The sequence below is a fragment of the Belliella aquatica genome (assembly GCF_014637795.1).
GTDB lineage: Bacteria > Bacteroidota > Bacteroidia > Cytophagales > Cyclobacteriaceae > Belliella > Belliella aquatica.
In genome coordinates this window covers 57,672-173,014 of sequence record NZ_BMFD01000005.1, presented here as the reverse complement: position 1 = coordinate 173,014, position 115,343 = coordinate 57,672, and the positions used below count along the sequence as shown (strand labels likewise).

The 115,343-nt window shown below is 36.1% G+C and carries 108 protein-coding genes and 1 other RNA gene (2 of these 109 cut by a window edge); 48 read left to right on the top strand and 61 right to left on the bottom strand.

Going from position 1 to position 115,343, the window contains the following annotated elements; translation table 11 throughout:
* The 3 genes from IEV57_RS09160 to IEV57_RS09150 form a co-directional block, all read right to left on the bottom strand.
* Positions 1–77, bottom strand: the 5' end (the start) of a protein-coding gene (locus tag IEV57_RS09160) for an acetolactate synthase large subunit (protein WP_188441943.1). Its footprint begins 1,564 nt before the window's first position; the window shows 77 of its 1,641 coding nt (coding positions 1–77); it begins with the start codon at positions 75–77; its stop codon lies off the left edge, out of view.
* 138 nt (positions 78–215) lie between these two features.
* Positions 216–776, bottom strand: a complete 561-nt coding sequence (locus IEV57_RS09155) for a porin family protein (RefSeq protein ID WP_188441941.1) — start codon at positions 774–776, stop codon at positions 216–218.
* A 137-nt stretch (positions 777–913) separates the two neighbouring features.
* A complete protein-coding gene (locus tag IEV57_RS09150; protein ID WP_188441939.1) occupies positions 914–1,588 on the bottom strand; it encodes a hypothetical protein in 675 nt (224 codons plus the stop codon).
* A 71-nt stretch (positions 1,589–1,659) separates the two neighbouring features.
* On the opposite strand from IEV57_RS09150, the gene IEV57_RS09145 reads away from it, so the two are divergent.
* On the top strand, positions 1,660–2,655 hold the full coding sequence (locus IEV57_RS09145) for a long-chain-fatty-acid--protein ligase (RefSeq protein ID WP_188441937.1): 996 nt from the start codon (positions 1,660–1,662) through the stop codon (positions 2,653–2,655).
* A gap of 185 nt (positions 2,656–2,840) precedes the next feature.
* On the opposite strand, the gene IEV57_RS09140 is transcribed toward IEV57_RS09145, so the two are convergent.
* Both IEV57_RS09140 and rnpB read right to left on the bottom strand, forming a co-directional pair.
* A complete protein-coding gene (locus IEV57_RS09140; RefSeq protein ID WP_188441935.1) occupies positions 2,841–4,001 on the bottom strand; it encodes a sigma-54-dependent transcriptional regulator in 1,161 nt (386 codons plus the stop codon).
* A gap of 26 nt (positions 4,002–4,027) precedes the next feature.
* Positions 4,028–4,424: RNase P RNA component class A (gene rnpB, locus IEV57_RS09135), an RNA gene on the bottom strand.
* A gap of 260 nt (positions 4,425–4,684) precedes the next feature.
* Between rnpB and IEV57_RS09130 the strand changes: the two genes are divergently transcribed.
* From IEV57_RS09130 to IEV57_RS09110, 5 genes are all read left to right on the top strand, one after another.
* Positions 4,685–7,114 carry a TonB-dependent receptor gene (locus IEV57_RS09130; protein ID WP_188441933.1) on the top strand — a complete coding sequence of 810 codons (2,430 nt, stop codon included), beginning with the start codon at positions 4,685–4,687 and terminating at the stop codon, positions 7,112–7,114.
* 186 nt (positions 7,115–7,300) lie between these two features.
* The gene (locus IEV57_RS09125; protein ID WP_188441931.1) at positions 7,301–7,765 is read left to right on the top strand and encodes a hypothetical protein; all 465 of its coding nucleotides are present in this window, start codon (positions 7,301–7,303) and stop codon (positions 7,763–7,765) included.
* 137 nt (positions 7,766–7,902) lie between these two features.
* Positions 7,903–8,496 carry a DUF3109 family protein gene (locus tag IEV57_RS09120; RefSeq protein ID WP_188441928.1) on the top strand — a complete coding sequence of 198 codons (594 nt, stop codon included), beginning with the start codon at positions 7,903–7,905 and terminating at the stop codon, positions 8,494–8,496.
* Positions 8,497–8,559: 63 nt separating this feature from the next.
* Positions 8,560–8,733, top strand: a complete 174-nt coding sequence (locus IEV57_RS09115; protein ID WP_188441926.1) for a hypothetical protein — start codon at positions 8,560–8,562, stop codon at positions 8,731–8,733.
* Between the two features lie 6 nt (positions 8,734–8,739).
* Positions 8,740–9,687: a DUF4221 family protein gene (locus IEV57_RS09110; protein ID WP_188442268.1), complete on the top strand. Its 948-nt coding sequence runs from the start codon at positions 8,740–8,742 to the stop codon at positions 9,685–9,687.
* A 1-nt stretch (position 9,688) separates the two neighbouring features.
* On the opposite strand, the gene IEV57_RS09105 is transcribed toward IEV57_RS09110, so the two are convergent.
* Together IEV57_RS09105 and IEV57_RS09100 are read right to left on the bottom strand one after the other, a co-directional pair.
* A complete protein-coding gene (locus IEV57_RS09105) occupies positions 9,689–10,459 on the bottom strand; it encodes a YdcF family protein (protein ID WP_188441925.1) in 771 nt (256 codons plus the stop codon).
* Between the two features lie 66 nt (positions 10,460–10,525).
* The gene (locus tag IEV57_RS09100) at positions 10,526–10,783 is read right to left on the bottom strand and encodes a hypothetical protein (RefSeq protein ID WP_188441923.1); all 258 of its coding nucleotides are present in this window, start codon (positions 10,781–10,783) and stop codon (positions 10,526–10,528) included.
* 205 nt (positions 10,784–10,988) lie between these two features.
* Here IEV57_RS09100 and IEV57_RS09095 point away from each other — a divergent pair, with 205 nt between their 5' ends.
* The 12 genes from IEV57_RS09095 (at position 10,989) to IEV57_RS09040 (ending at position 26,501) form a co-directional block, all read left to right on the top strand.
* On the top strand, positions 10,989–13,934 hold the full coding sequence (locus IEV57_RS09095; protein WP_188441921.1) for an FAD-binding and (Fe-S)-binding domain-containing protein: 2,946 nt from the start codon (positions 10,989–10,991) through the stop codon (positions 13,932–13,934).
* Between the two features lie 397 nt (positions 13,935–14,331).
* Positions 14,332–15,288 (top strand): LuxR C-terminal-related transcriptional regulator, encoded by a 957-nt coding sequence (locus IEV57_RS09090; RefSeq protein WP_188441919.1) that lies wholly within the window; start codon positions 14,332–14,334, stop codon positions 15,286–15,288.
* 257 nt (positions 15,289–15,545) lie between these two features.
* Positions 15,546–15,962 carry a curlin repeat-containing protein gene (locus IEV57_RS09085; RefSeq protein WP_188441917.1) on the top strand — a complete coding sequence of 139 codons (417 nt, stop codon included), beginning with the start codon at positions 15,546–15,548 and terminating at the stop codon, positions 15,960–15,962.
* Between the two features lie 109 nt (positions 15,963–16,071).
* Positions 16,072–17,025: a hypothetical protein gene (locus IEV57_RS09080; protein WP_188441916.1), complete on the top strand. Its 954-nt coding sequence runs from the start codon at positions 16,072–16,074 to the stop codon at positions 17,023–17,025.
* Positions 17,026–17,127: 102 nt separating this feature from the next.
* Positions 17,128–18,237: a hypothetical protein gene (locus IEV57_RS09075; protein WP_188441915.1), complete on the top strand. Its 1,110-nt coding sequence runs from the start codon at positions 17,128–17,130 to the stop codon at positions 18,235–18,237.
* A gap of 100 nt (positions 18,238–18,337) precedes the next feature.
* Positions 18,338–19,276 (top strand): hypothetical protein, encoded by a 939-nt coding sequence (locus IEV57_RS09070; protein ID WP_188441914.1) that lies wholly within the window; start codon positions 18,338–18,340, stop codon positions 19,274–19,276.
* Between the two features lie 99 nt (positions 19,277–19,375).
* Entirely contained in the window at positions 19,376–20,053 is a 678-nt protein-coding gene (locus IEV57_RS09065; protein WP_188441913.1) for a hypothetical protein, read from the top strand.
* A gap of 129 nt (positions 20,054–20,182) precedes the next feature.
* On the top strand, positions 20,183–20,674 hold the full coding sequence (locus tag IEV57_RS09060; protein WP_188441912.1) for a CsgE family curli-type amyloid fiber assembly protein: 492 nt from the start codon (positions 20,183–20,185) through the stop codon (positions 20,672–20,674).
* A 12-nt stretch (positions 20,675–20,686) separates the two neighbouring features.
* Positions 20,687–21,112 (top strand): curli production assembly/transport component CsgF, encoded by a 426-nt coding sequence (locus tag IEV57_RS09055; protein ID WP_188441911.1) that lies wholly within the window; start codon positions 20,687–20,689, stop codon positions 21,110–21,112.
* Between the two features lie 16 nt (positions 21,113–21,128).
* The gene (locus IEV57_RS09050; protein WP_188441908.1) at positions 21,129–22,514 is read left to right on the top strand and encodes a CsgG/HfaB family protein; all 1,386 of its coding nucleotides are present in this window, start codon (positions 21,129–21,131) and stop codon (positions 22,512–22,514) included.
* Positions 22,514–23,152: a carboxypeptidase-like regulatory domain-containing protein gene (locus IEV57_RS09045; RefSeq protein ID WP_188441906.1), complete on the top strand. Its 639-nt coding sequence runs from the start codon at positions 22,514–22,516 to the stop codon at positions 23,150–23,152. Before IEV57_RS09050 ends, IEV57_RS09045 begins: the two co-directional genes overlap by 1 nt.
* Positions 23,153–23,279: 127 nt before the next feature.
* Positions 23,280–26,501: a UvrD-helicase domain-containing protein gene (locus IEV57_RS09040; RefSeq protein WP_188441904.1), complete on the top strand. Its 3,222-nt coding sequence runs from the start codon at positions 23,280–23,282 to the stop codon at positions 26,499–26,501.
* On the opposite strand, the gene IEV57_RS09035 is transcribed toward IEV57_RS09040, so the two are convergent.
* Both IEV57_RS09035 and IEV57_RS09030 read right to left on the bottom strand, forming a co-directional pair.
* On the bottom strand, positions 26,491–26,811 hold the full coding sequence (locus IEV57_RS09035) for a type II toxin-antitoxin system RelE/ParE family toxin (RefSeq protein WP_188441902.1): 321 nt from the start codon (positions 26,809–26,811) through the stop codon (positions 26,491–26,493). The two genes, IEV57_RS09040 and IEV57_RS09035, sit on opposite strands and share 11 nt — an antisense overlap.
* Positions 26,808–27,029, bottom strand: coding sequence for a hypothetical protein (locus tag IEV57_RS09030; RefSeq protein WP_188441900.1), 222 nt, complete (start codon positions 27,027–27,029; stop codon positions 26,808–26,810). Before IEV57_RS09030 ends, IEV57_RS09035 begins: the two co-directional genes overlap by 4 nt.
* Before the next feature lie 211 nt (positions 27,030–27,240).
* Between IEV57_RS09030 and IEV57_RS09025 the strand changes: the two genes are divergently transcribed.
* On the top strand, positions 27,241–30,099 hold the full coding sequence (locus IEV57_RS09025) for a PD-(D/E)XK nuclease family protein (protein ID WP_188441898.1): 2,859 nt from the start codon (positions 27,241–27,243) through the stop codon (positions 30,097–30,099).
* 24 nt (positions 30,100–30,123) lie between these two features.
* Here the strand turns inward: IEV57_RS09025 and proC are convergent, their stop codons facing one another.
* A complete protein-coding gene (gene proC / locus IEV57_RS09020; protein ID WP_188441896.1) occupies positions 30,124–30,927 on the bottom strand; it encodes a pyrroline-5-carboxylate reductase in 804 nt (267 codons plus the stop codon).
* 234 nt (positions 30,928–31,161) lie between these two features.
* Here proC and IEV57_RS09015 point away from each other — a divergent pair, with 234 nt between their 5' ends.
* From IEV57_RS09015 to IEV57_RS09000, 4 genes are read left to right on the top strand one after another with little or no spacing between them, the layout of a single operon-like run.
* The gene (locus IEV57_RS09015) at positions 31,162–31,605 is read left to right on the top strand and encodes a hypothetical protein (protein ID WP_188441894.1); all 444 of its coding nucleotides are present in this window, start codon (positions 31,162–31,164) and stop codon (positions 31,603–31,605) included.
* 10 nt (positions 31,606–31,615) lie between these two features.
* On the top strand, positions 31,616–31,996 hold the full coding sequence (locus IEV57_RS09010; RefSeq protein ID WP_188441892.1) for a hypothetical protein: 381 nt from the start codon (positions 31,616–31,618) through the stop codon (positions 31,994–31,996).
* A complete protein-coding gene (locus tag IEV57_RS09005) occupies positions 31,986–32,186 on the top strand; it encodes a helix-turn-helix transcriptional regulator (RefSeq protein ID WP_014773936.1) in 201 nt (66 codons plus the stop codon). Before IEV57_RS09010 ends, IEV57_RS09005 begins: the two co-directional genes overlap by 11 nt.
* 23 nt (positions 32,187–32,209) lie before the next feature.
* Positions 32,210–32,941 (top strand): hypothetical protein, encoded by a 732-nt coding sequence (locus tag IEV57_RS09000; protein WP_188441890.1) that lies wholly within the window; start codon positions 32,210–32,212, stop codon positions 32,939–32,941.
* 39 nt (positions 32,942–32,980) lie between these two features.
* On the opposite strand, the gene IEV57_RS08995 is transcribed toward IEV57_RS09000, so the two are convergent.
* The 16 genes from IEV57_RS08995 to IEV57_RS08920 form a co-directional block, all read right to left on the bottom strand.
* The gene (locus IEV57_RS08995; RefSeq protein ID WP_188441887.1) at positions 32,981–34,198 is read right to left on the bottom strand and encodes an ATP-grasp domain-containing protein; all 1,218 of its coding nucleotides are present in this window, start codon (positions 34,196–34,198) and stop codon (positions 32,981–32,983) included.
* Between the two features lie 3 nt (positions 34,199–34,201).
* A complete protein-coding gene (locus IEV57_RS08990) occupies positions 34,202–35,632 on the bottom strand; it encodes a leucyl aminopeptidase family protein (protein WP_188441885.1) in 1,431 nt (476 codons plus the stop codon).
* Positions 35,633–35,959: 327 nt separating this feature from the next.
* Positions 35,960–37,099 carry an alpha/beta hydrolase gene (locus tag IEV57_RS08985; protein WP_188441883.1) on the bottom strand — a complete coding sequence of 380 codons (1,140 nt, stop codon included), beginning with the start codon at positions 37,097–37,099 and terminating at the stop codon, positions 35,960–35,962.
* Positions 37,100–37,117: 18 nt separating this feature from the next.
* The gene (locus IEV57_RS08980; protein WP_188441881.1) at positions 37,118–37,615 is read right to left on the bottom strand and encodes a hypothetical protein; all 498 of its coding nucleotides are present in this window, start codon (positions 37,613–37,615) and stop codon (positions 37,118–37,120) included.
* Positions 37,612–38,328 carry a 16S rRNA (uracil(1498)-N(3))-methyltransferase gene (locus IEV57_RS08975; RefSeq protein ID WP_188441879.1) on the bottom strand — a complete coding sequence of 239 codons (717 nt, stop codon included), beginning with the start codon at positions 38,326–38,328 and terminating at the stop codon, positions 37,612–37,614. The genes IEV57_RS08980 and IEV57_RS08975 overlap by 4 nt, the downstream gene beginning before the upstream one ends.
* A gap of 147 nt (positions 38,329–38,475) precedes the next feature.
* Positions 38,476–40,254 (bottom strand): DEAD/DEAH box helicase, encoded by a 1,779-nt coding sequence (locus IEV57_RS08970; protein ID WP_188441877.1) that lies wholly within the window; start codon positions 40,252–40,254, stop codon positions 38,476–38,478.
* Between the two features lie 210 nt (positions 40,255–40,464).
* Entirely contained in the window at positions 40,465–40,725 is a 261-nt protein-coding gene (locus IEV57_RS08965) for an acyl-CoA-binding protein (RefSeq protein WP_188441875.1), read from the bottom strand.
* An 86-nt stretch (positions 40,726–40,811) separates the two neighbouring features.
* Positions 40,812–42,101 (bottom strand): citrate synthase, encoded by a 1,290-nt coding sequence (locus IEV57_RS08960; protein WP_188441873.1) that lies wholly within the window; start codon positions 42,099–42,101, stop codon positions 40,812–40,814.
* A 304-nt stretch (positions 42,102–42,405) separates the two neighbouring features.
* A complete protein-coding gene (locus IEV57_RS08955) occupies positions 42,406–42,825 on the bottom strand; it encodes a BrxA/BrxB family bacilliredoxin (RefSeq protein ID WP_188441871.1) in 420 nt (139 codons plus the stop codon).
* Positions 42,826–42,844: 19 nt separating this feature from the next.
* On the bottom strand, positions 42,845–43,186 hold the full coding sequence (locus tag IEV57_RS08950) for a DUF59 domain-containing protein (protein ID WP_188441868.1): 342 nt from the start codon (positions 43,184–43,186) through the stop codon (positions 42,845–42,847).
* A 5-nt stretch (positions 43,187–43,191) separates the two neighbouring features.
* The gene (locus IEV57_RS08945) at positions 43,192–43,620 is read right to left on the bottom strand and encodes a SufE family protein (protein ID WP_188441867.1); all 429 of its coding nucleotides are present in this window, start codon (positions 43,618–43,620) and stop codon (positions 43,192–43,194) included.
* Positions 43,617–44,840 (bottom strand): cysteine desulfurase, encoded by a 1,224-nt coding sequence (locus tag IEV57_RS08940; RefSeq protein WP_188441865.1) that lies wholly within the window; start codon positions 44,838–44,840, stop codon positions 43,617–43,619. Before IEV57_RS08940 ends, IEV57_RS08945 begins: the two co-directional genes overlap by 4 nt.
* A gap of 9 nt (positions 44,841–44,849) precedes the next feature.
* The gene (sufD, locus tag IEV57_RS08935) at positions 44,850–46,127 is read right to left on the bottom strand and encodes a Fe-S cluster assembly protein SufD (protein ID WP_188441863.1); all 1,278 of its coding nucleotides are present in this window, start codon (positions 46,125–46,127) and stop codon (positions 44,850–44,852) included.
* 31 nt (positions 46,128–46,158) lie between these two features.
* Positions 46,159–46,920 (bottom strand): Fe-S cluster assembly ATPase SufC, encoded by a 762-nt coding sequence (sufC, locus tag IEV57_RS08930; RefSeq protein ID WP_188441861.1) that lies wholly within the window; start codon positions 46,918–46,920, stop codon positions 46,159–46,161.
* A gap of 47 nt (positions 46,921–46,967) precedes the next feature.
* The gene (gene sufB, locus IEV57_RS08925) at positions 46,968–48,413 is read right to left on the bottom strand and encodes a Fe-S cluster assembly protein SufB (protein ID WP_188441859.1); all 1,446 of its coding nucleotides are present in this window, start codon (positions 48,411–48,413) and stop codon (positions 46,968–46,970) included.
* A 251-nt stretch (positions 48,414–48,664) separates the two neighbouring features.
* On the bottom strand, positions 48,665–49,147 hold the full coding sequence (locus tag IEV57_RS08920) for an Lrp/AsnC ligand binding domain-containing protein (protein ID WP_188441857.1): 483 nt from the start codon (positions 49,145–49,147) through the stop codon (positions 48,665–48,667).
* A gap of 382 nt (positions 49,148–49,529) precedes the next feature.
* Between IEV57_RS08920 and IEV57_RS08915 the strand changes: the two genes are divergently transcribed.
* From IEV57_RS08915 to IEV57_RS08905, 3 genes are all read left to right on the top strand, one after another.
* Positions 49,530–50,033 carry a hypothetical protein gene (locus IEV57_RS08915; protein ID WP_188441855.1) on the top strand — a complete coding sequence of 168 codons (504 nt, stop codon included), beginning with the start codon at positions 49,530–49,532 and terminating at the stop codon, positions 50,031–50,033.
* Between the two features lie 114 nt (positions 50,034–50,147).
* Positions 50,148–52,073: a M14 family metallopeptidase gene (locus tag IEV57_RS08910; protein WP_188441853.1), complete on the top strand. Its 1,926-nt coding sequence runs from the start codon at positions 50,148–50,150 to the stop codon at positions 52,071–52,073.
* A gap of 129 nt (positions 52,074–52,202) precedes the next feature.
* Positions 52,203–55,040 carry a S9 family peptidase gene (locus IEV57_RS08905; RefSeq protein WP_188441851.1) on the top strand — a complete coding sequence of 946 codons (2,838 nt, stop codon included), beginning with the start codon at positions 52,203–52,205 and terminating at the stop codon, positions 55,038–55,040.
* Between the two features lie 55 nt (positions 55,041–55,095).
* Here the strand turns inward: IEV57_RS08905 and IEV57_RS08900 are convergent, their stop codons facing one another.
* Positions 55,096–56,766 carry a formate--tetrahydrofolate ligase gene (locus tag IEV57_RS08900; RefSeq protein ID WP_188441849.1) on the bottom strand — a complete coding sequence of 557 codons (1,671 nt, stop codon included), beginning with the start codon at positions 56,764–56,766 and terminating at the stop codon, positions 55,096–55,098.
* A 275-nt stretch (positions 56,767–57,041) separates the two neighbouring features.
* On the opposite strand from IEV57_RS08900, the gene IEV57_RS08895 reads away from it, so the two are divergent.
* Positions 57,042–58,685: a sodium/sugar symporter gene (locus tag IEV57_RS08895; protein ID WP_188441847.1), complete on the top strand. Its 1,644-nt coding sequence runs from the start codon at positions 57,042–57,044 to the stop codon at positions 58,683–58,685.
* A gap of 196 nt (positions 58,686–58,881) precedes the next feature.
* The gene (locus tag IEV57_RS08890) at positions 58,882–60,408 is read left to right on the top strand and encodes a GH3 family acyl-acid amido synthetase (RefSeq protein ID WP_188441846.1); all 1,527 of its coding nucleotides are present in this window, start codon (positions 58,882–58,884) and stop codon (positions 60,406–60,408) included.
* Positions 60,409–60,495: 87 nt separating this feature from the next.
* On the opposite strand, the gene IEV57_RS08885 is transcribed toward IEV57_RS08890, so the two are convergent.
* Together IEV57_RS08885 and IEV57_RS08880 are read right to left on the bottom strand one after the other, a co-directional pair.
* The gene (locus IEV57_RS08885; RefSeq protein ID WP_188441844.1) at positions 60,496–61,068 is read right to left on the bottom strand and encodes a hypothetical protein; all 573 of its coding nucleotides are present in this window, start codon (positions 61,066–61,068) and stop codon (positions 60,496–60,498) included.
* Positions 61,069–61,189: 121 nt separating this feature from the next.
* A complete protein-coding gene (locus IEV57_RS08880; RefSeq protein WP_188441842.1) occupies positions 61,190–62,266 on the bottom strand; it encodes an endonuclease/exonuclease/phosphatase family protein in 1,077 nt (358 codons plus the stop codon).
* A 117-nt stretch (positions 62,267–62,383) separates the two neighbouring features.
* Here IEV57_RS08880 and IEV57_RS08875 point away from each other — a divergent pair, with 117 nt between their 5' ends.
* Positions 62,384–63,256 (top strand): 3-keto-disaccharide hydrolase, encoded by an 873-nt coding sequence (locus IEV57_RS08875; RefSeq protein WP_188441840.1) that lies wholly within the window; start codon positions 62,384–62,386, stop codon positions 63,254–63,256.
* A gap of 23 nt (positions 63,257–63,279) precedes the next feature.
* Here the strand turns inward: IEV57_RS08875 and IEV57_RS08870 are convergent, their stop codons facing one another.
* Positions 63,280–63,597, bottom strand: a complete 318-nt coding sequence (locus tag IEV57_RS08870; protein ID WP_188441838.1) for a HesB/IscA family protein — start codon at positions 63,595–63,597, stop codon at positions 63,280–63,282.
* 419 nt (positions 63,598–64,016) lie between these two features.
* On the opposite strand from IEV57_RS08870, the gene IEV57_RS08865 reads away from it, so the two are divergent.
* On the top strand, positions 64,017–65,186 hold the full coding sequence (locus tag IEV57_RS08865) for a pyridoxal phosphate-dependent aminotransferase (RefSeq protein WP_188441836.1): 1,170 nt from the start codon (positions 64,017–64,019) through the stop codon (positions 65,184–65,186).
* A gap of 11 nt (positions 65,187–65,197) precedes the next feature.
* The gene (locus IEV57_RS08860; protein ID WP_188441834.1) at positions 65,198–66,340 is read left to right on the top strand and encodes an AEC family transporter; all 1,143 of its coding nucleotides are present in this window, start codon (positions 65,198–65,200) and stop codon (positions 66,338–66,340) included.
* Positions 66,341–66,400: 60 nt separating this feature from the next.
* On the opposite strand, the gene IEV57_RS08855 is transcribed toward IEV57_RS08860, so the two are convergent.
* The 12 genes from IEV57_RS08855 to IEV57_RS08800 form a co-directional block, all read right to left on the bottom strand.
* Positions 66,401–67,753, bottom strand: coding sequence for a hypothetical protein (locus tag IEV57_RS08855; protein WP_188441832.1), 1,353 nt, complete (start codon positions 67,751–67,753; stop codon positions 66,401–66,403).
* A 153-nt stretch (positions 67,754–67,906) separates the two neighbouring features.
* Positions 67,907–69,307 (bottom strand): NAD(P)(+) transhydrogenase (Re/Si-specific) subunit beta, encoded by a 1,401-nt coding sequence (locus tag IEV57_RS08850; RefSeq protein ID WP_188441830.1) that lies wholly within the window; start codon positions 69,305–69,307, stop codon positions 67,907–67,909.
* Entirely contained in the window at positions 69,304–69,621 is a 318-nt protein-coding gene (locus IEV57_RS08845; protein WP_188441828.1) for an NAD(P) transhydrogenase subunit alpha part 2, read from the bottom strand. The genes IEV57_RS08850 and IEV57_RS08845 overlap by 4 nt, the downstream gene beginning before the upstream one ends.
* Positions 69,622–69,623: 2 nt before the next feature.
* Positions 69,624–70,748, bottom strand: coding sequence for a Re/Si-specific NAD(P)(+) transhydrogenase subunit alpha (locus IEV57_RS08840; RefSeq protein WP_188441826.1), 1,125 nt, complete (start codon positions 70,746–70,748; stop codon positions 69,624–69,626).
* A gap of 543 nt (positions 70,749–71,291) precedes the next feature.
* Positions 71,292–72,485: a hypothetical protein gene (locus tag IEV57_RS08835; protein WP_188441821.1), complete on the bottom strand. Its 1,194-nt coding sequence runs from the start codon at positions 72,483–72,485 to the stop codon at positions 71,292–71,294.
* Between the two features lie 4 nt (positions 72,486–72,489).
* Positions 72,490–73,305, bottom strand: coding sequence for a type 1 glutamine amidotransferase (locus tag IEV57_RS08830; protein WP_188441819.1), 816 nt, complete (start codon positions 73,303–73,305; stop codon positions 72,490–72,492).
* A 51-nt stretch (positions 73,306–73,356) separates the two neighbouring features.
* Positions 73,357–74,463 carry a carboxylate-amine ligase gene (locus IEV57_RS08825; protein ID WP_188441817.1) on the bottom strand — a complete coding sequence of 369 codons (1,107 nt, stop codon included), beginning with the start codon at positions 74,461–74,463 and terminating at the stop codon, positions 73,357–73,359.
* 1 nt (position 74,464) lies between these two features.
* Positions 74,465–75,421: an ATP-grasp domain-containing protein gene (locus IEV57_RS08820; protein WP_188441815.1), complete on the bottom strand. Its 957-nt coding sequence runs from the start codon at positions 75,419–75,421 to the stop codon at positions 74,465–74,467.
* Positions 75,422–75,434: 13 nt separating this feature from the next.
* Positions 75,435–76,148 (bottom strand): esterase family protein, encoded by a 714-nt coding sequence (locus IEV57_RS08815; RefSeq protein WP_188441813.1) that lies wholly within the window; start codon positions 76,146–76,148, stop codon positions 75,435–75,437.
* 278 nt (positions 76,149–76,426) lie between these two features.
* Positions 76,427–76,942 carry a gamma carbonic anhydrase family protein gene (locus IEV57_RS08810; RefSeq protein WP_188441811.1) on the bottom strand — a complete coding sequence of 172 codons (516 nt, stop codon included), beginning with the start codon at positions 76,940–76,942 and terminating at the stop codon, positions 76,427–76,429.
* A gap of 40 nt (positions 76,943–76,982) precedes the next feature.
* Positions 76,983–77,291: a type II toxin-antitoxin system RelE/ParE family toxin gene (locus tag IEV57_RS08805; RefSeq protein ID WP_188441809.1), complete on the bottom strand. Its 309-nt coding sequence runs from the start codon at positions 77,289–77,291 to the stop codon at positions 76,983–76,985.
* The gene (locus IEV57_RS08800; protein ID WP_188441807.1) at positions 77,273–77,515 is read right to left on the bottom strand and encodes a hypothetical protein; all 243 of its coding nucleotides are present in this window, start codon (positions 77,513–77,515) and stop codon (positions 77,273–77,275) included. Before IEV57_RS08800 ends, IEV57_RS08805 begins: the two co-directional genes overlap by 19 nt.
* Before the next feature lie 347 nt (positions 77,516–77,862).
* Between IEV57_RS08800 and IEV57_RS08795 the strand changes: the two genes are divergently transcribed.
* The 3 genes from IEV57_RS08795 to dinB all read left to right on the top strand — a co-directional run bounded on the left by IEV57_RS08795 (position 77,863) and on the right by dinB (position 81,011).
* The gene (locus IEV57_RS08795; RefSeq protein WP_188441805.1) at positions 77,863–78,585 is read left to right on the top strand and encodes a YceI family protein; all 723 of its coding nucleotides are present in this window, start codon (positions 77,863–77,865) and stop codon (positions 78,583–78,585) included.
* 77 nt (positions 78,586–78,662) lie between these two features.
* Complete coding sequence (locus IEV57_RS08790; protein WP_188441803.1) at positions 78,663–79,925, top strand: anthranilate synthase component I family protein; 1,263 nt, start codon at positions 78,663–78,665, stop codon at positions 79,923–79,925.
* Between the two features lie 3 nt (positions 79,926–79,928).
* Positions 79,929–81,011: a DNA polymerase IV gene (gene dinB / locus IEV57_RS08785; RefSeq protein ID WP_188441801.1), complete on the top strand. Its 1,083-nt coding sequence runs from the start codon at positions 79,929–79,931 to the stop codon at positions 81,009–81,011.
* Positions 81,012–81,168: 157 nt separating this feature from the next.
* Here the strand turns inward: dinB and IEV57_RS08780 are convergent, their stop codons facing one another.
* The 5 genes from IEV57_RS08780 to IEV57_RS08760 form a co-directional block, all read right to left on the bottom strand.
* Positions 81,169–81,504 (bottom strand): antibiotic biosynthesis monooxygenase family protein, encoded by a 336-nt coding sequence (locus IEV57_RS08780; RefSeq protein ID WP_188441796.1) that lies wholly within the window; start codon positions 81,502–81,504, stop codon positions 81,169–81,171.
* Positions 81,504–82,685 carry a C40 family peptidase gene (locus tag IEV57_RS08775; RefSeq protein WP_188441794.1) on the bottom strand — a complete coding sequence of 394 codons (1,182 nt, stop codon included), beginning with the start codon at positions 82,683–82,685 and terminating at the stop codon, positions 81,504–81,506. The genes IEV57_RS08780 and IEV57_RS08775 overlap by 1 nt, the downstream gene beginning before the upstream one ends.
* Before the next feature lie 84 nt (positions 82,686–82,769).
* Entirely contained in the window at positions 82,770–84,071 is a 1,302-nt protein-coding gene (locus IEV57_RS08770; RefSeq protein ID WP_188441791.1) for an amidohydrolase family protein, read from the bottom strand.
* Between the two features lie 34 nt (positions 84,072–84,105).
* Positions 84,106–85,488 carry an amidohydrolase family protein gene (locus IEV57_RS08765; protein WP_188441789.1) on the bottom strand — a complete coding sequence of 461 codons (1,383 nt, stop codon included), beginning with the start codon at positions 85,486–85,488 and terminating at the stop codon, positions 84,106–84,108.
* Positions 85,489–85,500: 12 nt separating this feature from the next.
* On the bottom strand, positions 85,501–87,195 hold the full coding sequence (locus tag IEV57_RS08760; protein ID WP_188441787.1) for an amidohydrolase family protein: 1,695 nt from the start codon (positions 87,193–87,195) through the stop codon (positions 85,501–85,503).
* Positions 87,196–87,438: 243 nt separating this feature from the next.
* Between IEV57_RS08760 and IEV57_RS08755 the strand changes: the two genes are divergently transcribed.
* Genes IEV57_RS08755 through IEV57_RS08735 form a run of 5 tightly spaced genes read left to right on the top strand, consistent with a single transcriptional unit; the run spans position 87,439 to position 93,306 of the window.
* Positions 87,439–87,801 carry a response regulator transcription factor gene (locus IEV57_RS08755; protein WP_188441785.1) on the top strand — a complete coding sequence of 121 codons (363 nt, stop codon included), beginning with the start codon at positions 87,439–87,441 and terminating at the stop codon, positions 87,799–87,801.
* A 9-nt stretch (positions 87,802–87,810) separates the two neighbouring features.
* Entirely contained in the window at positions 87,811–89,403 is a 1,593-nt protein-coding gene (locus IEV57_RS08750; RefSeq protein WP_188441783.1) for a HEAT repeat domain-containing protein, read from the top strand.
* On the top strand, positions 89,396–90,844 hold the full coding sequence (locus IEV57_RS08745; RefSeq protein ID WP_188441781.1) for a glycosyltransferase family 2 protein: 1,449 nt from the start codon (positions 89,396–89,398) through the stop codon (positions 90,842–90,844). Before IEV57_RS08750 ends, IEV57_RS08745 begins: the two co-directional genes overlap by 8 nt.
* Before the next feature lie 18 nt (positions 90,845–90,862).
* The gene (locus tag IEV57_RS08740) at positions 90,863–92,104 is read left to right on the top strand and encodes a YaiO family outer membrane beta-barrel protein (protein WP_188441779.1); all 1,242 of its coding nucleotides are present in this window, start codon (positions 90,863–90,865) and stop codon (positions 92,102–92,104) included.
* Positions 92,104–93,306 carry a hypothetical protein gene (locus IEV57_RS08735; protein ID WP_188441777.1) on the top strand — a complete coding sequence of 401 codons (1,203 nt, stop codon included), beginning with the start codon at positions 92,104–92,106 and terminating at the stop codon, positions 93,304–93,306. Before IEV57_RS08740 ends, IEV57_RS08735 begins: the two co-directional genes overlap by 1 nt.
* Here IEV57_RS08735 and IEV57_RS08730 read toward each other — a convergent pair.
* Positions 93,303–95,327 carry an LTA synthase family protein gene (locus IEV57_RS08730; protein ID WP_188441775.1) on the bottom strand — a complete coding sequence of 675 codons (2,025 nt, stop codon included), beginning with the start codon at positions 95,325–95,327 and terminating at the stop codon, positions 93,303–93,305. The two genes, IEV57_RS08735 and IEV57_RS08730, sit on opposite strands and share 4 nt — an antisense overlap.
* Positions 95,328–95,423: 96 nt before the next feature.
* Here IEV57_RS08730 and IEV57_RS08725 point away from each other — a divergent pair, with 96 nt between their 5' ends.
* The 6 genes from IEV57_RS08725 (at position 95,424) to IEV57_RS08700 (ending at position 98,150) form a co-directional block, all read left to right on the top strand.
* On the top strand, positions 95,424–95,966 hold the full coding sequence (locus IEV57_RS08725) for a class I SAM-dependent methyltransferase (protein ID WP_188441773.1): 543 nt from the start codon (positions 95,424–95,426) through the stop codon (positions 95,964–95,966).
* 52 nt (positions 95,967–96,018) lie between these two features.
* Positions 96,019–96,228, top strand: coding sequence for a hypothetical protein (locus IEV57_RS08720; protein ID WP_229744280.1), 210 nt, complete (start codon positions 96,019–96,021; stop codon positions 96,226–96,228).
* Between the two features lie 120 nt (positions 96,229–96,348).
* Complete coding sequence (gene msrA / locus IEV57_RS08715; protein ID WP_188442266.1) at positions 96,349–96,921, top strand: peptide-methionine (S)-S-oxide reductase MsrA; 573 nt, start codon at positions 96,349–96,351, stop codon at positions 96,919–96,921.
* 68 nt (positions 96,922–96,989) lie between these two features.
* A complete protein-coding gene (locus tag IEV57_RS08710; RefSeq protein WP_188442264.1) occupies positions 96,990–97,493 on the top strand; it encodes a DUF4920 domain-containing protein in 504 nt (167 codons plus the stop codon).
* A complete protein-coding gene (locus IEV57_RS08705; RefSeq protein ID WP_188441769.1) occupies positions 97,486–97,911 on the top strand; it encodes a hypothetical protein in 426 nt (141 codons plus the stop codon). The genes IEV57_RS08710 and IEV57_RS08705 overlap by 8 nt, the downstream gene beginning before the upstream one ends.
* 2 nt (positions 97,912–97,913) lie before the next feature.
* Positions 97,914–98,150 (top strand): hypothetical protein, encoded by a 237-nt coding sequence (locus IEV57_RS08700; RefSeq protein WP_188441767.1) that lies wholly within the window; start codon positions 97,914–97,916, stop codon positions 98,148–98,150.
* Positions 98,151–98,186: 36 nt separating this feature from the next.
* Here IEV57_RS08700 and IEV57_RS08695 read toward each other — a convergent pair whose 3' ends face one another.
* Together IEV57_RS08695 and IEV57_RS08690 are read right to left on the bottom strand one after the other, a co-directional pair.
* The gene (locus IEV57_RS08695; protein ID WP_229744277.1) at positions 98,187–99,035 is read right to left on the bottom strand and encodes an HAEPLYID family protein; all 849 of its coding nucleotides are present in this window, start codon (positions 99,033–99,035) and stop codon (positions 98,187–98,189) included.
* A gap of 152 nt (positions 99,036–99,187) precedes the next feature.
* A complete protein-coding gene (locus tag IEV57_RS08690) occupies positions 99,188–99,580 on the bottom strand; it encodes a hypothetical protein (RefSeq protein WP_188441763.1) in 393 nt (130 codons plus the stop codon).
* Between the two features lie 122 nt (positions 99,581–99,702).
* Here IEV57_RS08690 and IEV57_RS08685 point away from each other — a divergent pair, with 122 nt between their 5' ends.
* A complete protein-coding gene (locus IEV57_RS08685; protein ID WP_188441762.1) occupies positions 99,703–100,089 on the top strand; it encodes a DUF983 domain-containing protein in 387 nt (128 codons plus the stop codon).
* 7 nt (positions 100,090–100,096) lie between these two features.
* Here the strand turns inward: IEV57_RS08685 and IEV57_RS08680 are convergent, their stop codons facing one another.
* The 6 genes from IEV57_RS08680 to IEV57_RS08655 form a co-directional block, all read right to left on the bottom strand.
* The gene (locus IEV57_RS08680) at positions 100,097–101,335 is read right to left on the bottom strand and encodes a glutamate-5-semialdehyde dehydrogenase (RefSeq protein WP_188441760.1); all 1,239 of its coding nucleotides are present in this window, start codon (positions 101,333–101,335) and stop codon (positions 100,097–100,099) included.
* Positions 101,328–102,410, bottom strand: coding sequence for a glutamate 5-kinase (gene proB / locus IEV57_RS08675; protein ID WP_188441758.1), 1,083 nt, complete (start codon positions 102,408–102,410; stop codon positions 101,328–101,330). Before proB ends, IEV57_RS08680 begins: the two co-directional genes overlap by 8 nt.
* An 80-nt stretch (positions 102,411–102,490) precedes the next feature.
* Entirely contained in the window at positions 102,491–103,498 is a 1,008-nt protein-coding gene (gene corA, locus IEV57_RS08670; RefSeq protein WP_188441756.1) for a magnesium/cobalt transporter CorA, read from the bottom strand.
* A gap of 4 nt (positions 103,499–103,502) precedes the next feature.
* Entirely contained in the window at positions 103,503–103,877 is a 375-nt protein-coding gene (locus IEV57_RS08665) for a response regulator (protein ID WP_188441754.1), read from the bottom strand.
* 194 nt (positions 103,878–104,071) lie between these two features.
* On the bottom strand, positions 104,072–105,700 hold the full coding sequence (groL, locus tag IEV57_RS08660) for a chaperonin GroEL (protein WP_188441752.1): 1,629 nt from the start codon (positions 105,698–105,700) through the stop codon (positions 104,072–104,074).
* A gap of 113 nt (positions 105,701–105,813) precedes the next feature.
* A complete protein-coding gene (locus tag IEV57_RS08655) occupies positions 105,814–106,092 on the bottom strand; it encodes a co-chaperone GroES (RefSeq protein ID WP_014773867.1) in 279 nt (92 codons plus the stop codon).
* A gap of 217 nt (positions 106,093–106,309) precedes the next feature.
* Here IEV57_RS08655 and IEV57_RS08650 point away from each other — a divergent pair, with 217 nt between their 5' ends.
* The gene (locus IEV57_RS08650) at positions 106,310–107,017 is read left to right on the top strand and encodes a hypothetical protein (RefSeq protein WP_188441750.1); all 708 of its coding nucleotides are present in this window, start codon (positions 106,310–106,312) and stop codon (positions 107,015–107,017) included.
* A gap of 48 nt (positions 107,018–107,065) precedes the next feature.
* On the opposite strand, the gene secG is transcribed toward IEV57_RS08650, so the two are convergent.
* From secG to miaB, 5 genes are read right to left on the bottom strand one after another with little or no spacing between them, the layout of a single operon-like run.
* A complete protein-coding gene (gene secG, locus IEV57_RS08645; protein WP_188441748.1) occupies positions 107,066–107,461 on the bottom strand; it encodes a preprotein translocase subunit SecG in 396 nt (131 codons plus the stop codon).
* A gap of 5 nt (positions 107,462–107,466) precedes the next feature.
* Positions 107,467–108,282, bottom strand: coding sequence for a DUF8458 domain-containing protein (locus IEV57_RS08640; protein WP_188441746.1), 816 nt, complete (start codon positions 108,280–108,282; stop codon positions 107,467–107,469).
* Positions 108,283–108,318: 36 nt separating this feature from the next.
* Positions 108,319–108,864: an LPS assembly lipoprotein LptE gene (lptE, locus tag IEV57_RS08635; RefSeq protein WP_188441743.1), complete on the bottom strand. Its 546-nt coding sequence runs from the start codon at positions 108,862–108,864 to the stop codon at positions 108,319–108,321.
* Positions 108,851–110,158: a sigma-54 interaction domain-containing protein gene (locus IEV57_RS08630; RefSeq protein WP_188441741.1), complete on the bottom strand. Its 1,308-nt coding sequence runs from the start codon at positions 110,156–110,158 to the stop codon at positions 108,851–108,853. Before IEV57_RS08630 ends, lptE begins: the two co-directional genes overlap by 14 nt.
* A gap of 14 nt (positions 110,159–110,172) precedes the next feature.
* Positions 110,173–111,633, bottom strand: a complete 1,461-nt coding sequence (miaB, locus tag IEV57_RS08625; RefSeq protein ID WP_188441739.1) for a tRNA (N6-isopentenyl adenosine(37)-C2)-methylthiotransferase MiaB — start codon at positions 111,631–111,633, stop codon at positions 110,173–110,175.
* 238 nt (positions 111,634–111,871) lie between these two features.
* On the opposite strand from miaB, the gene IEV57_RS08620 reads away from it, so the two are divergent.
* On the top strand, positions 111,872–115,343 hold the 5' portion of the coding sequence (locus tag IEV57_RS08620) for a translocation/assembly module TamB domain-containing protein (protein WP_188441737.1). It continues 1,547 nt past the right edge of the window; the window shows 3,472 of its 5,019 coding nt (coding positions 1–3,472); it begins with the start codon at positions 111,872–111,874; the stop codon falls past the right edge of the window.

Here is a 115,343-nt window from a genome sequence, read left to right as displayed (position 1 = left end):
TCTTCTCCAGGTACGGCGAAAATATATTCTACGCCTTCATTTTCTAATGCTTTGACAAAAAGATCTGATGCTTTCATAAAATTGGTTTATGTTCAAAAAAACTATTCAATTGATATAACCTCATTTGTTAAGAAATAATTTCCTTAACTTAAATGGGTTTGCTTTAAACGCCAAAAGTTCCCGAAGGAACTTTTGAATTTTTCAGAATGCAAATATTAGAATCGTAGACCAGCTGAAAGTTGAAGTACTCTATTCGTTACTTCTGCATCAGGTTTGACGTCTGTCAGTCCAAGATTATATCTTCCTTGGATAAACAAAGGACCGATTACTTGTAAGGTTAGTCCTCCTGTGACTGCGAAATCGAATGTGTTTGACTCGGTAATGTTCACATTTTCAGACTCATTCATCAAATAAGAGATCTGCGGACCAAGGTCCAAGCTTAATCTATTTGGTATCAAGTAAATCCTTGCTAATAGAGGGATTGAAATATAACCTAATTCATTTCTGAAATCTTCAGCTGCTCCGTCGAAAGTCATATTAGCTCCAACTGTAGAATACAATAACTCTGGCTGAATTGATATCCTGTCTGATAATCCAAATTCTAGGAACAATCCTGCGTGGTAGCTCGTGATACTTTCTGAATTGAAGTTTTGTGAACTTCCTTCAAAATTAGAAATATTGGCTCCTCCTTTAAGTCCAAAATTTATGCCTTGGGCAAATGATACAGAAAACCCTACCAAAACTAGTAATGCGGTTAAAAATATTGATTTTTTCATACGTGAATAATTTTGAATAAATGAAATATTGGTTTAGTAATAAAACATTATCATCAAAGACCTTTCCAAAAAATGAAAAAAGCCAATAAATAGTGGTTTAAACTATATATTGGCTTAGAATTCTTGTTTTAAATTTTTCATCCTCCCGAAATTTGACTCAATGTTAATTCGGGACTCGAAACAGTGTTACTCCTGTTGAGAGCGCGATCTTGAATTTCTACATCTATTCGAATGGTATCATTTCTGAATATGGACTGCCATCCAAAGGAAAGCATGGCATATTCAATAGATCCCTCAATAGCTTGAGTTCGATTAGCGCTAAGAATCCTTGGGAATCTACCATTAAATGTGGTGAAGAAAGGTGGATCTTGCCAACGGAATTCTGTGAACGTACCATTTCTTTTGATAAAAAATCTAACGAATATATTATTATGATTTGGATTCTGTTCGACCCAAACCGTATCGTTTACTACAGTGTTGCCAATCAATGGATTGATAGCCCAATCTATTGGGTTGTAATTAGGAGCAGCAGGGGGTCTATTGCTAAAAGTGATTACCGATCCATCGGGATTTCGTCTGAAATTTAAGGCATTGAAGGGCTCGTTGATGTCAGTAGGATTTAAACCTAAATCACCTTCTGCATCTCTAAAACCAATTTTCACTTTAAGAGAGTCGGCCCCTGAGGTATTGACAAATCTTAGATCTTCAAACGTTATCTCGGGAACGGAAGGAAAATCGTCAGGAGGGCTGATACAAGCACTAGCAAGTGTTGCGAACAATAGAATGTGAAGCAAATATTTAACACTATTCATGCGACAATTAAATTTCGGTAAAGTCTTCTGAGGTAAAATTGCTTAATTTTGTCAAGACAAATTATAAAACGATGAATTATTTCAAAAGTTTTTCTGAAGATATCCTTTATTCTAGAATAAAAAATTTTGAAGAAAAGGCTTTGGAGCTTTTTAAATTTCAAGCTGAAAACAATAAGATTTATAAAGCTTACTTAGAGGCTCGAAAAATCAATCCTTCTCAAATCGATCAAATTCAAAATATTCCATTTCTGCCCATTAGGTTTTTTAAAGATCATCAGGTCGTTACTGGTGAATCTGAAATCTTTGATCAATTTTATTCGAGTAGTGGCACAACGGGAGCCATTACAAGCAAGCATTATATTTGGTCAGAAGAATTTTACCTGAAACATGCTTTGAATCAGTTTGAAAAAGTCTACGGAAAGATTACTGATTTTCATATTTTGGCACTTTTGCCTGCATACATGGAGCGACCAGGGAGTTCTTTGGTCAGTATGGCTGAGTATTTCATAAAACAATCACAATCGATTCACTCTGGCACCTATCTTTACAATCATGAAGAATTGTTGGCAAAACTTCAAGTCTTAAAAAGCGATAAGAAGAAAGTACTACTTCTTGGAGTCACTTTTGCCTTATTAGATATTGCTGAAAGTGGATTAAATTTCCCCAATATGGATAATCTAATCGTCATGGAAACAGGAGGAATGAAAGGCAGAAGGAAAGAAATGATTCGAGAGGAAGTTCATGAAGTTTTAAAGTCTGCTTTTCACCAAGAATCAATTCATTCTGAATATGGCATGACAGAGTTGATGTCACAGGCATATTCTATTGGCAAGGGTAAATATACTTTGCCCGATACGATGCACGTTATGTTACGAGATGTCAATGATCCATATTCATGGGCTGGAAGAAGTCAAGGTGGAATAAATATTATCGATTTAGCTAACTTTCATTCCTGTGCTTTTTTGGAAACTCAAGATTTGGGAAGATTTGATGATCATGGGCAATTAGAAATATTGGGCCGATTTGACAACAGTGATGTTCGAGGTTGTAACTTAATGATCAATTAATTTTGTATTGCTCAAAAAATAAAACATATTTGGAATCTATTAAAAAATAAATCTATGAAAAGATTAATCGTTGCAATCTTGGCGGTGGGTATTTTGGCTTTAAGCTCTTGCGCTTCTAGCAGACCTTGCCCAGCTTATGCCAAAGCGCTTGATGCGAAAGAAATTAGAGGTTAAAAATATGCTGACTATTGAAAGTCAGCATATTTTTTTATGTCCTCAACGCAAATTGTTTTTTCGCCTAATATCACCAATCTCTCGACCACATTTCTTAACTCTCGAATATTTCCTGTCCAAGGATATTCTTTAAGTTTTGTGAGCGCGTTTTTATCGATATCTTTTTTGGCGGTTCCATATTCCTTGGAAATATCATCTAAGAATCTATCTACTAAGAGTGGAATATCATCCTGTCTGTCTTTTAATGGTGGAACTTGGATTAAAATGACGCTCAATCTATGATAAAGATCCTCTCTGAATTTTCCTTCTTCAATCTCCTTCTTCAAATCCTTGTTTGTCGCTGCCAAAACTCTTACATCTACCTTGATGTCTTTATCTCCACCTACGCGAGATACTTTATGTTCTTGAAGTGCTCTTAAAACTTTTGCTTGAGCAGATAAGCTCATATCTCCGATTTCATCCAAAAACAATGTTCCGCCATCAGCCTGCTCAAATTTACCTTGTCGCTGTTTGATAGCTGAGGTAAATGCACCTTTTTCATGGCCAAACAATTCACTTTCTATCAATTCTGCTGGAATAGCAGCACAATTGACAGCAATGAATGGTGCTGTTGCTCGATTGCTTTTTTGGTGTAACCAATGCGCCACAAGTTCTTTCCCTGTTCCATTAGGACCTGTGATCAGAACTCTTGCGTCCGTAGGTGCTACTTTTTCAATGGTTTCTTTTACGCGCTTGATAGGTTCAGATTCTCCGACCATATCCAGCTTTTTTGAAAGTTTTTTCTTAAGCGTCTTCGTTTCCGTCACCAACTCTTTTTTATCTAAGGCATTTCTTACCGTTAGCAAAAGGCGATTGAGATCGGGAGGCTTCGGGACAAAATCAAAAGCCCCTTTTTTTGTGGCTTCCACAGCTGTTTCAATAGAGCCGTGTGCCGATATCATGATAAATTGAGGTTGTTTCTCAAGGGTGGCTACTTTTTCTAAAACCTCCATGCCATCCATTTTGGGCATTTTGATATCGCATAGGACGAGATCGTAGTCTTCTTCTTGGATTTTTTTCCAACCCTCTTCACCATCTTGTGCCTCAGAGATCTCGTATTTTTCATATTCTAAAATTTCTTTTAAAGTGGCCCTAATGACCTTTTCATCGTCAATAATTAGAATTTTTGGCATATTGTTGTTTTAATATTTTAAAAGAAAAAGAGTGCAAGCCTATAAGCCGGGTTCTGTGTTCCGATAGCAAAGCAATTGGAATACTTGTCATTTATCTAGATCTGCCCTCACGAACAGACTCAATCAACCTACCCATCCCGCAGAAAGACGAGCAGCCTTTTCCAGAATTGAATCTGGTGCGGGACCTATTTGGTCTTTCAACCCATAAGGTTTACCCTGCTCTTGATGTCACCATCAAGACGGTGAGCTCTTACCTCACCATTTCACCCTTATCCGCCGTGGCGGACGGTATATTTTCTGTGGCACTATCTGTAGCCAAGTCGTCACCAACTCGACCCCTTCCCGTTAGGAAGTATGGCGCTCTATGTTGCCCGGACTTTCCTCTCTTTCGTCAGACGAAACAGCGACAAGCCAGCTTGCACATCGCAAAGAAAAGAATTTTATTTCACTCTTCGTCTATGTGTATGATGTGTGGCACTTTTTTGAATTATGGTTATGATCTAATTTTCTTTTTGAAGCGTAAATACATGCTGTTGATGTGATTGATTTTTTCTATTTCTTAAAAATACAGATAGGTAAAAAGTATTAAAAATTCTTAAAGCTTATTTGGATTAAGTTTAAATAGAGAATACTTTTGCGCATTAATTATACTAAATCTAAATAAGAATAGTCACAGATTCAATATGAAACTAAAATTAATTGCTTTGATATGCTTAGTAATGGTGTTTTTGGGAGCATCAAGTTTAGAAGCTGCAAATAAAGACGGTGATGAAAAGTCATTGGTGATTTCAGGAAAAATTAAATCTACAGATGGAGAAGTGGTTCCATTTGCAAATATTTTGGTATTGGGAACTGTAAAAGGTACTTATACAAACCTAGATGGGACGTTTCAAATTTTCGATTTGGAGGATGGTGACTATACAATTAAAATATCAGCAGTTGGATATAAAACTTTCACTAAAGATGTGACTGTAAGAGGGGGGCAAATTAATCAATTGGATCTAGTTTTTATGGAAACTGGAGTTGAAATGCCTCAGATTACAATTATAGCTGACAAAGACAGAGTATTTAGTAAAGTTCCAGGTTCTGTGACTTATATAGACCAGAGAGAGTTGAATACAATATCTCCAATAAGCGGAAATGAAGTGTTGAGAAGATCTCCTGGTGTGCATGTGGTAGATGAAGAAGGAATTGGGATGCGTGTTAATATCGGAATCAGAGGTTTAGATCCTGATAGAAGTAGATCTGTATTGGTACTAGAAGATGGTGTACCAGTAGCACTTGCACCTTATGGAGAGCCTGAAATGTACTACACACCAGCTATCGATAGAATGGCAGGAGTAGAGATTTTAAAAGGTTCTGGTCAGATACTATATGGACCACAGACTATTGGTGGTGTAGTAAACTATATTTCACCAAATCCTCCACAAGAACAAGAAGGTTCTGTAAGAATCCAAGGTGGTCAGGGCGGATATTTTTCTGGTTTAGTAAACTATGGCAATACTTTCGGAAATACAGGAATGCAAGTTAATCTTTTGAAAAAGAGAGCTGACAATGTTGGGCCTACAAGTTTTGACATCACAGATTTCAATACCAAATTCTTATTCAATATCAATGATAAATCAGAGCTTGGATTAAAATTAGGATTGTACAATGAAGTTTCAAATTCAACTTACATTGGTTTGAATCAAGTGATGTATGATCAAGGAGGGCAAGATTTTACAAGACTTGCTCCAGATGATCAGCTTGATGTATCAAGATATTCTATCAGCTTTAGCCATAAGTATAGATTCAGTGAAAGAGTGAGATTGAATACCATTGCTTATGCTTACACAACAACAAGAAATTGGAATAGACAAGATTTCACAATCAACAGTACCAATACGCCTCCTACAAATTGGACTGGGGTGGTTTGGGGAGATACTGACATTCCTAGGGGTGCGATTTTCATGAGAAATGGAACTGGTAATAGAAATAGACAATTTGCCGTAGGGGGTATTGAGCCAAGATTGGAAGTTGATCATAACTTATTCAATCTAAAAAATGAATTGATTGTGGGAACTCGATTGCTATGGGAACAAGCCAATGAACAAAGAGTAAATGGCACAAAAGCAGGAGTAAAAAGTGGAAATCTTGTAGAGGACGAAGTTAGAAATGGAAATGCTTTTTCAGCTTATGCTCAGAATAAATTTGCCTTGTCTGAAAAAGTTGATTTTAATGTAGGTGTGCGATATGAAAATTTCAATTATGAAAGAGACATTAGAAGAAGAAGCTTTGCAGGAATTGGCGTAAGAGACACTGCTTTGGTTGCTGGCAATACGATACATGAAATTATTCCAGGCATGGGGTTCAATTACAGACCAATTCAAAAGCTCAATTTCTTTGGTGGTGTTCATAAGGGATATGCTCCTCCAAGAACAAAAGATGCCATCACTGCTGTGGGAGATGTACTTGAACTAGATGCAGAAGAAAGCTGGAACTATGAATTAGGATTTAGATCAGAATTGTCTAGTTGGGCATTTATGGAAATGACTGGTTTCTTTATGGATTTCAGTAATCAAATTATTCCAGTAGCTGAATCAGCTGGTGGACTAGGTTTTGGAGTAGTCAACGCTGGTGCGACAAGACACCGAGGGGTAGAGTCAGCTGTAGTTTTTGATTTAAGTAATCTTTTTGGATTTTCTAAAACCAGGTTGACTTATGACATCAATGCAACATATGCATTGTCCACTTATGCTGCGGATAGATTTGTTGATGATATCAATATTAATGGAAATAGAACTCCTTATGCACCTAACTGGTTTGTGAACTCTGCTTTAACTTTGGAAACTGAATCAGGTTTTGGTGCTCGAGTGTCCATGAATTATGTGAGTGATCAATTTGGAGATGAATTAAATACCGTCACACCTTCTGCAGATGGTAGAATTGGTAGACTTGATGCTTATACAGTATTTGATGCAACCTTGAGTTATGATGTAAAAAAATGGAATTCAAGATTTAATTTAAGTATTAAAAACCTATCAGATGAACGTTATATCGCTACACGAAGACCTCAAGGCATAAGAGTAGGTATTCCTAGATTTATCACTGCGGGCTACGAGTTTAAATTTTAAGAAAAAAAGTTAAATATTTTTCAAGAGTTTAAAACATTCTTATCACAACCATGTTTCATTGTCAGTAAGGCTTTAAATAGCTTTTCTTCATAGTGCTGGGTTGAGCCGTTCCGAGAAATCGGGACGGTTCTTTTTTTGATCCAATTGCTACATTTTGCTCGTATGTGTCTTCATAAATCAAATTATATGAAAAAGACAATCGGAATACTTACCACAGGATTACTTCTAATAGCAGCAACTTTTGGGTGTTCAAAAGAAGATGAAATGCCTGATCCTAATGCAATTTCTGCTACCATCACCGTAAATAATGTTGGAACGTCAGCATATATTTTCACAGCGGTAAATGGCAATGGTGCAGCTGCTACTTTAAATATGGAAAATGCTCCATTAACACTCAAAATCGGATCTCGTTATCAGATTATAAATTTAGCAGGACTACCTCATCCATTTTTGATCAAAGGAATAGGAAATACCACGCTCTTGGCACAAAATGATGTTGTCGGAACTTTCGAAAGCAATTCAGCAGTAAACTTTATATCAACGGACACCGGTATTACATTTACCTTGACAGCCGAAATGGCCGCACAAATAGCACCCTACCAATGTGGTAGGCATGCAGCGATGACGGGAAATATTAGCGCAATCAATTAATCCAAAACCGGGCTCACAGCCTGGTTTTTTATTTTTTATTCAAAATTTCTGAAATAGTGAAACTATAATTATCCAAATTTTTTATCGAGGTAAAGAGAAGCTTTTTTGTAGCTTTGCAATCAAAGAAATTATAAAGCATGATATTAGTTGGAAATGCTGTAATCAGCGATGATATAAAAGAGCAATTTTTCGTTTGTGATTTGGATAAATGCAAGGGTGCATGTTGCGTTGAAGGCGATTCTGGTGCGCCACTGGAAGATGAAGAGACTCAAATTATAGAAGAGATCTATCCAATAGTCAAAGATTACATCACCCAAGAAGGTAGAGATGCAATAGAAAGGCAAGGGACTTGGGTCATCGATAAAGACGGAGACAAAGGAACTCCGACCATTGGTGACAACAGAGAATGTGCCTATGCACTTTATGATGAAAAAGGAATTTTAAAATGCGGTATTGAGCAAGCTTATCTTGATGGTAAAATTTCCTACAAAAAGCCTATTTCCTGTCATCTTTATCCTATCAGAGTTAAAAAATATGATGATTTTGAAGCCTTGAACTATGACAGATGGGATATTTGTAGCGCTGCTTGTGTATTGGGGTCCAAACTTGGAGTTCCGATTTACAAGTTTCTCAAGGATGCTTTGATTAGGAAATTTGGAGAGGATTGGTATGCTGAACTAGTAGAAGAAATCGAAGGTGGAGAATCCAAAAAAGAGATAAAAATTGGCTGAATTTAATTCTGATTAATAATTTTTTAGTAAATTTCTCTATTATTAAGTTTAAAGACTCAAATTATGATCAGAAATATTTTAACTGGAATTTTTATTTTAGCAGCATTTGCTTGCTCCTCACCAAAAAATCAAGAAGTGGTAAATGATTTACTTACCCTTGAGCTCAGTTCGGAAACAAAATCTTTTGAGATGCCAGAGGGCTGGGGGCATTTCAATCATAGTTTTGTAGATGCCTGAGATAAAATTTATTTTTATAGTTATTCTAAAAATTCTATTGCAGCCTTCGAGAAAGAAACTACGGAATTACTTTTTGAGACGAATTTTGAAAAGGAAGGACCAAATGGAATGGGAGGGAGTATTTCTGATTTGAAAATTGATAAAGATGGGAATATATGGATTTACACTCCAGGTGACAAGCTCTATCAAATGTCTTCCACTGGAGAAGTGATCAAAAAATACGAGCTAAAAACTGAAGAGATATTTGAAAAGAATATATCTCTATTTGGCTATTTTGAGATTAAGGATGATATTCTTTTTGCTCCTACAATTCCGATGACTTTTCAATGGACAAGCTTGACGATTGATGAAATGGCATCTTTGTCAAATTTAATTACCTATGATCTCAAAGAAGATACCTATGAAGTTATTAGTACTTTTGATAAGGGGTATTTGGGAACAAACCTTAATAAAATGATCATGCCTTCTATGATTCTTGGGAAAAATGGGGAGGTGATTATCAATCATAATTATAAAGACATTTTTGTAATTCAAGATGGCAAACAAAATTCCTTTGAAGCTTCTTTCTCTGGATTTTCTTCAGATCCGCCTGTTTCATCCATGCCAGACATGTTTGATGATATGAATGAAATCATGCGCATTATGAATTATTCAGATGCTTACGAAAGGATTGCTTATTTACCAATTCATGATAAATATATGCGTTTGGCTAAATTTGAAGAGTCTCCTGCTGATGGAATGGATTTTGACAGAACTTTTTTACACTCAAAATGGGCGCTGATTTTCTTAAATGATCAATTTGAAAAAGAAGGTGAAATCATTCTTCCTGAAAGTGAAACTAACGGGAATTACATTTTTGAAACCAAGGAAGGAGTTTGGTTTTCTACCGATCATCCGGATAATCCGAATTTAGATGAAGAGAAATTTCAATTTCGTTTGCTCAAGGTCAAATAGTCTACAAGTATCCAGTCATCTTATACATCACAATGCCAATCCATTCCTTAAAAAGTTTTTGCCAGATGAAAATCGAGTTTGGATCTGGATACAGCAAACTTGGAAGGTCGTATTTGCTTTCATATCCATAGTAATCCACAGGAAAAGTATCAGTATTTAATTTGGCTTTGTCAAAACAGCCTTTTGATCGGTACATGTGAAATGCGGAGGTAATCAAAAGATGTTTTTGAGTTTCAGAATAGCCCAAGTTATCCAATATTTCTTTGGTGAAAACAGCATTTTGATAGGTGTTCTTAGCCTGATCTTCCAAAATAATATCTTCTTCATCTACTCCAGCTATTAGCATAAAATCTCTCAATAACGCTGCTTCAGTATTGGGATTGGTAGGGTTGAGACCTTGACCACCTGTAATGAGGATTTTTTTGATTTTCCCTAATTTATAAAGCTGCATAGCATGCGTCGCTCGGTCTGCTCCTTTGTTGAAAAATGTTCTGTCGTTGGTGTTTTTATCCAAATTGGTTACACCTGTCAATACTATTCCGATTTCATAATTAGGCAAGGTTGAGATAACTTTAAAATCAGGCTCCCAAGCGTTCATTACACCATTGCTGATGAATTTGTTACTGAAGAAAACTAAAAGAATGATACCAGCAATTAAAATGCGATTTCCTTTTTTGTTCTTCATTCGAAAAAAACCATAAATGATCAGAATCAAACAAATGCTCAATGGCATCAACAGAATACTTAAGAATTGGGAGAGGTAGAAAAACATAATTATTCCAAAATTTTTGGAAAGATAACTATGGATTTGAAAAGATAAGAGCTTATGGGAAGGAAATTAAGCGACCATCAAATAATAAAAAAATGTTGCCACTAGAAAGCTTAACACGACAAAGATGATTACAGAAAATTGATTGCTCTGATCTTTTCTATCAAATCTTTCTTCAATCATTTCAGTGTAATTCTCAGGGTTCTGGGTTAGTTCGCCTCCCTTCGCTTTGTTATAGGGGTTGTCAGACATTTTAGTTCTTCCACTTCGAAGATTTCGATTGCTCTTCATGGAATTGATCATATCGAATCCAGTCATTCCTGCCATAATTTTTCGGGTTTATCAATCTCAATATACCCAATGTTATTGGGATTCTCAAATCGAACAAATTATGTATGGTGAAGTTAAAGAAACAGATGCTTGTTTTGCCTTTAAATCTTTTAAACATAGAATGTTGTATTTATGTAGATTTCAAGAAATATTCCCGACAAGAAATAGAGAATAGAAAGAAGCGATTACTTATTTTTGACCCATGTCTATTACCAAACCTAACCTATTGCCATTCTTGAAAAATTTAGCCTCTGAATTGGAAGGAGAGTTAAAATTTGATTCACTTACGAAGACGCTTTATGCCACTGATGCCTCTGTCTACAGAGAGATTCCTTTGGCGGTCGCGTTTCCCAAAAATGATTCTGATATCAAAAAGCTGATTGCATTTGCAAAAGCCTATCAAACCTCTTTGATTCCTCGCACAGCTGGTACTTCCTTAGCAGGACAATGCGTGGGCAATGGAATAGTGGTTGACGTTTCCAAGCATTTTACCAAGATTATTGAATTCAATAAAGAAGAAAAATGGGTTCGCGTTCAGCCCGGTGTGGTGAGAGATGAACTCAATAGATTTCTTAAGCCACATGGTTTGTTTTTTAGCCCAATTACCTCTACAGCCAATAGAGCTATGATTGGAGGGATGGTCGGAAATAATTCTTCTGGCACTACTTCCATTGTGTATGGCACCACGAGGGAAAAGGTAATTTCATTAAACACGATTTTGAGTGATGGAAATCCAGTGATTTTTGGGCAATTGAGTAAAATTGAATTTGAACAAAAATGTCAACTCGATTCACTCGAAGGGAAAATTTATCAGCAAGTCAAAGAAGAACTTTCACAAACAGAAACAAAACAAAATATCACAGAAAATTTTCCTAAAAAATCTATCCATAGAAGGAATACGGGTTATGCAGTTGATTACTTGTTAGACTCAGAGGTATTCACTGAGAATGGGGAGTTATTTAATTTTTGTAAACTACTCACAGGTTCAGAAGGAACGCTGGCTTTTACCACAGAAATAAAAATTTCTTTAGATCCACTTCCTGATCCGGTTGAAGTGGTGGTTGCGGCACATTTCGTCTCTATCCATGAAAGTATGAAAGCTGCTCAGGTAGCAATGAAGCATCCAGCTACAGCCGTGGAATTGATGGACAAGATCATATTAGACTGTACAAAGGAGAGTATAGAGTACAGCAAAAACAGATACTTTGTGGAAGGCGATCCTATGGCTTTGTTGATGGTGGAGTTTACCGGAAAGACTGAGGACGAAGCTAGGATCAAAGGCGAGAAGCTGATTTTAGATCTTCAGAAAGAAGGTTTAGGTTATGCTTACCCAGTGATCGAACCAAGTATGACAAAGTCGGCATGGGCCTTAAGAAGTGCAGGTTTGGGTCTTTTGGCAAATATTCCAGGAGATGCCAAGGCGGTTGCCTGTATTGAGGATACTGCGGTAGATATAGAAGATTTAGCAAATTACATCGATGAATTTGATCAAATGATGGAAGCTTATGGACAGCAACCTGTTCATTATGCCCATGCTGGAGCGGGTGAGATTCATTTGAGGCCAATTTTGGATTTGAAGAAAAAATCAGGTCAAGAAGATTTCTATAATATCTCACTCGATGTTGCCAAGTTGGTAAAAAAGTACAATGGCTCTTTGAGTGGTGAGCATGGGGATGGAAGAGTGAGAGCGCCTTTTATTCCAATGATGGTAGGAGAGGAAAACTACCAGCTTTTCAGAAGAATCAAATACACTTGGGATCCAGATAATGTTTTTAATCCAGGGAAAATTGTAGATACAGCTCCGATGAATACCTCTTTGAGGTACGAAGCTGAAATGCAGACTCCTGTACAGAAAACATTGTTAGATTTTAGTCACTCTGGCGGAATGCTAAGATTGGCTGAAAAATGTAATGGTTCGGGTGATTGTCGCAAGCTTCCAGAGTCCGGAGGTACCATGTGTCCAAGCTTCCAAGCAACGCGAAACGAAAAAGACTCGACTAGAGGTAGAGCAAATACTTTGCGGGAGTTTTTGACTTTAGACAAAAAAGAAAATGCTTTTGATCATCCAGAAATCAAAGAAGCGCTCGATTTATGTTTATCATGCAAAGGCTGCACAGCAGAGTGTCCTTCCAATGTAGATATGGCCTCTATGAAGGCCGAATTTCAATATCAGTACCATAAAACACATGGAGTACCGCTCAGATCAAAGGCATTTGCTCATATCAATGAACTCAATGAATTGGGATCGAAAATCTCTGGACTTGCCAATTTCGGTCTTTCTAATTCACTGACAAGCGGTCTAATGAAGTCTATATTGGGTGTTGCGCCTAAGCGTCAACTTCCGACGATTTCAAAGCAAAGTTTGAGGAGCTGGTATAATAAAAACTATTCAGGATTACCAAAGCCACAAAAAGTAATCAAGTCACTCTATCTATTCATTGATGAATTCACCAATCACAATGATACTCAGATAGGAATTACAGCAATAAAGCTCTTGAATAAATTAGGCTATGAGGTAAAGGTGGTTGATCACGATGAGAGTGGACGTTCTTCACTTTCAAAAGGCCTCCTGGAGAAAGCCAGGAGACATGCGGATAGAAATGTTCAAGTTTTCCAAGACATTATTGATGGTAATTCACTTTTGGTTGGAATTGAGCCTTCAGCAATATTGAGTTTCCGAGATGAGTATCCCAAGTTAGTTTCCGAGGAATTTGTGGAAGGAGCAAAGAAATTGAAATATCATACCTTATTGATAGATGAATTTATTGGGAGAGAAATAGCTTCAGGAAATATCAAATCAGCGTCTTTTAATAAAGAAGCCAAAAAGATCAAACTTCATGGACATTGTCATCAAAAAGCATTGTCTTCCCTTTCATGGACGCAGAAGTTATTATCCTTACCAGAAAACTACCAAGTGGAGGTAATCCCTTCAGGATGTTGTGGTATGGCGGGATCCTTTGGCTATGAAGCAGAGCATTATGATTTGAGTATGCAGATAGGAGAGATGGTGCTCTTTCCAGCTGTGAGAGAGGCTTCCCCAGAAACACAAATTGTAGCGCCCGGAACATCCTGCCGACATCAGATAGCTGATGGCACATCAAGTAAAGCAAAACATCCTGTTGAGGTGCTTTGGGAGGCTTTGGTCTAAAGCATATAGATTGTCTATGATTAATCATTGAAACTTCAGAGCCAATAAACATATCATAATTTATGTTTATTGGCTTTTTTAGAACTAGCTACTTAAAATAATCGAAAGTCCCTATTTGATTGCTATAGATCAATAGCTCTAGCTATTTGACAATTATGCGCAAGATTTTTTTGATAAAATTATTAACTCGAGTCACTGAAAATAATCATTTAATAAATATATTTTTATCAAAAAATTCATATAAAAGTAAAATTCTTTTGATCGCTATTTTTTTACCATTTATCACTATTTATATACCTTTAATAGTTTTTTATATATAAAAAATTGCTTTTTAATTGATATTAAACGTATCTTGTGATGTAATTAGGTTCTTTTAAGTTGTTTTTAAAACTTTAGCATGCATAATATTTTAATCTTAGGCTTAGAAAAAATTGAATTAAATCAATTTGAACAGTTTCTGCCAAATAGTGGCTATTTTTTTGTTTATAGCGCTGATTACACAGAAGCTATAGAAAGAATAGACTCAGGTGATGTGGATCTAGTCATTTGTAATGCAGAGGTAGATGGGGATAATGCCTTTAAAGTTTACAATGTCTTAGAATCATTTCTAAGAAAAAATAATATTCCTGTTTTTTTAGTTGTTGATCAAGAAAAGTTTGATCTGGTCAAAGTCGCTCTGGAAATAGGTGTTGACAATATTATTTTTAAGCCATTCAATTTTACTTCTATCGAAAGGAAAATTCAAAATCAATTTAAAAAATCTAAAAACTTAGGAGTACATAATAATGAGTCTTTTTTAGGTTTCTTTCAAGAAAATAGCTACCCGATGTTGATCATTCAAACAGGTAAGGTTAAGTTTTTGAACCGGGCATTTGAGCAGATGATTGGCGATAAACATGACGAGTTTCTTAATACAAAAGTAAAGCAGCTTTTCGATTTAGAAATAGATCCACTAAAGTATCATCAATATAAAAGATTAGAATCAGGATTGATTCCACATTGTACTTTGAATAATGTGAACATTAAAGGAATAGATAATAGTAATTTTGAGTTGTTTTTGGTTCGTGACTCAGCTGGCTATATCATTGCTCAGATTAATATTTCTCAAAATGATCAAAAGCTTAAGAATTTAGGTAATTCATTAAAGATGAATTTTCAATCTATTGAAAATGAAATAGATTTTATTCTTACACATAGAGAGAAAGAAGTCTATAAACTCTCTGCAAATGGTTTACCTATAAAAATTATTGCAGAACGATTGAAACTATCTCCAAGAACTGTCGAGAAGCACAGATCAAATATTATGGAAAAAGTAGGTGCTAAAAATATGATAGAGGCTATCAACTTAATTTAGTTTTTTTCTTAGTATGATGTAAGAATGACCCCGAGAAGTTGGGGTTATTTTTTTAATCTTATTTAAGGTATAAATAATGAATTTTTTATAAAAAATATACGTGAATTCACGTAGTTAACTTTTTAAAATTTGCGGAAAATACGTATTGCCAGACCTTATTGGATTGCCTAGTTTTGTTACGTTGAAGTTTTGAAATACAAAAAACAATCTTCGAATAACAAAATAAAGTATTTATCATGTTTAGGTTTTTAATTCTTATGATCATCGTTTTTAATACAATACCTGCCTCTATTGCACAGGCACAGAGTGCTAGGCATGATGAAACAAGAGCTCGAATGGATAGCTTAAGAAATGCGCACATTCAGCGAGCTGATGCATTGAAAAAAGAAATGCTGGAAAGGCATCAAGCGCTTCAAGAAAGAATTCAAAAGCCAAATGCTGAAAATGTAGTGATCATCAACGGCAAGGTATACTCTGCAAAAGATTCATTAGAAATCAAAATGCAGCCTGGAATGGAGATCGAAGTAAAAGGAGATGGAAATGCTGTAATTATAGAAAGTAAAGGCAACAACAATTCGGTCATCATATCTCAATCTGGTAGTGGAAACAAGGTCTCAGTTAACAATAATACCCAAAATCAACCTAAAAAAGAGCATGAAGATTTGCTAAGGTAAATCATGCCGCTCTAAACCATTTAAAATTTACATAGATTAATTTATAACCAAATAAACAAACAATTACAAAAACCAAAAATCAATTTTCTTAACAACAAATTTTACAATTATGAAAAAGACAAGTTTAATTTTCGCAGCGCTCTTCGCAACTACGTTTGCTATGGCGCAAAACACTGCTACAACTACGCAGACTGGTAATGGCAACGGAGCAGAGACCACCCAAACTGGTAACAATACTTCAACAACTACCCAGGCTGGTCCTAACAACATTGCTGAAACTACTCAGGTAGGCCAAAACTCTGCATCTATTAATCAGTCTAATTTTGCTACTCCAGGCCATTTCGCCTCTATTTCACAACAAGGTGATCAGGGTTCTGCAGGAATTGGTAATAGTGCGGACATTGTTCAACAGCAAAGAGGAGCATCAGCTACTATTGAGCAAGTTGGAGATAATAACAGAGCTGGATTAACACAAGCGGGACCAAATGATGCAGGAACAGCCGTTGCTACAACAGCTGGGATCTATCAAAAAGGAAATGACAACCTTTTGTCTACGGTTAATGGTAATGGAGTGATAGGTAATGCTAATGGAAGTGCTTACATGCAAAATGGTACTAGTTTTCCTAATGACAAAAGTTTTCTTCAAGTTGATCAATTAGGAGATGGGAACAAAGCAGGTGTTTACTTAATGGGTGGTACTGATGCTTCAATTTTACAAGATGGAAACTTAAACAGTGCATCAATTAATTCACAGAGTAATGCTACAGGCGCTCTAAACTTGGCGAGCATAGCACAAACAGGTGATGAAAATACAGCAAGAATAGACCAAGGTCCAAGAGGAAGCTCATTATTTTCTGGAGACGACAATCATGCATCAATCGGACAAGACGGATTTGATAATACAGCCTCAATAAATCAATTTGGGGAAGGTAATAGAGCAACTCTTACTCAATTAGGAGATTTGAACCTTGGAACTATTAGTCAAACTGGTATTGGACACATAGCTACGATGACTCAAAATGGAATGAGTAATACAGCAGTAATTACACAAACTGGTAACTAATAATATCCTCTAAAAAGAAGAAGTGTATTTCTATACACCTCTTCTTTTTTTCTAACTAATCACCCATTTTTTAAATCGGGTTAGGTTAAATAAAAAAAAATCATGAAAAAAACAAGTTTAATTTTCGCAGCGCTATTTGCAACCTCGTTTGCAATGGCACAAAATACAGCTTCTACTTCCCAAACTGGTAATTCTAATGAAGCTACTACTACACAAGCTGGTTCTGGCCTTCAAGCATCCAGCACTCAGTCTGGAAACCTTAATGAGGCGAATGTTTCACAAATTGGTCGTCTGCACAATTCCGAAGTAAATCAAACAGGTGCTTCAAATACAAGTACAGTCAATCAAACTGCCACACTTGGTGCTGGTTCTGTTGTTAAAGTAGATCAGATTGGTGATGAGAATACAGCATTTTACGAAGGATGGAATAATTCTAAGGCTACTCAATTTCAACAAGGTAATGGTAACTTTGCTACCGCTGGCTTGATCGGAGACAATAGAGACGATTTTGGAGGTGGTTCTGTGATTACTCAAAGACAAGTGGGTGATGATAACAGCGCAACTGCCCTTAGAGTTGGAACGAATGCTGATGCAATTAAAATTACTCAAATCCAAGAAGGAAACGGAAACATTGCAGAAGCAAACAGAATCCAAGCTAGAAATACTGTTAATCAAACACAAACTGGGGATGGCAATAAAGCTTATGTATTTGAAAACAATGATGGTAGATTAGTTGGTAGAAGTACTGTGACTCAAACACAAACAGGTGATAATAACTATGCAAGTTTAAGTTCTTCTACTGGTACTGGATCTATATTGAGTACAGAATATTCTCAGATTCAAATAGGTGATGACAACCAGTCTAGAATTTTATCTTTCAATCCTACTTTAGTGGCTACTACTTATCAGGAGGGTGATAATAATACTGCCTTGATCGATCAAAGTGCGGCTGATAATTCTGCAACCATTATTCAAGGTGATGCTTTGAATTTAAGTAATGACAACACTGCTTCAATTTTCCAATCAGGTGAATTAAATATTGCTAACCTATCTCAATTTGGAAATTCTAATACAGGTATGATTACTCAATCAAGTGATAGTAACTTAGCTAATTTAACTCAAACTGGTAATTCTAATACAGCTACGATTACACAGTCTGGTATGGGTATACCAGGTCTTACTCCAGTTGGTGGTAGTATCCCAAATAATTAATATGATTTAGTTATAAAGAGAGGTATAGGGAGCTATACTTCTCTTTTATTTTTCAACTCAGCTACAGGGGGATCTCATAAGAGATAGTAAAATACAAATTATGAAAAAGATAAGTCTAGTAATAACCGCATGCTTGCTGATTTCATTCGCTAAAGCGCAAAATACCGCTTCTACAACCCAAGTAGGAAACTCGAATGAAGTCAAAGTGATGCAAATAGGTTCCAATTCGGCCATAGTCTCACAGACTTCTGCTGGAGGAAACAATAAAGCTGATGTGAATCAGAATGGTATTGGAAACGAAGCGTTCCTAAGTCAGCAAGGCAATGGAAGCGGTGCCAATACCACACAAACCCAAATTGGAGATAATAATACCACATCTTCTACTACAGGAGACAATAATGTAACTACGCAATTTCAGCGTGGAAATGATAACAACATTTTCTTGGGACAAGGATTGATTCAAAATTCATCTGTCTCTCAAACTCAAATCGGGAATGAAAATAATGCTTCAATTACTATAGCAGGTCCTGGTACTAGAGGTGTGTCTATCGAACAACTTCAGGAGGGAAATGGAAATAACTCAGAAATCATTAATTTCAGAGGAAATGGTGGAGATGCATTTATCAGACAGTACAAAAATGATAACAACGCCGTAGTAACCTACAGTGATAATGCTCAAAGAAATCAATTTCAATTGACTCAAGATGGGTTTGAAAATGAGATGATTGTTAATTTCCAAGGTGCCAGAGATAGTAAAGTCATGGCTTCTCAAATGGGAGACTACAATGAAGCTTTGTTTACTATTTTGGGTAATGATAATATGATCAGCTTGATTCAAAATGGAAACTTAAATAAAGCAAATATTTACCAAAACGGTGAAGATAACATTGGGCTGATCATGCAACAAGGAAGTTCAAACTTGGTTAACCTGACACAAAATGGAATTGGTAATTATGCCAATATTTCGCAATCAGGCAATGGCAATACTGCGAATATCACTCAAAGTGGAGGCGCTTCAATTATGATCAATGGAAATTAAGCCAATTCATTGAGGATTAATAAAGTTAGTTTGAAATTCAAGCTAACTTTATTTCCTTTTTACATGAAAAAATTATATCTTTCCTTAAAATAATTTGAGATGAAATATTTATTAACCATTTGTAGCCTTATTTTATCTTTTTCTGTTCAATCTACTCTTTTTGCGCAGGAAATTGAGCAAGAAAATGTGGAGACGGTTCTTGAGCTGTCAAATATCAATGCCATTCAACTTGAAGTAGGAGCTTCTGAGAATGTAGCAATCATTAGACAGTTAGGGAACCAAAACAATGCAACAATTTTTCAAAATCCTGCAGGAATGCAATCAGGAAATTTTGTACAAATTTTTCAAAATGGAAATAGAAATAGCTCAATTATTACACAACAAGGTGCTGGATTGAGAACAGAAAGTAGCCAAAATGGAACCTCTAATTCTAGTAATTTTGCATCCAGTGGAGAGAATATCAATATAACTGCTTCTCAGTCGGGGTCAATGAATAATATCAACGCAACTGTTCAGAATAATACAATTTGGAACAAATCACTGATTTTAGACCAAAACGGCAGTAATAATCAGATTAATATAGAATTTTTGAACGGTACTATATTAGGTTCTGAACTTTTGGGAACTCCTTTTCGAATCACTCAATCAGGTTCTAGGCAAGATTTGAATCTGAATTTCGATAACTCAAATAGTCCTGTTAATATCACCCAAACACCTGGTTCTGGTGGACGTGGGATGCAGGTAAACATCACAACCTCCGCATTTCCTGTAAATTAATTTTCGAATAATTATATTTTTTATTTTAAAGTAATTAATATTGAAAAAATTCTTGTGCAGAGGGTAATATTTATATACATCTTTCTTTTGTTTATCAGCCCATGTTTTGGTCAGGGGACTGTAGAAACCGTGAGTCAATCAAAAATAGATTCCACATCAGTTTTGATAAATGCAGATGATACTACCAAAGTCTTAAAAGAAGCTCCTGATGCATTAAAAGATTTGTTTAACGAAATTGTCAAGGAAGAAACTGATAAAATTAAACAACAAAAGGTCAAAACTGGATATAATTTGGAGATTGATGGTTTAATAATAGATCAAACTAAAACTAAAAGTGGTCGAGAATTTTATGAATATTTCTTCAATTCTTGGGATGCTCCAAAAGAAGCGAAAGACTTTACGATATTTATAGAAGAAAAGCCTTTTAGATTAAATACAACACTTGTAGAAATATCAATTAACGAAACATTAATTTTCCAATCATTACTCCAACCAAGAGGTGACTTTATTGAAAATTTAGCTCTTGAGTCTATTGGTACCACTCAAATGTACCTGGCAAATTATGAAGAGCTACTCAAACAACTAGGAGGTGGCGATATGGTAGGAACTGGAATATTTTAAACCTAAAATAAGATGAATAAATTATTACTATTATCAGTCTTTTTGTTTTTTGGAATTGCATCAGAGTCCTTAGCTCAGCAATTTGTTTATCAACCAAAAAACCCTGCTTTTGGAGGAAATACTTTTAATTATCAATGGATGTTGAGTTCAGCCCAAACTCAAGATACCAATGTTGATCCGAATGTACAAAGTAGAAATCAGGCTGGCTTACAAAGAGATCCACTTCTTGAGTTTTCTGAAAGTTTAAACAGACAAATTTTAAGTAGACTTTCAAGGGAACTAGTTACAAGACAATTTGGTAGTGAAAGTCTTGAGGAAGGCAGTTTTTTACTTGGTGATTTTCAGATTGATATAAATGATGGGGGCAATGGTCTTAGTATTACCATCGTAGATACTTCGACTGGAGCGACTACTGTTGTAGAAGTACCATTTAATTAAAAGGTTAGGAAAATTAATGAATTTGAATAGAAATTTTGTGCTTGTAATAGCACTTGGTGCACTTTTCTTTTTAGAGAGTTGCTCTCCTTTTTACTATCAGCCTTTTGGAAATAGAGACGCTAGATTAGGACCAGAAACTCCGATGAAGTCTGAGCTTCTTGAATTACCGAAGCCAACAGAGCCTATTGTGGCGGCTGTTTATAAGTTTAGAGATCAAACAGGTCAGTATAAAGAATCAAATGTAGGTGCAAGTTGGTCAACAGCTGTGACACAAGGTGCAACAAATATTTTAATTAGGGCCCTTGAAGAGTCAGGATGGTTTGTTCCTATCGAAAGAGAAAACATCAGTAATTTAATAAACGAACGAAAAATCATAAGTGCGAGTAGAGCGCAATATGAGCAAAATGCAAATGTTGTGTTGCCACCACTACTTTTCGCAGGTATTTTACTTGAAGGAGGAATCGTATCTTATGAAACTAATGTCTATACAGGTGGTGCAGGTGTTAGGTATTTTGGTGCTGACGCTTCGGCACAATATCGAGAAGATAGAGTTAGTATTTATTTAAGAGCTATTTCTACAAGTAATGGAAAGATTTTAAAATCAGTTTACACAACCAAATCAGTTCTTTCTCAAGAGGTAACTTCTGGGTTTTTTAGATTTGTTAAGTTTAAGCGTTTATTGGAAGCTGAAACAGGTTATACTTACAATGAACCAAGAGAAATGGCTATCAATGAAGCTGTGGAGAAGGCAGTTCATAGTATGATTGTTGAAGGAATGCTTGAGAATTTGTGGGTTTCCTCAGATTCTTTGGGATTAGAGCATCCAGCTGTAAAAGATTATATTATTGAAAAAGAAAATAATACGCAGATAGATTACATCGGTAGACTTAATAATTCTACAGCGAGATCTTCATTTTATCTTGCTCCTAATGGCTCAGGACAGACATACTTAGGAGATTATCCTTCATCAATGTTGCAGCCTGGTTTTTCTACAAATATCGGGATAGGAATCTCCCCAACAATTTTTATAGATGCTAGTTTCGGGCAACATCAAGTCCGTGTCCAAGACATTTTTCAAAAAAGTGAAATGTTTGCGAATCTTGGGTTACTCTATATTGCTAATCCTACAGGTAAATTATCTCCTTTCTTAAAAATAGGTGGTGGAACTTACGTTAATTTTCAAGATCAGATTGGGGTTTCAGGTCAAAAATTATTACCATTTATAAATTATGAGCTTGGACTTGAGTATATGGTATCACCCAAAGTTGCAATTGTGGGTAAAGGATTTATTAATCAATTATTGAATGATCGAATAGATGGAGTTGAATCAGGGTCATTCAACGATAACATAATAGGTTCACAACTTGGTTTAAAATTTTATATCGGTAAAAAAATACAGTAATGACTAAGTCTAATATTTTAATATTATTTATAATTCTCTTTGCTTGTATATCATGCGAAGATGAGCAGTTTGGGATAGATAAGTTTGGGTCTATTTCGGGAACTGTTGTTGATGGTGAGACATATGAGCCATTGTCAGGTGTTTTGATTACCACCTCACCTGCCAGTACTACAGTTTTGACTGACTCTGCGGGTAATTTTTCTTTTGATAAAATTAGAGAAGGAGATATAAATCTCTCAGCAAGAAAAAAGGAGTTTTTAACACAAACTGTTAACGTGGCCGTATTTCCAGATGAAAACACCTTTTCAACTTTTTTCCTATTAAAAGATGAAAGGAATATTGGTAATGTCTTAATTTTTGATCCTGTCCCAGGTAATGGTGCAGTAAATCAGCCATTTAATATTACATTTAGATGGTCCGTAGAACAACAAAATAGAAATATTGAGTTAACTTATAATGTTTTCTTATTTGAATCTAATTCATCATCTCAAATTACTGTTGGAGATAATCTAACTCAAAGAGAAGTTGTAGTTTCAGATTTGAAACCAAATACTACTTATTTCTGGTACGTACTGGCAAGGGCAGATGGTAGGAATGTTGGAAATAGCCCTACTTGGTCATTCAGGACTCAGCCATAATTGAAAAAAAATATTTAATAGAAAACTCTCTTTAGATTTCTGAAGAGAGTTTTTTTATGACATCTACTGTCATTCACTTTTTTATTTAACCTAATTAGGTTTGTTTTGCTTATCTTAATTTTTGACTATGGCAGCTAGACCTTTTATCATTTACAAATCTTCAGCAGGCTCAGGTAAGACGTATACGCTTACCATGGAGTATCTTAAACTTGCCCTCAAAAACCCAGAGAATTTCAGGTCTATATTGGCGGTAACTTTTACCAATAAGGCTACTCAGGAAATGAAAGAGCGGATCATTAAAGAATTGAAACGCTTAAAAACTGATGTCAAGCCAAATGAGAAAATGGACGGTGAAATCATGGCTGCACTTGGACTTTCTGTTGAAGAACTCAAACTTCGTGCATCACAGACCCTTACAGCGATTTTGCATGACTATTCTAGATTTTCTGTCAGTACGATTGATAGCTTTTTTCAAAAGGTAGTGCGTGCTTTTGCAAGAGAGATGGATCTCAATGCCAAATTTGAAGTTGAACTCGATCAGGATGCTGTCTTGGAAAGGGTAGTGGATCGGGTAGTGATGCAGGTGATGGATGATGAGTTTCTGCACAAATGGCTCGTAGATTATGCTGTAGAACAGATCCAAAATGGGAAATCTTGGGATATAAGAAAAAACATTAAAGAACTAGGAAGACAGATATTCCAAGAGGATTTCAAGAAATACGCTCCCGAAATCAGAGAGTTTTTGAAGGATAAAAATAACATCACCGAACTTCAGAATTTTCTGAAAATCAGAAGATCTGAGATTATTGAGATCACCACTAAACTCAAGGATCAAGCAAATCAAATCAGAGTTGGCAATGGCTTAGAATGGACGGATTTTAAAGGTTCAGGATCTTCGTTTGCCAAAAAATTCGATCAACTCGGAGATAAAAATTGTCCAGTTCCGAACTTGACAGATCTTCAAGCAATTTTGGCACATGATGAAGAAGGTTGGTACACTAAAACTAGCAAAAGTAAGGTTGCTATCATCGCATCCTATCACCAAGGATTAGGACAGATTCTCGCACAATTCCGACCATTAGAAATCAAGTGGAACACGCTTGAAATGATTGGGAAGAATATCTTTGTTTTTGGGATTTTTAGAAATATGCTGGAAGAACTTACCGCTCTCAAAGACGAGGAAAATATGCTCTTGATCTCTGACGCCAATGAATTTCTGAAAGAAATTACCAAAGAAAATGACGCCCCGTTTATCTATGAAAAAGTCGGCAATCAATACAGAAACTACCTGATTGATGAGTTCCAAGATACTTCAGGATTCCAATGGGCGAGTTTTAAGCCGCTTTTGGAAAATTCCCTTGCACAAGGTCATACCAACTTACTTGTAGGTGACGTAAAGCAATCTATCTATAGATGGAGAGGTGGAGAGATGAAGTTGCTCCTAGAGCAAGTGGAAGAGGAAATTGGAGAAGAAAATGTTCAAAGTAATAGCTTGGACACAAATTATAGAAGTCTTCCAAATATTATCAATTTCAATAATTCACTTTTTAAAGCCCTTTCAAATTCCTTTGAAGATGTTTTAAGATCAAATTATGGGTCTAATGATGGAATTATTACTAAGGCTTACTTAGATGTTCATCAGCACATTTCAGAAAAGAAAGCAGCTTCTGATTTTAAAGGCAAAGTTCAAATTTCCTTTCTAGAAGAGGATAAGGAGCTTGAGGACGAGGGAAAATTTAATGCTCTTGCTTTATCCAAATTACCCGAAATGGTCATGGAACTTCAAGATAAGGGCTACGATTTGAAAGACATTGCATTCTTGGTGCGGAGGAAAGCGGAGGGAGAAGCTATCGCGGATACTTTGATGACTTTTGGAGCCGAAAATACAGATTCACCGTACAGTTTTGATGTGCTCTCTGATGAAAGTATGTTTCTTTTCAGAGCAGCATCTGTGAAAGCGCTCGTCGCAGGATTGAAGTATTTGAATAATCCTGAAGATCAGGTTCAATTCAAAACCATGTGGTACTATCGCTCTATTTTGGCTGGGGAGGAAGTAAATCATGAACTTTTTGCTTTGGGTAAAGTTCCTGGACATTTGCAGCAAAAGGTTGCTGAGTTTGTCGAAAAGGAAATGTTATTACTCCAATTGCCCTTGATGGAAGCGGTCGAGGAATTGATCGGAATTCTCGATTTACAAGGATTTGGATTGGAGAAGGCCTATATCTCTGGATTTAAGGAGGCGATTTATGATTTCACAACCAATAACAGAGCAGATTTAGCTGGTTTCTTAGCTTGGTGGGAAGATCATCAGAGCAAAAGAACCGTGAAGATTCATGAAGGACATAACGCCATGAGGATTTTGACAATTCACAAGTCCAAAGGTCTTCAGTTTAAAGTAGTCATTATGCCATTTTTGAAATGGGATATTTTTGATCACAAAAAATCAAATGTGGTTTGGGCTCCATTTGAAGATAAAGAAAAGCAGTTAGATGCAATCATTCCCTTGACTTTGGGCTCTAAGCTTGCCCAATCTGATTTTGCAGACATTTATGCAGAGGAAGCTGTTATGGCTTATTTGGATAGTTTAAACATGATCTATGTGGCGTTAACACGAGCAGAAGATGTGTTTTTAGGAATTGCTCCTTTTAGAGAAAAGATTAATAGCCAAAACTCGCTCCAAGTACAAATCCAACAAGCCTTGATGTATAGCAAGGATGAAGAAGGTGTACTCAGTTTATCGGATTATTTTAATTCAGAAACTAGAGTTTTTGAAGTAGGCGATTGGCCAATAAATCAAAAAAGAGAAGTAAAGGAAAATATTGTCAACCAATTGAGTTGGTCTTATCAGAATTGGACACAGCTCTTGAAAGTAAAAAAGTATGCCGTTGATTTTTCGGCAGAAGGCTTAGAACAGCGCAAAAAGCAAAACTTTGGTTTGTTGGTGCATGAAATTCTTGAAATTTCAAAAAGTAAGGAGGATACCAAGCTCAACTTAGCTTCATTTTATTATGAAGGGAGATTGACGCTTGAGGAAAAGGATGATGTTGAAAAACAGCTTGATGCACTCTTTTCTAACAGCCTTTTTGCATCTTGGTTTGAGACGGATGGGGTATTGCTGGCCGAACAAGGCATTCTCCTTCCGGGAGGAAAAATGAAAAGACCTGATCGAATAATTCTCAAACAAGATCATGCTATGGTTGTAGACTTCAAAACCGGAGAACCTTACGAAAAGCACAAAAAGCAAGTCGGAGAGTATATGGATTTAGTTGCTCAACTCACTGGAAAGCCTGCATCTGGTTATTTATGTTATTTAGAAAATGGGGAGATAATCTCTGTTATCAATGATTGATTCTTTTTTCCCAGTCTCTAGGATTTTGACTTGGATGAAAAATACCTTCTATTTTTAATTGAAGTTTTTCTTGATCAATCCAAAAGTGTAAAAGATGCTGGAATGGTTTGACCTTGATCAATCTTATATTGGAGTATCTTATTTGGTAGTGAAAGGGATTTGATTTTATGTTTGAAATCGTTTTTTCAATCGATTTTAAGAATTTTTCTTTCATTTTTTCATTTTTCACAACGTTTAAAAAGTACTCAGTATTTTTATTAATATCTTGAGCTACTGAGGGATTAAATAAAACAGTATAATCTGGTTTCATTTTACTTCCTTAACAAGGTCTTCCCAAGAAACATATTCATCTTTTTTCATGGAAGCTATTCTTTTAAGAACTTCCTCTTTCTGCCATGCAGGAACTTCTAGATCACTATCATTGGTAGGGATTTCCTTTTCTTGAATTTTCTCTATTCCCATATTTTTCACTAAATCCATGAAAAAGGAATAAAGATTTTCGGGAATATTAAGTGTTACCTGTTTCATAATTATTTCAATATATTAAAATTTGATCAAAAATAATGTGAATTGGTTGGCTGAAATTTAAATTTTTTTGATGTTTAATAATTCTAATTTTTTAAAGTATTGGGTAAATCATCAATCTGAATCTTAAGTTTATTGAATTTCAAGTCAAGTAATGTCAATTACTTTTATTCCTTAAGTTTTTAACGTTTTTTTGTTTATTAACATCTCTTCCATGAACAGTTTTTTAAAAAATACAGCGCAAAGCATTTTGTCCAATCATCAGAATCTTCAAGATCTCTGCATCATTCTTCCGAACAGGCGAGCAGGACTTTTCTTCACGCAGCATCTTGGGACTTTGATCAATGAACCTACATGGCTTCCCGAAATCAAGACAATAGAAGATATATTTTATCAGTATGCTGGACAAAGACCTGCTGATGACCTGACTTTGATTTTTGAATTGTACAAGGTCTATCAAGGCATTCATCCTGAGCCCGAACCATTTGATAAATTCTTCTTTTGGGGTGAAATGATCTTGAAAGATTTCAATGATTTGGATCAGTTTATGGCAAATGCCTCCAAGCTGTATCATCACCTCTCTGAAATCAAAGATTTAGAATCTGATCTGAGTTTCTTAAGTGAAAGTCAAATTGATTTGATCAAGCAATTTTGGAGTTCTTTCCAACATCAAGACAAAAGTCATCAGGAGAAATTCTTGAAATTCTGGAAAATGCTCGGCCCACTTTATGCTTCCTTCCATGCCTCTTTAGATGTGTCAGGACTTGCCTATTCTGGAATGCTGTACAGAAAAGTAGCTGAGCATTTAAATGCGCTCGAAAAGCCAGAAAAGAAGCATATTTTCATCGGTTTTAATGCTTTTACAGCGACGGAGGAAAAGTTGATCAAGCATTTTATATCTGAGTTTGAAGCAGAGATTTATTGGGATATTGACTCGTATTATTTGGTGGATAAGAATCAAGAAGCTGGCTTATTTTTCAGAGATTATCAAAAGGATAAAATTTTCGGACCAACGTTTCCAGAGACTCTTCCAGAGTATATCCAATCTAGAAATGCAAAAATCCAAACATATGCCACACCCCTAAAAACCAATCAAGCCAATTTGGTTGGTTCTATACTAGGAGATATAGAAGATGAAAAGGCTTGGGAAGAAACCGTCATTATTCTTCCTGATGAGCAGATGTTATTCCCGATTTTACATACGCTCCCTTCTCAGATTGACAAGGTCAACGTGACAATGGGTTACCCTGTCAAAAATGCTCCTGTCTATGCTTTTTTGGAGGCAGTATTGGAGATGCAGCGCTATGTTAAGGTAGAAGAAGGTAAGGTCTTATTCTACCACAAAGCGGTCAAAGATCTGCTTTCATCCATCTATTTGAAATCTGCTAATCAAGCGCATACAAAGTATCTTTTGAGTGAAATGCAGGAAAAAAATCAGATTTATATTACTCAAGAAGACCTGCATCAAGGAGGAGGTTTCTTTAAATTAATCTTCCAGAAACTCAGTTCTGAGAAGCTTTTTGAATATGTAGCTACACTGATGGAGGAATTGGCTAACAGGCTGGAGGAAGAACCGCTTCAGAAATCCTATCTCTACCAATGCTTCAAACAGTTGAATAGATTGCAGGCGATATTCGAGCAAGAGCAGGCAACAAAGGTTGATATTGAGTTTTTTATTCGACTATTCAGACAGATTTTTAGAGAAGTAAAGTTGCCATTTGAAGGTGAACCACTGCAAGGTTTACAAATCATGGGGGTTTTGGAATCTAGGAATTTGGATTTTAAGCGGGTCATTATTTGCAATATGAATGAAGACAGTTTTCCACCTTCTGCAGGCTTAAATTCCATGATTCCCTTCAATATTAGAAGAGCTTTTGGGCTGCCAGTTCAAGAGCAAAATGATGCGATTTATGCTTATACATTTTACCGTCTGCTACATAGTGCTGAGGAAGTCCACATGATCTATACGACTGCCTCAGACCAAGGAAAAGCGGGTGAAAAGAGTCGCTATATTCAGCAAATGACGGTGGAAATGGGTTTGTCACACGAGGAAGAAGTGATCTATGTTCCTATTGATTTGAAAAATACTGGAGAAATCAATATTGAAAAAGAGCCAGAAATAGCACAAATCTTAGAGCGATATGTAGTTCAAGAAAACGGCAAATCAATCACAGCTTTTTCACCTTCAGCGCTGAGCGTTCATTTGGATTGTAGGTTGAAATTTTATCTTCAATACATAGCCAATATTAGTGAGAAAGATGAAGTCAAAGAGGAAATTGATGCTGCTGTTTTTGGGAATCTTGCTCACTACAGCATGGAGTTTCTATATCAGGGTTTTCAGGAAAGAAGTAGGAGAGATACACTGGAGAAAGGTGATTTTAAAGCCTTAAAGGAAAAGTGGGTTTTTCCAGCCATCGAACTGGGAATTAGAAAATTCTACCATCTTGAAGAAAATGCCGAGACCAAGTTGAGCGGTCAGATGGCAATCGTAAGAGATGTTTTGCAGAAGTATATTTTTAGACTTTTGGAAATTGATGAAGCTGCTGCTCCTATCAGAATTGTTTCCATGGAAAAGGCCCATCAAGCCCAATTTGAAATCAATACTGCCCATGGACCTCGTTTAATATCTTTGAGAGGATTGATAGATAGGGTAGATGAACAAAATGGGTCGATCCGATTGATTGATTATAAATCAGGTGCAGATAAAAAGGATTTCACTAGCACAGCTAGCTTATTTGATAGAGATGATTCCAAAAGAAATAAAGCTGCCATGCAAACCATGTACTATGGCTTGCTTTATCAGGCCATGCATCCAGAAAATTCACTTCCTCTAAAACCTGCGATTTTCAATTTCAAGGAAATTTTTAAAGACGATTTTAATCCTTACCTACAGGAAAAAGAGTCTCGGAAAGCAGGTGTTGAGGTCAATGATTACAAGGATTATCAGCAGGAATATGAAGCAGGTTTGCGAGGTTTATTAGAAGAACTTTATGATCCTGAAGTTGCATTCAATCAGACCGATGACCTAAAGAAATGTGCTTATTGTCCCTATATTGGGATTTGTGGAAGGTAATGGAGTGATCAAATATTATTTTGATTAATCCTTAGCGATCTTTTCATAGGAAGCTAAGACGCCTCTCACCATGGCAGAAGAGAAGCCTTGATGTTCCATTTCATTGAGTCCGACAATGGTACATCCTTTTGGTGTCGTAACCTTGTCAATCGCTTCTTCTGGATGCATATTTTTTTGAATCATCAATTCTGCTGCTCCTTTGACGGTTTGATTGACGATTTGACTCGCTGTTTTAGCATCAAAACCAATTTGAATTCCACCTTGGATCATCGCGCGCATAAAGCGGAGGACGTATGCAATCCCACAAGCACCAAGCACGGTAGCTGCTTCCATCAAAGCTTCGTCGATTGTAATAGAAAAACCAATATGATTGAAAAGTTGCTTTACCAATTCATCTGATTCAAGGATATTATTTCTCCCACAAATACAAGTGATAGATTCTTGGATGTCAGCTGCAATGTTAGGCATAGCGCGGTACACCACCATATCTGAAGAAACCACTTCATACATTTCGTCCAAAGTCACTCCAGTTGCCAAGGAGATAATTGTATGTTTTTTGGGGTCTAAAGCAGGTTTGATTTCTTTTAAAATAGCAGCAACATTATAAGGTTTTACTCCGAGAATGATAATGTCAGACTCTTTTGTAGCTAACACATTATCTGAGTGAACGCGAACACCTTTATCTTGAAGATAGAAGAGATTGGCTGGGTTTCTCTTCGTGAGGTGTAAGTTTTGGGCTGAAAAATCTGCTTGCTCAAGTAATCCATTTGCAATGGAAGTTCCTAAGTTGCCGCAGCCAATGATTGCTATTTTATGTGATGAATTCATGGTTTAAACTAGGTTTGATTCGAAGTTAAGCAATTTGGTGTTTTTGTTGATGATTAATCAAAAAAACGTTTGATTGATCTCAGAATTATAAAATTTGTAGTCGAATAATTAGTGATTATATAAGTAATATTTTGAGCTATTGGCTTTGGGTAGTTTTTCATAAAAGAAAAATATAGCAAGTCTATTTGATATTATGTAAAGTTTGTTTTACATTTGGTAAAATAAATTTGACTTATGGAAAAAGATAAAATTTTACATGTTCCGTTATTAAATAAAAAATGGAAAATTTTCGCCTACTTTTTATTTCCAGCTCCAATACTTGCTATTGTAATTCTATCTCTATTAGAAGTTAAACTGACAGGAGATGCTGTTTCAGATTTGGGTTATGCTTTTTGGGCAATGGGAGCGATTATTTTGATCTTGACCGCTGAGGAAAAGGAAGATGAAATGATCAAGCATTTCAGACTTCAGGCATTTCAAACAGGGTTTTACTGGCTGGTTTGGGGGCTTGGATTTCTGATAGTAGTTCATGTCTTGGGAAATTTCACTAGTGAACTAATATCTGGGCCAAAAATATCAGCTCCATTGGTCATGTTTTTATTAAGTAGTTATGTATTAGGTGCATTGAAATATCAAATATGGAAATCTAACCAAATTGATGAACATCGCTCAAAATAAATTCAAACTTATGATTCCCAACTATTTATTACCAAGCTATTTCAAATCCATTGGATTTTCTATATTTCTTTTTTCGGTCTTTGGCCATTTGATATTTGGCTATTACTATTTCCTGCTGCTGATGAGTTTAGCATTTTTTGGCTTGTTCATCATCGCATCAGCAAAAGAAAAAATTGAAGATGAAATGATTCAATCTGTTCGGTTGAAGTCTCTACAAACTGCCGTGTTTATTCAAGTGATATTCATTCTAGGATTTTCTTTATTCGATGAATGGAGAGCTGAGGGTCTTGTGAATTTGCCCATGCCGGCTATTTTGGTTGGGATTATCTTCGTTGGGATTTATCTTTTTGTTTTCTACTATCAACTCTATTTCAAAAACAATGAAGAATAGTCTCAAGGTAGAGCGAGCCAAAAAAGATATGACTCAGCAAGATTTGGCTGATCGGATTGGTGTGAGTAGGCAAACGATCAATTCGATCGAAGCTGGTAAGTATGTTCCGTCTACTGTACTTGCTTTAAAAATTGCTCAAAACTTTGAAGTATCTGTAGAAGATATCTTTACACTAGAAGAAAATGACTGATTTATAATTTTAAACAGAAACACATGAAAAAGATAAAAGTAGTATTGCTCGGAGTTATAATGTTGCTATCAATAGCGTCATTTGTAATCAAATATGAAACGCTAAAAACAGAAGGGCCAAGACAAGAAGCGGTCATTATTGAGAAGAATGACAGATTTGAGTTGGAATTGCATAGAGAGAAATTTCTTACTGCTTTCGAAACAAAAGGCTCTGCTTGGGGTCCACAATTAATTCAAAAATCAGGATCTTTTGAAGAAGTGATGGCTGTTCTTTTGGATACTCCATATTTGGAGTTTGAAGAAGGGGATAAGCGAAAATACAGGTTGGATTTGAAAAGTTCGGTTCCTTTGGATGAAGTGAGAAAAGAAGTAGCTGCTTTTATTTTCAAAGAATTGAAATTGAAATCTAGCAAGAACACTTATGAACTGGAATTTTATGAAATTAGTATCTCAGATGAAACTATTATAAAGAATAAGTTAGAAAGCATGGATGCGGGAGTGATGTCTTATTCTGATATCAAAAATGGAAAAGGAAGATATATCGGATTTACATTGGAGCAGTTAGTCAGTAATTTAAATGAAAACTTGGGGAATAATGTTTTTGTAGCGACTTCTGAAGATCAATCAAAGAGGATTGGTATTGAGATTTCAGATATTAATAGTTTAGAGAAAAATCTATCAGATATGAAGAGTCAAGGCTTTGCTGTAAAGACAGTTACCCAAAGCAAAGAATATCTTGTGATTTCTGCTCAATAGGATATCTGGTGAGTGAAATACGTCACTGTATTTCACTCACTAATGAAATTTTTTGAGCTGCTCAGGATCAGCGGTGGTTGAAAAGTCTTTTGTTAATCTCTCAGCATAATTATCTAGCAGTTCTCTCACTTTCGCATGTTTTTTTGACCTTACTATCATTCCAGCATGATAGTCTAAGGGAACTCTAAAACACACTTCAGCATCGTCAAATGATGATAAATCTGGCTTTTCAAACTTGGAAAGTGTTAACACAATTCCAGCATATTCTTTTCGTTTTTTTGGAAGTTGATATTCTTGTCCACGAGCAAGTGCATTTTCAATTTTCGCCCATTCTGCCCATAAATTAATCCCTGTAGCAGCTTCCACCATTTCAGCGAGATGTGCACCGCCTACGCGACTGGACGTTTCCAAAAAGTAGATTTCACCATCTTCTCTATTTTTGATGAATTCTGTATGGGTGGCACCACTTTTCATTCCAAAAGCCTTCATGACTTGTGCATTGGCTTTTTGGATTGCTTTATCATCATTAGAATTGTATTCGATGTTGGCACTTCTGAAAATTCCTCCCCCTTGGGAGATTTCCATTGGTGTACTTAAATATTTCGAAACAGTGCATGAAAGGGTTTTTCCCTCTAGATTTAAACCATCCGCATGGTATACGTCGCCAGGTTTGAATTGCTCCACAAGGTATCGACTTCTGTTTTCACCCAATTCATGGATGTGATTCCATAGATTTTCCTTGTCATAAACTTTGATGATACCATTCGCTGAAGCTTCAGACCTAGGTTTCAAAACCCAAGGTGCTGAAACATTATCCGCAAAATGATTAATCTCTTCATCATTAAATAATGCTGAAAATGCCGGAACAAGAACGCCAGCATCCATAGCACGCTTTCGCATGGCAAGCTTATCTCTAAAATATCTACCAGTAGTTTGCCCCATGCCCGGAATTCTTAGGTTTTCCCTTAGAAAAGTAGCTTTCTCGACATCATAATCATCCAAAGCAATAATGGATTCTATTTTGTTGGACTTCATCAAATCCGCAACTCCGAGGAGTAGATGCTCTAAATTCCAATCCAAATCTTGTCCTGACATGTAAAAAATCTCCTCCAAATGTTCTTGAGGCCAAGGTTTTTCTTTGAGCTTTTCAGAAGTGATCAAATAGACTTTATTTCCTAATTCGTTCAATTGCTTCATAAAGTCTCCTCCTTTAAAAAAGTTAGAGATGCAGATAAAAGTTTTGGTATCGGTGTTCATAGGTTATAAGTTTTGCAACAATTTAACAATTAAATGGACACCATATGCAGTGGCATGTTTAGTTTTTGCAAATTCCGAATCTCCGAAAGCTGTGCCTGCAATGTCTATGTGAGCCCATGAAGGATGATTTTCTGTAAAAGCTTCCAAAAATTTAGCAGCGGTAATCGCACCTGCTACAGGTTTGCCATTGTAATTTTTGATGTCTGCAATTTCACTATCCATCTCAGATTTGTAACTGTCCCAAAGGGGGAGTGGCCACATTCTTTCACTGATTTGATCTCCTGCATTTTGTAGATTCTCTGAAAGTACTTTGTCATTCGTAAATAAAGCTGCACAGTCATACCCGAATGTTCCTACGGCACTTCCTGTCAAGGTAGCAAAGTCAAGAACGTGATCAGTTTTGTAATTTTTGACCAAGTAGGAGAGGCCATCTGCAAGAATCAATCTTCCTTCTGCATCTGTATCGATGATTTCTATGGTTTTGCCACTATAGCTTCCGATCACGTCAGAAGGGAGAAATGAAAGGCTATCAACAGCATTTTCCACACAAGGCACAATCGCAGTTACATCATAGGGCAACTTCAAATCTGCTATAGCTTGCAGTGCTCCCAGAACTGTTGCAGCTCCTCCCATATCGCATTTCATGTGCACCATGCCTGCAGTTTTGATATTCAATCCACCTGTGTCAAAGGTTACTCCTTTACCTACTAGTCCAAGGTGTTTTTTAGGATTTTCAACTCTATATTCTGCAATGATAAATTGTGGGGCTCGATCGGTTTCACTTCCTTGACTTACAGCCAAAAAAGCTTTCAATCCTATTTTTGTGGCAGCTTCTCTATCTAGGACTTCTAATCTAAAACCATATTTTTCAGATGCTTCCTTTGACCAATCACTCAAATAGGATGGGGTAGCTGTATTGGGAGGTAAATCAACCAGTTTCATGCACTCCAATTGAGCTTCAGAAATTTTGATAGTATCCTTAGCAAGCTTTTCAATATCGTTTTCACTGGATAGAATACCTAATTGAATAGCATTCCAATTCTTAGATGGCTTCTCTGATTTTTTAAAATGACTCAAACGATAGGTTCCTAACATCAAACCATTCAATGCAGCTTGTACCTGTGTTGCTGAAAAATCAGCTGTAAAATACAAGTCAATTTCATCCTCGATCAAATCTGCATGTTTTGCTGTGATTCTTCTAAAAGCTGTTAGAATTGAATTGTAGGTAGGTTCAGAACCTAAACCCAAAAGAATGTAAATTGTATTTGATCTTTCAAGTATAAACAGGCTGTCTTTTTTTCCAGAAAACACATTTTTAGATACCTGTGTTTCAAGCAAGCTAATAGGTAATTCTATACCTGAAATTTTCTCAAAAAATGGGATAATGACCAGCTTTCCAAGTTCAGAAGCAGCTGATTTGATTTTGATTTTCATATTGTTGGTGTTGAATTGCTAAAATTAAATTTATTTATAATAATCCGCAAAGACACCGGAATGCATATTTATCACAAATGATAATGCGGATAATCGTTATTAGTCGATTAGTTATCAGTGCATTAATTATTTAAAAATATACTGATTTGTTTGGTCACTTTTGTAAAAGAGACACTCATAATTATTCAATAGTACATCTCAATTTAAACTGCTTGTATTAATTAGTTCAATTGATTTATAGTGCTTTGGACTACTGACTGTCGTCAGTCGATCTATTTAGCTATGGTTCAAATTTGGTACTTTCTATCCTGATTTTGGATAATCTTATTATTCCACTTTATCACTAAAAAACAACCACTCTATTGCTTTAGGAAATTCATCACTCCAATAGCTTTCATTGTGTTTTCCTTCTTCGTTGATAGAAAGTCTAATTTTCATCTTTTCATTGACCGCATCATGCTTAAGTAACTTCTTTTTAAACTTTTTGACATGCTTGATCATTGTTTCACTCTCATCTCCACCAGCATATAAATAAATCTTGGTGTTGGATGGCTCAAACAAATCTAAAAAGGCAAATTTAATCTTTGGTAAAACCCACAAAGAAGGGGAGAAAATCATCAGTTTGCCATACACTTCCGGGTACATCAATCCGCTAAAAATGCTTACCAAACCTCCCATAGAACTTCCACCGATACCAGTGAACTCTCGCTGTGGTTTGGTTCTGAAGTTTTTATCTACAAACGGTTTGAGCGTATCTGTAACAAATCGGATATACTTTTTCCCTTGACCCTTACCTAGCAAAGTGTTTCCTACATTGTATTCAATAATTCGCTCTTTTTCAGCATGTTCTACAGCTATCACAATGATTTTCCCAATACCATAATATGACATGACAGCAAGCTTTTTGTCAATTTGCCAGTTACCGTATGCTGCATTTTCATTGAAAAGATTTTGTGCATCCTGAAGGTAGAGTACAGGGTAGTCTTCGTTGGAAGTTTCGTAGTCGTGGGGGAGGAGAGCCCAGATTTTTCTGGTTTTGTTCAGTTGGGGAATTTCAAACTCCTCTGAGATCAAATGAATTTTCGGTAAATGTTCTTCCTGAAATGGAAGCCAATTTCTTCTCCATCTTGGTACATATTCTTCTTGAAGATCAACAAGTTCTGTTATAACCCTATTCGGAGTTTTATTACCATATCGGTCGATTTCAATCTCTGACCAATCGCCTTTGGTGAATTTGTATTCCAAAGGAATTGGGAATTCAAAATTAGCCGGAAATTGGAAGCTGTACTTACCAACTTCCAGTTTTACCATTTGAAATCGCTTATCTTGAGTAAGCCAATTGTTAAAATTTCCAGCGATAAAGACGGGCCTATCGTCATCTTCATCGGTTTTTAGAATAAAGGTTATGCCTTTTTCTCTATTCACTATTCTATTTTCCTTAGGCAAGACCACGTTTTCTAAACTCATTAGTATTGGGATTTTCTATTAGAACCTAACAGGAGAAGTCCTGATTTCTGGTTCAGCAATCATAATATAAGATTCACCTTCTTTGGCATGACAAGCATTACAACCGGAAGTGAGCGCTCTGAACCCTTTTAAAAACTCTTCTTTATTTTCTTTTTTTATAAGTTCTTCGATTGCTGGAATAGATTCTTTCATAAAACTCTCAGCAGACTCAGCTCTTTCAGGTCTTCTTTTCAATCCGTCTTCCATAGCTTCAATGATGTGTTCTACCTGATGGTCTGCATATCCCCAATTTTCGTCCATTCCAGCCCAATAGAGCTCTGAATATCGGTAGGAAACTTCTACCATTGTTCTGCTAAAGCCACCTAGCTGATGCGCTACTTCTTCAAATTTTTCTTCCGTAGTTCCTTCTAACCACCCCTCATGGCCTACAGCTGTGCTTGTTTCCTCAGTTTGAGTGTTTGTCTGACAAGCAAAAAATGTAGCTAATATTGATAAATAGAAAATCGTCTTTTTCATAGTTCTTTTAAATTATTTTTAAGTTGAATTGTATGTACTGCCGCGACACCTGCGGTTTCAGATCTTAGTCTACTTTTTCCCAGAGAACAAGGCAAGAAATGATTATCAAAAGCTAATTGAAGTTCTTGTTGAGAAAAGTCACCTTCAGGTCCAATTAAAATCAAGTAGGCATTGTCTGGCTTGACTTTATCAAATAGATGACGATCATTTTCCTTATCCACATAGGCTATAAACCGCTGATAAGTATTGAACTCGCTGTCCTGAACCAACTCGTTCATTGGCCTAACAGGGTTCAGTTTAGGAACACGTGTTTTTAGACTTTGTTTACATGCTGCAATGATCTTTTTTTCTAGTCTTTCCAGTTTGAGATGGCTTCTTTCAGAGTATTCAGATTCCATAAAGGTGATTTCATGAACTCCTATTTCAGTTAATTTCTCAACCATCCATTCCATTCTTTCTGAATTTTTGGTAGGGGAAATCGCCAAATGAATGTAATAATCGTCTTCGGGTAGAAACTCTCTTTCTTCGATTCTAATTTGAGCTTTTTTAGGATTATCGTCTATGATTACACAATGAAAAAGGCAGCCCTTTCCATTTGTGAAATTAACGCGATCACCTTGTGTCTTTCGCAAAACTTTGATGAGATGTTTTGACTCTTCAATATCAAGTGTGAATTGATCATCACTTGTATGTTCATGGAAAAATAGTTGCATGGGCTTGATATTTTAAACTATAAGCTAAAATAAGTAATGCTTTTGATAAGAACGCATTGTGTGACAAATATCTCTTATGATTTAATTCATAAAACAAAAAAAGCGTACCCCGTGTGGAGTACGCTTTTATAAATATCAATTAAGAAATTAACCTTTTGAAATCTCAATGTTTACAACTTTACCTTTAATGGTATTGTCTCTCATCACACTGATTACGTGTTCTGCATCTTTTTGTGGTACGTCTACAAAAGAGAAGTTATCAAAAATATCGATTCCTCCAATGCTTTTGCCTGGTACACCTGTCTCACCTGCGATAGCTCCAACAATATCGTTTGGACGAATTCTGTCTTTTGCACCTACATTGATAAACAATCTTGCCATACCTGGCTCTCTTACGCCTTTTTCTCTAGAAGAAGTTCTTTCTCTTCTAGGTCCTCTTTCGCTACTATCAAATCTGTCACCACCTCTTTCAGAGCGGTCTCTGCTACCTGAGAATCTGTCTCCTCTTTCGCCTCTACCTCTACCTCCGAAATCTCTTTCACCTCTTCTAGATCCTCTGTCACCTCTATCACGATCTCTTCCTCCACCTAGTTCAAGGCTGAAGTTTTGATCTCCCATTTCTTTGACAGTTTCACCCATTTGCATTTTGATCAAACCAAGAGCAACTTGCTCAATAGTCAAACCTTCCGCTAACATCATTCCAATAGTTTCTTCGAAAAGTTGATTGTCACCACTTTTATTGATTGATGCAGTTACATCTTTCACCAAAGAAGCTTTTTTCAACTCAACCAAGTCAGTTACCGAAGGTGGATCCATTTTATGGATTGTAGTCTTGATAAATTTCTCAAGATCTCTCAATCTATAAGTATCTTTTCTACCAGTTACAAAACTTAATGCCATACCTGATTTTCCAGCCCTACCAGTTCTACCGATTCTATGAACGTAGTTCTCTTCGTCTAATGGTAAATCGTAATTGAATACTGCTTCTACATCATCTACATCAATACCTCTAGCGGCCACATCTGTAGCTACTAATACAGAGCAAGTTCCTTTTCTGAACTTATTCATTACTTTGGTTCTCTGTGCTTGAGAAAGATCGCCATGAAGAGCTTCTGCCATGATTCCTTTAGAAATCAATGCTTCAGTTACTTCGTCTGTTGCTCTTTTTGTATTACAGAATACCACACTTAATTTAAATTGATTGAGGTCCATTAATCTTACCATCAATTCAATTCTTAAGCTTGGTCTTACTTCATAATAAGCTTGAGAGATATTTTCTACAGTCAATTCCTTTCTTAATACTTTTACAATCTCAGGATTGGTTTGGTATTTTCTTGTCAAATCAAGAATAGGTTTTGGCATTGTAGCTGAGAAAAAGACTGTTTGTCTTTCTTCTGGCATTGAGCTTAAAATCGTCTCAATATCATCTCTAAAACCCATATCCAACATCTCATCAGCTTCATCTAATACGATAATGCTAACTTGACTTAGATTAAGAGTTCTTCTTTGCATGTGGTCCATAATACGACCAGGTGTGCCCACTACTATTTGAACACCTCTCTTCAAACTTTTGATTTGTCTATCGATAGACTCACCACCATAAATACAAGTGCTGCTAATGCCTCTTTTGTATTTAGAAAGTTTTACGATTTCACCTTCTACTTGAACTGCAAGCTCACGTGTAGGGCAAAGGATTAATGCTTGTGGTTTGTTGATTGTTGGATCAACTTGATCAATCATTGGAATACCGAATGCTGCTGTTTTACCAGTTCCAGTTTGAGCTTGTCCAATGACATCTCTGCCGTCAAGCAAAAGAGGTATAGTTTGTGATTGAATAGTAGAAGGTTGGGTGTAACCCATATCTTCTACTGCCTTTAGGATTTCTGATGAAATCCCAAGGTCAGAGAATGTTAATTCTTGTTCCATGAAATGTTTCCTTACTCTTCTGAACCATGATTTCCTAGAAGCATCCCAAAGTAAGCGACAGTAAGGAAACCCACGGTTAGAAAAATGTTATAATTTTAATTCGGTTGCAAAGGTAAAATTAATTATTTGGATTACCAATACATTGTGTAAAGATTTTAGAATATTCTTTAATAATATTCTTATTTGATTAACAAATATTTTGTTAATCAATCAAATATATTTTGTGGAGATGCTATTAACGAAGGAGATATATTGTTGCTGTGCCTCCTCTTTGCTCTTTCCAATATTATTTAACCAAGCATTATGCTTTGCTGCTGCCACAAAATCAAAGCCACCTGGTGTCTCTCCTTTATTATCACCTTCTGTGGCTTGCTTATATAAACCATAAAGTTTTAAAAGCTCTTCATTGGATGGTTTTGTTGTGAATTTCTTCGTAAGAGCCATGGCTTCATCTAAGGTATTTGCATTCATATATTTTGAGTATGTTTTTAAATTTTAAAAAAGCCTGAGGCTAAATTAACCTCAGGCTTTTAGGATTATTTTTAAGAATAATTTTATTATCCTCTTTTGTTCATAGATACGTATGATCTTTCAGTTGCACCAGTATATACTTGACGTGGTCTACCGATTGGCTCATTGTTTTCTCTCATTTCTTTCCATTGAGCGATCCATCCTGGAAGTCTACCGATAGCAAACATAACTGTAAACATGTCTGTAGGAATTCCCAAAGCTCTATAAATAATACCTGAATAGAAATCCACATTTGGATAAAGATTTCTCTCGATGAAGTACTGATCACTCAAAGCAGCTTCTTCGAGTTCTTTAGCGATACCGAGTATTGGATCATTTACACCTAATTTTGCCAATACATCGTCAGCAGCTTTCTTGATGATTTTTGCTCTTGGGTCAAAATTCTTGTAAACTCTATGTCCAAAGCCCATTAATCTGAAAGGATCATTCTTGTCTTTCGCTTTATCGATGAATTTTTTAGTGTCTCCACCATCAGCTTTGATTGCCTCTAGCATTTCAATTACAGCTTGGTTTGCTCCACCATGAAGTGGACCCCAAAGTGCATTGATACCAGCAGAGATGGACGCGTAGATGCTTGCTTGAGACGAACCAACCATTCTTACGGTAGAAGTAGAGCAGTTTTGCTCGTGATCAGCGTGTAGTATTAATAATTGATCTAGAGCTTTTGCAACAACAGGATCAACATCATACTTTTCTGCTGGAAGTGCAAACATCATTTTCAAGAAGTTTGAGCAATAGTCAAGACTGTTATCAGGATAATTTACCGGATGACCAACCTTGTTTTTGAATGCCCAAGTAGCAAATGTTGGGATTTTAGCTAGGAGACGTATGATGCTTAAATTTACATCTTTTTCATTTCTGGTAGGATCAAGAGATTCTGGGTAGAAAGCTGTAAGTGAACATATCAAAGAAGAAAGTACTCCCATTGGGTGGGAATTTGATGGGAATCCATCAAGAATTTTCTTGATATCTTCGTGTACCAAAGTGTGAGTAGTAATTTCTCTTGTGAAGTTTTCATATTCTTTTTGGCTAGGCAAGTCACCATAAATTAATAGATAGGCAACTTCTAAAAATGAAGACTTTTCTGCAAGTTCTTCGATACCATAACCTCTATATTTCAATATACCATTTTCACCATCTAGGTAAGTGATTGCACTTGAAGTTGAGCCAGTATTTTTAAATCCAGGGTCTATTGTGATCAAGCCAGTTAAAGCTCTCAATTTTGCAACGTCAATTGCTTTTTCATTTTCTGTACCTTCAATTACTGGGAGTTCGTATTCCTTCCCTCCGTATGATAACTTCGCTGTATCTGACATATTTGGTTATTATTATTTATAGTTATTTTATTTCTTTATCATTTAACTCTATTCAAACCCTTAAGTTAGGTAAATCGGTTGTTATTTACATGAAAATTCGTATCAATGGTAAAATTTCAACATCTCATGTCTAACAATACTATTATGCATCATTCATTTCATAGGAGGTTTGTTTTTCAATAATATTGGTTAGAATTAAGTTTTATTTAAAATGAATTGCTTCTGTAGCAAAATATTCTATTGAATCGTTCTTACAAAATTGCTATATTTTTTTAGCAAAAAAAAAGCCCCGAAGGGCATTTTTTTATTTACAGAAGTGTTCAAAAACCTCGACAAGGTGATCACCGATCATTTGAGCATTCCTACCTTCAATATGATGTCTTTCAACAAAATGAACCAATTCGCCATCTTTAAACAATGCCATGGCAGGGGAGGATGGAGGATAAGGCAAAACGGCTTCTCTAATCTTGTTGACGGCAGATACGTCGTTACCCGCGAATACTGTTGCGAGATTTGTTGGTTTTACACTACTCTTATCAAGTGCAATCCTAACACCCGGTCTTGCAGCTCCTGCAGCACAACCGCATACTGAGTTTACCACAACAAATGTAGTTCCTTTATGATCTTTAAGATGATTTGTTACATCTTCGTCTGTTCTGAATTCCTGAAAACCTACTTCAGTCAATTCTGCACGCATTGGTGCTATTAAATCCTCTGGATACATATTTTTAGCTATTTAAATTTTAAAGAAATCCTAATTCAAGTTTTGCTGCATCTGACATCATATCTTGAGAATATGGTGGATCGAATGTCAACTCTAATTCAACATGATTGATTCCCTGAATTTGTTGAATCTTATCTTTTATTTCACTTGGGATAAACTCGGCAGAAGGACAGTTTGGCGAAGTAAGTGTCATCAACACGAAAACATTATTGACTGGATAAACGCTTATTTCATAAATCAATCCTAATTCGTATACATCCACGGGGATTTCAGGATCATACACTTGCTTGATGGCTGTTATCACCTTTTCTTTTAATTCCTGACTAGGAATTTCCACCATGTTATTTGTAGTCTCTGACATAATATTTATGCATTAAGTTTAGCTTGATAAGCTATTGCGTACAATTTCATTTGTTTGATCATCGCAGCAAGGCCATTAGATCTTTGTGATCCAATGATATTTCCCATTCCGATTTTTTCTATAAAATCTAGTTCTGCTTTAATGATTTCTTCAGGCGATCTGCCTGAAAGTACTCTAATTAACAAACTGATTAAACCTTTTGTAATATCTGTGTTGGAATCAGCCAAATAGTTGATTTTGTTATTTGACTCACTAGCCGTCAGCCAAACTTTAGATTGACAACCTTTAATAATATTCTCTTCACTTTTATCCTCTTCGGGCATCTCAGGAAGTTTCCCTCCTAATTCCATAATGTAAAATATGGTTGATTCCCTATCGTCTCCAAGTATTTGGAATTCGTCTATGATTTCGTTTTGAATTTCCTGAATGCTCATTTATTCTTGATTTTTGCAATTTTAGAAACTGAAGCTACAAGGCTATCAATTTCTGATTTGGTATTGTAAACAGAAAATGATGCTCTCACAGTTCCTTCAATACCGAATCTCTGCATCAACGGTTGCGTACAGTGATGTCCCGTTCTCACAGCAATTCCGTTAGCATCTAGCATCATACCAACATCAAATGGATGCATTCCGTTGATATTAAAAGAAATTACACTGATTTTGTTTTTCGCAGTTCCTACAGGAATAAAGCCTTTTATTTTACTCAACTGTACTGTTGCGTATTCCAATAATTCATCTTCATGTGCTTTGATAGCGTTTTTTCCATTTTTATTGATGAATTCTAAGGCTTTTCCAAAAGCGATTACATCACCAATATTCGGAGTACCTGCTTCAAATTTGAAGGGGAGTTCGTTGTATGTTGTCTTCTCAAACGTCACTTCCTTGATCATTTCTCCACCTCCTTGGTAAGGAGGCATGCTGTCAAGAATTTCTCTTTTCCCATACATCACCCCAAGACCTGTCGGGCCATATAGTTTATGCGCAGAGAAGACCAAGAAATCACAATCAAGTGACTGTACGTCTACTTCCAAATGACTTGTACTTTGAGCGCCGTCTAACAATACCTTTGCTCCAATGGCATGGGCTTTCTCAATAATTTCTTCTACAGGATTGATTGTACCGAGCGTATTGGAAACGTGGACAATACTGACAAGCTTGGTCTTTGAAGAAAGCATGCTGTCAAAAGCTTCTATGTCCAATTCGCCCATATCACTGATTGGGATTATTTTAAGTAGTGCACCTTTTTCTTCACAAAGCATTTGCCATGGAACAATATTGGCGTGATGTTCCATAGCAGAAATAATGATCTCGTCCCCAGCATTGATGAATTTTCTACCATAAGTAGAAGCAATCAAATTGATGCCTTCTGTTGTACCTTTGGTGAAGATTATTTCTTCAACTTCTTTTGTATTGAGGAAAGATTGGAGTAAGCTTCTAGTATTCTCATAATAGCGCGTAGCTCTATCAGCTAAAGTGTGCGCTCCTCTATGAATATTTGAATTATCAGTTTTGTAATAGTGAGACAAGGCTTCAATGACAGCCAAAGGCTTCTGCGTCGTTGCAGCATTATCAAAATAGATCAAAGGTCGCCCATTCACTTCTTGGTGAAGAATTGGGAATTCTCCTCTGATGTTTTCAATATTTAATGACATAGAAATTTTTTAAAAACTGCTACCCAATCTGTCTTCTACAAGTTGGATGCAATATGCTTTGAATGGTTCGTAGGCGATTTGTTCCAATACCTCTCCAGCTACTGCATAGAGAAGTAACCCTCTTGCTTGTTCTTTTCCGATTCCCCTCGCTTGTAAGTAAAACAAAGCTTCTTCATCAAGTTGACCTGTGGTACAACCATGAGAACATTTCACATCATCTGCCCAAATCTCTAACTGAGGTTTGGTATTGATGATGGCATTTTCAGATAAAAGAATATTGTTGTTTTGCTGAAATGCATTGGTTTTCTGTGCGTCTTGTCTGACGAAAATTTTCCCATTAAAGACACCTCTTGCAGAATCAGTCAGAATGCCCTTATACAATTCATTGGAATCTGAATTTGGCTTAGTGTGATCCACATTCGTATGATTATCTACATGGGTTTTTCCATTGAGTAAATAAAGTCCATACATGTTTCCTACACAGCCTTTGTCCAATAAATTCAAAGTCAAGTTATTTCTCAACATGTCGGCTTGTAGCTGTAAAGCCACAGAAGTGAAGGTAGCATATCTGTGAATATCAGTTGCGAAATTAGTTACAGAAATAGCTTTTCTATTTTCATTTTGTAACCTATAATAATAGGCATGTGCATTTTGAGCTACTTTTACTTCAACTACTGTATTGGAAAAGTAGGTTTCTTCATCTTGCGAAACAGTATTTTCTATGAAAGTTACTTCACTATTTTCTGCTACTTCAATCAAAACTCTAGGCTGAATAATTTGACCTTGATTTGCTTGATTGAAATAAAGGAACAAAATTGGTTTTTCAACTTTTTTTCCTTTTTCAGTTTTTATGTGAATCCCATCTTCAAAACTTAGATTGTTTAGCGCTACAAATGGATCATTTTCGATTTTGGCTACACTACCTAACAGCTCAGAGTTTGAATCTGATAGCTTAGAAAGTGTATAACCGGGAGAAGAAATAGACGAAAGCTCTTCGATAAAGAGTCCATTATTGAAAACAACAACATCACCTTCAAAACCTTCGAACAGATTTGATTTGATAAGTTCAGCTGAGATTGAAATCTTATCAGCAGCAAGAAAAGTAGAGATGTTTTGCTCAATCTTCTTACTGATCTGCGTGAATTTATATTCCTCTTCTTTGGAATGAGGCAAACCTGTATTTTTTAGAAACGCTAAACTTTCATTTCTCAATTCCTGAAAATTTGAGAAATATGCTATGTTTTCCAGAAATTGATCTGTTGCTTTATTTTTTGTAATAGTAGTCATGGTAGGGGATTGTTTGAAGAATAAATGGATATTAAACAGACGCTGCGTCAGCCTCTTCTTTGATCCAATCGTATCCTTTTTCTTCCAATTCTAGCGCAAGTTCTTTCGTGCCTGATTTTACAATTCTTCCATTGTATAATACGTGGACAAAATCAGGAACAATGTAATCCAACAATCTTTGATAGTGAGTGACCACGATTGTAGCATTTTCTGAAGTTTTCAATTGGTTGACACCGTTAGAGACGATTCTCAATGCATCAATGTCCAATCCAGAGTCAGTTTCATCCAAAATAGACAAGGTTGGTTCTAACATTGCCATTTGGAATATTTCGTTTCTCTTTTTTTCACCCCCAGAGAAGCCTTCATTTAAAGATCTGCTTAAAAGCTTTTGATCAATTTCAACAAGCTTCATCTTTTCTTTCATGATTGAAAGAAATTTCACGGCATCAAGTGATTCCAAACCTCTATACTCTCTTACTTGGTTTACAGCAGTTCTTAAAAAGTTTGTAGAACTAACTCCAGGTATTTCTACAGGATATTGAAATGCTAAGAAAACACCTTCTCTAGCTCTATCTTCTGGAGAAAGATCTAGTAGGTTTTTGCCTTTGAAAGAAACTTCTCCTTCAGTTACTTCATATTCCTCTCTACCGGCCAATACAGACGCTAAAGTAGATTTTCCTGAACCATTTGGTCCCATGATTGCATGAACTTCTCCAGGTTTTACTTCAAGATTGATTCCTTTAAGTATAGGAGTTCCCTCTATTGAGGCGTGTAGATTCTTTATCGTTAACATTTTGTATTCTATTCAGTATTAATTTTGAAATTATTCAATAGGGAATTTTACCCTACAGATCCTTCTAAAGTAAGGGCGAGAAGTTTTTGTGCCTCAACTGCAAATTCCATTGGCAATTGGTTCAAAACTTCCTTCGCATATCCATTTACAATCAATGCGACAGCATCTTCTGTAGCAATACCTCTCTGATTACAATAGAATAGTTGATCTTCACCAATTTTTGAAGTTGTCGCTTCATGTTCGACTTTAGCCGTTGGGTTTTGAATGTCTATGTAAGGGAAAGTATGTGCACCACATCTGTCTCCCATAAGTAGAGAGTCACATTGTGAGAAGTTCCTTGCGTTCGTAGCACGTTTCATAACTTGCACCTGACCTCTGTAGGAGTTTTGAGACTTTCCTGCGGAAATACCTTTAGAAACGATTCTGGATTTTGTGTTTTTCCCAATATGAATCATCTTGGTACCTGTATCTGCTTGCTGATAATTATTAGTAACGGCAACAGAATAAAATTCACCAATTGAGTGGTCTCCTTTTAAAATACAAGAAGGGTATTTCCATGTGACAGCAGATCCTGTCTCAACTTGAGTCCAAGAAATTTTTGAATAATCACCTGCACAAATACCTCGTTTTGTCACGAAATTGTAGATTCCGCCTTTTCCATTTTTGTCTCCAGGAAACCAATTCTGAACAGTAGAGTATTTAACTTCTGCGTGTTTTGCAGCATAGATCTCTACCACAGCGGCATGAAGTTGGTTTTCATCTCTCTGCGGAGCTGTACAACCTTCTAAGTAAGACACATAAGAGCTTTCTTCTGCTACAATTAAAGTTCTTTCAAATTGACCAGTATTTGCTGCGTTGATTCTAAAGTAGGTTGATAATTCCATCGGGCATCTCACTCCCGCTGGAATGTAACAAAATGAACCATCAGAAAATACTGCGGAATTTAAAGCTGCGTAATAATTATCAGTAATTGGGACCACTGAACCCAAATATTTTTTCACTAATTCAGGATGCTCTTTTACTGCTTCACTGAAAGAGCAGAAAACAATTCCTAGCTTAGAAAGTGTGTGTTTGAATGTTGTTCCCACAGAAACGGAGTCCAAAACAGCATCCACAGCTATGCCTTGAAGTTTTTTTTGTTCATTTAGCGAAATACCAAGTCTCTCATATATTTGAAGAAGCTCAGGGTCTATTTCGTCCAAACTTTTAGGTTTATTTGATTTTTTTGGCGCAGAATAATACTTAAGTGCCTGAAGATCAATTTTAGGATAGGTGACATTTGCCCAATCGGGCTCTTTCATCTCTTGCCAAGTTTTAAATGCTTTCAATCTCCACTCAAGTAACCACTGTGGTTCTTCTTTCTTCGCAGAAATCCATTTGATTATATCTTCATTCAGTCCTGTAGCAGCTTCATCTACCTCCATGTCCACAGACCAGCCGTGTTCATAATCTTTTGATGTAAGCTCTTCTAGAATTTGATTGTCTTTGCTCATGTTTGTGAGTTATTTAGACTAATTATAGTTTGTGATGCGAAGATACAACATTTATCTAAATTACTTTGTTCATCTCGATTCAAATAATCTATCTTTAATAGATAAAAAAAATGGTAAGAACATGAAAAACAGATGTTTGAAAATAAAATTAGGCTAGTTTTTTCATTACTAGCCTAATTAATAAAATTATAAAAAAAATTGGTTTAATTACAATAAATTTTTATTTAGATTTAATCTAAAGTAATTCAGATTTATTGGGTTTTACCATTCTTGTCAAAAAACTGAATGGGTCTGTTGATACTTTCCTCCAAAACAATTAATGTTTCTGTTCTATCAATGCCGTCTACTTTCTGAATATTATCAAGGACAGTTCTCAGATGATTCGTGTCTTTACAAATGATTTTTGCAAAAATACTGTAATTTCCCGTGGTGTAGTAGGCATTGATTACTTCAGGAATTTGTTTTAAGTTATCTATAACTGTGTCATATAATGAGCTTTTTTCCAAGTAAATTCCTAGGAAAGCGGAAATATCATAGCCAAGTTTGGAGAAATCTATGTTCAAAGTAGCGCTTTTTACAATCCCCATATCTTCGAGCTTGCGCATGCGAACATGCACCGTACCTGAGGAAACGAATACTTTTTTTGCTATTTCGGTATATGGTGTTTTTGCATCATCATTCAAAAGAGAGATGATTTTCAAATCAACATTGTCAATATCTAAAATTTTGTCCATTATTTTGAGGTTATATTAGAGGTATGTTAATAAATATGCTGTTAAATTATGAAATACTTAAAAAAATGCAAAATATTTTTTTCAATTTGTAAAAGTGGTGAAAATACATTTATTTTGGCATCTAAGAATTAAGAGTAAATTTTATTTGGTGGAATTTGATTCGAATCAAATATTAAATTGAATAATAAAGATTTATCTTTTTATTTGATTTTAAATTAAAGAAAAACTTTTAATCTCTAAAGTTATATTTGGGTTTATATTCTGATAAAGGGTCTTGCTAATGGCAAGACTTTTTTGTTTTCTTTTAAAAATTTAAACTGCAAAAATTTGGGTTTGAAAATATTTATTATGTATTTTTGTATTAATAAATGCAGTGATTAAGATGAAAAATTTTAAAATTAATATCTCACTTCTTTTCATGTTCATATTAAGTTATGGACAAGTTAGCACTTCAATTGGTGCTCAAATTTCTGATGGGATTGAAAATGAGGCTGTTAGTGCGAATGCAATTAATTTTAAAAACGTAACTTTAAAAAAATTGAATTCTGTAGATACATATACTATAGAAGTAAATAAAATAGAAAGTGAAGAAGATTTGTCGGATTTTGGCTCTCCATGGGCTTGGCCTGAATTTACTTTAGAAATGGTTGATAGCTACACACCTTTTATTTTTAGAACAAAAAGTAGCGCAGCTTTAGATGAAGTTAGAGTTATTTTGAATGTTAATGATAAAGGTAAACTTGTGGGTTACGAGTTTTTGACAGAGGCTGATAGAGGTTTAGAACAAAGAATAGCTCACGTTTTAAGAAAATTACCTAAATGTGTTCCAGTTCCAGGATATAGCAATTACGGGGCGATAGATTTTGAATTGATAATCAAAAAATAAATGATAAGAGTGTTTTAATTAATCCCTACTGAGAAATCGGTGGGGATTTTTTTTTGAATGGTTAGGAATGATTTTTTTCATACCCTAATTTTAGATAAATCAATTTTATCATTCATGAAACAATTTATACTCTCAATTGCATTTTCAATAGGTTTTTTGAATATTGGATACGCACAAAGTAGTTCTCTCCAATCCGAAAAGCTTTGGCCTGAACAAGATGATAAGGCCAAACATTATATAGTAAAAGGTGAGCGTCAAGGTCAATCATTTTTCAAAAAGCATCAATTTCCAGAAGTTCAATATGAACCTGGGGATAAGTTAGCTTTTGATATTTACCACACTCCCGATGTCATGTATCATTGGTACAAGGTGTGGGCAGAGCAATATCCAGAAATTACCGAGTTGTATGAAGTTGCTAAATCTTATGAAGGTAGGCCGATTCTTCAAATGACAATAACTAACAAGAAAACTGGAAAGCATACGGACAAGCCGGCAGCTTATTTTGAAGGTGGAAGACATGGTGGAGAAGTTACAAGTAGTGAGTCGGTACTTTGGTTGACGCAGCATTTATTAGAAAATTATGGGAAAGATCCAGCCATAACCAATTTAATTGACACCAAGACGATCTATGTTCGCCCACAGAATAATCCAGATGGCTCAACCATGTATCTATTTACAGAACAAAGAAATAGAAGTACGGTTAGACCCTATGATGTGGATAGAGATGGTTTGATGGATGAGGATCCGGAGGAGGACCTTAATGGAGATGGGATAATCCACTCTATGCGTAAGAGAGCAGTTACAGAGGAAGAAAAAGAAAAAGCAAATTATATTATCGACCCTAGAGACCCTAGTGGAAGATTGATGAAGCGTGTCTTTGAAGGGCAAGGAGAATGGTTGATGTACAGCGAAGGGATTGACAATGATGGTGATGGGAAATATAATGAAGATGGAATAGGTGGGTTGGATTTACATCGAAATTATCCTGAAAACTGGAGACCCGATTCTGGGGGTGACATGACAGGTAGGGGGTACACTCAATGGGGAGCAGGAGAGTATCCATTAAGTGAAATCGAAACAAGATCAACAGTTCTTTGGCTTCTTTCACATCCTAATATCTCAGTAGTGAACTCTTTGGATACTCGAGTTCCAATGCATCTAAGACCTCCTTCAACTTCTTCAAGTGAAGAGAGTATGTTTCCTTCAGATCTAGAATTATATAAGAAATTTGACGCAATGGGAATCGCTATTACGGGCTATCCTTGGGCAGGAGATGTTTATGAAACTTACAGTACGCGTTATAAAACAAATAGATTAACAGGAGATCCATTGAAGCCAAGTCCTCTCTTTGGTCACGGCCCTGATTTTGGGTATTTCTATTATGGTTCTATGTGGTATGGTGACGAGTTGTGGAACAATGGAGCCATGAAAGATTATGATGGAGATGGTGTCTATGACGATTATGATGCGCTGAGATGGGATGATGAAGAAAATGGATCCAATGGCTTCAAGAAATGGGAAAAGTTTGATCATCCACAGTTAGGCGAAGTAGAAATCGGCGGTTTTCACCCAAAATTCTTTTCGCAAAACGGTCCACCTTGGCAGCTAGAAGGCTGGATCAGAAAGCAATCTCTTTTCAATTTGGCCATGGCCATGGAGCTTCCACAGATAGAATTAGAAGATGTAAGTGTCAAAGCGATCTCTGAGGGAGAATACGAAATCTCAGTTTCTTGGAAAAATTCTGGAGGACTCCCTGTTGCGCTAGAACAAGCCAAACGTGTGAAAATCGTCCAGGAAGATAGGGTAATGCTTGAGTTTGAAAAGAATCTTACCAAAGGTTTTGAAGAGGCAATAGTGCAGATCACCTCACCTTCTCTCTACGATAAAACAATCTACACCGGGTACACAGATGCAGGGGAAAGCAAGACAGCTTCTTTTGTGGTAAAAGTGAATCAAAAAGAACCTGTTAAAGCAAAGTTGAAATTGCTTTCTACAAGAGGGGGATATATTGAAAGAGAAATTACAATTGGTAATAAATAATCTTTTTGCTTTAAAAGCAGAAGAGAAGTGTCGCTTAAGGTAGATTTATCTACAAAATTTTCCTTTAATATAAAAGCAAGCGTATTTCAAAGCATTGTTTATTTACTTGTACTTAAATATAAACGAATTATGATACTAAGAAAAAAATACCTGTTAGGGTTAATTTTCTTCTTTGCAGTCCTTAGCACCCAAGCACAGCAAAAAAGAGCATTAACTCACGCCGATTATGATGGATGGGAATCCGTTTCTTCTGACAAAATCTCTGCAAATGGACAGTGGGTTGGTTTTGAAGTCAATCCTCAAGATGGAGACGGAAGGCTTGAAATTGTTAACCATGGCAATGCACAAAAAAGATTTGTCATTCCTAGAGCCAATAGAATGTCTTTTTCACATGATAATAATTTTGCTGTAGGTAGAATTGTAGCTGAAAAGGATGCTATCAAAATGTTGAAACTTAAAAAGACAAAGGCAGATGATATGCCGAAAGACAGTCTTTTCATTATCAACCTTGCCTCAGGTGGAGTTGAGAAATTATCAAGAGTAAAATCTTTCGCAACTCCTGATAAAATTGGGAATTGGTTGGCAGTGCATTTTGAAAAAGAATTGCCTAAGAAAGCAGCGAAGAAGGAGGAAGGGGATACTACAAAAGTAGCAGCACCTGAAAAGCCTAAGAAAACAGATGGAACAACTCTACTGGTAAGATCATTTGATGGAAAGACGACTTACGAATATGATCGTGTAAAGTCTTATGGTTTTTCTGAAAATGGTGGGTATTTATATTATGTGAAAGCAACTGAAGATACTTTGAAAAATGCAGGTATTTTCCTTTTGGACTTAAAATCTGGTATTTCTCAAATCATTGATATCGGCAAGACAGATTACATGTCCCCACAAATCTCTGATTCCAATAAGTTCTTAGCCTTTATCACGACTGAGGATTCTTTGAAAGCTAAAAAGCCATATTACGATCTTTATCTTTATGATATTGCTAAAGCGACAAATCAGAAAATAGCTGATAAAAATACTGCAGGAATTCTTGCAGGCGGTATGGTCAGCAAGTCTGGAAGAATTAATTTTTCAGCTGATGACAGTCAAGTTTATTTTGGTACCACCACGGATTATAAAGACTTCGAATATGAATCTGATACCACCATTTTGGATGATGAAAGGGTGAAATTAGACATTTGGGGCTGGCAAGATGCTGAAATTCAGCCAATGCAATTGAGAAATAAGAATAGAGAGGAAAACAGAAGTTTCCTTGCTGCTTATAATATCAAGGATAAAAAAGTGATTCAAATTGGCGACGAACAAGTATACAGCATTAACTATGATCCAAAATCAAAACTTAAAATTGCTTTAGCTACAGATGATTCTCCATATAGAAGAGAATATAGCTGGAATACACAAATCGGTCGAGATACTTACTTAGTAAATCTTGAAACAGGTTCCAAAACACTTATCAAAAAAGCATTGTCAGGATATGCGCAGCTTTCACCTGCTGGAAAATATGCTTATTGGTATGATGCCGGTGATAGTGCTTGGGTTGCTTTTGATATTGCAACTAAGACATTCAAAAACCTAGTTGAAAACCTTGATGTTAATGTTTACAATGAACAACATGATTCACCTTCCCTTCCAGGGAGCTATGGCGCTGCTGGTTGGTTAAAAGATGATAAAGGATTCTTGATCTATGATAAATATGATGTTTGGAAAGTTGATCCAACTGGTAAAGTATCTCCTCAAAATATTACTTTAGGAGCTGGAAGATCTCAAAACATTGAGTTTAGAAGACAAAGAATAGAAACTGAAGAAAGAGAGGGTATAGACCCTTCATTGCCATTCGTTTTGACTGCATTTCATGAATTCAATAAGAAAAATGGATTTTTCACAGGTGATATAAATGGTAAAAAAGCTCCATCTGAAATCATATTTACTGATAATAGATATTTGGGATTAAGCAAGGCAGAAAACACAGACCTGTTGACAGTGAGAAGATCAACATATCAGGAATATGCGGATATTTATGCTACCGATTTGAAGATGTCAAAGTTGACTCAATTGTCCTTTGCTAATCCGCAACAAGACCAAGTAAATTGGGGAAGTGTAGAATTGGTTGATTATTTGACCAATGATAATGTTCCTCTTCAAGGTTTATTGTTCAAGCCAGAAAATTTTGATCCAAACAAGAAGTACCCGATGATGGTGTATTTCTACGAAAGAAATTCTGATGGGCTACACAATTATAGAGCTCCTGCGCCAAGTGCATCTACGATCAACATTCCATATTTTGTAAGTAATGAATATTTAGTGTTTGTTCCAGATATTAAGTATGACCTAGGCCTTCCAGGACCAAGTGCTTATAATTGTATTATTCCTGGTGTTCAATCAATCGTAGCTAAAGGTTTTGTAGATGCTGATAATATGGCGATTCAAGGCCAAAGCTGGGGAGGATATCAAGTGGCTCACTTGATTACAAGAACTAACATGTTTAAAGCAGCTGGAGCAGGTGCGCCTGTTGTGAATATGACTTCTGCTTACGGTGGAATTCGATGGGGAACGGGAATGAGTAGAATGTTCCAGTACGAGCAAACGCAAAGTAGAATTGGTGGTACTTTATGGGAAAAGCCGATGTACTATCTTCAAAACTCTCCTTTATTCTACATGGATAGAGTTCAGACTCCTGTTTTGATTATGCACAATGATGCCGATGGCGCAGTTCCATGGTATCAAGGTATCGAAATGTTTATGGCTTTGAAGCGTTTGAATCAACCTGCTTGGTTGCTACAATACAACGGAGAAGACCATAATTTAGTACAAAGAAAAAATAGAAAAGATCTTTCTATAAGGCTATCTCAATTCTTTGATCACTACCTTAAAGGAGCTCCGGCACCACTTTGGATGACAGAAGGGCTTCCTGCAGTAGAAAAAGGAAGAACATTGAAATATGAATTAGAAGACGAGAATTAATAATTCTATTAAAAATTTACAAAGCCCTTCAGAGTTTTCTGAAGGGCTTTTTCTTTTAAAATAACCCAGTAATATTTCCCTCAGCATCGATATCTATGTTCTCAGCAGCTGGTTTGGAAGGAAGACCAGGCATACGCATGATATTCCCAGCAATCGGAATGATAAATCCAGCTCCTGCTGCAATATCAAACGCTCGGATTTTTATGGTAAAGCCAATTGGTCGATTGATCAATTTAGGATCATCAGAAAGTGAATATTGCGTTTTTGCGATACAGATAGGGACTTTATCTAAACCGATTTTATTAAATAGCTTGATTTGTTGCTTGGCTTTCAAACTATATTCCACATCTGCTGCACCATATATTTTCCGGGCCACTGTTTCTATTTTTTGTTCTATTGGCCATTCGAAATTATAAAGAGGAGTAAAATTACTTTTTCCCGATTCTGCAACTTCTTGAACAGTTTTAGCCAAATCAATACAGCCTTCACCACCTTTTTCCCAACCTTCTGAAAGTGCCACTTTAACACCAAGTTCTTCACATCTCTGCATCACCACATTGATTTCTTCTTCAGAATCAGTGGCGAATTTGTTGATAGCTACCACAGGACAAAGCATAAAGTGTTTGATATTCTCAATATGTTTTTCGAGGTTTTCTAAGCCTTTTCTTACAGCATCTGTATTGGCTTCTTTTAATTTCTCGAAAGGGATTCCAGCATGGCTTTTCAAAGCACGAATTGTAGCTACAATAACTGCTAGATCAGGCTTCAAACCACCATATTGACATTTTAGATCTAGGAATTTTTCTCCTCCAAGATCAGAAGCAAAGCCCGCCTCGGTTACAACATAATCAGCCAAAGACAGCCCCATTTTTGTGGCGATAATTGAATTGGAACCCTGTGCAATATTTGCAAATGGCCCACCATGGATGATTGCCGCATTTCCTTCTATCGTTTGGACCAGGTTTGGCATGATCGTGTGTTTGAGTAAAGCAGTCATAGCTCCTTGGGCTTTCAGTTCACGCGCATACACAGGTTGGTTGTCATGGGTGTATGCGACGATGATGTTTCCCAGTTTATCTTTTAAATCCACGAGATCATTAGCTAAGCAAAGCGCAGCCATGACCTCTGAAGCTGCAGTAATATCAAAGCCAGATTCTCTTGGTACACCTTGCGCATGACCACCAAGGCCAATCACGATATCTCTAAGAGCTCTTTCATTCATATCCATCACTCGCTTCCAGACTATTTTCCTCGGATCGATATTTAGGCTGTTTCCTTGATGGATATGATTGTCTAAAAGAGCTGCTAGTAAGTTATGCGATTTTTCCACCGCGGCGAAGTCTCCAGTGAAATGGAGGTTGATTGATTCCATTGGAAGTACTTGAGAGTATCCACCTCCAGCTGCGCCACCTTTCATTCCAAAAACAGGCCCTAGGGAAGGCTCTCTTAAGACCACTGCTGTTTTTACACCGATTTTATTGAGTCCTTCACAAAGCCCAATACTTGCTGTGGTTTTTCCTTCTCCTGCCACCGTTGGTGTAATTGCCGTAACCAGAATTAACTTTTTGCCTTTCATTTTCTCCGAATCTATAAGTCGAAGAGGTAGTTTTGCAATATATTTTCCATAAGGGCGAAGGTCATCTTCATTGATTTGAAGCTTTTTCGCTATCTCTGAGATTGGTTGCATCGTTGATGCTCGAGCTATTTCTTGGTCAGTTAAGGTCATTTGGGAGTCGTTTTATTAATTTTTCAATTTAAAGATTTTAGGAAGATTTAAAAGTGACTTTTGACATGTTTGAAAAATATTTTCATCTTATCAAAGTTCAAAATTGTCTTATTGTTTTGTTTCATGACTTTATCTCTTAAAAATATGATTACGAGCTTTAAAGTATTGTCCCAATTCCCTCTACTATTTTTTCAAAAATGTTTATTACTAAATTGAAAAACTTATATTTGAAACTCGCAAACCAAATTTAACCCCCATATAATCAACCTCAACCTATGTTATTAGAACCTTTAGATCTCATTGTATTCATTGGCTATTGTTGCCTTATCATCGGAATGGGTCTTTTTGTCTCTAGAGAGAAGAAAGGACACGTCAAAAATTCACAAGATTACTTTCTAGCTTCAAAGGCATTACCCTGGTGGGCCGTGGGTGCTTCTTTGATCGCATCCAACATTTCTGCAGAGCAATTTATTGGAATGTCGGGGTCTGGCTTTGCCTTGGGATTAGCCATTTCTACGTATGAATGGATGGCTGCAATTACACTTTTGGTAGTTGCTATTTTCTTTTTACCTGTTTATATCAAAAAGGGTATTTATACCATGCCTGGATTTTTACTGGATCGATATGATACCAGAGTAAGAACTACAATGGCAATTTTCTGGCTTGCCTTATATGTATTTGTCAATCTCACGTCAGTTCTCTATTTGGGTGCATTGAGTTTAAATACTATTTTGGACGTACCGATGAGGTATGCTATTATTGGATTGGCCTTATTTGCCATGGTTTATTCCATTTACGGTGGTCTTAAAGCAGTTGCTTGGACTGATGTAGTACAGGTCTTTTTCCTAATTGCAGGTGGCTTAGCTACAACGTACATCGCCTTGACGATGGTAGGAAGTGGAAGTGCATGGGATGGTTTGGGCTTGTTGAGACAAGAAGTACCAGGACATTTCTCTATGATTCTTTCAAAAGGAGAAATGATGATTCCTGATGGAAAAGGTGGCGTCAGAGATGCCTATTTAGATTTACCAGGGATCAGTGTACTCGTAGGAGGAATGTGGATTACCAATTTGAGTTATTGGGGATTCAACCAATATATCACGCAAAGAGCACTAGCTGCAAAAAGTTTAGATGAAGCCCAAAAAGGGATGATTTTCGCAGGATTCTTAAAGTTATTGATGCCATTAATTGTGGTTATTCCAGGAATTGCAGCTTTAGTTATTGTAAATAATGGTATAGATACAGGTTTTATAGAATCTATGAAAGATCCAGTAACGGGTATTATCAAATCTGATAGAGCTTATCCTACCTTATTGCAATTACTTCCTACGGGATTGAAAGGATTAGCATTTGCGGCATTGACAGCAGCAATTGTTTCTTCATTGGCCTCAATGGCTAATAGTACATCTACCATCTTTACCATGGATATTTATAAGAAATATTTTGGTAGAGATGCTTCTGAAGCAAAACAAGTAAGGGTTGGAAGAATCACAGCAGCGGTTGCATTTATTATTGCTGCAATTGTTGCCCCGGCATTGGGTGAATTGGATCAAGCGTTCCAGTTTATTCAAGAATACACAGGATTCATTAGCCCGGGTGTATTTGCTATTTTCTTCTTTGGTGTGTTTTGGAAAAAAACCACATCGAATGCAGCACTTACAGGTGCAGCACTTAGTATTCCGCTCTCAATTGTTCTTAAAGTAGTTTGGCCAAATCTACCTTTCTTAGATAGAATGGGTGTGGTTTTCTTGGTGTTAGCTTCCTTAATGGTGATTATTAGTTTGGTAGAAGGAAAAGGAAAAGATCATCCAAACAGCATTGATATCAGCGGTGATATTTTCAAAACCAGTACAGGCTTCAAGATTGGAGCATTTATCATTACTTTGATTACAGCAGCACTTTATATTGTGTTCTGGTAAAATCAAAAATAAATTCAAATTTTAAAGCTCAATATCTCCTTACTTTCTAGAGATATTGAGCTTTTTTTATTCCGTGGCAAGAATATTGTTTTAATTTTTATTGAAAGGAATCCTTCGGTTCATACATTTTTATAGATGAAAATATTTCCGTTGAGGTCTTTTTTATTTGTTTTAAAGAACCATTAAACTCAAAAAAATGGCAATTATTGGAGAAATAATCAAAAAGTCGGTAGAAACTGTAGATAGAGTTTTTTCAAACACCAATCCGCAAGAAGCACAAGAAAAAGTATTGAAAGAATTACTCTCAAAGGCTGAAGATACAGCATTTGGTAAATATTATCAGTTTGAGCATATCCGCAAATCAGAAAATATAAGAGATGCTTTTGCTAAAGAAGTTCCTTATCATGATTATGATCAGTTGAGGGAAGCTTGGTGGCAAAAAGTGATCGATGGTGGTGAAGACATTACTTGGCCTGGAAAAGTGAAGTTTTTTGCGGTTTCCAGTGGGACTACAAGTTCCAGAAAGCATATTCCTGTGACAGAAGATATGTTGCAGTCCATTCGCAGAGCTGGAATGCAGCAGGTAAGGGGAATAGCAGACTTTGATCTTCCAGCAGAATTTTTTGAAAAAGAGATATTGATGTTTGGAAGTAGCACCAACCTCAAGGAAGTTAATGGACACCTAGAAGGGGAAATAAGTAGTATCAGTGCCAGTCAGATTCCGTTTTGGTTTGAGGGTTTTTATCGACCGGGAAAGGAAATCTCCTCTATAGATGATTGGGATGTAAGAGTTGAAGAGCTGGCTAAGGAATCTGCCAATTGGGATATTGGAGCGATCTCAGGAATTCCTTCTTGGATTGAGTTGATGCTCAAGAGAGTTATCGAGTTCAACAATGCTGAAACCATTCATGACGTTTGGCCAAATCTAAAGGTCTATACTTCGGGTGGGGTTGCTTTTGAACCTTATAAAAAGGCTTTCGAAAAACTATGTAGTAAGGAATTGATTGTTATTGATACTTATTTGGCTTCGGAAGGATATATCGCTACACAAATCAGAAAAGATACGGATGCGATGGCTTTAATTACGAATAATGGCATCTACTTCGAGTTTATTCCTTTTCTTCCAGAAAATATGGCAGATGACGGCAGTATCAATCAGAATGCAAAGTCAATCAAGATTGAGGATGTAGAAGAAGGTGTAGATTATGTATTGGTGATCAGTACCGTTTCAGGAGCTTGGAGGTACATGATTGGAGATACCATTGCTTTTACCAGTAAAGAAAAAGCTGAAATTAAGATCACGGGGAGAACGAAGCATTTTCTTAATGTAGTCGGTTCTCAGTTATCTGTCAATCAGATGAATAAAGCTATAGAACAGCTTAGTGAAGAGTTCGATTGCCAAATCAAGGAGTTTACGGTAGCAGCAGTTCTGGAAGAAGATGATTATTTACACCGTTGGTATTTAGGCTTGGATGCTAATGTCAAGCTAGACAAAACAGAAATTGCTGAACATCTGGATGAAATTTTGAAGGAAAACAACAAAAATTATAAAGTTGCCAGAGGCAAAGCATTGAAGCGGGTGGAGGTGAAGCTTATCACTGAAGAATTATTTAGGAAATGGACTGAAGAAACCAAACAAAAAGGTGGTCAAGTCAAAATCCCAAGGGTGATGAAGGAAAAAGACTTCAAAGATTGGGAAAGCTATGTTTCGAAAAATAGCTAAGCCAAAACCCCGAACCGTTGACCTAAAAAATTTTATCCATTGACCGCCGACTCGCTGTTTTTTGATAAATTTTGAAATGTTTAATATTTAATCTCCAACCGGTATGTTTTCCATTAGATACATGATTTCTTCTGGTGGTAGATAGAGTTTGTTGATTTTCTTGATATAATCATCTGACATGCCTGCTTCGTGGAGAATAAACTCTTTTGTGGTCAAGATGTATTTACCAAGTCCATGATTGACCGCATAAGTGTCAGCAGCTCGTTCTGCAGAGATTATAAAACTCCTTGAGGTGAGGTATCCAACGCCAAATACCAACATTGACCAATTACTTCTTCTCAGATAGTCGATGACATGTCCGAGTTCATGACCAATCCAACCGACTAGAACATTTTCTGGCAGCTCGTGAATAGGCGTGACTTTTCCTTTAAGAGAAAAAAATCTGCTGATTTTTATGATATAAGCTCTTTTCTTTCTCGAGCCCAGCATAGTATTGAACTTTGGTTGCGCTTGCATCACTGATTTTCGAATATTTTCGCTGAGTTTGAATTCTATAGTTACGTCAACCAAATCAGGATAAAAGTCAAGTGCTTTGATGATTACGTTTTTCAATTCATTAGGAATGCTATTTTGAATGTACTTTGTGTTAGTCAATCTCATAATGAATTATACAACATTTTTTAGGTAGAGTCAAATCGAAATGGAAATTACATTACTTTTTTACAATGTTTCCAAAGTGAAATTTTAACTAATTTGGATAATAAAACTCTACTTTTAATCATTACTCCTCTTCTACAATTGCTACTTTTCTCAAAGACTTTTCCCAAGAAAATGTAGCCGAAATTGGATAGTGATCTGAATAATCTACTTCCTTGTGTGTTTTGAATCTCTCTATTTGTAAAATCTCGTCATAGAAAATATTGTCAATTCTAAGAAAAAATAAGACTTTGTTATAGGTAAAACCAAAACCACGACCTGCTGTTTCAAATGCATTTTTCATGATTTTTCGCAGGGAAAAATAAGTGTAGCTGTAAGGCACATCATTAAAATCTCCGACCAATACATTTGCATAGGGGCTATTGCTCATGTGTTCAACCAAGACACCTAACTGAGTTGCACGAATAACTTGTCCTCGTTTGAGTTTGCTTAATGTCTCTCTGTAATTCTCTTTAATACCATCCAAATCACTTAATCCTTCAGAAGGAATACTCATGGATTCCAAATGTGCATTATAGATTCTAATAGTATCTTTATCGACTTTTATATCAGCGAAAATAACGCCATTATTCCGCTTGGTATCAAATACTCGTCCTTCATTGATGATCGGATATCTACTGAAAATAACCATTCCATAAGAACGTTTTCTAGGATTTCCTTCAATGATTTGGTAAGAATATTCATACCCCGTATCTGTCGCCAATGCTTTAATCGCATTTTGAGCAGGTGTGGTAAAGTCTTGATAGAACTCTTGAAAACATTTAATGTCTGATGGATTGTCCTTGAGCCATTTTGTTATATTCTTGGTGACTGTTTTTCGATCCCCTCCAGGTTTCGCATAACTCAATAGATGAACATTATAACTTAATACAGATAATCCCTCTGGGTTGGTATTGACTGGATTGAGCTGAAAAGTAACTCCCATGAATTGCCATCCTATGACAATCGCTAATAATGGAAGGAAAGCCAAGCGTCTTTTTGCCAATAGTAATAAAATAAAAATTATACCATTTACAATTAATAAGGGCGGAATTAGAAGCGTCATTAATCCAGCGTAAGGGAAATACTCTGGAGATACATAAACACTGAAAAACAGTACAAGCGAAATAAAAAAGATGATACCCGTAAGAAATCGCAGCATGTAGTCTAGTTTTGAAACCGAAATTATACCTTTAACTCCTTCTTTGCAAGTTTTTAATTTTCTTTGGCTAAGTTTAAGGATTGTACTCAATTCAAACCTCAAAAAAATAAATCTATTATGACAAAACGATTATTTATTTTCGCAATGGCTTTTACTGCAGTTTTATGGTCTTGCGGCACATCAACAAACACCACAGAAGTAGAGATTTCTGAACAAAAAGATTACAGCAATGATTGGATCCAACTCTTTAATGGTGAAGATTTAAGCGATTGGATAATTAAAATCTCCAAGCACGATCTGAATGTGAATTTCGCGAATACTTTTAGAGTTGAAGATGGATTGATGAAAGTGCGATATGATGGTTATGAAAGCTTTGACAATCAGTTTGGACATATTTTTTACAAAAACCCTTACTCTTATTATTTGTTGAAAGTGGAATACAGATTTGTTGGTGAACAAGCGGAGGGAGGGGAACCTTGGGCGACAAGAAATAGCGGTGCAATGCTGCATTCTCAAGATCCGGCTACGATGATGGTAGATCAGGATTTCCCAATATCCATTGAAGGACAAATGTTAGGCGGAGATGGAGAGAACCCAAGACCGACGAGTAATCTTTGTACTCCAGGGACAAATGTGGTTATGGAAGGAGAATTGTTTACACCTCATTGTGTGACATCAATGGCAAAAACCTATCATGGAGAGCAGTGGGTAACCGCTGAATTTTTGGTTTTAGGAGATTCTGTAGTACATCACATTATGGAAGGTGAAAAAGTGTTGACATATTACAAACCTCAAATAGGAGGTGGGAATGTTAATCCGTTTGATCCTGCTGTAAAAATTGATGGTCAACTTTTGAAATCAGGGTATATTTCTCTCCAAAGTGAAAGTCATCCAATTGACTTTAGAAAAGTAGCGTTATTTGATTTAGCTCCTTATTCAGAAAGCAAAGAAAAATTACAAGAAGTGATCGATGCAATCACAAAAGAATAAAAATCATGATGCAGGGCAGGGAACTACTCTGCATCATGTCTTTTTGGGATATCAGGATTGATAAAAGTAAACCCTCTCGCATCATTTCCTTCATAAAAGTCTATCTGCATACCCATAAGAAACATGACATGCTTTTTTTCTATGAGTACGGGTATTTCATCTAAAGTGAATTGCTGATCACCCTCTTTGATTTTATCGAAGCCAAGTGCGTAAGACATTCCACCACATCCACCACCTTTGACCCCAATTCTCAAAGAATAGTCTCTGGGAATATTTTTATTGGTAATGATATTTTTAATTTCTTCTTGTGCCTTGGAAGTTATGCTAATTGGTATAATCATATTCTGTAAATTCAATTTTTCGCGATTCGGTTCAAATCACACTACAAAATTAGCGCTTCTGTTTCATGATTCGTTTTTAGAAAGATTTTATTTGAGCTAGATCTTTCAAGCAACCTTTTTGGTAGGAGATATAAAAATTCTAATCTGTGGTTAAATTTTAAACCAATTTTTAAATGTTTATCTAATTTTTGAATGAACACACAATATTTATAAACCATATTTAAAATAAAAAACGTAAAAAATATAAATATAGGTTTTTTAATAAACCAATTATTACTAGATTAACGTCAGAAATAGAAAGTAAGGGTAAAAAACCAATCAAAGCCTTCTATTTCACTACCCAAATAACCTTTTTGAGATCTGTGTTGAAGCTTTTTTTGACACGCTTTGTATTTATAATTCCACTAATAACAATTCATATGAACAAGTCGGTAAATAGAAGAAATTGGATTAAATCCTCTCTTTTGGGTTTAGGTGCGCTCACAGTAAGTCCTGCTATGGCATTGAGCAAAAGAGAAATTTTACACGCTTACCAACCAGAAAGTACCCTTAAAGAATATATACCCAACTTTAATTATGATGAAGCCAGAATTACAGCTCGGCTTTCTGCCAATGAAAATCCATACGGTCCAGCACCAAAAGTAATTCAGGCTATTTCTGAAGCTGTAAGTTCAGGAAACAGATATGGCCATAGAGATGCAGCTACTTTGATCGAAATGATTGCCGAAAAAGAAGGTGTTTCTCCTGAGCATATCATGCTTGGCCCAGGTTCTTCTGATTTATTGGAAAAAACTGCATTTGTTTCTTTTAGTCATGGAGGAAATATTGTTTCTGCTGACCCTGCCTACATGTCGATAGTAAGTACAGCAAAAGCCCTCGGAGCCACTTGGAAACCTGTCGGATTGACAAAAGACTATGCCCATGACTTGGATGCAATGGCAAACGCAGTGGATACTGAAACCAAATTGGTTTATGTCTGTAATCCAAACAATCCTACAGGATCTATAACCGATCCAGTAAAGCTCAAGTCGTTTTGTACATCAGTTTCTGAAAAAACACCTGTTTTCGTTGATGAAGCTTATCTTGAATTTTTAGATGATGCTGAGTCTCACACCATGGTCGGACTTGTCGCAGAGGGTAAAGATGTGATCGTAGCAAGAACATTCTCAAAAATTCACGGAATGGCAGGCTTAAGAATAGGCTACATAGTCGCGCAGCCGGAGAGGATAAAGTCAATTACTAATAAAGTAAGAAGTACGATGGGGCTCTGCGTTACTTCTCTAAAAGGTGCTATTGCAAGCATGAAGGAGCAAAAGTTCCTAGAGGATTGTAAAAAGCGCAATGCTGAGTGCAGGACATTTGTAACCGCTGAGATTTCAAAATTGGGTTATGATATCATTCCTTCCTATACCAGCTTTTTGATTTTTCCGATTACCATGGCAGGCGATGCTTTCATGAAAGGAATGTATGATGAAGGTGTTGGAATTAGGGTTTTCAATATAGCTGACAAACCTTGGTGTAGAGTCAGCATGGGGACCATGGAAGAAATGAAATATTTTGTCGAGACATTTAAAAAAGTGACAGTTTAAATATTTGTAAAATGAGTATTGCTTTACAAAAAACCTTATCGCTTCTTTTGTTAATTCTATTGGGGATATTCCTGAAAAGGAAATTTTCAAATGCGGATCAGAATAAAGGAATAAAGACCATAATTTTAGATATAGCATTACCAGCTATGATTTTTGTAGCCTTGCTGAAGATAGAGATCAATGCAGACTTGATGATTTTACCTCTGCTTGCCTTGCTCTTCAATCTACTTATGCTGCTTATGACTCGCTATATCATGCCTGTATTTGGAGTGGAAGAAGGGACTGCATCGATGCGGACATTGATGCTTTTGATTCCTTCACTAGCTCCTGGATTGACTTGTTTTCCTTTTGTGGTGGAATACCTTGGAGACGATATTCTTGCTTGGGCGGCATTATCTGATATTGGTAATAAAGTCTTTGTTCTGCTGATTGCTTATATGTTAGCGATGTCTTGGTTTTACAAAAATCACCGATTGACAGCCAGATCAAATACCGAGAAAATTAAGCAGCTGCTTCTTTCTATGGTGAAGGAACCTATTAACATGGTGATTATCTCAGCAATTTTGCTTTTAAGTTTTGGTGTGAATTTAGAAAGCATGCCTATTTTTTTGAGTGATGCTATACTGATGATGAAGAATATGATGACTCCGCTTGTGTTGTTATTTATAGGAATAGCAGTGGTTTTCAAATGGGCTCAATTGAGAATGATTGCATCCTTATTGACATTTAGAGCGGGATTTGTATTTCTTTTGAGTGGGGTATTCGTGTTGCTTGTTCCAATGCCAAACGAAGCAGCAATTCTTTTGGCTGTAGTTTTTCCTCAAAGCGCAGTGAGTTTTTGGCCTTTTGCACACATGTCTGCCGTCCGATCAATGGAAATTGGAAATAAGGAATTGGAATCAAATCCAACTTTTGATCTGGAACTTGGAATAAATGTGCTTGCGATTTCTATGCCTTTTAGTACATTATTAATACTTGGGATATTTACATCAGGGTCATATTTCACCAATCCTTATCATGTATTGTTATTTGGAATCGTGATGCTTATCATTTCTGTAATTCCAAAAGTTTTTCAATACATCAAAAGCACGGACATTGGATTTGGTACACTGCCCGTAAAGGTTTTAAAGATAGTCCAGCAGACTAAAAAATAGTGGTTTACAAGGTTTGATAGTAAATAAGCCTCCGCATTTTGTGGAGGCTTATTTTATTTTTTAATTATATCTTCCAAATCCCCAACTCAGGCCAACATGAAAATCAGCTTGTTTGGTATCTACTGTTAGACCAGTCAAAATAGAATTACTGCCCATGAAGAATCCTCCAAATCTCAAGCCTAATCCACCAGCATAACCTGAAACATCTGTTTTGGACCATGGTGAGTAAACTTCAAACTTTCCTAAGATAAGTCTTGGCGTAATTACAAATAAGTTCTGAGCCGTCAGTGTTTCATTTGCAAAATCATCACCAGTTCTTACTTGCCCGTATGCACTCACATATAGATTTTTCAAAAATTTCACCTCTGCGTATCCAGAGATTATTGAAGGAAGATTGGTTTTAATTCCATCTGTTTCAGTTGTTTTGGTGAAATATCCGCTAGCCAAAAGTTGTTGTTCTACCTCGTCCAAATTACTACTGAGTTGATCCAAGCTAAAAAACTCTCCTTCAGGAATATTCATGCTGTAGGTATTATTAATTTGACCTTCGGCAAAAGTCATGCTGCCAAGATTTCTGATGGAAAGCCCCAAGTTTAATTTTGATCTACCTTCGGCGTCTTTTAATTGGTAATTTCCACCGAGGTCAAAACCAATTCCATTTACTTTTCCAAAAGTAAAACCATTTGTTCCTAGCCCAAAATTACCACCATCAAAATCCTCTTCAGAATATGATAAATTGAGTGTGCCAGTTGCCTCAGTCAAATTTACTTCAAACTCATCTTGAACAATTACTGCGCTAAGTCTGTCAAGACCAAAATTGGCATAAGATCCTGGAAATAGAAGTTTGGCAGTAGCTCCAATCGAAAATTTGTGCTTTTCTGTATTTATAATTTCACGTCCTAAGAGAAAGCCCATTTCTCCCCATCCTGCTGCATTTACTCTTTGATTATAATTACTTGAAATGGAAGTTATACTGTTTGAACTTTCAAATGCAATATCCAAAATAGATTGACCTAAGGTTGGGTCTAAATCAACGATATCAGCTTTCAGAAAAGCCTGTGTACTAAACCCAAAAGCCCATTTCCCACTTTTTATACCAAATGATGGGCCTAAGATAGAGAGGTCTGTCCGCATATTGACAGTACTTCCTGCATTTTGAAAGGCAACATCAACAACATCTCCTCCAAATTCTAAAATGTTTCCAAAAGTGATTGTATTGTTATTGAAAGAACTATTGATAGATAGAAAGTTGACTTCTATCTTTTTGTCTAAGTTGTTAATTTCTGCAGGATTCATCATACTGCTGATCATGCTTTTTCTTGGGCTATTTTGGACACCAATGAAAGGGCTTTGCGCCATAGCCAGCACCCCTGTTCCAAGTAAAAGTGACAATGTCAAAAGATGTTTTTTCATAAAGAGATCTAAAATTAGAAAAGAGTTAAATGTTACTAAAAGTAAAATTATATAAAAAAAAGGAAGACCTTTATAAAGCCTTCCTTAATTATTTTCATTACACAAGTGATTAATACCTGAAAAACAAATTTTTAACTTGGAATATTTTCTTGCTTAAACTTCTTTGACTTCTGCGGCAAGTTTTTGTAAAGAGTCTTTAGCATCTCCGAATAGCATTCTGGTTTTCGGATAGAAGAATAATTCGTTTTCAATCCCTGCATATCCTGCACTCATTCCTCTTTTTAGAATAATCACATTTTTGGCTTGATCTACCTCTAGGATAGGCATTCCATAAATAGGAGAGGAGGGATCTTTTTTAGCAGCAGGATTCACCACGTCATTTGCTCCAATCACGATGACTACATCGGTATTAGGCATTCTAGGATTGATTTCATCCATTTCTTGCATCCGCTCGTAAGGAACGTCGGCTTCAGCAAGCAATACATTCATATGACCCGGCATACGTCCTGCAACTGGATGGATGGCATAATTCACATTGACACCTTTGTCTTCCAGCAGTTTTTCGAGTTCGTGGCAAATATGTTGTGCTTGAGCTACTGCCAAACCATAACCTGGTACAATCACCACGTTCTGAGAGTAAGAAAGTAATACTGCTGTATCAGTAATGCTAATTTCTTTGGCTGTCTGATCACCTACTTCTCCTTTTGCTCCACCTGCTTTTGCACCACCAAAGGCTCCAAGTAGTACGTTGGTCAATGAACGGTTCATCGCAGTACACATTAGAATGGTCAGGATAGTCCCCGCAGAACCCACCAAAATACCACCTGTCAGCATTGCTTTATTGCCATAAAGGAATCCTCCAAATGCCGCAGCCACACCCGTAAAGGAATTAAGCAAAGAAATCACGACTGGCATATCTGCTCCACCAATTGGCATTACGAATAGGATACCATAAATCAAGGCAATCACTAGAAGAACATAGAAAACCGTAGCATCACCATAACCCAACATCTGATATACTGTCAGTGCAACAATAGTGAATAGCATAACCATATTGATTAGCTGATTCATCGGAAGCACTTTGTCCTTGATTTTTCCTTCTAATTTGCCGTAGGCAATCATAGAACCAGAAAAAGATACCGAACCGATGATTAAGCCCAAAAGCATAACCAAGAATTCACCATCAAAAGAACCACTTACGCTAGTTTCGTGATTTTGAAACTCAATTATCGCAATCAAGGCAGCACAAGCGCCACCCATACCATTGAAGAAGGATACCATCTGAGGCATGGCTGTCATTTTCACCTTCTTGGCCATCATGGTACCAATGATGGTACCGACAATCAAACCCAATGCAATCAAGCCATAGTTGATGGCTTTTGCACTATCGAAAGGCTGATAAATTGTAATTGTAGCTATTACTGCTATTAGCATTCCAAAAGCTGCTATCAAATTACCTTTTCGAGCTGATTCTGGATGACTTAGCATTTTCAAACCTATCACAAAGGTCAGAGAAGCAATCAAATAAATGATTTCTAGTATATTTAGACTCATGATTTTTTAGGTTTTTTCTTAAACATCTCTAACATTCTATCCGTCACCACAAAGCCGCCGACAACATTCAATGTACCCATCACCACGGCTAGGAAGCCAACGATCAGAGATGCATAATTATCGGGTGATGCGTGAAGCATCACAATGATGGCGCCTACCACAACTACACCGTGTATAGCATTGGCTCCAGACATCAATGGAGTATGGAGGATTGCTGGAACGTTAGAAATTACTTCTACTCCTAAAAGGATAGCGAGAATCAGGAAATAAATCATTTCCATATTGTCGCCTATAAAATTTAATAAATCTTCCATTTTTATTGAGTTAACATTTCGGAAATACGGGAATTTACTGCTTCACCTTGATGGCAAACACATGTTCCTTTGACAATATCATCTTCAAAATTGAGATTGATCTCCCCATCTTTGATGATTAATTTGAGGAAATTGATGTAGTTTTTGCCGTACATTTTACTTGCATCTTGAGGTAATTCAGAAGCGATATTTCCGACACCTATAATCTTCACACCATTGATTTCTACGGTTTGATCTGCTTGTGTTAGAGCACAATTGCCACCTGACGAAGCTGCTAGGTCAACTATGACCGAACCTGGCTTCATGGCCAATACGGTTCTCTCTTCCACCAAAAGAGGAGCTTTCCTTCCTGGAATCTGTGCAGTAGTGATGATTACATCAGACTTTGCAGCATATTCGTGAATGGTATCCTTTTGTTTTTGGATAAATTCAGCTGATTGTTCTACTGCGTATCCACCCGCGGCCTTATCTTCTTTGGCACCTTCTACATCCACGAATTTTGCGCCAAGAGAAAGTACTTCTTCTTTGGCTGCTTGTCTCACATCAAAGGCGAAAACAGAAGCACCAAGTCTTTTTGCTGTCGCAATAGCCTGTAATCCAGCGACACCTGCTCCCAAAATCAAGACTTTTGCCGGAGTAATACTGCCCGCAGCGGTCATGAACATTGGAAAGAATCGAGGGAGTGAACTTGCTGCTAGGAGCACGGATTTGTAACCGATTACTGTTGCCATAGATGAAAGAACATCCATGCTTTGCGCTCGTGTAGTTCTAGGAACAAGCTCCATGCTGAAGGCAGTTCGCTTTTCTTGAACAAGAAACTTCGTCAATTCGGGATTGAATAAGGCGCCCATCTGACCTAAAAGGACGGCCTGAGGTTTCATTTTTGAGATTTCTTCTTGTGAAAGTGGCTGTATGCTGCAAATCATATCTGATTCAGCAAGGACTTCCGCACGACTTTTAATTGAAGCGCCTACGGCCTTGTATGTGTCATTATCAGTAAATGCAGATAAACCGGCATCTGTCTCAATAATAACTTGTGCGTTCCAAGAAAGTAATGTCTTGACAGCCTCAGGAAGCAAAGCCACTCTAGACTCCTCCTTCGGTTCTTTTAAAATTCCTATGGTCATGAAAATAGTGTAAAGCGATGAATAAGAGTTCAAACCTATTTTGAAACCTATTGTTTCATTCCTTAAAGCTATTAAAAAGAATAGGAATTGAAAGTGATTTTCATACAAAAAGAGTGTAAAAAGTTCTTTTTTTGATTGATTAAGTTGAAGTTTAATTCACTTTTAAAATTTTGTTTTGTACAAATGACTTTTATCCAGATATGAACTGATTAAAATCAGGATAAGAAGCGATATATCAGGTATGTGTTGAAAAAAATATACCGAAATCAGATTTTAAAGTGGAATTAAATTTTGAGTATGCTGTCTTTTTGTGACTTATGAGAAATTTCAATCTATCTTCACCATATCTTTTTGAAAATTAGAAAATACTGATTAGGTCAGTCTAGGACTATCTTTTATCTCCTCGACAATGTGGTGCATTCAATTTCGAAATTCGCTATATATGAATACATGATTCTTATGCTTCACATTGAACAGAATTATAAGGGTTTTGAGAAAAATTGAGGTTTTAAGGTCCTTGAAAAAGCTTGTTAAATCAAAAGTTTACTCAGATTCAAATAGCCCAATCGTCCCACCAACCCAATCTTTGTCTTTATTGAATTTTACACCGATCATCTCGCCTCTACTCAGACGAACCAAGTTGGACATCAAAGTAGGTTCTTGATCTTTTTCAGGCCAAGCCAAAAGAATTCTAACTTCAGCTTTTACCATTCCGTCAGGAGCTTGAAGAATAGGAGCGTAGTTTACCTTTTTTTGTAAAATATACAGGTCTCTTTCTTTTATTGCATCTATGTCTGATCTTTTGACATGGAAAATCACTCCGCTGCCTGAAAAGGAGAAAAGAGGCTTTAATACATAATTTTCTAAATCCTCAGGAATCTCTTTAAGTTCACTTAAAAGGGTAGATTCTATAAAATAAGGTCCGTGCAAGTAAGGGAGTATATATTTACTGATTCTAAAAAACCAGTTAGGATGACCTGCCCACTCCACATCTAATTCTTCCCTAAAATCAAATTCTAAATTCAGATCTTTTCTCAGGTTCAACTCATCAAAAATCACTCGATTGTAGATTCTATGAATTTGAATTTCATCTCCAAGGTCATTTTTATAGAATAATTTCTTCTCTTTTTTGATCACTTCTGTGACACAAATCGTTAGGATTTTCAAATCCCTGCTGCAATAGTAGAAATCGATTTTAGTATTCTGCTTTTCTGGTTCAATTTCCAATAAAACAACATTTTTCACATCATGACCATTGAGGATCGTTTCCTTGAGTTTGGCCAGATAACTTGCCGTATTCAATCCATCAAAATAAGGAGTAAACTGCTTTAAGAATGGATAATGCTTTGAGAATTTATCAAATAGATTTTGCTGAAAATTGAATACAGAGGGGAAACCTTGTACCTCAATGAGCTTGGGAATAATTTGGCCATTTTCTTCACAAATACCAAAGTCGACTGCGAGGAATTGGGTATGGGAGTCTTCATTGGGTACCTCGGTATTGAGATCAAGAGCTCTTTGAGTAAGAGTCTTGAATTCAGGCCTTTTGACGAAATCTATTACTTGCTTGGTACCTTCAAGTAATTGTTTTTTTAGCTCTTTTAAAATAAAAAAAGGCGTTTCTGCAATACGGAAAGTAGGTAAGTAATCAAAATCATTTGTAATATCCTGAATAAATTCACGATGCTTTTCCTCAGTGAATTGATTGTTGAAATGCTTTCTATATTCCTGAATCATATTTTTAATGAAAAATCAAAGTCTGTTCTTTTATCTTTTTGATAGCACTCTCTAAGAAATTTGGGATAAGGGTTTCGTTGGTCTTATAGATTTTATCTTCATCCATCAAGTGTTCCAACATAGTTCTGTATTTCGCTTTTCCTTTTTTTGCAATTATTTTCTGTTTGACATCTTCCTTTCTCAAGTGATTCATAAAACTTACAGGATCTGCTTCAGGATGAAATTGCGTACCTACGACCTCGTATGAAAAACGAATAGCCATCAAAGCTCTCTCGTACTCTAGATGTGAACGCATTTTTTCTATTGCGATGATTTTTGCACCCATTTCTTTGAATTTTTTCATCTTGGGTTGGACTACTTGAAAGTCCCTAGAATCCACTGCCCAAAAAGGATTTTCAAGATTTTCAAACAAAGGATCTTCCATCCCCAAGGGGGTTTTATGGATAGACATCACTCCAAAAGATGTAGATTTTCTCTTGGTAATTGCAGCCAATCCAAATGTATGAACGGCTATTTGAAAGGAATGACAAATCAACAACAAGTGTTTTTTCTTGCTGTGGACTTTGTTCCAATTCATTAAGTCAATTAGAAACTGAGCGTATTTGATTTCCCAGTCTCCATTGCCTTCAAGAGGATCTCCTGGACCTCCCGATGAAATGTATAGATCATACTCTTCAAGTTGTGGCACTTGGGACTGACCGCGAACATCAAAAACCTGAAAGGACAAGTCTTCCTCAAATCTCCCAACAATATCTTTAATGCAGCGCATCCCTTGATTGGGCTCCCCATCATTCATGTCCAATATGGCTACATTAATCATATTCAAGCTTTTTTAAATTTGCACAAAGATACGCTAGTTCGCACAGGATTTTTATATTCCTTTGGTAAATTGACTCGTGATGAAGTCTACCACTTTATTCAGGTCATGTGTATATTCCCAAACCTTTAGTTGTTTATCCGCTCCAGTACCTTCAGCTAATATGTTATGGACGTAGTTGATTTCTTCTCTACTTCCCAATTCATCTACTACATCATCAACAAAGTCCAATAATTCGACCATCAAATCTTTATACTCTACTTCCTTTTTTTCACCAAAATCAATCATTTTACCTTCGATACCATAGCGAGCAGCTCTGAACTTATTTTCACGAATCAAGGCAATTCTGTAAATATTGAAACTGGTATTCATCAGGTTCATCTTGTAAAGTTTTGCAACAACCGCCTGAATCAAGGCTACAATACAAGTTGTTTCTTGAACTGTTAGACACATGTCACATATCCTGAACTCTATGGTACTGAAAAATGGATGCATCCTCAAATCCCACCAAATTTTCTTAGGATTGTCGATACAATTGGTTTTGACTAGGGTGTCAAGATAATTATCATAAGACTGAACAGAATCGAAATACTCTGGCAAACCCGTTCTAGGAAATTTTGCAAAAACCTTGGCTCTATATGCCTTGAAACCAGTATTTCTTCCTTCCCAGAATGGAGAATTTGCTGATAATGCATAAATGTGAGGAAGAAAATAACAGGCCTGATTCATTATCTTCAAGGCAATATCCCGATTTTCGATCCCCACATGTACATGAAGTCCAAAAATTAAGTTGGAACGGGCAGTGTCCTGAAGTTCATTGATGATATGGTGGTATCTTGGATCATCAGTGATGGCCTGCTCCTGCCATTTGGAGAAAGGGTGCGTCCCTGCTGCTCCAACGATCAGCTCTTGCTTTGCTGCAAGCTCCACGATTTTGTGACGCAAGAAAGCCACTTCCTTTTTGGCATCTGCTACATTATTACAAATATTGGTTCCTACTTCCACCACAGACTGGTGCATCTCAGATTTGACTTGCTCTTTGAGGAAAATCTTCGCCCCATCCACGATTTTGGACATGTGGGAGCGCAAATCTCTGGTGTCGGGATCGATAATTTGGTATTCTTCTTCTACGCCTAGCGTAAAAACAGGTAATTTTTTCATCTTAAAAACGTTTTGCGGAGTTCACAGCATCTTTCATAAATGTACCCCAAGTGAGGTTGATTTGTCCTGGCTTTTGATTTTTCGCATATGCGATTGCCATTTTTGCAGCTTCTTCTACTACCCAATCAAAATTCTCCTGACCAACAGAGTTGATGTCTGCATCTGGTGCTGGATTTCCGAAATCAATCGCATAAGGAATACCGTCTCTTACCGCAAATTCCACGGTGTTGAAATCATAGCCTAGTCCCTTGCAGAGTGTCAGCGTATATTCTTTTACTTTTGCGAGCAACTTTTTAGATACCGGTGGCCCATCGATGACGTAGCGTAGATGATGTGGATTGCGTGGTTCGTACTGCATGATGCGAACGGCTTTTCCACCCAAACAATAAACTCTAAAGTACTCCGTGAATACAATTTCTTCTTGAAGCATCATGACGAGCTGACCCGTTTCTTGGTGTTTTTGGAAAAATTCCTCTTTGTTTTCCAGTCTATATACATTCTTCCATCCACCGCCGGCATAAGGCTTCATGTAAGCAGGGAATTTCACATAGTCGAAAATCGCCTGCCAATCCATTGGCATAGCCAGATTTCTGAATGACTTTGCTGTCGTATCCGTAGGATGTTCAGCAGATGGTAGGATTACTGTGTTGGGTAGGGGAACACCCAAGGTATCAGCCAAGGCATTGTTGAAAAACTTGTCATCTGCAGACCACCAAAAGGGGTTATTGATAACAGCAGTGCCTGTCAAGGCTGCATTTTTCAGATAGGCTCTGTAGAATGGAACGTCCTGAGAAATTCTATCAATAATGACAGCGTATTCTGTGAGTTGGTTTTGGATAACTTTATCTATACTTACCGCTTCAGCGACTATGCCTTTTTCATTTTTTTCGTTTACTCTTTCGATAAATGCATGGGGAAAAGTGTCTTCCATGCCAAAAAGGATTCCTATTTTTTTCATAAGATGATATGCTTTAGTTAAATTTTATTCTTGATAAATAATGTGGAAACATGTCTTTCCACAGGGGCCAATCGTGATTTTTGTCTTTTCTCACATCTAGCCAATGTCTTACACCTCTCTGTTCCAAAATATCACTGAGTTTGATATTGGCATCAAAGCAAATATCCCAATTGGAAGTGCCTAGTACAATATCCATTTTCCAGAGTTCTGGATCATGAAGCCCATGCAAAAACTCTAAAGGTGAATGATAGAATATGTCATCGTGCTCGTATCCATGCATAAAGCTGCGAATGTCAAAAGCACCAGACATAGAGAACATATGGCTCACATATCCAGGATGGCGCAATGCATAATTCGCCGCATGGTAACCACCAAAACTACAACCTGCCATAGCGACTTTTCCTACTGCAGTATTGTGACGAATTCTTTCGACAACTTCATGATTGATCATTTTATCATACGCCACATGGTTCTGAATCCGATCATGCGGATGAATACCTTTATTATAAAAACTATTTTTGTCATTGCTCTCTGGACAGAAGATTTGAATTAGTCCCTGTTCCAAGTACCACCTACATTGTTCTATTAAGCCCATGTCTCTATTTTCATGAAAAGAGCCCATAGAGGTAGGAAATAAAACGACTGGATAACCTGCATGGCCAAAAACCAACATCTCCACTTCTCTATTTAAGTTTGGAGAGTACCATTTGAAATATTCTTCTTTCATGTGTTTATATTCAATATTCCCCAAAATAAGGGTTATTGACCAAAGTCAAAAAAATATGTGCTATTAAAAATAAAATCAGTAAAATATTTTATTGAAATCGGTTTTGATGATATATTAATTGGAAAAAAGGTTAAAAAAATTTATAAAAAGGGTTCATATTATTTAAGTAGTTTTATTCTACGGTATTTCACAATTTGAGTAATACATTAATGGTTAACAATTCACTAAAATCCATAATTATATATCACCTTAATTGTAATGTAAAATCCATTGCAACCCTATTCCTCCTTAAACCACTCCGCGTACATCGGATAGTTCTTGGCTGTTCTTTCGATGACTTCTAGCATTTCAGGACCAGTAGTCTTTACTTTTTTGGCGGGCATTCCAGCGTAGATGCTGTTGGCTTCCACGATTGTGCCTGCTAGAACAACTGCCCCTGCGGCTATCACTGCCCCTGAATGTACCACGGCATCATCCATCACTATTGCTCCCATACCGATCAGAACATTGTCATGAATGGTACAGCCATGTACAATTGCGTTGTGGGCGATAGAAACTTTATTGCCTATGTAGGTTCCAGCTTTTTGATATGTACAGTGAATGACTGCGCCATCTTGAATATTGGTATCGTCCCCGATTCTGATTTCATGCACATCTCCACGGACGACAGCATTGAACCATACCGTGCAGTTTTTACCCATGATGACATCTCCAACCACAGTTGCATTATCTGCCAACCAGCAGTTTTCGCCCATTTGGGGACTTTTTCCTTTGATAGTTTTAATTAGGGGCATTTTTAAGTGTATTAATTATTAGTTTATCAGTGATTAAAGACTATGACTTTAAAATTTTAATTAACTCATCTGGGTCTTGTCGATTATCCCAAAATGCAGTGATGATGATTGATTCTTCGACAATTTGATAGTAAATGCTAAAGTTTCCCATTGCAGATTCTCTGCTGTCCTTATGATTAGTCAATTTCCCCGCTTCTGGGTTCTCTGATATAAAAGTCACTTTATTTTTGATCTTCTTGATCAACTTTTTTGAATAGGTGTTAGATTTATTTCTATTCACCCAATACTTAAGAATTTCACGTCTTTGGCGAACTGCTGTTTTGGTCCAAATTATTGACTTTCTAGCCATTTTAAATCTGATTCATCCAAATCTTCTTGAGAAATTAGTCGGTTCTTTTTGATATCCTCCTCGCTCATATTTAGCATCGCAATTTGGGCATCTGAAAGTTGAATTTTTTCACCTTCTTTTTTGCTATTATTTATGATTTCAAATATAGCTTTTAGATATTCCTTGTTTGAAATAGTTAATAGCTGGTCTATTATGCTATTTCTGATTTCTTCTGCACTATTCATATCATTGTTATTTATTCCAATATTAAAATCATATCGATAGCATTCAAATTTTTATTTCGTCTCTTTTCTATTTTTTACTTAATCAAAGAGAAATGGTCTTATTACACTCAAAGTTACTTTATTTTGAGGATTTCATTTATGTTCTAGCGGTCCTAAATACAGCCCAAGACTTTTAAATTTAAAAATATCGAGCATTTTTTTATGCTTTAGCAACATTCTGAGTCCACTGATTTACAAAAACCCTTCACCTGTATAATTTTTTTTTACGTACTTATGAACTTTTTTAGCCAACATTGGTTTTCGTGTATATACATTTAAAATCAGAAACTAAAATTCAACAATTAATTATGAAATTATTACAACAAACAGGTTTGTTTATCGCTGCAGCATTGATCGCGGTATCTTGTGGATCTCCAAGCGATACAGTAGAAACTACTGATGCTCAAGAAGTAGGTGAAGCTACAGGTTCTACACTAACTATCGATGCATCTACAAGTAAAGTAGATTGGAGAGGTTACAAGCCAGCTGGTCAGCATTACGGTTTTATTCCAGTTACTTCAGGTGAATTGGTAGTAGACGGCGAAGCTATTACTGGTGGTAAATTTGTTTTTGATATCACAGGATTGAAAATTCAGGATATTGAAGAGACAGATGAGAATTATGGCAAACTTTGGGGTCACCTTCAGTCAGCAGATTTCTTCGATGCTGAAACTCATCCAGAAGCAATGTTTGAAGTAACTTCTATCGAAACATACAACTCAGGTGATCAAATTGAAGACAACGAGGAGTTCGTAACTGACAATACTCCAAAGAAAGATTCTGAATTGATTTCAGGAACTCCTACACATTGGATCTCAGGAAACTTGACGATGAGAGGTAATACTAAAAACATCAAATTCCCTGCGGTAGTAGCTATCAATAATGGAGTTGTTTCTGCACAAGCAGGATTCAACATCGATAGAACAAGCTGGGGCTTAATGTACGGTGACGAAAGCACTGCAGTAGACAAAGCAAAAGATCAGTTTATCTACAACACAGTAAGTATCAACTTTGATATCAAAGCAAACTAAACCAACTATAAAAATTGATTGAAAGAGGAAATCGTAAGGTTTCCTCTTTTTTTGTGTTTAAAAGTTAAATTTGCAGCATGGTTCAAACTTTTAAAATTCCAGAAGAAATAAAAAAAGAGTGGTTAGAAAAACTTCTGTTTTGGGCAGAAGACAACTATACGCTCTTTACTTTTTTTGATGACAATCAAGTTTTTTATCCTTTGAATGGCTTTAAGAAAGCGTTCTACGCTGGAAATAAATCGCTTACGGTTGAACAAGCTTTTGATCTTTATGGGAAAAATGAAATGGTGGGTATCCTAAGCTACGACTACAAAAACAAAGTAGAAAAACTAGTCAGTCAGAACCCTTCCTTGGTGGATTTACCGGAATCTGTATTTTTTATTCCTGAATTATCCATTCATTTCGAAGAAAATGAAATCAGAATCAACAGTTGTGATCCGGAAAATATTTTTCAAGAAATTGTTCAATTTGAAATCAATCAAAAGCCTAATCCATCTGTAGAAATCCAGCCACAAACTTCAAAAGAAGAGTACAAAAAAGCGATCCATTCCATCCAAAATCATATTGTGGAGGGAGATATTTATGAGATGAATTATTGCATGGCTTTTTCATTTGAAACAGCACAATGGAATCCAATTCAAGGATTTTTGGATCTTATGAAAAACTCCGCGATGCCTTTTTCTACACTGCTCAAAGCTGAAAATAAATATCTTATCTGTGCTTCTCCAGAGCGCTTTTTGAAAAAAGAAGGAAATAAACTGATCGCTCAACCTATCAAAGGAACAATCAAAAGGGGAGCTGATACCCAGCAAGATGACTTATTGAAAGCGCAATTATTTGAAAGTGAAAAAGAGCGTGCGGAGAATTTGATGATTGTGGACCTGATGCGGAATGACCTTTCAAAAATCTCTGAAACGGGATCCGTGAAAGTCGATGAACTCTTCGGGGTTTATGCATTTCCCAAAGTTTTTCAAATGATCTCTACAGTAAGTTCCACTTGCCAAAATGAGGTGAATTTGAAGGCACTTTTTCATGCAACCTTCCCCATGGGAAGCATGACTGGTGCACCCAAAATCAAATGTATGGAATTGATAGAACGGCACGAAAACTTCCAAAGAGGATGGTTTTCTGGTACGGTTGGACATATTTCGGAGAATGGAGATATGGATTTTAATGTGATCATCAGAAGTATTCTCTTCGATAAAACAGCACAAAAAGGTTTTTTTGCAGTGGGTAGCGCGATAACTTTTGATGCAGATGCTTCCTATGAATATGATGAGTGTTTGCTCAAAGCTTCTGCCATCATGGAAATGTTGGCAGGTAAAACCATGGAAGCATAACAGATGGATAATATCAGGAAAATCATACACGTCGATATGGATGCTTTTTATGCGTCTGTGGAGCAGTTGGATAATCCTGACTTGGTTGGCAAACCGGTAGCAGTAGGAGGGAACAGAGAGCGGGGCGTAGTTGCAGCAGCATCCTATGAAGCGAGGAAATATGGCGTTCGCTCGGCTATGTCCGGCAAAATGGCAGCTTTGAAATGTCCTCACTTGATTTTCGTTAGACCGAGGTTTGAGCGGTACAAGGAAATTTCCAATCAAATTAGAGAGATTTTCTTCGAATACACAGATTTGGTGGAGCCCTTGTCTTTGGATGAAGCATTTTTGGATGTGACTGAAAATAAATTCCAAAACCCATCAGCCACCTTATTAGCAAAAGAGATCAGAGAGAAAATTAAGCTAAAAACAGGCCTAAATGCTTCTGCCGGTATTTCTTACAATAAATTTCTAGCCAAGACTGCCTCAGATATCAACAAGCCCAATGGCCAAGCCGTCATCTTACCAAAAGAGGCAGAGGCATTTCTGGAAAAGTTGCCGATTGAGAAGTTTTTTGGAATTGGGAAAGTGACGGCTGAGAAAATGAAGAAATTCGGTATTCATCAAGGCAAGGACCTCAAAGAGTATAGCCTTCAGTTTCTCACTAAGAAATTTGGCAAATCTGGGCTTCATTTTTACAATATCGTTCGGGGTATTCACATGAGTGAAGTGCAACCCAATAGAGAAAGAAAATCTATCAGCGCTGAAAATACTTTTGAAAAAGACCTGCCCACGCAAGCAGAATGGGAAGATGCCTTGAAAGGTGTTTTTGAAGAGCTGATGAGGCGCATCGAGAAAACAGGAATTAAGGGAAGAACAATCACCCTGAAGATCAAATACAAGGACTTCACCCTTCAAACGCGGAGTAAGAGCTTCGACCAATATCCTGATAAAGAGAAAATATGGGAAACAGTCCTAGAACTTCTTAATCAAGAAAGACTCACAGATGCTGTTAGATTATTTGGTATAGGGATTTCCAATTTGAACTTACTAGAAGAAAAAATCCATTTTGGAAAGCAGTTATGGTTTGAATTTGAAGATTTTTGATTAACCCATGTCAATTTACGAAGTACGTTGTACAAAGTACCAAGTGCGATGATCTAAGTGAGAAGAATCAAGAATGAATAGATTTGTAATAATATAAAAAAGTTGAATTTGTTTTAGTTAGATTTTACAACAAACCAAATTGGGTTGAATTTAAAAATCAAATCACTCCAAAATTTGAATCAAATTCATAATCACTTTCTACTTTACAGATTCTTGTTTTGAAATGCGTATACCATTTTTCACGCCCCATTTTTTGAGCGAGGAGATGTTCTGAATTCATTTTCCATTTCTTGATGGATTCCAAGCTATCCCAATAACTCACTGTAATTCCCATCCCATCTCTTACAGATTCGTGCCCGAGATAACCATCTTGATTGATGACAAGAGATTCTATTAATTCGCCCATTTCACTGTAGCCTTCCGAATCGTTGTTCAGTAGGTTTGTGAAAATAACGGCGTAATAGGGAGGATCAGGTGTGTTGGCTATTTTCATCAGCTATTTGGGATGGATTCAAAAAGACCTTCTATATTTCTAATGTTTTTACTCTCTTTACCAATAATTCTTTTTGTTCTGAGGTATCGATTGAGTTCGTATTCGTCATAATCAGGACTCGCAGGATCAAAACTGCTGATGCGAACTCTCCCTCTTGAATGGATAAATGAATTGTTTCCAATCCACATTCCTACGTGCACTACACGCTCTTTTGAATCAGCGGTGGCTTTACTTCCAAAAAATAACAAATCGCCTACTTCAAGATTTTCCCAATTCTTATTTACATCGATTTCTTCTCCTTCGTGAACTTGCTGGGAAGCATCACGAGGTATGATTTCTCCATTGAGAAAATAGATTGTCTTTGTAAAACCGCTACAGTCAACTCCTTTAACAGAAGTTCCTCCCCAAAGGTAGGGTACACCCATCATGGATTTGGCAGTCTGAATTAATTTCTCTGGACTTGTCTTCCGAGTAGCAAGCCACTCTTCATAAGGCATCATTTGATCTTTTCTGACAAACCCTGACCTGCCGTCAGGAAGTAAGATTTCCAGATGGTTTTGAAATTCATTTTGAGCTATTAAGATATTTCCTGCGACGAGATCACTAACAATTTCTGCTTCACTTTCGGAAGCAAAGACATGACCGAAAAGTGGTGTGAAAACTGCTTTTTCTTTTTGATACCAGGCATTGATTTCTTGTTCGGTCATCAAAGCGATTCCTGCGGCATCGATCCATGATATATATCCCTCAGGAGTTTGAATTAGATACCAAGTATCCTGTTTTTTCAAAACGCTCAACGGTGTTCCCATCGTTGCTTGTGTGGCTAATTCTGCAGAGTGTTTGGGTTCACTTCGGATATTTCCAACTGAAATGGTAACAATGGCATATTCTTTTCCTTCAAGTTCCCCATCAGGAAGGAGTTTGATTTGGTTTTGATATTCTACTCCAGCACTGTCAAGAGAAGTTAAAAAAGAGGTAAGTGGATTTTCTAAATTTGTTTCACCTGTCAGGTTTTTACCATCCCATTGAATATCCCAAAGCGCTACTCTTTTATCAGGTGCGTATTGAGTTTTGAATGTTTCAATTACTTGATTTACATCCGTTTTCTTTTCCTGACTACAAGCAACTAAATAAAATGAAATTAAGAATAATAGAAGAGCGGATTTCAAGATTGATTTCATGACTGAGCTTATTTTTAATACAAAAGAAGAAAAAAAAAGCGGGCTTGTAAATCAAGTCCGCTTTTTTTAAATGGAATGTGAAAATTACTTTTCCAATCCTGGAGATCTTTCTAAGAATTCTTGGTATAACTTGATGTGTCTATTGCTCATTGGCACTCTGTAGCCATCAATGAATACATGAATGATTTGAGTTCGGGTTTCGAATGGATCCCCAGAAGACACAAACAAAGTAGCATCTTTTCCAGCTTCAATAGAACCTCTTCTGTCTGCAATACCGAAAACTTCAGCAGCATTGATCGTTACAGCTTTTAAAGCTTCTTCTTTGCCCATGCCATAAGCTGCAGCAAAACCGGCATTGAAAGGTAGGTTTCTTGTGTTTTCAGCATCATTTGATCTGATGACAACTTTTACACCTGCTTTAGCCATTTTGCCTGGGTTGGTATAGGCTGCATCATATCTATCTGATTGTCTAGTAGGAATAGATAGCATTGGTCCTGTGATCACAGGAAGTCCTGAAGCTGCGATTTTATCAGCGACTCTCCAGCCTTCAGCTACACCAGTAAGGATTGCTTTTACACCTTTGTCTTGGATCCATTTGATAGCAACTTCGATATCTGAAGCAGCATTCACTTCTACAAGAAGAGGGAGCTCACCTGTCACAGCTTTTGCTAATTGCTCCATTTCTGGATAATAATCTAATTCTGCTTTGGCAGCTTTCATTGATTGATACTTCACAGCTCTTTCCCATATGTCATTGAGATTCTTTTGGGCTCTCTCAGCATCTTTTTTCACTTCCTCTTCACTTCTTCTATCCCATGTGCTTCTTCTTGCCGAAGTCGGGAAATTGAGGATAATGCCTTTGAATCCAGCATACATTTGATCAGGAGTATATCCATTGAGATTGATCAATGCGGCAGTTCCCGGGAAAATCCCTCCAGAAGGATTAGCCAAAGTAGTCGTCACACCACTTACTCTTGTAACTGGTATAGCCTCAGAATTAGGATTGACAGCGACCAAAGCTTGCATGTTTGGAGTCACATTTCCAATTTCAGAGAAATCTTGTGTTTCTGGAACTGAATTGACTTCTACTAAGCCAAGTCTTCCTCCTCCGTCAAATAGTCCTGGATAGATAAACTGTCCAGTACAATCGATCACCTCTGCATCGCCAGCAGGAATATTGGTTCCTACAGCTTCGATTTTTCCATTGACGATCAAGACACTACCATTTTGAATATTTCCTTTCGTCACAGTGACTACTGTGGCATTTTGTAAAAGAAATTTACCATTTCTAGGCTTGATAAATTCTCCATCAAATTGCTGTGCTTGAGCAATCATCGGTAGGAGAACCAAGGCCATGAGGTATATTATTGATTTGAATTTCTTCATGATATTTTAAATTTTGAATTGTACAGGGATCAGATTAATGAGAATGCTCAAATAAATTTCTACCAAAATTGGTAAAGAAGAAATCCACACCATGCATACAATTGTGGTCATGCTCTTTTAAGAAAATAGGTTCAACCATTTCATTCGCACTAACTCGAATTCTCATGTCATTCTGATCTTCATTGAGATCGAAGTATTTCACGCCATCTACAAAAGTCATTTGCGGAATTGCATAAACCGATAGCGGATGGTCATTGAAAATCACTAAATCACCTTGTTTACCTTCTTCAATAGAACCGACTTTGTCAGCGATACCAAGCTGTTTGGCAGGATTGATCGTAATCAAAGCAAGTGCTTGCTCGTCAGATAACTGACCATAACGCTGTGTTTTTCCAGCTTCATGGTATAAGTGACGGATCAATTCACCAGAATCAGAATTGATTGAAGTAATCACACCATTCTCAGTTAGGATAGCGGCATTGTAAGCTGTAGAATAATACACTTCAAACTTGTAAGCCCACCAATCTGCAAAAACAGATGCACCCATCGTGTATTCTGCCAATTCAGGAGCCACTTTAAAACCTTCGTTTACGTGAGAGAACACGATGTTTGTAATCCCAAAATCCCTACAAGTATTGATCAAAGCATAAATTTCATCTGCTCTATAGGAGTGACAATGAATAATAACTTTTCCATCAAGAATGTCTACAAGAGTTTGCAATCTCGCATCATTTTTTGGAGGGATTGGAGTTGCTCCTTTTTGCTTTAAAGCACTTTCATAAGTTTCCCAAGCCTTTTTGTATTGTAATGCTTCATTGAAACCATTTCTGATAACGGCTTCCACACCCATTCTTGTTCTTGGTTGAATATTTTTTCCTCTACCATGAACACGTGTTGGGTTTTCACCAAGAGCAAACTTAATGGTTCTTGGAGCTTCTTTCATGAATAAATCTTCAGGATTGAATGTGCCATATCTGTGCTTTAAGGTGATATTTTGACCTCCAATAGCATTTGCTGATCCGTGCATCGCATGTGAGATGGTTACACCACCAGCCAATGCTCTGTATAAACCGATGTCATAAGGATCTACGACATCCGCCATTTGAACCTCCGAGGTGATTGGTGCAGTAGCTTCATTTACAGCGTCAAGAGCTACGTGTGAATGCGCATCAATGATCCCAGGCATCACATATTTTCCTTTGGCATCAATGGTAGTTACGTTGTTTGCAGTAAGTCCTTTTCCGATTTTTTTGATTATCCCATTTTCTACCAAGATATCAGTATCTTCTAGAGTACCTTGAGTAATGGTGATAACTGTTGCATTTTTGATAAGTACAGAGCCCTTTGGGGTTTGACCCATGGAAGGCATCCAAACCATCACCAAAAATGCGGCTATGATATAATTAAGCTTTTTCATTTTTATTTTGGTTTAGAGATTGGATTGATTTGGTTTTTTTGTCGCAGTCAATGGAAAACTCCCAAATTCAGCTAAAGACATTCTACCAGTAAATTGGTCATCTGTCAAATCACCATTTACAGAAACTGAAATTTCCATTCCACCAGCAGATACATCAAAAGTGAAACTCATCTTGCCATCTTTTACAGTTATATTTTTCATTGTAGCTTGCGCCTTCCCATTTCCTGCTGGATCATCATAGGTAATTGTACCTTCATATCCTGTAGCAGAATTATCGATCGTCATCATTCCACCTGAGCTTCCCGCAGGAGTGTCGGATACATATTCCCAAGTACCAGAAACTCCAGCTGCACCGTTTCCATTCTTATTTCCATTTGCAGCTTTCTTAGGTTTGGTCTCGTAGTCGAAAACATAACCATCCGCTACTACATGTTTGATTTGAGCATCTTCTGTAAATAGGGGAGCGGTAGTTATTACCATATTGGCAAGTTTTCCTTTTTCTAATGTTCCAGCAAACTTCTGAATACCTAGGTTTTGAGCATTATTGATTGTCAAAGCCGCTAATGCAGCATCTTCACTCAATCCATTATCAATCATGATTTTGATGTTTTTCATCAGATCACCAGTTTTAGCTCCTGAAGTAGTGAAACCGAATTTGATACCTGCTTCTTCGAGCATTCCTGCTTGCTTAAGTGCTGTCTCGTAAGCTTCTTTGACTCTATCAGTTCGCCCTTGAGCTTCTTCATTGAGCTTTTCAGACTTATTTTTTGATTTATCTTCTGGTAAAGTCAATGCAAGTAATACTGTTGCGTTTGCTGCTTTAATCTCGCTGATCACTTTATCAACTTCGGTTACACCCAATAACATCAGATTAAATCCTAATTCCTTTTGTAACCTTAGTGCTCTTCTAATTTCAAGGTCATTTGAAACTTCAAATATCACAGGGATATTTTTGTTGATCACAGGGTACATGGCTTCATAGGTTTTGTTGATTTCAGGTCTATTTAAACCAACATTAGAAGCGAAGATATTTTGATGTTTGGCAGAAAGCTCGGTGTTTTTATAAACATCTCTAAATTTAGCCATTACTCCGAGTGGCGTTCCAGGATACATCCCACGAGAACCGCGGAATCTTGTACTCAAAGCTGTATTTTGACCCAATATGTTTGTGGATGACGAGCTACCGAAGACTACTATGGCAGACTTTCCTGAGATCATTCCACCATCTGGAATCATGTGTGCTACGGTAAAACCAGCTTTTCTCCAATCGCTGATTGCATTGTTGTTCATGTCCACTTGATCGATCACGTTTCTCCAAGGAGTTATTCCTGCTAATTCATCAGAAGGATTTGAGGAATCAAAATTTGCTGGTCTTTCTGGTTCTGAAGGTCTAGTGACACCGGCCGAGCTAGCCCCATCAATAAATCCAGGGTAGATGAACAAGGAATCTCCATCGATTACATCTGTACCCGCAGGCAGATTTATATTTGTTCCGACAGCTTGAATTAATCCGTCTTTAAAAAGGATCGTAGCGCCAGTAATTGTCTTACCTGGCGAGGTAGTTATTGTAGCGTTTTTGATCGCATAAGTACTTGTCACACGCTTGGTTCCACTTGGATCACTTTGAGCCTGTACAGAGGAATAAGCAATGAAAAACACCGCCACTATAAAGCTACCGAGTAACTTGATTTTTGTGTTGATATTCATTGTATAAATTGATGATTGGTTGAATTTTATTAGGTTGTAAGCTAGTAAAAGATTTTTTCTCGAAAAATTTTTATTTTTTTTTATACTTGATTTTTGTTAGGAACGGCAAATTCCATGAGTCGTAAATCAAAAAGGTATGTTTATAATTTTAATAAGAAAAATTGCATTATTTATGACAATCATTTGTGATTTTTTTATACCAAAAACCTCGTATATTTCGATCATATACCAAATTAGAAGAAGATGAAAAACGTATTAATTATCGAAGATGATAGACTTATATCAAGTCTTGTTCAATTTAGATTGAAGAAAGATGGTTATAATGTAACGATGGTAGAAGATGGGATTGCAGGGATGAATGCGATTGAGAATGCCTCACCTGATTTGATTATTACTGATGTCATGATTCCTTTCAAAAATGGAATTGAAATTATTAATCATGCTAAGAAATTTAGCCCAAAAGTTCCTATTATTGTATTAAGCTCGCTTGGAGAGGAAGAGGGTACTGTAATGGAAGCATTTAACTTGGGTGCCTCAGATTTTATTCCAAAGCCTTTTAATCCTAACGAGTTGGCTATGCGGGTAAAAAGATTGATAAACAATTAATGATTATAAATGAAGAAAGGATATTTGAGGAAATTTTTATTTCTAATCTTCTTATTTAGTTTTTTCAATATATCCTTTATCAAAGGTCAGAATGACTCACTTTCTGTTGAAAAAATCGAGGAAATTTTGACCTTTGAGCCTTCTATACAAGGTCTCTATTATCAATTAGAGGTTAAGACCCCAAAATCCCAACTAGGTCAGATTGATTTTGAAGAAATGAATTTTTCAAAATCAGGTGATTTTTTGCTTTCAGATACACTTGTTTCTTACGGCAAGGCTCTGGAAATAAAGTCCTTATTAGAGACTAAATATAATCTTGATCCTTTTTTGAAGTATTTTATTTTTGATATGGTTTCCGATCGTGAATCTGTAAATGCCTATCTCTCTAATCTTATAAGAAATGAAATTTTTATTCCTGGAATACAAATAACGCAGGAAGAGATGGAAGGTGAACTTATTATATTAGGTTCTAAAGTGCCATTCAAACCTTTTTATAAATTAAGAATCAAGCTTTTACAAGATATTAAGGTGATTTTACTTTTAGCAATTTTAATTTTATTTATCTTTTCTTCCGTAATATTGGTTCTTACCATGATTTTCATCAAGGCAAGAAAAAAGGAGAAAGAGATTTTGACTAAAAGATTTAAAGATTTGACCTATGAACCGCTCTCCAATTTATTATTTGAGAAGTCATTAGAGGAAATTATGGAATACTCTAAACAAGATTTAGAACAATTTTTACCTACCAACTATCTTTCTAAACCATTATTCAAAACTGTTTTGATACAGGAAATCATCAGTCTGAATAAAAATATGAAAGGTGATTTTAAGCTAAAATTGAAGTTAATATATAGAAAGCTAGATCTTCATCAATTTACACTTTCAAGACTTCAAAGCAAAAGATGGGATGAAGTAGCTACAGGAATAGTTGAGATCAATGAAATGGATCTTACTGAAGCACTTCCCGAAATGGAAAAATTAGTTTCAAACAAAAACTTTTATATCCGTTCAAATGCTGTAGCAACCCAACTAAACCTCTCTAATGATAAAAATCTAACAGTTTTAGCAAGGCAAAAATATCCTTTATCATCTTGGCAACAAATGAAATACCTGAGGATTATCAAATTCCTTTCTACCCAAAATTTAGTTAAAATTATTTATCTCCTTGAGTCAGATAATGTTTCAGTTAGGATTTTTGGAATTCGCTTAGTTCGTTATTTGGGTAGGGTAGATCGTATTGCAAAACTTTCAGAAATGTACCCTACTGCCTCACTTCCAGAAAAAGTAGAAATCTTACGAAGTTTCAATGCACTGAATGCAGAATCGGAATTAAATCATGTTCATGATGCTCTTTACTCAGACCAAGAGGAGCTTTGTTTGATTGCCATTCAAACCCTTGGAAATATTGGTGATGAGAATTCGCAGGCTTTTTTGATTCAAAGATTAGGCATGATTCAAAGTTTTGCCTTAGAAAAGGCGATTTTAACTTCTTTAGCTACTTTGAATAAAGATGTTTTCTTAAACTTTGTAAGTACAAGTACTAAAGCGTCATACATGAAAATAAAAGATCACCTTTTAGATCCTATTTTGAGTAATGTATAGCCTCTTGTTCAACATATTAGTCGATTTACTTGGGATTTTCTTCCTTTTTTACAGTTTTTCAATAATTGTATTTTATCTCCTGACTACGGTATTGTCTGCCTTAGAAATGCGAGATCATTTGAGAAAAAATAAATTTGCCGATTATAAGGATATTATAACGAGTCCACTAGCCCCATCTATTTCGATCATAGCACCAGCATACAACGAAGCCAATACAGTTGTACAAAATGTAAAGAGTTTACTCTCGCTACATTATGGTAAATTTGAAGTAATCCTTGTCAATGATGGTTCTAAAGATGATTCTATCAATAAATTAATTGAGAATTTTCAGTTGGTAAAAACCGAATACGCTTACAACGAATCAATATCAGCCAAACCAATAAAAGGAGTTTATAAATCAGAGAATTCTTCTTATTCTAAATTGACTGTAGTAGATAAAGAGAACGGAGGAAAAGCCGATGCTCTAAACGTGGGGATTAATATTTCCAACAATGAAATTATTGCTTGTATAGATGTAGATTGTATTCTCTCAAGTGACTCACTTACAAGAATGATGCGTCCATTTATGGAAGAAACAAACAGGCAAGTTATAGCTGTTGGTGGTGTAATTGGTGTTGCAAATAATTGTGATGTCAAAGATGGTACTGTTACTAAATACAGAGTTCCTGAAACGTTGTTGGGGAGATTTCAGGTTATTGAGTATTTTAGATCTTTTCTCATGGGAAGAATGGCATGGACACGTGTCAACGGTCTGATGCTAATTTCTGGTGCGTTTGGATTTTTCAAAAGAGATTTGGTCATGAAAGTTGGAGGATATTTTCCAAAAACAGTAGGAGAGGATATGGAACTGGTGGTAAGAATGAGAAGATATATGGAAGAGAATAAGCTCCCATATAAAGTCGGATTTATTCCCGATCCTCTTTGTTGGACGGAAGTGCCTGAATCGGAACAAGTATTGTCTCGTCAGAGAAATAGATGGATGCGAGGAACGATCGAAACCCTTCAACTACACCAAAAAATTAGATTAAATCCAGAATATGGAATTATGGGAATGGTTTCCTATCCTTTTTGGGCAATTTTTGAAAAAATGGCTCCTATTTTTGAAATTTTGGGAGTTATATACACCATTGCCATGATTATCACAGGTGATATTAGTGCATTGTACTTTATTGGACTTTTTATCCTAATTTATTTTTTCGCAATTATGATTTCATCTTTCAGTATTCTCTATGAAGAAATCGCATATAACAATTACAAAAGTTCAAAAGATTTGAATAAACTCATTAAAACTATTTTAATTGAGCCATTTGTCATTCATCCTAAGTTGATGTGGTGGGGGCTTAAAGGGCACTGGGACTTTATCAAAGGTAAAGGTGGATGGGGAGTGATGATCCGTAAAGGATTTGATAAGGCTACTGATAAACAAAAAGTAACAGAATAAGCTAAAGGAAAAAGGAACATGAAAATCAATATTTATATCAAAAGCTTGTTTGTCATCTTAGCATTAAATACCTTGACCCCAATCATCTTTGCTCAGGAATCCTTTGATCCAGATGTTTTATATGCTGAGGCTCGTAAATTGATATTAGATGGCAAGAGAGAAGAAGGAAGAGCTATAGCTTTCAGAGCACTTGAAAAATACCCAACTTATGCAGATATTCTAATATTGGTAGGTAGGTCGTATAGCTGGGATGGATCCTATGATTCGGCTTCCGTTTATTTTGAGCGGGCCATAGAAGCTAGTCCTGAATATCAGGATGCTTATGTAGCTTATATTGACAATCTTTTTTGGTCAGAAAATTATGATCAAGCAGAATTGATAATTAATAAAGGTATTGATAAAATTGGCCCTCAATCGACTCTTCTTAGCTATAGAAAATCAAGGTTGTATTATTACCGTGAAGACTACAGTACAGCTCTAGAAATTGCAAGAGAAGTGTTTGAGAAGAATAGTAAAATAAATGGCATTCTTAACTATATACAGACTTTACAGAGGCTAGGCCGTAACAATGCCATAGGAGCGACCTATGATTATGATAGCTTTAGAGGCCAACTTACTCCATGGAACACTTACTCTCTATATGGACGAACTCGGACCAAATTGACCGGGTCCTTAATTGCAAGGGTGACAAACTCTTCTCGATTTGATGCCAATGGAACCCAATTTGAATTGGACGCATATCCTTCATTGGGAAAAAATTCTTATGGCTACTTCAATGTTGGTTTTTCACAGGCTTTTTTCTTCCCAAGTTACAGATTTGGAGGTAGTGTTTATTGGAATCTACCTAAAGCTTTTGAATTTGACATTGGATATAGACATTTAAGCTTTTCTGAAGTGACACATATTTTTACAGGATCTATTGGGAAGTATGTGAGTAATTGGTGGTTTAATCTTCGAGTAAATGTCATTCCTGGTACAAGTGGAAGTTCAACGAGTGGAAATTTGCAAACAAGGTATTACTTCAAAGGTCCTGAGGACTTTTTTAGTATCCAGTTTAGTACAGGTGTTTCTCCTGATGAAGAGAATAGAGATTTTCAATCACAATTATTAAATTCTTATAGAGCAAGATTGGGATATCAGCAACTTTGGACTGATAGATGGATGGGATTTGGTTTTTTAGGATACTCTAGAGATGAAATTAATCAGGGGAATTTCAGAAATAACATAAATATATCAGTTGGGACAGAATTTAGATTTTGATGAAAGAATTTTTAGATAGATACTTCCCGATTGAGCTAAGATTATTATTCAAATGGATAATTTTCTTCGGATTTATATTCTTTGCATTTCCTTTGATCAGCTATTTAGTCTGGAAAGGTACTTCAAGTGCAAAATTAGAAGTTGTAATTTTGGATAAAACAGTCCCTTTTAAAGAGCAGGGAGAGTTTCAATCTATTCAATGGGTTTTGAATCATTTGAAATATGTAAAATCAGACGAATCATTATATCTTGGAGAGCTTGGATATTGGGGTTTTCATCCTAAGGATAATTCTGATGAATTTGAGATTAAAGATTTCACACAGCTTTCAGATGTAGAAATAGACCGTTTAGCAGATGATTTAGATCTTTTATACATTTCTGATACTTATGGAGTTTACGAAGGTGATTTTGGAAAAAGCCAAGGGCAAAATAGGTCTAAAAAAATCTATGGAGGAATGGATAGGAGTGACCTCCAAATAATAAAAAAGTCGATTGAAAAAGAGAAAGTAATTATAACAGAATTTAACTCTATTGCCTCTCCCACAAGCAAGCAAATAAGGACGGAATTTGAAGAATTGATGGATATGAGGTGGACAGGATGGATTGGTAGGTATTTTGATGAATTAGATACTGTCCTCAATGAAGAAATCCCAAGGTGGATGATAGAAACTTATAAAAAGCAACATCAAGATATTTGGGGTTTCAGAGGCTCAGGTCTTATTTTTCTTCATGAAAATGGACGTATTGAGGTGATGAAAAATATTGAGCATCTCGGAGATCCTGTACCCACTGTGGTTACCAATCTACAAGCTCAAACTAGATACGGACTGCCAGAGATGGTTAAGTATCCTTATTGGTTTGATATCATGCTTGTGAGTAGAGATTTTGAAGTGATTTCATATTACGATATTCAACCGACAGCCGCGGGTATAGAATTACTTAGAGAAATGGGATTACCAAGATATTTCCCTGCTGTAGTTCATAAAAAAAGTGGGAATGCCTCGTTTTATTATTTTTCAGGTGACTACTCTGATAATCGAATTGCTGATAATTCTTATCAATATCAAGGAATAGCAACCTTATGGCGAATGTTTCTTCATCCAGATGATTTCTCACAAAGAAGAAGTTTCTTTTGGAATTTTTATTATCCCTTGATGAAAGAAATACTTAGAGATACCAACAATAAAAAGGCTAAACGTTAATTTTTGGGGATATATCTCGTAAGTGAATCGGGAATGATTCGATTGAATTCCATTACATGTCTATTTGAACTGTTATAATTTTCAAACTTTTGGATTAGATTTTCTCTCAAAAGATTATCAGAAACAGGATCTAAATTCATGTTGTCTGATAGTTTAAATAATTGGTTGTCAGATAGTACATATTCTCCATCGATGTATTCTAAAAGTTGATTTTTGTTTCTCATAAGTGGGTTAGAAACAAAAGATTGGAAATTGATCGCCGTATCAAGAACATATCCTTTCCATGCCACTAAGGAAGGTAATTCTAGCTCAAATCTAGCGGATAATAAACTCAAGATAGTAGGTGTGATTTCAAAATGTGTTGTAACACTCGCCATCATTCTTGGACCTTTGAGTTTTGGAGAATAGATCATTAGCGGAGTATGAAACCTATCAATTCTTGTGGACATAGGAACTTCAGGAAGTCGGTGATCACCAGTGAAAATAAATATTGTATTTTCGAAATTGGGCATTTTTTGGTACATCTTAAAAAATGATCTTACAGCATTATCCGCATACATTACACTTGCATATACATTGGTGTATTTTAAGTATTCACTTTTCTTTTGGCCACTTATTTTCAATTTATTATCTAAATGATCTATGAACATTTGATTATAATAATCCTGATTTGGTACTAAATAAGGGTCATGAGATGTCTGCGTTTGGAATATGGATAATTGAGGCTTTTTTGAATCTTTAGGGATTTTTCTCATCCCATTTTCAAACATTGCATCATCAGGATATCCCCAAGAAAAGCCAGTATTGGTAGGGGTCATGTCGAAGTCATTATCAAAAGAACTAACATCTAAAACCCTGTCTACATGTTGGTAATTTAAAAATGTCCCTACATTATCGAAGGCTTTATCTGCTCCAATATGATAATTGATTTGGTATCCATTGTATTTCAATAAAGAGAGCAAACTCAAGTGCTTTGGTAAGTTTGGGGCTAACTCCATAAATCCATTTTTTGCAAATGGTAAAGAACCAAATGTACCTGTCAAAATACCAAAAGTTCTTCCTGTAGTGGAGAGGTTATTTTTCCAATACAATGAATGATTTTCTAGAGAATCTAAGAATGGTGTGAAGCTACCTAAATAGGCATCTTTCCCAGAATAAGCTTTGCCTATACTTTCTAATAAAACAAATACAATATCGGGGAGAGTATCAAATTCATAGAAAAATGTCCCTAATACATCTGGATAATTGTTTTCATGTAAAAATGGATAATCTGTTGACACGAATTTTTTCTCTACCAAAGCATTTTTTCCTTGTGGTGAAAGGAAAAAATCAAAATACATGTAATTACCCGAGGAGAAGTGGTTGTACGATTGATTATAGAGATAGTAAGATTTGTTGACTTTTAGATTTCTATCTAACTCTGAGACAGAACCAGTTCCATCTTGTGGAATCAGATTGAAAATAATCAAGTATAAATAACAAATCACTGTAAAGTATAGCGCAGATTTTGAGGATAAATTAATTTTTCCTCCAAGACTAATTAGGTAAGTTATAAGAGCAAATAAAAAGATGATTGCTGCAATATTAATTACGTTTAACTCTCCCGAAGCTTGGACAGTTGCTATGATGTCGGATACTGAGTATGCGTACAAATCTTCTCCTAAGGGTAGAAGCATTTTGGTGAAATAAAACATTAATCCCCCTTGGATAATAACAAATAGGGTGAGATTGAATAACGAAAAAATCCGTGATAATTTTGGAGTAATACTGTCTAAAATGAAATGTATGATCAGAAGTACTCCCAATAAATAGAAGACCCATTCAAGATCAAAAAACAGTCCTCCTATAAATGTTAAATAGGGATTTTTGTCTATTTGATGTGAAGAAAATACCCAAGCGACTTCAGCAATTCTAAGCAATACCATCAATACCAAAAAGGGGATAGCAATTTTCCAGAATTTGGTAAGCGTGTTTTGAATATTAACTAATAGATCAGATCTAATTTCAGCTTCTTGACTCATTCTTAAAAAGATATTTAAGGGATTTTGTTACTTATGGATTATTTGCCTTAATATTTTTCTAAATTACCTATATTGCATTATTATCCAAGTTTAGTTATGAAGAAAGGTTTGCTCTTCAAAGAGCTTTTTACGAATATTGGTACTACGGGTGCGATCACTTTTAGTTCAAAACCCCTGGTAGATAAAATGTTATCTTTTGCAGATTTCAAAGGCGCAAAATTATTAGTTGAATTGGGTGGTGGTGATGGAAGTATTACCAAAGGAATTGTTGAGAGAATGGATAGCGATGCCAAGTTATTAGTGTTTGAAATCTCCAGGAATTTTTGCGACAACTTAGAAAAGATGTTTCCTCAAGAAAATGTGATTATCATCTGTGATTCTGCTGAGAATATTGACAAATATCTTGATCAAGTTAAAGCTGATTTTATTCTTTCATCTTTACCATTTAGTTTGATTCCTAAGCCAATTAGGGCACAAATTTATCGCAAAAGTAAAGATTCGGTAACGGAAGAGGGTAAATTTATTCAGATTTGCTATTCATATCTGTTGAAATATCAATTTGCAGATTATTTTTCTGAGATAAAGACAAGCTTTACGCTTAAGAATTTCCCCCCAGCATTTATTATGATCTGTAATTGACAATTTGAATAGGTATCAAAATATATCCATTTTAGAAGTAGCTTTTTTGGAAATGGCAAGACTAAAGCAGGGGCAAGATTTTAACCCCTTAGAAGTTCTTCAATGGATTTTTCCTGAAGCATGGGAATATTTCATTCCGGATGTTTTGATAGAAATTGAACGATTGCATCTAGAGGGAAAAATTGTAGTAAAGCAAAATGGGCTTTCTCCTAATTTCCCTCTGAAAAGCGTAGAAGAAATTATAATTTCTATAAAAGTCTAAACTACCTCTACGTTTTTTTGGTTAGAAAGAAAATTGTATATCATGAAAAATCTTTTTCTAATCACAATCCTAACTGTATTTTCCCTAACTCAAGCACATTCACAACAAAAGAATAGATCTATGAAAGAAATCCCACAAACTCAAGCTATTGCTCCAGAAGGCATGGAATTGGCAACATTAGGTTCTGGATGCTTTTGGTGCATAGAAGCGATCTATCAAGACTTGAAAGGAGTAGAAGGGGTAAAGTCTGGTTATAGTGGAGGTCATATAGATAATCCAAGTTACAGACAAGTGACCTCAGGTACGACTGGACATGCTGAAGTGATTCAGTTTAGTTTTGACCCAAATATCATTTCTTTTGAAGAGATTCTAGAGATTTTCTGGTCTACACATGACCCAACTACCTTAAATAGACAGGGAGCAGATGTGGGCCCTCAATACAGATCTGCCGTATTCTTTCACAATGAAAAGCAGAAGGAAGTTGCAGAATTTTATAAAGAGAAATTGGATGGATCAGGAGCTTTTGATAAGAAAATAGTAACTGAAATCACAGCTTTTGCTAATTTCTATGTAGCTGAAGATTATCATCAAAATTACTTTAATGATAATGGAATGCAGCCTTATTGTCAAATTGTAATTAGACCTAAGGTTGAGAAATTCAGAAAAGTTTTTGCTGATAAATTGAATAATTGATCATCTTGTATACTGATATTTCAAATTGTGATTACTTTTATACTTTGTAATATTAAATTCAGAAGATGATGAAAAGTAAATTCTTATTGGTTTTAATCCTCCCTTTGTTTTTTGCTTGTAACAATGCTACAGAAGTGAAAACTGAAAACACAGAAGAGGAAACTACTGCGCAAGTTCCAGGTAATTATGGTGCGATTGTAGAAGAGATGGAAATAATGACGATCTCACAGTTGTATGATGAACTAGCGTCAAAAGGTGAGTTTGAAGGAAAAGTCATAGGTCAGATCAAAGAAGTGTGTTCAAAGAAAGGATGTTGGATGACTTTAGAGCTACCAAATGGAGAATCGATGAGAGTAACTTTCAAGGACTATGGTTTCTTTGTTCCATTGACTTCCCAAGGGTATCCTGTTATAATCGAGGGGAGCGCCACAAAAACTGAAACTGATGTGGCGACTTTGAAACATTATGCTGAAGATGCTGGTAAAACTAAGGAAGAAATTGATGCGATTACTGCTCCCAAATTAGAATATGCTTTCGAAGCCGTTGGTGTTATTATAAAAGAGAATGCATAAACCTTTCCTTTTTTTAGCTCTTTTAATATTGTTTTCTTGCGGAAACGAGGAAAGTAAAGGCAAAGTAGAAGAGGGGATTAAGTACCCAAATCAAGATGCCCCTTTAGCTTTATTAATGCGAGAGATGTTTCTAGACATGGAAGAGATCAGGGTTTCTGTTGAAGAAGGGAAAACTATTAGAACGTATATTGAAGAGCATAAAAAGCTGCTGACAGCCAAGCCAACTGACGCTGGAGTGAAAACAGAAACTTTCCAAACTATGGGGATTTCCTACTTAGCAGGTTTGAAACAACTTGAACAAAGCAGTGAAGAAGCTCTTTTGGAAAACTATAAATCCTTAGTAAATTCTTGCTTAGCTTGTCACAACAATTTTTGCCCTGGGCCTGTTAAAAGAATTAATTTATTGAAATTGGATTGATTATGGCCATTGCATTAGACAACCTTAGGGTGGGGAGAGTTTATGAATTTAGGAATATGGGTGAAGAAAGGAAACTTGAAGTCATCGCCAGACTTTCTGGGTCAAACTTTAAAGTCAAAGACTTAGATACCACAGAAATATATACCATAGAAGAACTTCTCCGTTGGGGAATTGGAAAGGACTATGAACTTGACGAATGTATTGATCAAGGAAGTGGTTTGGTTCCTAAGAAATTTTAAAAAAAAATGGCTCTGATCAAATCAGAGCCATTTTTTTTAATGAAAAGTCTTAAATCCAGGTTCATAAATAATTCTAACAAATGAACTCATGCTGCGATCTTGTCCACTTACGGGAATTCCTGTGACGATACCTACCATTAAGTTTTCAGCTAGGCCGATTCTCATCTGTGGACGGAGAACACCAATAAATTCATTTTGATGAAATTCTTTGTTGAATTCTAATCCGATAAAGTTTCGAGTGCCAGGAATCATGTAATGAAAATTACTGTGCAGCTCGTAGGCGAACTCACTTCTCTGATTAAATTCTTTGACGATTCGTGGTCCTGTATAGATGAGTGTATGGTAATTGCTTCCCCATCTTTTTGCCGCTATGAAAAATGGATTATAAACATTCCCTTTGAATAAATCGCCACGTCCTAACCTATTGAGATCTACAAATTCAAATTCATGTATGTAACCTAGAGCAAGGGAAGTTTTGGCTTTTTCTGAAACAAGAAATGACCATTGAGTTGCTAATTTCAATGATTCAACGCGATTTGAAGGGCGCTCTAAATTTGGGGATAATTCACCCCTAGTTGAGAATAATGTAACGGGGACTTCAACTTCAAACCCTAATCGGTCAATGGGAGCCCATTCGTATTCTACTAGAATCTCATATTCATCAAAACCTCTTTTATCGGTCATTCCTGCGCCCAGATTCCATTCTTTTTCTCCTTTTCGTGCTCCAAGGTCACGAATTAAATCAATGTATAAGGGTTCGGCATGAAGTACTTTTGGCTTTTGCTTTGGTTTAATTTCTTCAAACTCTGCTAGAAAGCTACTGTCTAGTTGAGTTCTTTCTTGTTTTATACTGTCTGTTTCTGCTTTTTGAGCATAAACGGACATACTGTTTAAGGCGCATAGAAATAATATGCAATACTTTATATTACGCTGTTTCATTTAAGAAATAAATTAGAAAATTTAAACAAAGTGATCTTTTCAACAGGTTTTATCACCTGATTTACAATTAATTAACCTTTTTTGTGAAAGGTTATATCCTAAATCAAATTCTCAGTAAAAGTCTCGGGAGGAGGGGAGTTTTCCTTATCTATTCCGCTGGTGAGAGAGACATCAAAAGAGTTTCTCCATTTGTTTAATTCAAAAGTGAAATAGCAATTTACCTTAATTTCATTTTTAGTAAATGCTAATTTGATATCAGGGATTTTCTTTTTCTCGTGCGGGACATCTGTATCAGGAATAATTTGGTTGTCCATTTCAAAAATAAATTCTACTATAATTTCAGCCAATGTATCAATTGGATCATTGAGACTTTGTTCAAGTGAATTAAGATTACCTGGATGATAAAAATTAGCAGTGAGGTTAATAAAATTTACTATCAACACGAAGGTGATGATACTTATAATTTTACTTTTTCTCAATGCTTTTATCATAAGACAAATATACTTTTTTCTATGCAAAGATAGAATCAAATTAGTTTTTGATGTTGATTAGGGTAACTTATGTCACATCCAAATCGGCTATTTTTAGTACCTTTGAATAAAGAATTAGATCGATGAAAAATAGAAGTTTGGGAGCAGCAATGCTTCAAGGGTGTTGTCCAAAATGTAGAGAGGGTAAGTTATTTCCGACATCTATATTGAGCTATACAAAATTGTCAGAAATGCATCAGAAATGTCCTAAGTGCGATGCTGTTTTAGTTCCAGAGCCTGACTTTTTCTATGGAGCGATGTACATAAGCTATGCTTTTTCTGTGGCGTTAGTTGTCAATGTGTTGATCATTCTAAATTACCTTTTTGATGATCCTGACGTTTGGGTTTATGTCACCACCGTAGTAGTCGCTAACCTTTTACTAGTTCCTGCTTTTCTTAGATATTCGAAAGTCTTATACCTTTATGGAGTGGGTAAATTGTCTTATGACCCTCATTGGGAAAATAAATAGATCGATTCTACCGAATTTGTCCACTTCCTTCAATGATCCATTTGTAACTCGTCAATTCACGCAAGGCCATTGGACCACGGGCGTGAAGTTTTTGTGTGCTGATACCTATTTCTGCACCCATTCCAAATTGATTTCCATCTGTGAAAGCTGTCGAAGCGTTGGCATATACGGCAGCAGCATCTACTTGCTTCAAGAATTTATCAATATTCTTCCTGTCCTCTGAAATTATAGCTTCGCTATGTTTGGAGCTGTATTGATCAATATGTTGAAGAGCTTCGTCAAGACTTGCCACCGTTTTGATCGACATTTTTAAAGAAAGAAATTCTATTCCAAAATGACTTTGATCTGCCATTTGAATCAAATGATGCGTTTCTAAAGCTTCAAAAGATTTTTTATCTGCGAAAATTGTCACTTTTTTAGCTAATAGATCTTCAACTATTTCATTGATATCGGACAAGTGTTTTTCGTGGATTATCAAGCAGTCCAAACTATTGCAAACACTTGGTCTTCTTGTTTTTGCATTAAGTATGATTGCTTTTCCTTTTGCCAAATCTGCTGTAAGATCAAAAAATGTATGGACAATGCCAGCACCTGTTTCAATTACAGGAACTTTTGAATTTGATCGCACATATTCTATAAGTTGTTGACTTCCTCTTGGAATGATAATGTCTACGAAGCCAACAGCTTCTAAAAGTGATTGTGTAGCACCGCGATCCGAAGGAAGTAAAAGAAATGCATCTTCTGGAATATTGTTTATTCGAAGAGCCTGATGAATCAATTTCATAATCGCTTGATTTGAAAACGCTGCATCAGTACTCCCTTTCAACACCAATCCATTGCCAGATTTCAATGCAATACAGAAAACATCAAATGTCACGTTTGGCCGAGCTTCATAAATTACTCCAATTACGCCAAGTGGTACAGTTACTTTTTTTAAATGTAATCCATTTTCAAGCGTTTTTTCCTCTAGGATTTTCCCTAAAGGATTTTGTAAGATTTTAACTTGTTGAATTTCTTCAACGATCGCTAGAATTCTTTCTTTAGTGAGTTTTAACCGATCATATTTCGGGTCGGATAAGTCCATTTTAGCCAAATCTTTTTGATTTGCTAAAAGGATATCATCTACATGCTCAACTGCCAAGCTCCCTAATGAATCTAAAGCTCCCCAGATCTGTAAGTCACTGATCTGATTTAATTTTTTGGTTGATTTTTGAACTGTATAGAATTTTTCCTGAAGATCAGTCATTATGGAATACGTAGAGGTAATTGTAATGAATGATTGGTTTTTGGTTTTTCAAACCCATTTTCTCTTTTGCAGCAGTTGAAGTGTATTCTGCACGTCCTAGACCTATTCGATTGCCTGATTCATCTTTGATGCTGAGAATATCGCCTTTTTTAAATTCGCCCTCCAAAGCTACTATTCCTATGGGTAGGAGGCTGGATATTTTTTGATTGAAAAGAGCGGTTCTTGCTCCTTCATTGATTACTATCTCAGCTACATAATACTTGTCACCATGTGCAAGCCATTTTTTAGTACTTTGTTTTGACTTGTTAGGTTCAAAATAAGTGTACTCTCCTCTATTGTAGAATATATTCTCTAAAGTATTCAATTTCTTACCGTTGGCTATGAAAACCTGAATTCCTAAATCTGCCGACTTTTTAGACATGTTAAGTTTCGTCAGCATTCCACCTCGACCAAAAGATGATTTTGAGGCTGTAATGAAAGCTGATAGGTCTTTCGTTTCTTGACCTACATGTTTGATCAATAGAGACTCTGTTTCTTCGGGTGCACCTGTATAAATTCCATTTACGTTAGTAAGGAGAATCAATGAATCTGCATTGACCATAGCAGCTGTAAGGCTAGCTAATTCATCATTATCTGTAAACATCAACTCTGTGATGGCTACAGTATCGTTTTCGTTGATAATTGGAATAACATCTTGCGAAACAAGACCTTGGATGCAGTTTTTCATATTGAGAAAATGCTTCCGATCTCTAAAATCTTCTTTGGTAACAAGGATTTGTGCAACCTGAATTCTCTGCTCTCTAAATAGTAATTTATACGTTTGAATCAGTTCTATTTGACCTGAAGAAGCCCAAATTTGTTTTTTTAAAACAGGATTTAACTTTTCAGGAAGCTGAATTTCTTTTTTTCCAAAGGCAACGGCACCCGAACTTACTAAGATAACTTTCACTTGCTGCTGCCGTAGAAATGTGATCTGCAAAACGAGGTGTTCGATCCTCTTTAGATCTGGATTGCCATCCTTTTGAGTGAGAACATTAGAGCCAATCTTGATTACACAATATTGCAATGAATTCATGTTAATTTTGAGATATCATCACAAAAATAGGCTAATTAATAAAAAGTGCTAAAATATTAAGATTTTTATTGAAGATTATGCTAAAACCATTTTTTTCTTTTGAAATAGATGGCCATAACAAGAGAAACTATTATAAAAAATATCCAGCTAGTTACATATCCATATTTCCAACCAAGTTCAGGCATGTATTCAAAATTCATTCCGTATACTCCGGCGATAAAAGTCAAAGGAATAAAAATCGTCGCAATGATAGTCAATGTTTTCATGACCTCATTTTGTTTCAGGCTTATATTAGTCATGAAAATTTCTACCAATGTAGTAATTGATTCTCTTTGCATTTCGAGGTTTTCAATGATTTCCACAGTGTTTTCATAAAGATCATTGACGAAAGGCGTTGTCTTTTTTGTGACAAAGGAACTGTCTGATTTTCTCCAAGCTGACACCAATTCTCTAGTTGGCCAGATGTTTTTCTTGATTTCTTGAAGTGTTTTTCTTTGTCTATAAATATCTGCTAGTTCAATTTTTTTATCCTGACTGATGATATCATCTTCAAGTTTTTCAATTTGATCACTGATCAATTCCAAAATAATATAATATTGATCAATGATGGTGTCGAGTAGGGTATATACAAAATAGTCTGTGGCTAATTTCCTCATTTTGCCATTTGGATTTTCTAGCCTGATTCGAATAGGATCAAATATATCATATTCATTTTCCTGAAAAGTAATGATTAAGTGCTTATTGAAAGCAATGCTGACTTGTTCTACCTCAAGTTGATCAATATCACTCCTGGTATAAAGCATTTTGCTCACAATAAGAATGAAGTTATCGAAATCCTCTAATTTTGGTCTTTGTTGTAAATTGTCAATGTCGTCGAATGCGACGGGGTGAATTTCGAAATGTTGGCATATTTCGTGAAAAATTGTACTATCATTCCTTTTATGAATATTAAGCCAACATTTTTTCTCAGGATGAAGTTTTTCTTTTAATTCAGCAATACTTCTGAGATGGAATTTCTCAAAATGATTCTCTCCAAAAACATATAATTCTAAGCTTCTGTCTGTATTTGATGCTGAATTAAAGTTCATTTTTTTAAAGAAGGTTTTTGAATTTTTCAGGGGTTAGAGGCTTTTCAATGAATCCTTCTACACAGGTAAATTGCTTTGCCTTTTGTCTGTCTTGAAAATCAATCGAACTTGATAACATGATGATTCTGTCACCTCTGTCTTTAAACTCTTTAAGATAGGCATTCAAGAAATCCCAACCATTCATAACAGGCATATTGATGTCAAGAAGAATCAGCGTTTTTTCTGTTTCTGCAAGATTTTGGATCCTGTTTAAGGCTTTTTCTGCTTCCAAAAACTCTTCAACCTGATCTGCAATATCCATTTTAGATATCAAACGCTTATTGATCAAGTTATTGATTGGGTCATCATCAATTAAAATAATTGAGTAATATGAATGCATTAAGTGTAGCGGTAATAAAAGTTAGTTTTAGATTCTAATATGCGGACTAATTTACAATTATAATCTTATGATAAAAATAGAATGTTTGTATTTTTCCTTTACTTATTTAAGTAATTGTTAGAAAAGGTCAGTTTTGTAAATGAAAAAAGGGAAACCATTATGGTTTCCCTTTCAAATATTTGCTTTGGCTTGAATTACATCATTCCGCCCATTCCGCCGCCGCCCATAGGAGGCATTCCAGAACCTTCTTCTTTTACATCAGCGATTACACATTCTGTAGTCAAAAGTAAAGCTGCAATAGATGCTGCATTTTCTAATGCTAGACGTGTTACTTTAGTAGGATCGATAACACCAGCCTCAAACAGATCTTCATAAACATCTGTTCTTGCGTTGTAACCAAAGTTACCAGTGTTTTCTTTAATTCTGTTGATTACTACAGAACCTTCACCACCAGCATTTTCTACGATCGTTCTCAATGGAGATTCGATTGCCATTCTGATGATATTGATACCTGTGTCCTGATCTTCGTTATCTCCTTTCAGAGAATCTAATGCTGATACAGCTCTTACTAGCGCTACACCACCACCTACTACGATACCTTCTTGTACAGCAGCTCTAGTTGCGTGCAATGCATCGTCAACTCTATCTTTCTTCTCTTTCATCTCTACTTCAGTGGCTGCACCTATGTATAGGATTGCAACACCACCTGAAAGTTTAGCTAATCTCTCTTGTAGCTTTTCTTTATCGTAATCAGAAGTAGTTTTGTCGATTTGAGATTTGATCTCTGCGATTCTAGCTTGAATAGCAGCAGGATCACCAGCACCATTTACAATAGTAGTATTATCTTTATCGATATTGATTTTCTCAGCCGAACCTAAGTAATCAATTGTTGCATTTTCTAATTTGTAACCTCTTTCTTCAGAAATTACAGTTCCGCCAGTCAAGATAGCGATGTCTTCTAACATTGCTTTTCTTCTGTCACCGAATCCAGGAGCTTTTACAGCTGCTACTTTCAATGCACCTCTGATTTTGTTAACTACCAATGTTGCCAAGGCTTCACCGTCCACATCTTCAGCGATGATCAACAAAGGCTTACCTGTCTGAGCAACTGGCTCCAATACAGGAAGCAATTCTTTCATAGAAGAGATTTTCTTGTCATAAATCAAGATATAAGGTCTCTCCATTTCAGCTTCCATCTTTTCAGTATTGGTAGTGAAATATGGTGATAGATACCCTCTGTCAAACTGCATACCTTCTACAGTTCTAACTTCAGTTTCTGTACCTTTTGCTTCTTCTACAGTAATTACACCGTCTTTACCAACTTTTTCCATGGCATCAGCAATCATTTTACCGATCTCCTCGTCATTGTTGGCAGATACTGTAGCAACTTGCTGAATTTCTTTACTTGTCGAAATAGCTTTTGAGCTTTCTCTCAAAGAAGCTACAACAGCTACAACAGCTTTGTCAATACCTCTTTTCAAATCCATTGGATTTGCTCCAGCAGCTACGTTTTTGATACCTACATTGAAAATAGCTTGTGTCAATACAGTAGCAGTAGTAGTTCCATCACCTGCATCGTCAGCAGTTTTAGAAGCTACTTCTTTTACAAGTTGAGCACCCATGTTTTCAATTGGTTCTGCTAATTCGATTTCTTTGGCTACAGAAACACCATCTTTAGTGATAGTAGGAGCACCAAATTTTTTGTCTATGATGACATTTCTACCTTTTGGTCCTAGTGTGACCTTCACAGCGTTTGCAAGAGCATCCACACCTTTTTTCAGTCTGTCTCTCGCGTCGATGTTGAAAAATAATTCTTTTGACATTTTTTAAATCTTTAAGTTTTTGATTGTATTGAATTAGATGATTTAATCTCTTCTGTATTAGATTGTATTTCTATTTGATTAAAATAATTTAAATATCTAATACAAAATTTGGATTAGAGAATAGCGAAGATGTCTGCTTCTCTCATGATGAGAAAATCTTTTCCTTCTACTGAAAGTTCAGTACCAGCATACTTGCCATACAATACAGTATCACCCACTTTTACAGTCAAGGGTTCATCTTTTTTGCCACCACCAACGGCTACAACAGTACCTTTTTGAGGCTTTTCTTTAGCAGTATCTGGGATATAAAGTCCAGAAGCGGTTTTCTCTTCTGCTGCAGCAGGTTCTACCAGAACTCTATCTGCAAGAGGTTTGATGTTCACGTTTGACATAATTATAATTTTTATTAAAGTTAGTTCTAAAATTTCCTTAACCCCCTGTTTCACTTTTTATGCCAATTGAGATTGATTCATTTTTCATGACATAAAGTCGCGATTCTGTTTTTGTAAGCTGTCAGAGGAAGTTTTTTTTAAATTATAGCTGTCAATTTTTCGGGATAGATTTTTATTGATGTCAGTTTTTCTTAAATTTTCTACAAATCTGTAGACTATGAAAAATTTGTCAGAAAACTGGATCACGGAAGGGTGGATTGACTTTGAGTACAAAAAGTATCTGCTGCTCGCATATCTCAAAGAAGTCGGTGCGAATTTCAAGCAGGTCAAACTTTATCCACCACTTGCTGACTTAATTTATCACTACAACAAATTGAAAACTTTCGAGGAGGATAGAGAAAAACTAAAGTCAGCTTTCCCCAAACTCTTAGAAGGTCCCGATTTGAAAACGATGAAATTGGAATATAAGCCCATCTTTATTCCTGATGAAACGATGAAGCAGTTAGAAGAGATTGTACAGTATGCTTTACCATTATTGAAAAATCACATTGAAGAAGGAAAAGATATTTATGATTTTTTGGAAAGTGAAATGCTGATTGAACCTATAGGAATATCTCCTTTGTACCAAAATGAAGGCTATGTTATGCTTACTCAAGAGAAATCAAAAGAGATATTCGTTTATAGATATAAAGTGAGTCTTTTTCAAAACAGCATAGATCGATTCAAGGGAGTCATGCTCCAATTTATCAAAAATGTGCATTTATCAATTTCCAACACCTTTGAAAATATTAAAATGAATTTGGTCAAAGAGTTTAAAGAACTGCCAAATCCTGCCACATATCGAATTCATTCAAATTGTGAAATTCCGCTTCATGAAACTTTGATTCCTATAGGTAAAAGACTTCTTTTGAAAAATGTGGAATAAAAAAAAGCTCTACTTCTCAGCAGGGCTTTTGTTATATTTTAATTCGGTTTAGTTTTCTTCTGTAGTTTCTTCTTCAGTAGTTCCACCTTCTTCAGTTGGAGTCTCTTCAGTTGGAGTGGAAGGTAATAAACTTTCACCTTCTCCGCTATTGTCAAATTGAGGCATTACAATTTGCTGTTTTGCGCTTTCGATATTTGGTGAACTGAAAGAGTCAACACTAGAAGAAGTGTAGAATGCTGAAGAACCCAATGAAAGGACAAGTATGGCAATTGCTAAAACCCAAGTAGATTTTTCTAAAATGTTTCCAGTTTTAGTTACTCCCATGATTTGAGAAGCACCACCACCAAAAGCAGAACCAACTCCACCTTTAGAATTTTGAGAAAGTATCACCAAAACCAATAAAACTGCTAAAACGATAATAACACTGATAAGTACGGTAAACATATTTTTTAACTTTTATCTTCTAATTCTTTTATCAAGTCCGCAAAGTAAGTGCTTTTATTTGGAAATTTCACCATTAATTTTTGATAAATTTCTTTGGCTTTTTTATTTTTTCCTTGTTTGGCAAGTAGTCTGGCGTAGGATTCAGAAAGTAAATTTGGATTGAGTTGAGTGCTGTTTTCAGATAGGTCACTTTGCTTTTGAAAGTTCTCTAGTTCTTTGATTGTAGCGAGTTTGATTTCCTTTTTGCTGAAAGATTTGATGATGTCAATTTGTTCCTTTTTCTTTTCATCTAAAATCTCTTTCTTTTCTTTTTTCTTGATTGTTTCTATCAAGTCATCTGGTCCAGAGCGCTTTCTTCTTGGTTTTTTAATTTCCTTTTCTGGTTCGCCGGCTTTTTCTTCCTTATTTGAGTTTGTAGTAAGGTTTTCACCAAGTTTTTTCAATAAACCGGCTCTTTGTGCGAGATTTTGCTCTGGAAGTGGCTTTGGAATTAATTCTCCATCAGAATCCTCATCTTCGATAATCTGCGGAGCTGTAGTTTTTACTATCTCAGTACTTTGAATGTTTTTACTAACTTCTGAAATGATCAAAGGATCTTCAATCAATTTTTTCAGCCAACTTCTGTTTGGACTGTTTAATGCGGCCCAGCCCAAGAATTCGGATGGATTCCCTTTGCCTTTCTGAGCTTCGTGTTTTGCAAGTAGAACATTAGGTATTTGAAAATATGGGAAGTTTTCATGCAGCTTATAAAGCTGATTTACCTGCTCCCTGTTGAGCTGATCTCCCTGATTGACTATTTCCAAAAATTGTTCTGCGTTCACGTATTTAAGAATTATGTTGTTCGAATATAAGCATTTTTACCAATTGGCTACTGTTGCTGTGAAAACATCCTGAATGATATTTTCGAAAATCTCTTCAATTAAGACACTCTCAACCTGTAAAACAGATACTGTTCGTGGATCATAATCTCTGAAAAATGAAAAACTTCTTTTTAGGTTTTCTTCTTCTACAGCCATATTAATATATTCCACTTCGACTACAATTGTCAAACGCATCTGACCTGCTCGGTCAGGGGAATTTGGATCTGTGCTTGTTACTGTTGCTTGAGGAGTGATGTTATATCTTGAAATTGCTCCAGAGAGTTGAAGGTCTCCATTAGATCTTACTAACTCAAGTTGTGTATTTCTTTGGTAAAAGTCTTTCAAGGATTCTGTGAATTGCTGTCCCATATTGGCTGGCCCTCCACCAGAATCATTAAAGAAATTCTCTACCGAGAAAGTTTTTGTCAAATCGTAATTGATATTTGTTCCAGTGAAACTGTAACTTACGCTGCATCCTGATAGTAAGGATAGCAAACCTATACTGACCAAAAGGATATTTTTTCTGATTTTAATCAATATCATATTGCTTGATTTTTCTATATAACGTCCTTTCTGAGATTCCTAGGTCTCCTGCAGCATATTTTCTTTTATTGTTATGCTTTTTCAATGCCCTAATAATCATTTCTTTTTCTTTCTTCTCTAGCGAAAGTGAATGATCATCTTCTTCATGGATGATATCTTGGATGGAGTCGTCTTCATAATCATCTTCATAGTCATCTAGATCATCATCGTTGCTATTCTTATTTGAATCAATTACCAATGGCATATTGACCGAAGGAACGTTAGATTTAGATTCATCAAAGGATACAGGCGATTCTAAATCTTCAAAGAGATTTTGATGCTTATTAATAATGGTGGAATTGATTCCACCCGATTGGTAGCTTTCTAAAACCAGTTTTTTGAGTTCATGCATGTCCTTTTTCATATCAAAAAGGACTTTGTAAAGAATATCTCTTTCGGAGAAATCTGTACTACTTTCTTTTCCAGAACCGCTTCCTGTGTATGCTGCTGGCAATCTACTTTGTTCGGTTGGTAAATATCGGCCTAATGTAGCGGCATCAATTTCTCTTTCTTGCTCAAGCAATGATATTTGCTCTGCAAGATTTTTTAATTGTCTGATATTCCCTGGAAAAGGAAATTTCATCAAAAGTGTTTTGGCATCTTCATCTAAAGACACTGGTTTTACCTTATATTTTTCTGAAAAATCAGTGGTAAATTTCCTGAATAATAATACGATGTCTTCACCTCGCTCACGAAGTGGTGGGACAAAAATCGGTACAGTATTCAGTCTATAATACAAGTCCTCTCTGAATTTCCCCTTTTCTACTGCTTTGAACAAATTGACATTTGTTGCAGCGATCACACGTACATTTGTCTTTTGGACTTTGGAAGAACCAACTTTGATAAATTCACCATTCTCCAAGACTCTTAGCAGTCGAGCTTGTGTACCCAATGGCATTTCTCCAATTTCATCCAAAAATATGGAACCTCCATCAGTTACTTCAAAATAGCCTTTTCGAGCTTCATGGGCACCTGTAAAAGATCCTTTTTCATGACCAAAAAGCTCTGAATCAATAGTTCCTTCTGGAATAGCCCCGCAGTTGATGGCGATAAATTTACCATGTTTGCGAACGCTTAAAGAGTGAATGATTTTCGAAAAAGATTCTTTACCACTTCCACTCTCTCCCGTGATCAACACAGTCATGTCAGTAGGAGAGGCTTGCATAGCCACTTGAATGGCATGATTGAGTAGCGGACTGAATCCGATGATACCAAATCTTTGCTTTACACTTTGAATTTCTGATGCTGTGATCATGATGTGTAGTTTAATCAGGAAATTACCTCACCAAAAAGTGTGGCAGGCGTACAATCAGTAATTTTTACAAGAGCATAGTCCCCTTTCTTCAAGTTTCCTTTTTCTACAATAACCATTTTGTTGGCCGAGTTTCTTCCTCTCAATTGATCTTCGGATCTTTTGGATACTCCTTCGATTAAGATTTCTTGGATTTTCCCAACATCAAGTTTGTTTCTCTCCTCTGAAAGTATGCTTTGCTTTTGGATGATGTCATTCAGCCTCCTCTTTTTCACTTCCAAAGGAATGTCATCTTCATATTTTTTGGCAGCTAATGTCCCTGGTCTTTCTGAGTAGTAGAACATGTAAGAGAAATCATACTTTACGATATCCATTAGAGTCAATGTGTCTTGATGCTCTTCTTCTGTTTCTGTGCAGAATCCCGTGATCATATCTGATGATATTCCGCATTCTTCCCCTAAGATTTCTCTGATTTTCGAAACTCGCTCTAAGTACCAAGCTCTGTCATAAGTTCTGTTCATCATCTCCAAAACTCTTGAATTTCCACTCTGTACAGGAAGGTGGATGTATTTACATATATTGTCATACTTCTTCATCGTATACAAAACCTCGTCTGTGATGTCTTTTGGATGAGAAGTGGAGAATCTTACGCGGAGCGTTGGACTTACTTGAGCCACCATTTCTAAAAGATGGGCAAAGTTGATCACAGCGCTGACTTCATCTTCTTTTTTATTTAATCTTGCCTTGTTGTTTTCTTCTGGTGACCACTTATAGCTGTCTACATTTTGACCAAGGAGAGTTACTTCTTTGAATCCCTTATCAAATAGCTCTTGAGCTTCGCGGACGATCGAGTGTGGGTCTCTGCTTCTTTCTCTTCCTCTAGTAAAAGGAACTACACAGAATGAACACATATTGTCACATCCTCGCATGATCGAAATGAAAGCGCTAACTCCATTTGAATTCAGCCTTACAGGTGAGATATCAGCATAAGTTTCTTCTCTTGAAAGAAAAGTATTGACACCTTTATTACCATCTTCTGCTTCGGATACTAAATTCGGAAGATCTCTGTAAGCATCAGGTCCAACGACTACATCTACTAATTTTTCCTCTTCAAGGAGTTTTTCTTTCAGTCGCTCAGCCATACAACCCAGAACTCCAATAGTCAACTCAGGTTTGTTTTTCTTGATGTTGTTGAATTGCGAAAGTCTTTTTCGGACAGTTAATTCAGCTTTTTCTCGAATGGAGCAGGTATTTAAGAAAATCACATCTGCTTCATGGAAATCAGACGTGGTGTCGAACCCATTGTCTTTCATGATAGAAGCGACAATCTCCGAATCAGAAAAATTCATCTGACAACCGTATGATTCAATGTATAATTTTTTGGCTTTGCCGGTATTTTCATCTTCAGTTGTCTTGTAATCACATGCTTGTGCTTCTTCTGCTGAGATGATATCTATGTCTTTAATAATATTTTCCATGTAAATTCAATTTCAATCTGCAAAATTAAGTAAATACCGACAAAATGACAGGGTTTTCAAATGTTTTCTTTGAAAGAAATGTAATTATTATGGCTTTATTTTTGCCCTTTAAAGTCTCGATAATGTTATATTTGAATCTTTAATCACTCCAAACCAAGACTTTGTTATCAAAAAGCTTTTAAAGAAATTTTTAAAAATATCAGGAGTTGTACTGTTTGTCATCTTCCTTCTTCTGATCATGCTGATATTTTTTGTCAGAAGTCCTTGGGGACAGAATATAATTGTAAATAAGGCTACAACCTTTCTTTCTGATAAGACAAAAACTAAAGTAGAAATCGATCGACTGTTTGTTACTTTTTCTGGAAATCTTTCTCTTGAAGGTTTTTATGTAGAGGATTTGCAAAAAGACACTTTGATTTATTCCAAAGAGTTAGAATTAGGGTTTGGGTTGATCAACTTCATCCGAACAGGTGGTATTCATATCTCTAAGCTCGAATGGGAAGGATTAAAGGCAAATGTTAGTCGAAAAGAAAACTCGGATGAATTCAATTATGATTTTTTAATAAATGCTTTCGCTTCCGAGCCAACTGAACCTGACCTTCAAAATTCTAAGAATATTGAATCTGATTCTGATCCATTAAAAATTTCATTAGACCCAATTTCATTTAGAGATTTTGATTTGTCATATCAAGATGGGAAAATGGGAATGGATGCCAAATTGAAGCTTGGAGTATTTGATTTGAATATTGCTTCAATGAATTTGCAGAATTTGGCCTTTGACATTAAAAGCGTTGTTCTAAAAGATAGTAAGGTCAGTTACCGACAAACCAAGCCTTTCGAAGAAACTGAAGATTCTGATCCTGATTCAGAAATTTCAACTTTGCTTTCTTTGGAGAATTTTTTAATTCAAAATGTTTCATTGACTTATGACAATGAAGTTGATTCCCAATTAGCGGATGTTCATATTGGTAAATTGATTCTTCAAATGCCTGAGTTTGATTTGGCTGATCAAAAAGTACTCGTGAAGTCATTGACTTTGGAAAAATCTCAAATTTTGTATCATGATTTTTCTATACCTCAAGCTATGAATCAATCAGAGGATCAAGTTGAAAATACTCCATTTATATGGCCAAATTGGAAAGTTGATGTGGGAAGCATTGAGTTAGCTGAGAATAAAATTGAATTCAAAACGAAGGATACAGCAATTCAACAAGGTTTCTTTAATCCTGAAGCTATGATTTTTGAGAATTTGACAGTGAGTATCGACAATGTCTATCTAAAAAATGAAAAAGCTGGATTCAACCTCAATCAATTTCAATTTCAAGAATTAGGTGGTTTTGAGTTAAAGAAATTGTCATCTGGAGTAAAAATAGAAAACGAATCCATTACGGTAGATGATTTTAAAATAGAGACGAATAGAAGCAAACTGTTGGCAGATGTAAGTCTTGGGTTTGATTCAATACAAGCTTTGTTAGAGAATCCAGAAAAAAGCAATTTCGAGTTAATCGTAAATGAATTTTTGGGTGATATTCGTGATGCTTACTTTTTTGAGCCAAGTTTGAGCCAAGACGAACTGATTAGAAGCCTTGCTTCTGCTCCTTTGAAGTTTAAAATGCGAGCCAATGGAAACGTCAATTCCATAGCAATTCCAAATATAGATTTGAAATGGGATCAATCCAGTTTAACAGGTTCAGGAACATTAAACAATGTCCTTGATATAGATTTGCTGGTTTTTGACTTTCCTAAAATCAACCTTAAAACGGATAAAAAAACGATTTTAAAATTTGTCGATGAACAAAATCTTGCTGGAATAAACTTGCCGGAAGATATCTCTCTACAAGCAAAAGCCAAGGGGAAAATTGATGACTTGACTGCTGACCTTGCACTCGAAACGGAGATGGGCAAAATCAATTTTGATGGTGGGTTTAAAAACAATGGAGAAATTGCGTATTTGGCTAGCATTGAGGTAATTGAATTACAGTTAGGTAATTTACTGGGAAACTCAGGCCTAGATACTTTGACTTTTGACATTCACAGTAGTGGAAGCGGAACTTCAATGGATAACCTAACAGCAGAATTGTCTTCTAATTTTGATAGATTGAAGATCTATGGCAATGATTATTCAGGTCTGATCTTAGAAGGTCAATTGGAAAATGGGGTAGGAGATCTTAAGCTTGCTTTGGAAGATGAATATTTGAATTTTGACTTATTGACCAAACTTGACTTGGATTCAATTAACTCCAAGATTGATTTAAATTTAGATTTGAAAGGTGCCGATTTTTTTAATTTGGGATTTTTTCCACAAGATCTCAGAGGTAAGTTTTTCTTTACTGCAACTTTTGAAGGAAATCTTGGCAATTTTGATTTACAGACTAATCTGAGCGATGCAATTATGGTTTTTGAAGGGAGAAATTACCCTCTTGGAAGCCTAGATCTAAAAGCTCGAATTAGAGAAGATTCTACCAGTTTGGATATCAAAAGTCTCCTTGTAAACGGAAGCTTAAGATCAAACACCTCCCCACAACTCTTGAGTGATGCGCTATATCAGCATCTGGTCAATTACTTAGACGAGAATCAAGATTCCACTTTAAACCCGCAAGGAGAAGTGATGATGAATTTGAATTTGACTTTAAATCAAGCTCCAATTTTGAATCAGGTATTTTTACAAGGATTAGAAAAACTTGATACAGCTCGATTTGATGTTGATTTTAATCAAAATAAAAGCAAACTCGATGCAAATATTGATTTCCCATATTTGAAATATGCAGGTGTTGAAATTGATAGTTTGGGCGTAAGGATAAATTCAGATCAAAAAGACTTAGATCTGGCTTTTGGTTTCTTAAGATTAGAATCGGGGCCGTTGGGTATGGATAGAACCTATTTTACTGGCGAATTGGAAAACAGAAGGTTATACTTTGATTTCAATTCATTTGACGGCGACGAGCAAATGGTTCATGTAGCATCAGACATTGGGATGAAAGGAGATACTTTAAGTATTCATATTTCACCCGAGGATTTATTGCTGAACAAAAGAGAATGGATGATTCCTGAGTCCAATGAAATTCTCCTTGCAGAGAATTACCTTCATTTCAACGAATTTAGATTTAACAGAAACAATCAGGAATTATTGATTAGGGATGATTTAGAAGAGGTAGGCGAAGAGCACTTAGCAATACTTTTCAAGGATTTTAGATTAGAGACATTTACAACCTTGTTTAATCCTGATCAATTGCTCGCAGGCGGTACGCTAAACGGAAGATTGGTCGTAGAAAATCCGTTCGGAGCGGTTGGACTCCTAGCAAATCTAAAAATCAATGAACTCAAAGCTCTTGATGTGCCATTGGGAAATCTTTCTTTAGATGCCGTTGCTGCAGATTTAGGAAGTTATAAAGTGAAGCTTGCGCTCAAAGACGGAGGATTAGATATCGATATGGGTGGTAGTTTTGTTGCCGATGAAGGGGGTGGTGAATTTGATATTGACTTAGATTTAAATAAAATCGAGATGCAACTTTTAGCAGCCTTATCTGGATCTGAGATCAGGGATGCATCAGGATTCATATCAGGAAAAGTCAATGCGACTGGATCAACAGCCGAACCGGTTTATAATGGGGAAATTGCCTTTAATAATGCATCTTTTACAATCGCTCAATTAAATTCCAAGTATCTTTTACCAAGTGAAAAGATAAGTATCAATAATGATGGTGTTTATT

Excerpts from the sequence above, each read along its gene's own strand:
- IEV57_RS09155 (WP_188441941.1), bottom strand. The coding sequence starts at position 776 with ATGAAAAAATCAATATTTTTAACCGCATTACTAGTTTTGGTAGGGTTT.
- IEV57_RS09150 (WP_188441939.1), bottom strand. The coding sequence starts at position 1,588 with ATGAATAGTGTTAAATATTTGCTTCACATTCTATTGTTCGCAACACTT.
- IEV57_RS09145 (WP_188441937.1), top strand. The coding sequence starts at position 1,660 with ATGAATTATTTCAAAAGTTTTTCTGAAGATATCCTTTATTCTAGAATA.
- IEV57_RS09140 (WP_188441935.1), bottom strand. The coding sequence starts at position 4,001 with ATGCCAAAAATTCTAATTATTGACGATGAAAAGGTCATTAGGGCCACT.
- IEV57_RS09130 (WP_188441933.1), top strand. The coding sequence starts at position 4,685 with ATGAAACTAAAATTAATTGCTTTGATATGCTTAGTAATGGTGTTTTTG.
- IEV57_RS09125 (WP_188441931.1), top strand. The coding sequence starts at position 7,301 with ATGAAAAAGACAATCGGAATACTTACCACAGGATTACTTCTAATAGCA.
- IEV57_RS09120 (WP_188441928.1), top strand. The coding sequence starts at position 7,903 with ATGATATTAGTTGGAAATGCTGTAATCAGCGATGATATAAAAGAGCAA.
- IEV57_RS09115 (WP_188441926.1), top strand. The coding sequence starts at position 8,560 with ATGATCAGAAATATTTTAACTGGAATTTTTATTTTAGCAGCATTTGCT.
- IEV57_RS09105 (WP_188441925.1), bottom strand. The coding sequence starts at position 10,459 with ATGTTTTTCTACCTCTCCCAATTCTTAAGTATTCTGTTGATGCCATTG.
- IEV57_RS09100 (WP_188441923.1), bottom strand. The coding sequence starts at position 10,783 with ATGGCAGGAATGACTGGATTCGATATGATCAATTCCATGAAGAGCAAT.
- IEV57_RS09095 (WP_188441921.1), top strand. The coding sequence starts at position 10,989 with ATGTCTATTACCAAACCTAACCTATTGCCATTCTTGAAAAATTTAGCC.
- IEV57_RS09090 (WP_188441919.1), top strand. The coding sequence starts at position 14,332 with ATGCATAATATTTTAATCTTAGGCTTAGAAAAAATTGAATTAAATCAA.
- IEV57_RS09085 (WP_188441917.1), top strand. The coding sequence starts at position 15,546 with ATGATCATCGTTTTTAATACAATACCTGCCTCTATTGCACAGGCACAG.
- IEV57_RS09080 (WP_188441916.1), top strand. The coding sequence starts at position 16,072 with ATGAAAAAGACAAGTTTAATTTTCGCAGCGCTCTTCGCAACTACGTTT.
- IEV57_RS09075 (WP_188441915.1), top strand. The coding sequence starts at position 17,128 with ATGAAAAAAACAAGTTTAATTTTCGCAGCGCTATTTGCAACCTCGTTT.
- IEV57_RS09070 (WP_188441914.1), top strand. The coding sequence starts at position 18,338 with ATGAAAAAGATAAGTCTAGTAATAACCGCATGCTTGCTGATTTCATTC.
- IEV57_RS09065 (WP_188441913.1), top strand. The coding sequence starts at position 19,376 with ATGAAATATTTATTAACCATTTGTAGCCTTATTTTATCTTTTTCTGTT.
- IEV57_RS09055 (WP_188441911.1), top strand. The coding sequence starts at position 20,687 with ATGAATAAATTATTACTATTATCAGTCTTTTTGTTTTTTGGAATTGCA.
- IEV57_RS09050 (WP_188441908.1), top strand. The coding sequence starts at position 21,129 with ATGAATTTGAATAGAAATTTTGTGCTTGTAATAGCACTTGGTGCACTT.
- IEV57_RS09045 (WP_188441906.1), top strand. The coding sequence starts at position 22,514 with ATGACTAAGTCTAATATTTTAATATTATTTATAATTCTCTTTGCTTGT.
- IEV57_RS09040 (WP_188441904.1), top strand. The coding sequence starts at position 23,280 with ATGGCAGCTAGACCTTTTATCATTTACAAATCTTCAGCAGGCTCAGGT.
- IEV57_RS09035 (WP_188441902.1), bottom strand. The coding sequence starts at position 26,811 with ATGAAACCAGATTATACTGTTTTATTTAATCCCTCAGTAGCTCAAGAT.
- IEV57_RS09030 (WP_188441900.1), bottom strand. The coding sequence starts at position 27,029 with ATGAAACAGGTAACACTTAATATTCCCGAAAATCTTTATTCCTTTTTC.
- IEV57_RS09025 (WP_188441898.1), top strand. The coding sequence starts at position 27,241 with ATGAACAGTTTTTTAAAAAATACAGCGCAAAGCATTTTGTCCAATCAT.
- proC (WP_188441896.1), bottom strand. The coding sequence starts at position 30,927 with ATGAATTCATCACATAAAATAGCAATCATTGGCTGCGGCAACTTAGGA.
- IEV57_RS09015 (WP_188441894.1), top strand. The coding sequence starts at position 31,162 with ATGGAAAAAGATAAAATTTTACATGTTCCGTTATTAAATAAAAAATGG.
- IEV57_RS09010 (WP_188441892.1), top strand. The coding sequence starts at position 31,616 with ATGATTCCCAACTATTTATTACCAAGCTATTTCAAATCCATTGGATTT.
- IEV57_RS09005 (WP_014773936.1), top strand. The coding sequence starts at position 31,986 with ATGAAGAATAGTCTCAAGGTAGAGCGAGCCAAAAAAGATATGACTCAG.
- IEV57_RS09000 (WP_188441890.1), top strand. The coding sequence starts at position 32,210 with ATGAAAAAGATAAAAGTAGTATTGCTCGGAGTTATAATGTTGCTATCA.
- IEV57_RS08995 (WP_188441887.1), bottom strand. The coding sequence starts at position 34,198 with ATGAACACCGATACCAAAACTTTTATCTGCATCTCTAACTTTTTTAAA.
- IEV57_RS08990 (WP_188441885.1), bottom strand. The coding sequence starts at position 35,632 with ATGAAAATCAAAATCAAATCAGCTGCTTCTGAACTTGGAAAGCTGGTC.
- IEV57_RS08985 (WP_188441883.1), bottom strand. The coding sequence starts at position 37,099 with ATGAGTTTAGAAAACGTGGTCTTGCCTAAGGAAAATAGAATAGTGAAT.
- IEV57_RS08980 (WP_188441881.1), bottom strand. The coding sequence starts at position 37,615 with ATGAAAAAGACGATTTTCTATTTATCAATATTAGCTACATTTTTTGCT.
- IEV57_RS08975 (WP_188441879.1), bottom strand. The coding sequence starts at position 38,328 with ATGCAACTATTTTTCCATGAACATACAAGTGATGATCAATTCACACTT.
- IEV57_RS08970 (WP_188441877.1), bottom strand. The coding sequence starts at position 40,254 with ATGGAACAAGAATTAACATTCTCTGACCTTGGGATTTCATCAGAAATC.
- IEV57_RS08965 (WP_188441875.1), bottom strand. The coding sequence starts at position 40,725 with ATGAATGCAAATACCTTAGATGAAGCCATGGCTCTTACGAAGAAATTC.
- IEV57_RS08960 (WP_188441873.1), bottom strand. The coding sequence starts at position 42,101 with ATGTCAGATACAGCGAAGTTATCATACGGAGGGAAGGAATACGAACTC.
- IEV57_RS08955 (WP_188441871.1), bottom strand. The coding sequence starts at position 42,825 with ATGTATCCAGAGGATTTAATAGCACCAATGCGTGCAGAATTGACTGAA.
- IEV57_RS08950 (WP_188441868.1), bottom strand. The coding sequence starts at position 43,186 with ATGTCAGAGACTACAAATAACATGGTGGAAATTCCTAGTCAGGAATTA.
- IEV57_RS08945 (WP_188441867.1), bottom strand. The coding sequence starts at position 43,620 with ATGAGCATTCAGGAAATTCAAAACGAAATCATAGACGAATTCCAAATA.
- IEV57_RS08940 (WP_188441865.1), bottom strand. The coding sequence starts at position 44,840 with ATGTCATTAAATATTGAAAACATCAGAGGAGAATTCCCAATTCTTCAC.
- sufD (WP_188441863.1), bottom strand. The coding sequence starts at position 46,127 with ATGACTACTATTACAAAAAATAAAGCAACAGATCAATTTCTGGAAAAC.
- sufC (WP_188441861.1), bottom strand. The coding sequence starts at position 46,920 with ATGTTAACGATAAAGAATCTACACGCCTCAATAGAGGGAACTCCTATA.
- sufB (WP_188441859.1), bottom strand. The coding sequence starts at position 48,413 with ATGAGCAAAGACAATCAAATTCTAGAAGAGCTTACATCAAAAGATTAT.
- IEV57_RS08920 (WP_188441857.1), bottom strand. The coding sequence starts at position 49,147 with ATGGACAAAATTTTAGATATTGACAATGTTGATTTGAAAATCATCTCT.
- IEV57_RS08915 (WP_188441855.1), top strand. The coding sequence starts at position 49,530 with ATGAAAAATTTTAAAATTAATATCTCACTTCTTTTCATGTTCATATTA.
- IEV57_RS08910 (WP_188441853.1), top strand. The coding sequence starts at position 50,148 with ATGAAACAATTTATACTCTCAATTGCATTTTCAATAGGTTTTTTGAAT.
- IEV57_RS08905 (WP_188441851.1), top strand. The coding sequence starts at position 52,203 with ATGATACTAAGAAAAAAATACCTGTTAGGGTTAATTTTCTTCTTTGCA.
- IEV57_RS08900 (WP_188441849.1), bottom strand. The coding sequence starts at position 56,766 with ATGACCTTAACTGACCAAGAAATAGCTCGAGCATCAACGATGCAACCA.
- IEV57_RS08895 (WP_188441847.1), top strand. The coding sequence starts at position 57,042 with ATGTTATTAGAACCTTTAGATCTCATTGTATTCATTGGCTATTGTTGC.
- IEV57_RS08890 (WP_188441846.1), top strand. The coding sequence starts at position 58,882 with ATGGCAATTATTGGAGAAATAATCAAAAAGTCGGTAGAAACTGTAGAT.
- IEV57_RS08885 (WP_188441844.1), bottom strand. The coding sequence starts at position 61,068 with ATGAGATTGACTAACACAAAGTACATTCAAAATAGCATTCCTAATGAA.
- IEV57_RS08880 (WP_188441842.1), bottom strand. The coding sequence starts at position 62,266 with ATGCTGCGATTTCTTACGGGTATCATCTTTTTTATTTCGCTTGTACTG.
- IEV57_RS08875 (WP_188441840.1), top strand. The coding sequence starts at position 62,384 with ATGACAAAACGATTATTTATTTTCGCAATGGCTTTTACTGCAGTTTTA.
- IEV57_RS08870 (WP_188441838.1), bottom strand. The coding sequence starts at position 63,597 with ATGATTATACCAATTAGCATAACTTCCAAGGCACAAGAAGAAATTAAA.
- IEV57_RS08865 (WP_188441836.1), top strand. The coding sequence starts at position 64,017 with ATGAACAAGTCGGTAAATAGAAGAAATTGGATTAAATCCTCTCTTTTG.
- IEV57_RS08860 (WP_188441834.1), top strand. The coding sequence starts at position 65,198 with ATGAGTATTGCTTTACAAAAAACCTTATCGCTTCTTTTGTTAATTCTA.
- IEV57_RS08855 (WP_188441832.1), bottom strand. The coding sequence starts at position 67,753 with ATGAAAAAACATCTTTTGACATTGTCACTTTTACTTGGAACAGGGGTG.
- IEV57_RS08850 (WP_188441830.1), bottom strand. The coding sequence starts at position 69,307 with ATGAGTCTAAATATACTAGAAATCATTTATTTGATTGCTTCTCTGACC.
- IEV57_RS08845 (WP_188441828.1), bottom strand. The coding sequence starts at position 69,621 with ATGGAAGATTTATTAAATTTTATAGGCGACAATATGGAAATGATTTAT.
- IEV57_RS08840 (WP_188441826.1), bottom strand. The coding sequence starts at position 70,748 with ATGACCATAGGAATTTTAAAAGAACCGAAGGAGGAGTCTAGAGTGGCT.
- IEV57_RS08835 (WP_188441821.1), bottom strand. The coding sequence starts at position 72,485 with ATGATTCAGGAATATAGAAAGCATTTCAACAATCAATTCACTGAGGAA.
- IEV57_RS08830 (WP_188441819.1), bottom strand. The coding sequence starts at position 73,305 with ATGATTAATGTAGCCATATTGGACATGAATGATGGGGAGCCCAATCAA.
- IEV57_RS08825 (WP_188441817.1), bottom strand. The coding sequence starts at position 74,463 with ATGAAAAAATTACCTGTTTTTACGCTAGGCGTAGAAGAAGAATACCAA.
- IEV57_RS08820 (WP_188441815.1), bottom strand. The coding sequence starts at position 75,421 with ATGAAAAAAATAGGAATCCTTTTTGGCATGGAAGACACTTTTCCCCAT.
- IEV57_RS08815 (WP_188441813.1), bottom strand. The coding sequence starts at position 76,148 with ATGAAAGAAGAATATTTCAAATGGTACTCTCCAAACTTAAATAGAGAA.
- IEV57_RS08810 (WP_188441811.1), bottom strand. The coding sequence starts at position 76,942 with ATGCCCCTAATTAAAACTATCAAAGGAAAAAGTCCCCAAATGGGCGAA.
- IEV57_RS08805 (WP_188441809.1), bottom strand. The coding sequence starts at position 77,291 with ATGGCTAGAAAGTCAATAATTTGGACCAAAACAGCAGTTCGCCAAAGA.
- IEV57_RS08800 (WP_188441807.1), bottom strand. The coding sequence starts at position 77,515 with ATGAATAGTGCAGAAGAAATCAGAAATAGCATAATAGACCAGCTATTA.
- IEV57_RS08795 (WP_188441805.1), top strand. The coding sequence starts at position 77,863 with ATGAAATTATTACAACAAACAGGTTTGTTTATCGCTGCAGCATTGATC.
- IEV57_RS08790 (WP_188441803.1), top strand. The coding sequence starts at position 78,663 with ATGGTTCAAACTTTTAAAATTCCAGAAGAAATAAAAAAAGAGTGGTTA.
- dinB (WP_188441801.1), top strand. The coding sequence starts at position 79,929 with ATGGATAATATCAGGAAAATCATACACGTCGATATGGATGCTTTTTAT.
- IEV57_RS08780 (WP_188441796.1), bottom strand. The coding sequence starts at position 81,504 with ATGAAAATAGCCAACACACCTGATCCTCCCTATTACGCCGTTATTTTC.
- IEV57_RS08775 (WP_188441794.1), bottom strand. The coding sequence starts at position 82,685 with ATGAAATCAATCTTGAAATCCGCTCTTCTATTATTCTTAATTTCATTT.
- IEV57_RS08770 (WP_188441791.1), bottom strand. The coding sequence starts at position 84,071 with ATGAAGAAATTCAAATCAATAATATACCTCATGGCCTTGGTTCTCCTA.
- IEV57_RS08765 (WP_188441789.1), bottom strand. The coding sequence starts at position 85,488 with ATGAAAAAGCTTAATTATATCATAGCCGCATTTTTGGTGATGGTTTGG.
- IEV57_RS08760 (WP_188441787.1), bottom strand. The coding sequence starts at position 87,195 with ATGAATATCAACACAAAAATCAAGTTACTCGGTAGCTTTATAGTGGCG.
- IEV57_RS08755 (WP_188441785.1), top strand. The coding sequence starts at position 87,439 with ATGAAAAACGTATTAATTATCGAAGATGATAGACTTATATCAAGTCTT.
- IEV57_RS08750 (WP_188441783.1), top strand. The coding sequence starts at position 87,811 with ATGAAGAAAGGATATTTGAGGAAATTTTTATTTCTAATCTTCTTATTT.
- IEV57_RS08745 (WP_188441781.1), top strand. The coding sequence starts at position 89,396 with ATGTATAGCCTCTTGTTCAACATATTAGTCGATTTACTTGGGATTTTC.
- IEV57_RS08740 (WP_188441779.1), top strand. The coding sequence starts at position 90,863 with ATGAAAATCAATATTTATATCAAAAGCTTGTTTGTCATCTTAGCATTA.
- IEV57_RS08735 (WP_188441777.1), top strand. The coding sequence starts at position 92,104 with ATGAAAGAATTTTTAGATAGATACTTCCCGATTGAGCTAAGATTATTA.
- IEV57_RS08730 (WP_188441775.1), bottom strand. The coding sequence starts at position 95,327 with ATGAGTCAAGAAGCTGAAATTAGATCTGATCTATTAGTTAATATTCAA.
- IEV57_RS08725 (WP_188441773.1), top strand. The coding sequence starts at position 95,424 with ATGAAGAAAGGTTTGCTCTTCAAAGAGCTTTTTACGAATATTGGTACT.
- IEV57_RS08720 (WP_229744280.1), top strand. The coding sequence starts at position 96,019 with ATGGCAAGACTAAAGCAGGGGCAAGATTTTAACCCCTTAGAAGTTCTT.
- msrA (WP_188442266.1), top strand. The coding sequence starts at position 96,349 with ATGAAAGAAATCCCACAAACTCAAGCTATTGCTCCAGAAGGCATGGAA.
- IEV57_RS08710 (WP_188442264.1), top strand. The coding sequence starts at position 96,990 with ATGAAAAGTAAATTCTTATTGGTTTTAATCCTCCCTTTGTTTTTTGCT.
- IEV57_RS08705 (WP_188441769.1), top strand. The coding sequence starts at position 97,486 with ATGCATAAACCTTTCCTTTTTTTAGCTCTTTTAATATTGTTTTCTTGC.
- IEV57_RS08700 (WP_188441767.1), top strand. The coding sequence starts at position 97,914 with ATGGCCATTGCATTAGACAACCTTAGGGTGGGGAGAGTTTATGAATTT.
- IEV57_RS08695 (WP_229744277.1), bottom strand. The coding sequence starts at position 99,035 with ATGTCCGTTTATGCTCAAAAAGCAGAAACAGACAGTATAAAACAAGAA.
- IEV57_RS08690 (WP_188441763.1), bottom strand. The coding sequence starts at position 99,580 with ATGATAAAAGCATTGAGAAAAAGTAAAATTATAAGTATCATCACCTTC.
- IEV57_RS08685 (WP_188441762.1), top strand. The coding sequence starts at position 99,703 with ATGAAAAATAGAAGTTTGGGAGCAGCAATGCTTCAAGGGTGTTGTCCA.
- IEV57_RS08680 (WP_188441760.1), bottom strand. The coding sequence starts at position 101,335 with ATGACTGATCTTCAGGAAAAATTCTATACAGTTCAAAAATCAACCAAA.
- proB (WP_188441758.1), bottom strand. The coding sequence starts at position 102,410 with ATGAATTCATTGCAATATTGTGTAATCAAGATTGGCTCTAATGTTCTC.
- corA (WP_188441756.1), bottom strand. The coding sequence starts at position 103,498 with ATGAACTTTAATTCAGCATCAAATACAGACAGAAGCTTAGAATTATAT.
- IEV57_RS08665 (WP_188441754.1), bottom strand. The coding sequence starts at position 103,877 with ATGCATTCATATTACTCAATTATTTTAATTGATGATGACCCAATCAAT.
- groL (WP_188441752.1), bottom strand. The coding sequence starts at position 105,700 with ATGTCAAAAGAATTATTTTTCAACATCGACGCGAGAGACAGACTGAAA.
- IEV57_RS08655 (WP_014773867.1), bottom strand. The coding sequence starts at position 106,092 with ATGTCAAACGTGAACATCAAACCTCTTGCAGATAGAGTTCTGGTAGAA.
- IEV57_RS08650 (WP_188441750.1), top strand. The coding sequence starts at position 106,310 with ATGAAAAATTTGTCAGAAAACTGGATCACGGAAGGGTGGATTGACTTT.
- secG (WP_188441748.1), bottom strand. The coding sequence starts at position 107,461 with ATGTTTACCGTACTTATCAGTGTTATTATCGTTTTAGCAGTTTTATTG.
- lptE (WP_188441743.1), bottom strand. The coding sequence starts at position 108,864 with ATGATATTGATTAAAATCAGAAAAAATATCCTTTTGGTCAGTATAGGT.
- IEV57_RS08630 (WP_188441741.1), bottom strand. The coding sequence starts at position 110,158 with ATGATCACAGCATCAGAAATTCAAAGTGTAAAGCAAAGATTTGGTATC.
- miaB (WP_188441739.1), bottom strand. The coding sequence starts at position 111,633 with ATGGAAAATATTATTAAAGACATAGATATCATCTCAGCAGAAGAAGCA.